The organism is Thiomonas sp. (assembly GCF_034007205.1).
Classification (GTDB): Bacteria; Pseudomonadota; Gammaproteobacteria; order Burkholderiales; family Burkholderiaceae_C; genus Thiomonas.
Window position 1 is genome coordinate 1 of record NZ_JAVERI010000004.1, and the last position, 112245, is coordinate 112245.

General features: G+C 65.0%; 113 protein-coding genes and 3 tRNA genes (1 of these 116 only partly in view). 77 read left to right on the forward strand and 39 right to left on the reverse strand.

The annotated features are described in order from the left end of the window. The 7 genes from RBR52_RS04270 to mutL all read right to left on the reverse strand — a co-directional run. A partial coding sequence (locus RBR52_RS04270; protein ID WP_320375956.1) for a methyl-accepting chemotaxis protein occupies window positions 1-860 on the reverse strand: 860 nt, incomplete at its 3' end. A gap of 37 nt (window positions 861-897) precedes the next feature. Beyond that, complete coding sequence (locus RBR52_RS04275) at window positions 898-3126, reverse strand: chemotaxis protein CheA (RefSeq protein ID WP_320375957.1); 2229 nt, start codon at window positions 3124-3126, stop codon at window positions 898-900. Continuing rightward, window positions 3123-3464 (reverse strand): STAS domain-containing protein, encoded by a 342-nt coding sequence (locus RBR52_RS04280; protein WP_320375958.1) that lies wholly within the window; start codon window positions 3462-3464, stop codon window positions 3123-3125. The genes RBR52_RS04275 and RBR52_RS04280 overlap by 4 nt, the downstream gene beginning before the upstream one ends. Before the next feature lie 27 nt (window positions 3465-3491). Then, window positions 3492-3860 carry a response regulator gene (locus RBR52_RS04285; protein ID WP_320375959.1) on the reverse strand — a complete coding sequence of 123 codons (369 nt, stop codon included), beginning with the start codon at window positions 3858-3860 and terminating at the stop codon, window positions 3492-3494. A gap of 55 nt (window positions 3861-3915) precedes the next feature. Then, window positions 3916-4911: a methyl-accepting chemotaxis protein gene (locus RBR52_RS04290; protein ID WP_320375960.1), complete on the reverse strand. Its 996-nt coding sequence runs from the start codon at window positions 4909-4911 to the stop codon at window positions 3916-3918. A gap of 363 nt (window positions 4912-5274) precedes the next feature. Further along, a complete protein-coding gene (gene miaA / locus RBR52_RS04295; RefSeq protein ID WP_320375961.1) occupies window positions 5275-6204 on the reverse strand; it encodes a tRNA (adenosine(37)-N6)-dimethylallyltransferase MiaA in 930 nt (309 codons plus the stop codon). Window positions 6205-6209: 5 nt separating this feature from the next. Then, window positions 6210-8060 (reverse strand): DNA mismatch repair endonuclease MutL, encoded by a 1851-nt coding sequence (mutL, locus tag RBR52_RS04300; protein WP_320376155.1) that lies wholly within the window; start codon window positions 8058-8060, stop codon window positions 6210-6212. A 191-nt stretch (window positions 8061-8251) separates the two neighbouring features. Here mutL and RBR52_RS04305 point away from each other — a divergent pair, with 191 nt between their 5' ends. Beyond that, window positions 8252-8896 (forward strand): DedA family protein, encoded by a 645-nt coding sequence (locus tag RBR52_RS04305; protein WP_320375962.1) that lies wholly within the window; start codon window positions 8252-8254, stop codon window positions 8894-8896. A gap of 19 nt (window positions 8897-8915) precedes the next feature. Here the strand turns inward: RBR52_RS04305 and lexA are convergent, their stop codons facing one another. Next, on the reverse strand, window positions 8916-9632 hold the full coding sequence (lexA, locus tag RBR52_RS04310) for a transcriptional repressor LexA (RefSeq protein ID WP_320375963.1): 717 nt from the start codon (window positions 9630-9632) through the stop codon (window positions 8916-8918). A 132-nt stretch (window positions 9633-9764) separates the two neighbouring features. Between lexA and RBR52_RS04315 the strand changes: the two genes are divergently transcribed. Further along, a complete protein-coding gene (locus RBR52_RS04315; RefSeq protein WP_320375964.1) occupies window positions 9765-10919 on the forward strand; it encodes an asparaginase in 1155 nt (384 codons plus the stop codon). A gap of 3 nt (window positions 10920-10922) precedes the next feature. On the opposite strand, the gene RBR52_RS04320 is transcribed toward RBR52_RS04315, so the two are convergent. Together RBR52_RS04320 and ompR are read right to left on the reverse strand one after the other, a co-directional pair. Further along, window positions 10923-12269, reverse strand: coding sequence for a sensor histidine kinase (locus RBR52_RS04320; protein WP_320375965.1), 1347 nt, complete (start codon window positions 12267-12269; stop codon window positions 10923-10925). Window positions 12270-12342: 73 nt separating this feature from the next. Then, the gene (ompR, locus tag RBR52_RS04325) at window positions 12343-13071 is read right to left on the reverse strand and encodes a two-component system response regulator OmpR (protein ID WP_320375966.1); all 729 of its coding nucleotides are present in this window, start codon (window positions 13069-13071) and stop codon (window positions 12343-12345) included. Between the two features lie 179 nt (window positions 13072-13250). On the opposite strand from ompR, the gene RBR52_RS04330 reads away from it, so the two are divergent. From RBR52_RS04330 to RBR52_RS04390, 13 genes are all read left to right on the forward strand, one after another. Then, window positions 13251-13568: a transglutaminase gene (locus RBR52_RS04330; RefSeq protein ID WP_320375967.1), complete on the forward strand. Its 318-nt coding sequence runs from the start codon at window positions 13251-13253 to the stop codon at window positions 13566-13568. 80 nt (window positions 13569-13648) lie between these two features. Beyond that, window positions 13649-14515 (forward strand): alpha/beta hydrolase, encoded by an 867-nt coding sequence (locus RBR52_RS04335; RefSeq protein ID WP_320375968.1) that lies wholly within the window; start codon window positions 13649-13651, stop codon window positions 14513-14515. Continuing rightward, window positions 14512-16713 carry a bifunctional (p)ppGpp synthetase/guanosine-3',5'-bis(diphosphate) 3'-pyrophosphohydrolase gene (locus tag RBR52_RS04340; RefSeq protein WP_320375969.1) on the forward strand — a complete coding sequence of 734 codons (2202 nt, stop codon included), beginning with the start codon at window positions 14512-14514 and terminating at the stop codon, window positions 16711-16713. The genes RBR52_RS04335 and RBR52_RS04340 overlap by 4 nt, the downstream gene beginning before the upstream one ends. A 47-nt stretch (window positions 16714-16760) precedes the next feature. Further along, window positions 16761-16837: transfer RNA gene (locus RBR52_RS04345), tRNA-Val, on the forward strand. Window positions 16838-16982: 145 nt separating this feature from the next. Next, window positions 16983-18890, forward strand: coding sequence for a threonine--tRNA ligase (thrS, locus tag RBR52_RS04350; protein WP_320375970.1), 1908 nt, complete (start codon window positions 16983-16985; stop codon window positions 18888-18890). A gap of 63 nt (window positions 18891-18953) precedes the next feature. Further along, window positions 18954-19499: a translation initiation factor IF-3 gene (gene infC / locus RBR52_RS04355; RefSeq protein WP_320376156.1), complete on the forward strand. Its 546-nt coding sequence runs from the start codon at window positions 18954-18956 to the stop codon at window positions 19497-19499. A gap of 165 nt (window positions 19500-19664) precedes the next feature. Continuing rightward, window positions 19665-19862 carry a 50S ribosomal protein L35 gene (rpmI, locus tag RBR52_RS04360; RefSeq protein WP_320375971.1) on the forward strand — a complete coding sequence of 66 codons (198 nt, stop codon included), beginning with the start codon at window positions 19665-19667 and terminating at the stop codon, window positions 19860-19862. Between the two features lie 49 nt (window positions 19863-19911). Continuing rightward, window positions 19912-20268: a 50S ribosomal protein L20 gene (rplT, locus tag RBR52_RS04365; protein WP_320375972.1), complete on the forward strand. Its 357-nt coding sequence runs from the start codon at window positions 19912-19914 to the stop codon at window positions 20266-20268. A 192-nt stretch (window positions 20269-20460) separates the two neighbouring features. Then, window positions 20461-21504: a phenylalanine--tRNA ligase subunit alpha gene (pheS, locus tag RBR52_RS04370; RefSeq protein ID WP_320375973.1), complete on the forward strand. Its 1044-nt coding sequence runs from the start codon at window positions 20461-20463 to the stop codon at window positions 21502-21504. A gap of 71 nt (window positions 21505-21575) precedes the next feature. Next, the gene (gene pheT / locus RBR52_RS04375) at window positions 21576-24005 is read left to right on the forward strand and encodes a phenylalanine--tRNA ligase subunit beta (RefSeq protein ID WP_320375974.1); all 2430 of its coding nucleotides are present in this window, start codon (window positions 21576-21578) and stop codon (window positions 24003-24005) included. A gap of 124 nt (window positions 24006-24129) precedes the next feature. After that, entirely contained in the window at window positions 24130-24516 is a 387-nt protein-coding gene (locus RBR52_RS04380) for an integration host factor subunit alpha (protein ID WP_320375975.1), read from the forward strand. Between the two features lie 99 nt (window positions 24517-24615). Further along, complete coding sequence (locus RBR52_RS04385; RefSeq protein WP_320375976.1) at window positions 24616-25020, forward strand: MerR family transcriptional regulator; 405 nt, start codon at window positions 24616-24618, stop codon at window positions 25018-25020. Between the two features lie 31 nt (window positions 25021-25051). Further along, window positions 25052-25128: transfer RNA gene (locus RBR52_RS04390), tRNA-Pro, on the forward strand. A 144-nt stretch (window positions 25129-25272) separates the two neighbouring features. Here the strand turns inward: RBR52_RS04390 and leuA are convergent. The 4 genes from leuA to RBR52_RS04410 all read right to left on the reverse strand — a co-directional run bounded on the left by leuA (window position 25273) and on the right by RBR52_RS04410 (window position 30149). After that, a complete protein-coding gene (leuA, locus tag RBR52_RS04395) occupies window positions 25273-26985 on the reverse strand; it encodes a 2-isopropylmalate synthase (RefSeq protein ID WP_320375977.1) in 1713 nt (570 codons plus the stop codon). Window positions 26986-27437: 452 nt separating this feature from the next. Next, the gene (locus RBR52_RS04400; RefSeq protein ID WP_320376157.1) at window positions 27438-29000 is read right to left on the reverse strand and encodes an NAD(P)H-hydrate dehydratase; all 1563 of its coding nucleotides are present in this window, start codon (window positions 28998-29000) and stop codon (window positions 27438-27440) included. Window positions 29001-29013: 13 nt separating this feature from the next. Next, complete coding sequence (locus RBR52_RS04405) at window positions 29014-29547, reverse strand: chromate transporter (protein ID WP_320375978.1); 534 nt, start codon at window positions 29545-29547, stop codon at window positions 29014-29016. Next, complete coding sequence (locus RBR52_RS04410) at window positions 29547-30149, reverse strand: chromate transporter (RefSeq protein WP_320375979.1); 603 nt, start codon at window positions 30147-30149, stop codon at window positions 29547-29549. Before RBR52_RS04410 ends, RBR52_RS04405 begins: the two co-directional genes overlap by 1 nt. A gap of 330 nt (window positions 30150-30479) precedes the next feature. On the opposite strand from RBR52_RS04410, the gene aceA reads away from it, so the two are divergent. After that, window positions 30480-31787, forward strand: coding sequence for an isocitrate lyase (aceA, locus tag RBR52_RS04415; RefSeq protein ID WP_320375980.1), 1308 nt, complete (start codon window positions 30480-30482; stop codon window positions 31785-31787). Window positions 31788-31987: 200 nt separating this feature from the next. Here the strand turns inward: aceA and RBR52_RS04420 are convergent, their stop codons facing one another. The 9 genes from RBR52_RS04420 to RBR52_RS04460 form a co-directional block, all read right to left on the reverse strand. Further along, the gene (locus RBR52_RS04420) at window positions 31988-32944 is read right to left on the reverse strand and encodes a cation diffusion facilitator family transporter (protein WP_320376158.1); all 957 of its coding nucleotides are present in this window, start codon (window positions 32942-32944) and stop codon (window positions 31988-31990) included. A 346-nt stretch (window positions 32945-33290) separates the two neighbouring features. Then, complete coding sequence (locus tag RBR52_RS04425; protein WP_320375981.1) at window positions 33291-33794, reverse strand: heme-binding protein; 504 nt, start codon at window positions 33792-33794, stop codon at window positions 33291-33293. A gap of 25 nt (window positions 33795-33819) precedes the next feature. After that, window positions 33820-34056 carry a thioredoxin family protein gene (locus tag RBR52_RS04430; RefSeq protein WP_320375982.1) on the reverse strand — a complete coding sequence of 79 codons (237 nt, stop codon included), beginning with the start codon at window positions 34054-34056 and terminating at the stop codon, window positions 33820-33822. Between the two features lie 36 nt (window positions 34057-34092). Next, window positions 34093-35160, reverse strand: a complete 1068-nt coding sequence (locus tag RBR52_RS04435; RefSeq protein WP_320375983.1) for a permease — start codon at window positions 35158-35160, stop codon at window positions 34093-34095. A 97-nt stretch (window positions 35161-35257) separates the two neighbouring features. Further along, window positions 35258-35824 carry a sigma-70 family RNA polymerase sigma factor gene (locus tag RBR52_RS04440; protein WP_320375984.1) on the reverse strand — a complete coding sequence of 189 codons (567 nt, stop codon included), beginning with the start codon at window positions 35822-35824 and terminating at the stop codon, window positions 35258-35260. Window positions 35825-35873: 49 nt separating this feature from the next. Continuing rightward, entirely contained in the window at window positions 35874-37175 is a 1302-nt protein-coding gene (locus RBR52_RS04445; protein ID WP_320375985.1) for an arsenic transporter, read from the reverse strand. A gap of 73 nt (window positions 37176-37248) precedes the next feature. Beyond that, window positions 37249-37812, reverse strand: a complete 564-nt coding sequence (locus RBR52_RS04450) for an arsenate reductase ArsC (protein WP_320375986.1) — start codon at window positions 37810-37812, stop codon at window positions 37249-37251. A gap of 21 nt (window positions 37813-37833) precedes the next feature. Further along, a complete protein-coding gene (locus RBR52_RS04455; RefSeq protein ID WP_320375987.1) occupies window positions 37834-38337 on the reverse strand; it encodes an ArsI/CadI family heavy metal resistance metalloenzyme in 504 nt (167 codons plus the stop codon). Continuing rightward, entirely contained in the window at window positions 38334-38690 is a 357-nt protein-coding gene (locus tag RBR52_RS04460) for an ArsR/SmtB family transcription factor (RefSeq protein WP_320375988.1), read from the reverse strand. The genes RBR52_RS04455 and RBR52_RS04460 overlap by 4 nt, the downstream gene beginning before the upstream one ends. 304 nt (window positions 38691-38994) lie before the next feature. Between RBR52_RS04460 and RBR52_RS04465 the strand changes: the two genes are divergently transcribed. The 9 genes from RBR52_RS04465 (at window position 38995) to RBR52_RS04505 (ending at window position 46710) form a co-directional block, all read left to right on the forward strand. After that, window positions 38995-39357 (forward strand): carboxymuconolactone decarboxylase family protein, encoded by a 363-nt coding sequence (locus RBR52_RS04465; RefSeq protein WP_320375989.1) that lies wholly within the window; start codon window positions 38995-38997, stop codon window positions 39355-39357. Between the two features lie 12 nt (window positions 39358-39369). Continuing rightward, a complete protein-coding gene (locus RBR52_RS04470; protein ID WP_320375990.1) occupies window positions 39370-39600 on the forward strand; it encodes a hypothetical protein in 231 nt (76 codons plus the stop codon). Between the two features lie 166 nt (window positions 39601-39766). After that, window positions 39767-40039 (forward strand): hypothetical protein, encoded by a 273-nt coding sequence (locus tag RBR52_RS04475; protein WP_320375991.1) that lies wholly within the window; start codon window positions 39767-39769, stop codon window positions 40037-40039. 1 nt (window position 40040) lies between these two features. Then, window positions 40041-40835 (forward strand): polyphosphate kinase 2, encoded by a 795-nt coding sequence (ppk2, locus tag RBR52_RS04480; RefSeq protein WP_320375992.1) that lies wholly within the window; start codon window positions 40041-40043, stop codon window positions 40833-40835. 7 nt (window positions 40836-40842) lie between these two features. Next, complete coding sequence (locus tag RBR52_RS04485; protein ID WP_320375993.1) at window positions 40843-42372, forward strand: MFS transporter; 1530 nt, start codon at window positions 40843-40845, stop codon at window positions 42370-42372. Continuing rightward, window positions 42369-44873, forward strand: a complete 2505-nt coding sequence (locus RBR52_RS04490) for a plasma-membrane proton-efflux P-type ATPase (RefSeq protein ID WP_320375994.1) — start codon at window positions 42369-42371, stop codon at window positions 44871-44873. The genes RBR52_RS04485 and RBR52_RS04490 overlap by 4 nt, the downstream gene beginning before the upstream one ends. 60 nt (window positions 44874-44933) lie before the next feature. Next, a complete protein-coding gene (locus RBR52_RS04495; protein ID WP_320375995.1) occupies window positions 44934-45332 on the forward strand; it encodes a translational machinery protein in 399 nt (132 codons plus the stop codon). A gap of 51 nt (window positions 45333-45383) precedes the next feature. Continuing rightward, window positions 45384-45848 (forward strand): universal stress protein, encoded by a 465-nt coding sequence (locus RBR52_RS04500; protein WP_320375996.1) that lies wholly within the window; start codon window positions 45384-45386, stop codon window positions 45846-45848. A gap of 85 nt (window positions 45849-45933) precedes the next feature. Further along, a complete protein-coding gene (locus RBR52_RS04505; protein ID WP_320375997.1) occupies window positions 45934-46710 on the forward strand; it encodes a Crp/Fnr family transcriptional regulator in 777 nt (258 codons plus the stop codon). Between the two features lie 18 nt (window positions 46711-46728). On the opposite strand, the gene RBR52_RS04510 is transcribed toward RBR52_RS04505, so the two are convergent. Continuing rightward, window positions 46729-48102: a TolC family outer membrane protein gene (locus RBR52_RS04510; protein WP_320375998.1), complete on the reverse strand. Its 1374-nt coding sequence runs from the start codon at window positions 48100-48102 to the stop codon at window positions 46729-46731. A gap of 160 nt (window positions 48103-48262) precedes the next feature. Between RBR52_RS04510 and RBR52_RS04515 the strand changes: the two genes are divergently transcribed. The 9 genes from RBR52_RS04515 (at window position 48263) to ppk2 (RBR52_RS04555) (ending at window position 59850) form a co-directional block, all read left to right on the forward strand. Then, window positions 48263-49300: an efflux RND transporter periplasmic adaptor subunit gene (locus tag RBR52_RS04515; protein ID WP_320375999.1), complete on the forward strand. Its 1038-nt coding sequence runs from the start codon at window positions 48263-48265 to the stop codon at window positions 49298-49300. Further along, window positions 49284-51077, forward strand: coding sequence for an ATP-binding cassette domain-containing protein (locus tag RBR52_RS04520; RefSeq protein WP_320376000.1), 1794 nt, complete (start codon window positions 49284-49286; stop codon window positions 51075-51077). The genes RBR52_RS04515 and RBR52_RS04520 overlap by 17 nt, the downstream gene beginning before the upstream one ends. A gap of 13 nt (window positions 51078-51090) precedes the next feature. Continuing rightward, window positions 51091-52206 (forward strand): ABC transporter permease, encoded by a 1116-nt coding sequence (locus RBR52_RS04525; RefSeq protein WP_320376001.1) that lies wholly within the window; start codon window positions 51091-51093, stop codon window positions 52204-52206. A 16-nt stretch (window positions 52207-52222) separates the two neighbouring features. Further along, window positions 52223-53332, forward strand: a complete 1110-nt coding sequence (locus RBR52_RS04530; protein WP_320376002.1) for an ABC transporter permease — start codon at window positions 52223-52225, stop codon at window positions 53330-53332. Window positions 53333-53454: 122 nt separating this feature from the next. Continuing rightward, window positions 53455-54882 carry a dihydrolipoyl dehydrogenase gene (locus tag RBR52_RS04535; protein WP_320376003.1) on the forward strand — a complete coding sequence of 476 codons (1428 nt, stop codon included), beginning with the start codon at window positions 53455-53457 and terminating at the stop codon, window positions 54880-54882. A gap of 21 nt (window positions 54883-54903) precedes the next feature. Further along, entirely contained in the window at window positions 54904-57300 is a 2397-nt protein-coding gene (locus RBR52_RS04540) for a plasma-membrane proton-efflux P-type ATPase (protein ID WP_320376004.1), read from the forward strand. A 12-nt stretch (window positions 57301-57312) separates the two neighbouring features. After that, window positions 57313-58431: an alpha/beta fold hydrolase gene (locus RBR52_RS04545; RefSeq protein ID WP_320376005.1), complete on the forward strand. Its 1119-nt coding sequence runs from the start codon at window positions 57313-57315 to the stop codon at window positions 58429-58431. A 99-nt stretch (window positions 58432-58530) separates the two neighbouring features. Further along, window positions 58531-58755, forward strand: a complete 225-nt coding sequence (locus RBR52_RS04550) for a sulfurtransferase TusA family protein (RefSeq protein ID WP_320376006.1) — start codon at window positions 58531-58533, stop codon at window positions 58753-58755. A gap of 165 nt (window positions 58756-58920) precedes the next feature. After that, window positions 58921-59850, forward strand: a complete 930-nt coding sequence (ppk2, locus tag RBR52_RS04555; RefSeq protein ID WP_320376007.1) for a polyphosphate kinase 2 — start codon at window positions 58921-58923, stop codon at window positions 59848-59850. On the opposite strand, the gene galU is transcribed toward ppk2 (RBR52_RS04555), so the two are convergent. After that, window positions 59841-60725 carry a UTP--glucose-1-phosphate uridylyltransferase GalU gene (gene galU / locus RBR52_RS04560; protein WP_320376008.1) on the reverse strand — a complete coding sequence of 295 codons (885 nt, stop codon included), beginning with the start codon at window positions 60723-60725 and terminating at the stop codon, window positions 59841-59843. The genes ppk2 (RBR52_RS04555) and galU overlap by 10 nt on opposite strands. A gap of 196 nt (window positions 60726-60921) precedes the next feature. After that, window positions 60922-61821 carry a polysaccharide deacetylase family protein gene (locus RBR52_RS04565; protein WP_320376009.1) on the reverse strand — a complete coding sequence of 300 codons (900 nt, stop codon included), beginning with the start codon at window positions 61819-61821 and terminating at the stop codon, window positions 60922-60924. A gap of 134 nt (window positions 61822-61955) precedes the next feature. Between RBR52_RS04565 and rraA the strand changes: the two genes are divergently transcribed. Beyond that, the gene (gene rraA / locus RBR52_RS04570; protein WP_320376010.1) at window positions 61956-62465 is read left to right on the forward strand and encodes a ribonuclease E activity regulator RraA; all 510 of its coding nucleotides are present in this window, start codon (window positions 61956-61958) and stop codon (window positions 62463-62465) included. Between the two features lie 14 nt (window positions 62466-62479). Here rraA and RBR52_RS04575 read toward each other — a convergent pair whose 3' ends face one another. Both RBR52_RS04575 and tsaE read right to left on the reverse strand, forming a co-directional pair. After that, the gene (locus tag RBR52_RS04575) at window positions 62480-63901 is read right to left on the reverse strand and encodes an N-acetylmuramoyl-L-alanine amidase (protein ID WP_320376011.1); all 1422 of its coding nucleotides are present in this window, start codon (window positions 63899-63901) and stop codon (window positions 62480-62482) included. A gap of 49 nt (window positions 63902-63950) precedes the next feature. Then, window positions 63951-64475 carry a tRNA (adenosine(37)-N6)-threonylcarbamoyltransferase complex ATPase subunit type 1 TsaE gene (gene tsaE, locus RBR52_RS04580; protein ID WP_320376012.1) on the reverse strand — a complete coding sequence of 175 codons (525 nt, stop codon included), beginning with the start codon at window positions 64473-64475 and terminating at the stop codon, window positions 63951-63953. 23 nt (window positions 64476-64498) lie between these two features. Between tsaE and queG the strand changes: the two genes are divergently transcribed. Both queG and RBR52_RS04590 read left to right on the forward strand, forming a co-directional pair. Next, window positions 64499-65617 (forward strand): tRNA epoxyqueuosine(34) reductase QueG, encoded by a 1119-nt coding sequence (gene queG, locus RBR52_RS04585; RefSeq protein ID WP_320376013.1) that lies wholly within the window; start codon window positions 64499-64501, stop codon window positions 65615-65617. 23 nt (window positions 65618-65640) lie between these two features. Then, window positions 65641-65717, forward strand: a tRNA-Pro gene (locus tag RBR52_RS04590). 180 nt (window positions 65718-65897) lie between these two features. On the opposite strand, the gene RBR52_RS04595 is transcribed toward RBR52_RS04590, so the two are convergent. The 5 genes from RBR52_RS04595 to RBR52_RS04615 all read right to left on the reverse strand — a co-directional run bounded on the left by RBR52_RS04595 (window position 65898) and on the right by RBR52_RS04615 (window position 71611). Continuing rightward, window positions 65898-66149: a BrnA antitoxin family protein gene (locus RBR52_RS04595; RefSeq protein ID WP_320376014.1), complete on the reverse strand. Its 252-nt coding sequence runs from the start codon at window positions 66147-66149 to the stop codon at window positions 65898-65900. Beyond that, on the reverse strand, window positions 66142-66423 hold the full coding sequence (locus RBR52_RS04600; RefSeq protein ID WP_320376015.1) for a BrnT family toxin: 282 nt from the start codon (window positions 66421-66423) through the stop codon (window positions 66142-66144). The genes RBR52_RS04595 and RBR52_RS04600 overlap by 8 nt, the downstream gene beginning before the upstream one ends. A gap of 171 nt (window positions 66424-66594) precedes the next feature. Further along, on the reverse strand, window positions 66595-67725 hold the full coding sequence (locus RBR52_RS04605) for an ABC transporter permease (protein WP_320376159.1): 1131 nt from the start codon (window positions 67723-67725) through the stop codon (window positions 66595-66597). Window positions 67726-67763: 38 nt separating this feature from the next. Continuing rightward, window positions 67764-70544: a ribosome-associated ATPase/putative transporter RbbA gene (gene rbbA / locus RBR52_RS04610; RefSeq protein WP_320376016.1), complete on the reverse strand. Its 2781-nt coding sequence runs from the start codon at window positions 70542-70544 to the stop codon at window positions 67764-67766. Next, window positions 70541-71611, reverse strand: a complete 1071-nt coding sequence (locus tag RBR52_RS04615; RefSeq protein WP_320376017.1) for an HlyD family secretion protein — start codon at window positions 71609-71611, stop codon at window positions 70541-70543. The genes rbbA and RBR52_RS04615 overlap by 4 nt, the downstream gene beginning before the upstream one ends. A gap of 320 nt (window positions 71612-71931) precedes the next feature. Between RBR52_RS04615 and nifE the strand changes: the two genes are divergently transcribed. The 7 genes from nifE (at window position 71932) to RBR52_RS04650 (ending at window position 77160) form a co-directional block, all read left to right on the forward strand. After that, the gene (gene nifE, locus RBR52_RS04620) at window positions 71932-73401 is read left to right on the forward strand and encodes a nitrogenase iron-molybdenum cofactor biosynthesis protein NifE (RefSeq protein ID WP_320376018.1); all 1470 of its coding nucleotides are present in this window, start codon (window positions 71932-71934) and stop codon (window positions 73399-73401) included. A 10-nt stretch (window positions 73402-73411) separates the two neighbouring features. After that, window positions 73412-74845, forward strand: a complete 1434-nt coding sequence (gene nifN / locus RBR52_RS04625) for a nitrogenase iron-molybdenum cofactor biosynthesis protein NifN (protein ID WP_320376160.1) — start codon at window positions 73412-73414, stop codon at window positions 74843-74845. 50 nt (window positions 74846-74895) lie between these two features. Beyond that, the gene (gene nifX / locus RBR52_RS04630; protein ID WP_320376019.1) at window positions 74896-75312 is read left to right on the forward strand and encodes a nitrogen fixation protein NifX; all 417 of its coding nucleotides are present in this window, start codon (window positions 74896-74898) and stop codon (window positions 75310-75312) included. After that, window positions 75305-75781, forward strand: coding sequence for a NifX-associated nitrogen fixation protein (locus RBR52_RS04635; protein WP_320376020.1), 477 nt, complete (start codon window positions 75305-75307; stop codon window positions 75779-75781). Before nifX ends, RBR52_RS04635 begins: the two co-directional genes overlap by 8 nt. Before the next feature lie 22 nt (window positions 75782-75803). Continuing rightward, window positions 75804-76010 (forward strand): CCE_0567 family metalloprotein, encoded by a 207-nt coding sequence (locus RBR52_RS04640; protein ID WP_320376021.1) that lies wholly within the window; start codon window positions 75804-75806, stop codon window positions 76008-76010. A 20-nt stretch (window positions 76011-76030) separates the two neighbouring features. Further along, window positions 76031-76336 (forward strand): ferredoxin III, nif-specific, encoded by a 306-nt coding sequence (gene fdxB / locus RBR52_RS04645; RefSeq protein ID WP_320376022.1) that lies wholly within the window; start codon window positions 76031-76033, stop codon window positions 76334-76336. 158 nt (window positions 76337-76494) lie between these two features. After that, complete coding sequence (locus RBR52_RS04650; protein WP_320376023.1) at window positions 76495-77160, forward strand: nitrogen fixation protein NifQ; 666 nt, start codon at window positions 76495-76497, stop codon at window positions 77158-77160. A gap of 75 nt (window positions 77161-77235) precedes the next feature. Here RBR52_RS04650 and RBR52_RS04655 read toward each other — a convergent pair whose 3' ends face one another. From RBR52_RS04655 to RBR52_RS04670, 4 genes are all read right to left on the reverse strand, one after another. Beyond that, window positions 77236-77523 carry a 2Fe-2S iron-sulfur cluster-binding protein gene (locus RBR52_RS04655; RefSeq protein ID WP_320376024.1) on the reverse strand — a complete coding sequence of 96 codons (288 nt, stop codon included), beginning with the start codon at window positions 77521-77523 and terminating at the stop codon, window positions 77236-77238. Window positions 77524-77578: 55 nt separating this feature from the next. Further along, window positions 77579-77938 (reverse strand): 2Fe-2S iron-sulfur cluster-binding protein, encoded by a 360-nt coding sequence (locus RBR52_RS04660; RefSeq protein ID WP_320376025.1) that lies wholly within the window; start codon window positions 77936-77938, stop codon window positions 77579-77581. Between the two features lie 62 nt (window positions 77939-78000). After that, window positions 78001-79266 carry an FprA family A-type flavoprotein gene (locus tag RBR52_RS04665; protein WP_320376026.1) on the reverse strand — a complete coding sequence of 422 codons (1266 nt, stop codon included), beginning with the start codon at window positions 79264-79266 and terminating at the stop codon, window positions 78001-78003. A 90-nt stretch (window positions 79267-79356) separates the two neighbouring features. Beyond that, a complete protein-coding gene (locus RBR52_RS04670) occupies window positions 79357-79731 on the reverse strand; it encodes a 2Fe-2S iron-sulfur cluster-binding protein (RefSeq protein WP_320376027.1) in 375 nt (124 codons plus the stop codon). Between the two features lie 420 nt (window positions 79732-80151). Between RBR52_RS04670 and RBR52_RS04675 the strand changes: the two genes are divergently transcribed. From RBR52_RS04675 to cyaY, 21 genes are all read left to right on the forward strand, one after another. Beyond that, complete coding sequence (locus RBR52_RS04675) at window positions 80152-81369, forward strand: IscS subfamily cysteine desulfurase (RefSeq protein ID WP_320376028.1); 1218 nt, start codon at window positions 80152-80154, stop codon at window positions 81367-81369. Between the two features lie 58 nt (window positions 81370-81427). Beyond that, window positions 81428-81877, forward strand: a complete 450-nt coding sequence (iscU, locus tag RBR52_RS04680) for a Fe-S cluster assembly scaffold IscU (RefSeq protein ID WP_320376029.1) — start codon at window positions 81428-81430, stop codon at window positions 81875-81877. Between the two features lie 47 nt (window positions 81878-81924). Further along, window positions 81925-82344, forward strand: coding sequence for an iron-sulfur cluster insertion protein ErpA (gene erpA / locus RBR52_RS04685; protein ID WP_320376030.1), 420 nt, complete (start codon window positions 81925-81927; stop codon window positions 82342-82344). 23 nt (window positions 82345-82367) lie between these two features. Then, the gene (locus RBR52_RS04690) at window positions 82368-82691 is read left to right on the forward strand and encodes an iron-sulfur cluster assembly accessory protein (protein WP_320376031.1); all 324 of its coding nucleotides are present in this window, start codon (window positions 82368-82370) and stop codon (window positions 82689-82691) included. Between the two features lie 18 nt (window positions 82692-82709). Continuing rightward, window positions 82710-84620, forward strand: a complete 1911-nt coding sequence (hscA, locus tag RBR52_RS04695; protein WP_320376032.1) for a Fe-S protein assembly chaperone HscA — start codon at window positions 82710-82712, stop codon at window positions 84618-84620. 76 nt (window positions 84621-84696) lie between these two features. Beyond that, window positions 84697-85032: an ISC system 2Fe-2S type ferredoxin gene (gene fdx, locus RBR52_RS04700; RefSeq protein ID WP_320376161.1), complete on the forward strand. Its 336-nt coding sequence runs from the start codon at window positions 84697-84699 to the stop codon at window positions 85030-85032. A gap of 243 nt (window positions 85033-85275) precedes the next feature. After that, window positions 85276-88173, forward strand: coding sequence for an SNF2-related protein (locus RBR52_RS04705; RefSeq protein WP_320376033.1), 2898 nt, complete (start codon window positions 85276-85278; stop codon window positions 88171-88173). After that, window positions 88170-88907 carry a PDDEXK nuclease domain-containing protein gene (locus RBR52_RS04710; protein WP_320376034.1) on the forward strand — a complete coding sequence of 246 codons (738 nt, stop codon included), beginning with the start codon at window positions 88170-88172 and terminating at the stop codon, window positions 88905-88907. The genes RBR52_RS04705 and RBR52_RS04710 overlap by 4 nt, the downstream gene beginning before the upstream one ends. An 82-nt stretch (window positions 88908-88989) precedes the next feature. Continuing rightward, window positions 88990-90705, forward strand: coding sequence for a DUF262 domain-containing HNH endonuclease family protein (locus RBR52_RS04715; RefSeq protein ID WP_320376035.1), 1716 nt, complete (start codon window positions 88990-88992; stop codon window positions 90703-90705). A 7-nt stretch (window positions 90706-90712) separates the two neighbouring features. Continuing rightward, a complete protein-coding gene (locus RBR52_RS04720; RefSeq protein WP_320376036.1) occupies window positions 90713-92416 on the forward strand; it encodes a site-specific DNA-methyltransferase in 1704 nt (567 codons plus the stop codon). A 135-nt stretch (window positions 92417-92551) separates the two neighbouring features. Further along, a complete protein-coding gene (locus RBR52_RS04725) occupies window positions 92552-92842 on the forward strand; it encodes a nucleotidyltransferase family protein (protein ID WP_320376037.1) in 291 nt (96 codons plus the stop codon). Further along, complete coding sequence (locus RBR52_RS04730) at window positions 92835-93188, forward strand: DUF86 domain-containing protein (protein WP_320376038.1); 354 nt, start codon at window positions 92835-92837, stop codon at window positions 93186-93188. Before RBR52_RS04725 ends, RBR52_RS04730 begins: the two co-directional genes overlap by 8 nt. Beyond that, window positions 93185-95941, forward strand: coding sequence for a DEAD/DEAH box helicase (locus tag RBR52_RS04735; protein WP_320376039.1), 2757 nt, complete (start codon window positions 93185-93187; stop codon window positions 95939-95941). The genes RBR52_RS04730 and RBR52_RS04735 overlap by 4 nt, the downstream gene beginning before the upstream one ends. 146 nt (window positions 95942-96087) lie before the next feature. Next, window positions 96088-97245 carry a homocitrate synthase gene (gene nifV / locus RBR52_RS04740; protein WP_320376040.1) on the forward strand — a complete coding sequence of 386 codons (1158 nt, stop codon included), beginning with the start codon at window positions 96088-96090 and terminating at the stop codon, window positions 97243-97245. A gap of 81 nt (window positions 97246-97326) precedes the next feature. Continuing rightward, window positions 97327-97692: a nitrogenase stabilizing/protective protein NifW gene (nifW, locus tag RBR52_RS04745; RefSeq protein WP_320376041.1), complete on the forward strand. Its 366-nt coding sequence runs from the start codon at window positions 97327-97329 to the stop codon at window positions 97690-97692. A 22-nt stretch (window positions 97693-97714) separates the two neighbouring features. Continuing rightward, entirely contained in the window at window positions 97715-98563 is an 849-nt protein-coding gene (locus RBR52_RS04750) for an electron transfer flavoprotein subunit beta/FixA family protein (RefSeq protein WP_320376042.1), read from the forward strand. 25 nt (window positions 98564-98588) lie between these two features. Then, window positions 98589-99680 (forward strand): electron transfer flavoprotein subunit alpha/FixB family protein, encoded by a 1092-nt coding sequence (locus tag RBR52_RS04755; RefSeq protein WP_320376043.1) that lies wholly within the window; start codon window positions 98589-98591, stop codon window positions 99678-99680. A 25-nt stretch (window positions 99681-99705) separates the two neighbouring features. Beyond that, complete coding sequence (locus tag RBR52_RS04760) at window positions 99706-101016, forward strand: FAD-dependent monooxygenase (RefSeq protein WP_320376044.1); 1311 nt, start codon at window positions 99706-99708, stop codon at window positions 101014-101016. Further along, the gene (locus tag RBR52_RS04765; RefSeq protein WP_320376045.1) at window positions 101013-101312 is read left to right on the forward strand and encodes a ferredoxin family protein; all 300 of its coding nucleotides are present in this window, start codon (window positions 101013-101015) and stop codon (window positions 101310-101312) included. Before RBR52_RS04760 ends, RBR52_RS04765 begins: the two co-directional genes overlap by 4 nt. 177 nt (window positions 101313-101489) lie before the next feature. Further along, window positions 101490-103187, forward strand: coding sequence for a nif-specific transcriptional activator NifA (gene nifA, locus RBR52_RS04770; RefSeq protein WP_320376046.1), 1698 nt, complete (start codon window positions 101490-101492; stop codon window positions 103185-103187). Further along, window positions 103184-103501: an iron donor protein CyaY gene (gene cyaY, locus RBR52_RS04775; protein WP_320376047.1), complete on the forward strand. Its 318-nt coding sequence runs from the start codon at window positions 103184-103186 to the stop codon at window positions 103499-103501. The genes nifA and cyaY overlap by 4 nt, the downstream gene beginning before the upstream one ends. Window positions 103502-103702: 201 nt before the next feature. Here the strand turns inward: cyaY and RBR52_RS04780 are convergent, their stop codons facing one another. Both RBR52_RS04780 and RBR52_RS04785 read right to left on the reverse strand, forming a co-directional pair. Beyond that, entirely contained in the window at window positions 103703-104020 is a 318-nt protein-coding gene (locus tag RBR52_RS04780) for a type II toxin-antitoxin system RelE/ParE family toxin (RefSeq protein WP_320376048.1), read from the reverse strand. Beyond that, the gene (locus tag RBR52_RS04785) at window positions 104017-104469 is read right to left on the reverse strand and encodes a hypothetical protein (RefSeq protein ID WP_320376049.1); all 453 of its coding nucleotides are present in this window, start codon (window positions 104467-104469) and stop codon (window positions 104017-104019) included. The genes RBR52_RS04780 and RBR52_RS04785 overlap by 4 nt, the downstream gene beginning before the upstream one ends. A 415-nt stretch (window positions 104470-104884) precedes the next feature. On the opposite strand from RBR52_RS04785, the gene nifB reads away from it, so the two are divergent. The 12 genes from nifB to RBR52_RS04845 all read left to right on the forward strand — a co-directional run. Beyond that, complete coding sequence (nifB, locus tag RBR52_RS04790; protein ID WP_320376162.1) at window positions 104885-106393, forward strand: nitrogenase cofactor biosynthesis protein NifB; 1509 nt, start codon at window positions 104885-104887, stop codon at window positions 106391-106393. A 212-nt stretch (window positions 106394-106605) separates the two neighbouring features. Beyond that, window positions 106606-106800: a 4Fe-4S binding protein gene (locus tag RBR52_RS04795; protein ID WP_413818290.1), complete on the forward strand. Its 195-nt coding sequence runs from the start codon at window positions 106606-106608 to the stop codon at window positions 106798-106800. A gap of 25 nt (window positions 106801-106825) precedes the next feature. Continuing rightward, complete coding sequence (locus RBR52_RS04800; RefSeq protein WP_320376050.1) at window positions 106826-107215, forward strand: HesB/IscA family protein; 390 nt, start codon at window positions 106826-106828, stop codon at window positions 107213-107215. Between the two features lie 20 nt (window positions 107216-107235). Then, complete coding sequence (locus tag RBR52_RS04805; protein WP_320376051.1) at window positions 107236-107805, forward strand: hypothetical protein; 570 nt, start codon at window positions 107236-107238, stop codon at window positions 107803-107805. Next, complete coding sequence (locus RBR52_RS04810) at window positions 107798-108175, forward strand: nitrogen fixation protein NifZ (protein WP_320376052.1); 378 nt, start codon at window positions 107798-107800, stop codon at window positions 108173-108175. The genes RBR52_RS04805 and RBR52_RS04810 overlap by 8 nt, the downstream gene beginning before the upstream one ends. A 34-nt stretch (window positions 108176-108209) precedes the next feature. After that, window positions 108210-108467, forward strand: coding sequence for a nitrogen fixation protein NifZ (locus RBR52_RS04815; RefSeq protein ID WP_320376053.1), 258 nt, complete (start codon window positions 108210-108212; stop codon window positions 108465-108467). Then, window positions 108467-108823 (forward strand): hypothetical protein, encoded by a 357-nt coding sequence (locus RBR52_RS04820; protein WP_320376054.1) that lies wholly within the window; start codon window positions 108467-108469, stop codon window positions 108821-108823. The genes RBR52_RS04815 and RBR52_RS04820 overlap by 1 nt, the downstream gene beginning before the upstream one ends. Next, complete coding sequence (locus tag RBR52_RS04825) at window positions 108820-110010, forward strand: cysteine desulfurase family protein (RefSeq protein WP_320376055.1); 1191 nt, start codon at window positions 108820-108822, stop codon at window positions 110008-110010. The genes RBR52_RS04820 and RBR52_RS04825 overlap by 4 nt, the downstream gene beginning before the upstream one ends. A gap of 22 nt (window positions 110011-110032) precedes the next feature. Beyond that, complete coding sequence (nifT, locus tag RBR52_RS04830; RefSeq protein WP_320376056.1) at window positions 110033-110242, forward strand: putative nitrogen fixation protein NifT; 210 nt, start codon at window positions 110033-110035, stop codon at window positions 110240-110242. Window positions 110243-110246: 4 nt separating this feature from the next. Then, window positions 110247-110516, forward strand: a complete 270-nt coding sequence (locus RBR52_RS04835) for a hypothetical protein (RefSeq protein WP_320376057.1) — start codon at window positions 110247-110249, stop codon at window positions 110514-110516. Next, a complete protein-coding gene (locus tag RBR52_RS04840) occupies window positions 110506-111669 on the forward strand; it encodes a DegT/DnrJ/EryC1/StrS family aminotransferase (RefSeq protein ID WP_320376058.1) in 1164 nt (387 codons plus the stop codon). The genes RBR52_RS04835 and RBR52_RS04840 overlap by 11 nt, the downstream gene beginning before the upstream one ends. Window positions 111670-111691: 22 nt before the next feature. Further along, window positions 111692-112245, forward strand: the 5' portion of a protein-coding gene (locus RBR52_RS04845; protein WP_320376059.1) for an SIR2 family protein. 322 nt of this gene lie beyond the right edge of the window; the window shows 554 of its 876 coding nt (coding positions 1-554); its start codon is at window positions 111692-111694; its stop codon lies beyond the right edge, outside the window.

Consider the following 112245-nt stretch of genomic DNA (forward strand, 5'->3'; position numbering starts at 1 on the left):
GATTGCGCGATGCTCTGCGAGGTGCTTGAGACCTGGCCCGATGCCGACAGCAGTTGTTCGGCAGACGAGCGCACCGAGCCGATCACCGCCGTGAGTTGCGTGACCATCTGCCCCAGGGCGGCGAGCAGTTGACCCGTTTCATCCTTCGACGGGGAAACCACCCGCACCGAGAGATCGCCGCCTGCCACGCGCCGGGCGACTTCCACCGCCTGGCTCAACGGGCGGGTGATGGAGCGGGTGATGAGCCAGGCGGCGGCGATGGCCAGCAACAGGGCAAGCAGAGCCAGGCCGATGCTGGCGTTGCGCGCGCTGGCAAAGTCGGCTTCGCTTTGGGCATACAGCGCCCGGGTCTGTTCACGCGCCCATGCTTCTGCTGCGTCGATTTCGTGGCGAATCCGCAAGTCGAGGTCGCGCGTCGCCTTGAGGTAATCGGCCGTGGCGGTGCCGAAGTTGCTTTGCTGCATCTCCTGCATCGCGGTCTGCTGCGCCCGGCGCGTTTGGGTCAGGTCGGCGCGCAGCGGGTCCAGCAGGGCCTGCATCTTGGGCGTGGGGTGCAGGGCGGACAGGGTGGCGAAGGACTGCTCGATATCGCGGCGCTGTTTGTCGAGGATGGCCTGGTCTGCCGCGCTGAACTGTTGCGTGAGCAGACTTCTGAGCAGGACGCTCTCGGCGCGCTGGTAGCTTTGATTGATGTCGGTCATGGCCCTTTCCTTGGCCAGACGGTTCTGTACCACTTCCTGAAAGCGGCCCTGGATGTTGGCGGCCTGGTAGAGGCCGTACCCGGCGTTGGCCAGCAGCAGCGCGACGAGCAGGGCGAAGGCCAGGGCGAGACGGGTACCGATGCGAAGGCGAGTGAACATGGGGCGGGTTTCCTTGTTTTTCGAGAGGAGGCAGGGGTCAGTGGTCAGTGGTCAGGGGGGCGGGGCGGGCCTGGGCGCTGCGGCTGGCGCGGTGGATGAGGGTGGCGGCGTCGAGGATGAGCGCCACTTCGCCGTTGCCCAGAATGGTCGAGCCGCTGATGCCCTGCAGGTGGGCGAACAGCGCGCCCAGCGGTTTGATGACGGTCTGGTATTCGCCGAGCAGCGCGTCGACGACCAGGCCGGCGCGCTGCCCGACGGTCTGCACCACCACGACATGACGGCGCGCGCTCGGTGCACCTGCGCCGGGTTCGGCCAGTTCCAGCGCGTCGCGCAGGTGCAGCAGCGGCAGCACCTCGCCGCGCAGGTTGATATAGCCCTGCCGTTGTGCAGGCGCGAACTCCATGCACTCGATCACGGTATCGAGTGGTAGCACGAAGGTGCGCCCGGCGGCCTGCACCAGAAAGCCGTCGATGATGGCAAGGGTGAGCGGCAGGCGCAGCAGGATCTGCGTGCCCGCACCGGCGCTGCTCTGGATGTCGATGCTGCCGCGGATGGCCTCGATGTTGCGCTTGACCACGTCCATGCCCACGCCGCGCCCCGACAGGTCGGTGACGACCTCGGCGGTGGAAAATCCGGGCGCGAAAATCAGGTTCCAGACCTCGGCGTCGGGCAGCGCGGCGGCGGTCTCGGCTGAAACCAGCCCGCGCTCGACGGCCTTGGCGAGAATGCGCTCGCGGTTCAGGCCGCCGCCGTCGTCGGCCACGGTGATGAGAATGCTGCCGGAGTCGTGCCGGGCGGCGAGCCTGAGCGTGCCCTGCGCGGGTTTGCCGCGCGCCGTGCGCACTTCGGGCGTTTCGATGCCGTGATCCATGGCGTTGCGCACCAGATGCATCAGCGGATCGGCGATGCGCTCCACCAGGGTCTTGTCCATCTCGGTGTCGGCGCCCTCGATGACCAGGGCGATGTCCTTGCCGAGTTCGCGCGATACGTCGCGCACCACGCGCTGGAAGCGGGCGAAGGTCTCGCCGATCTCGACCATGCGTAGCTTGAGCGCCCGCTCGCGGATGTCTTCGACCAGGCGGGTGATCTGCGCCGCGGCTTCGCGCTGCGTGGCGTTCTGCGCGTGCAGGGCATTGCCGGCGCTGGCGATGACCAGTTCGCCCACCAGATTGATCAGGGCGTCGAGCTTGTCGGCGGTCACGCGCAGCATCTGGCTGTCGCGGCTGCGCTTTTCCTTGACCTGCCTTTGCTTGTCGAGCGCGGCCTGCACGATGGGCTGGTGCGTGGCGCCTTCGCGCACCAGAATTTCGCCCAAGGGCGCTGCGGACCCGCCGCTGGCCTGCGCATCGTGCTGCGCGGCCAGCGCGTCGTTCAGCTCTTTTTGCGTCAGTGTGCCGACCTGCACCAGGATTTCGCCCAGCCGCAGATCATCTTCGGGCAGGCTGCGAATCAGCTCCACATAGTCGGCGATGCGGCTGTGCGCGGGCAGGATGCGGATGAGGCTGTCTTGCTGCACGAACTCGAACACCGCGGCGATGTCTTCCTTGCTGGCCTCGCTCCTGAAGTTGATCTCGAAGCCGAGATAGCTGGTCTCGGCGTCCATCGCGTCGAGCGGGGGCAGGGCGTCGGTGAGGGTGACGAGGTTGACGATTTCGCCCAGGCCGCGCAGATAGCGGATGAAGGCCAGCGGGTCCATGCCGTTGCGCAGACTGTCGGGGCCAAAGCGCAGCGACAGGTGCCAGTTGCCGGTCAGCGCCGCCCCTTGCGGCAGCACGGTGACCGGGGCGGCTTCTGCCGGGATGGGGACGGGGGAGGCCGTGGCGTCGGCGGCAGCGAGCAGCGTGCCGCCAGCGGGCTGCTGCGCGGCCTGCAGCCGGGCGACCAGCGCCTGCTCCTGCGGGGTATCGGCGATGCAGGCGCCTTGGGTGTCGACCTGATCGACCAGTTGCGCGAGGTGATCGCGCCCTTGCAGCAACAGCGCCACGAGTTCGCTGCTGACGGCGAGCTTGCCCGCACGCATCTGGTCGAGCACGCTCTCCAGGTGATGGGTGAAGTGCACGATGCCGTCGAGGCCGAACAGCCCGGCCGAACCCTTGATGGTGTGGGCGGCGCGGAACAGCGCGTTGATGCGCTCGCCATCAGGCGCGGCATTCGCGCCGCCTTGGGGTTCGAGTTCCATCAGCCCGTGCTCCATGCCTTCGAGCAATTCCTGCGCCTCGACGATGAAGGAACGCAGGGCCTGCTGCATCTGTTGTTCGAAACTCATGTCGGCTCCTTGGTTGTCGCGGTGCGGCCGAACTCGACCACGGGGTCGCCGAAATAGGCCAGCAGACCGCAGAGTTCGAGTGCGTCGATGACGGCGGGGCTGTGGGCGCTGAGCTTGAGGCTGTGTTCCAGATTGCTGGCCTGCTGCTTGGCGGCGAGCAGGATCTGCACGCCGGCGGTGTCGATCTCGTCGACCGCGGCCAACTGCAGTTCGACCAAGGGATGCTGGGCGATCAATCGGCCAAGACGGGCGCGCACTTGCGCCGCGGCGTAAATGTCCAGCGCGCCCTGCAGCGCCACGCTGCAAACCGGGCCGGAGGCATGTTCGAGGATGTCCATGGCGGCTCCTGGGTGGGTAGGGTGGGTTCAGGGGGCGATGAGCTTGGACACGGCGGCGAGCATCTGCTCGGGCTTGAAGGGCTTGACCACCCAGGCGCGCGCGCCGGCGGCCTGGCCCTGCGCCTTCTTGTCCTCCTGGCTCTCGGTGGTGAGCATGATGATGGGCGTGAATTTGTAGTCGGGCTTTTGCTTGATCTCCTTGACCAGGGTGATGCCGTCCATATTGGGCATGTTCACGTCGCTGATGATGAGGTGGAGCTTGCGGCCGTCGAGCTTGGTCAGCGCGTCCACGCCATCGACGGCTTCGATGACTTCGTAGCCCGCGCTGGACAGGGCGATGTTGACCACCTGGCGAAGCGAGGCGGAATCGTCGACGATGAGGATGGTTTTGGCCATGATGGTGTGCAGTGAAGGGTTCAAGAGTGATGAAGACAAGGGATATTTACCAAACTCAAAAGAAAGTGATGTCGCCGCCGTCCTGCGCGTCCACGGTGGGCTGGCCTGCGTGGTTCAGGCGCTGCTCCTGCGTGGTGTAGCTGCTGGCGATGCGCTGCAGGATGTCGGTGACGTCGAGTGCCGCTTCGGGGTTGCCGGCGCCTTGGGAGGCATAGCCCTGAATTTCAGCCGCGAGCAGGTCGAGACTGTCGCGGGCGTGGGTGAGGATCTGGCTGACGCGGTCCTGGAACTGCAGCGAGACGAGCACGTCGCCGATTTCCTCGCGGATGCCGCTGCTTTCGCGCTGCAGCAGGTCGGAGGAATCGGACAGCCCCGTGGCCACCTTGCGCAGGCGTTCGAGCACCTGGTGGATGGATGACTCGGATCGAGCGAGGAACTGCTGCTCCTCGGTCTGCGACTGCCCGGCCGAACGGGTGAGCGTCTGGATGGCGCCGGTGATGATCTTCACCTGCTCGCCCATCTTGCGCCCGGTATCGCGCGACTGCGCCGAGAGCTTGCGCACTTCGTCGGCGACCACGGCGAAGCCGCGGCCGTTCTCCCCGGCGCGCGCCGCCTCGATGGCTGCGTTGAGCGCAAGCAGATTGGTCTTGGCCGCCAGCGCGGCGACTTCGGCAGCCATTTTTTCCAGCGCCTCGGTGTAGCGCGACATGCCCAGTACCTCGCCGACCATGGCGGCGCGTTTGTCCAGCGCCGCGCGCAACTGCTCAAGCACGGCGCCGAGCTCGCCTTCACTGCGGCGGAACACCGCCACTACGCCCTCGCCGCCATCCATGCCGGCGGCGGCCTGCTGCGAGGCCTTGACGGCCTTTTCCAGGCGGCTGTGCAGACTGGAGAAGCGCTGGCTCAGCGCCACGATGGCGGTTTCCATCTGGGCGCGTCCGGCGTCGATCTGCTGGCCGAGCACCGGGAGCGCCTGGGCGCAAAGGCTGTCGATCTGCTGCGCGGCATCGCCAGGCGGCAGGGCGGTAGGTTCGGTCGGGGTTCGGGTCATGGCGAGTTCCAGTGTGGGTTCGAGTGCAGTGTTTCACGCTATCTGGAACATAAAAAGGCGCCTTTGCCGCCAGGGCGGCGTTGCCAATCCGCGCGATACCTGCGGGTATCGCTGTGGTTGGCGCCTTGCCCTGACGACAAATCCATCCTTTTTATTGGTTCCATCAAGCATGAAACACTGCACTGGGTGGGGAAAAAAGGCCGGGAAGCCTGTACGTGTTGGCGTGCGGCGGCAGACTCGCCGCAGGTTGCGCAGCCTGCGCCCGCCCTGCATCGGCAGGGGGCGTTCGGGCGGAACGGCGGTTGCGGACGTGGCATGAAGGGCGCCGGGGCATGAATGACCTCCCCCCTTAACGGCGCGCCGTCAGAAAACTTGAATTTTCAGCGGTTCGAGGCAGTCGTGAACCTGCCGCTGCGGCAGGGCGCGCAGCCAGGTGAGCTGACGTTTGGCGAGCTGGCGGGTGGCGGCGATGGCCTGTTCGCGGAACTGCTCGGCGCTGATTTCGCCATCCAGAAAACGCCAGGCCTGGCGGTAGCCCACGGCGCGCATCGAGGGCAGCGCGGGGCTGAGGTCGCCGCGCTGTCGCAGCGCCCGCACTTCATCGACAAAACCGGCAGCGAGCATCTGCTCGAAGCGCTGGGCGATGCGCGCGTGCAGCGCGCTGCGGTCGGAGGGCTCCAGCGACAGGATGCGCAGGGGCAGGTCGCCGTCGCTGGTGCGCCCGGCGGCCAGATGCGCCGACAGCGGTCTGCCGCTGAGTTGCCAGACTTCCAGTGCGCGCTGGATGCGCTGGGCGTCGCTCGGCGCGAGGCGGGCGGCGGTGACGGGATCGACCGCGGCCAGCCGGCCGTGCAGCGCGGGCCAGCCCAGGCGCGCGGCCTCGGCGTCGAGTTCGGCGCGCACGGCGGGGTCGGCCTGCGGCAGCTCGGCCAAGCCCGACTGCAGCGCCCTGAGGTAGAGCAGGGTGCCGCCGACGATCACGGGCCGGGCGCCGCGCTGTCGGATTTCGCCGATCAGCCTGCGCGCGTCGGCGGCGAATTGCGCCGCGCTATAGCTTTGCGCCGGGTCGAGGATGTCGAGCAGATGGTGCGGCGCCTGCGCGCGCTCCTGCGGGCCGGGCTTGGCGGTGCCGATGTCCATGCCGCGATAGACCAGCGCCGAGTCCATGCTGATGAGTTCCACGGTTTCGCCGCGCTGCCGCGCCTGCTGGACGAGGTACAGGGCGGCGGCGGTCTTGCCGCTGGCGGTCGGGCCGACGAGGCAGAGCACAGGCGGGGCGATTTGCGGCGTCATGGCGTTCACTGCCCGCGCAGGAACAGGGCGTCGAGCTCGGCCAGGCTGATCTGCCGCCAGGTGGGGCGGCCGTGATTGCATTGATCGGCGCGCTCGGTGCGTTCCATATCGCGCAGCAGGGCGTTCATTTCGGCGAGGGTGAGCTGGCGGTTGGCGCGCACCGCGCCGTGACAGGCCATGCTGGAGAGCAGGGCGTTGCGCCGCTCCTGAAGGCGCGTGCTCAAGCCCTGCGCGATGAGATCGGCGAGCAGCCCGCGCGCGAGGCGGATGGGGTCGGCGTGGGCCAGCAGCGTGGGCGTGGCGCGTACCGCCAGACTGGCGGGGCCGACGCGGTCGAGCTCGACGCCGAGTTCGCGCAGGGTGTCGGCATGATCTTGCGCGGCGCCGATTTCGGCATCGCTGGCGGCAAAGGCGGCCGGGACCAGCAGGGGTTGGACGGACACGGGCGCCAGGTTTCGTTCCGCGGCTTTCAGGCGTTCATACACGATGCGCTCGTGCGCCGCATGTATGTCGACGATCACCAGCCCGTGGCGGTTTTGCGCCAGGATGTAGATGCCCAGAAGCTGCGCCAGGGCGAAGCCGAGGGGGAAGTCGTCGGGCTGGGGGGTGGCGATGTCGGCGGCTAGTACGTAGGGGCGCGGCGCGGCGCTGTCCTGGGCCTTGGGGATTTCCTTTGGGGTCAGGTCTAGCTTTGTAGCATAGGACAAGGGCGCGTAAGCGTGCGAGAGAGTTTCCCAGGACGCCGGGCTGGGTCTGGCGATGCCGAAGGGAAGCGCTGCGGTCGCGGGCTGGGCGGATGGGGGCCGTTCCAAAGCGGACGCTGAGGCGGCGGGCTGCGAAATCGCTTCTCCAGCCGATCGCGCCAGCACCTGCTCGACGGCGTGGCGCACGGCCTGATGCACGGCCGAGCTGTCACGAAACCGGACTTCCGATTTGGCCGGATGCACATTCACATCGACCAGATCGGAGGGCAGGTCGAGCAGCAGGGCGTACTGCGGCTGCAGCGCGCCGTGCAGCACGTCGGCATAGGCGGCGCGCACGCCGTGGGCCACGGTGCGGTCGCGTACCCAGCGGTTGTTCACGATGATGTGCTGCACCTCGGCGCGGGCGCGCGCGGCGGTGGGCCTGCAGACCAGGCCGCGCACGGCAAGCGGGCCGATCTGCGTGGAAACGGGCAGGGCGTGCGCGCCGAACGCTTCGCCCAGCGCGGCGGCGAGGCGGTCGAGGCCGTGCGGCGAGGGGTCGCGGTCGAATTGCAGCTTGAGCTGGCCGTCATGCCACAGCCGCAGGGCGATACCCGGATGGGCGATGGCGGCGCGCCTGAACACCTCGGCGCACCCGGCATATTCCGTCTGATGCGACTTGAGAAACTTGCGGCGCGCGGGCAGGTTGAAAAACAACTGCCGCAAGGTCACGCGGGTGCCTTGCTGCGCGGCGGCGGGCTGCACCGTGCCGACCCGGCCTGCGCTGGCCTGAATGCGCGCGCCTTCGGCCCCGGCTTGGCGGCTGATGATCTCGATTTCGGCCACGGCGGCCATGGCCGCGAGCGCCTCGCCGCGAAAGCCCAGATGCGCGGCGTGGTGCAATTCGTCGAGATCGGCGATCTTGCTGGTGGCGTGGCGCAGCAGCGCCAGCGGCAATTCCTCGGCCGGGATGCCGCAGCCGTCGTCCTCCACCTGCAAGCTGCCCAGCCCGCCCTGCTCGAGCCGCACGGTGATGGCGCTGGCCCCGGAGTCGATGGCGTTGTCGAGCAGTTCGCGCAGCGCCGAAGCCGGGCGTTCGATGACTTCGCCGGCGGCAATCTGGCTGATGAGCACGTCCGGCAGCGGACGAATCGGGCGTTGGGGTTGTGGCAAGGCAGGCTGGGTGCAAAGGCTGCGGCGGCAGCCGCCCCCGCGTTGCGGGGCGAGAAAAGACACGTCAGGTCAGTATACTTTTGCGGGTCTGCGGATGAGCTGGGGAGCGCTCATTGTCGGCTCAGTTTTCCGGCGTAATATCTGTGTCTTCGGCCTTTCAAAGGCATCTTCTGGCTTTCAGTCCCCATCGCATGGATCCCCACGCTCTCATCGACCTCATCCTGCACTTCGACGTGCATCTGGCGCAGTTCATCGCGGTGTACGGCCCCTGGGTGTACGGGCTGCTCTTCGGCATCGTGTTCGTCGAAACCGGGCTGGTCATCATGCCGTTTCTGCCGGGCGATTCCATGCTGTTCGTGGTGGGCGCCTTTGCCGCCACCGGGGCGCTCAGCCTGCCGGGCGTGATGGCCGTGCTCTGGCTCGGCGCGGTGCTGGGCGACAGCCTCAATTACCAGATCGGCAAGGCCATCGGCCACAAGGTGTTTTCTTGGCCAGACTCTCGCTGGTTCAACCGTCGCGCCTTCGACAAGGCACATGCCTTCTACGAAAAATATGGCGGCATCACCATCGTGGCCGCACGGTTCATGCCCTTCATCCGCACTTTCGCCCCGTTCGTCGCGGGTGTGGCCGAAATGTCGTATGGCAAGTTTCTGGCCTTCAACATGCTTGGTGCCGCGCTCTGGGTCGGGCTGCTGGTCATGGCGGGTTATCTGTTCGGCAATATTCCGTGGATCAAGCACAACCTGGGGCTCATGACCCTGTCCATCATCGTGCTGTCGCTGCTGCCTGCGGTGTGGGGGTGGTGGAAATCGCGGCGGCAGGTGTCGGTGGTCTGACGAGGGGTTTGCCAAGGCTTTACTGCAGCTTGCCGCGCAGCAGACCGACGGCCAGACCCTCGATGGCGAAGGGCTGGCGGGCATCGACGCGGATGGATGTGAATTCCGGGTTGGCGGGCAGCAGCTCGATGTGATCGGCAAGCAGGCGCAGGCGCTTGACCGTGACCTCGTCGCCGATGCGGGCCACGACGATCTGGCCGTTTTGCGCCGTCTGGCTGCTTTTGACCGCCAGCAGGTCGCCATCGAGGATGCCGACATCGCGCATGCTCATGCCGCGAACCTTGAGCAGATAGTCGGGGCGCACCGCGAACGCGCCGGGATCGACGTGGAGCGTTTGCTCGATATGCTCTTGCGCGAGGATGGGATGGCCCGCGGCGACCCGGCCCACCAGCGGCAGGCAGAGTTGCTCGGCGCCGGGCAGCGCGCGTTGCAGACCCTGATGCGAACCAGGAGGCAATTCTTGGCGCAGATCCGGCATGTGGGGTGTCTTCCCCAGGGATGCGGGGCGCTGCGGGGTGGTGATGCGGATGCCGCGCGACGCGCCGGGCGTCAACTCGATGACCCCTTTACGCGCGAGGGCCTGCAAATGATCTTCTGCGGCATTGGCCGAACGGAATCCCAGCCTGGCCGCAATTTCGGCGCGGGTGGGCGGGTAGCCCAGTTCGTGCACCGAGGCGGTGATGAGATCGAGGATTTGCTGCTGGCGGGGCGTGAGTTTGGAGACGAGGCGGCGCATGGGCGGACTCCGGCAGTTGCACAATGAGTCAGTTCGAATCAGAAGATCCAAATGAATGCTGGGTAGGCTTCCAGCTTGATGATTTTCACAGCACTGTAAATCAAAACAGTCTTTCTGCAAAGAGATCCCACTATGTCCAGTTCATTTTCTCGCCCAGACTTGCCGCAGATCGTGGTACTGGGAACGGGGGGCACCATCGCGGGCGTGGCCAAGGGCGACCCCAGCCTGCCGGGTTACACCGCCGGGGTTCTGGGGGTCGATGCGCTGCTGCAAAGTGTGCCGGCGCTCGGCCGCCTGGCCCGAATTCATACCGAACAGGTGGCCAACCTCGACAGCAAGGACATGAGCTTCGCCGTCTGGACGCAACTGGCCGAACGGGCGGCCTTCTGGCTGGCGCAGCCGCAGATCCAGGCCTGCGTCATCACCCACGGCACCGACACCCTGGAAGAAACGGCCTACTTTCTGCATCTGGTGCTCTCAAGGAAACGCAGGGCCGCCCCAAGTTTCCTTGACCCCCTCGGGGGGCCTGACGCGAATGCGGCAGGTCTGGGGGCGCTCTCAAGGAAACGCAGGGCCGCCCCAAGTTTCCTTGATCCCCTCGGGGGGCGGGTCGGCGAACCGACCCTGGGGGCACTCGACACCGACAAGCCGGTGATCCTGACCGCCGCCATGCGTCCGGCCACCGCGCTGAACGCCGACGGCCCGCAGAACCTGCTCGACGCCGTGCGGGTGGCCGTGCACCCGCAAGCGCGCGGGCTGGGCGTGGTGTGCGTGTTGCATGGCATGGTGCATGCCGCGCGCGATGTGACCAAGGCGAACACGCACAAGGTGGAAGCGTTTTCCTCCGGCGAGCGCGGCCCGCTGGGCGAGGTGGACGGCGAGGATTTGCGGCTCTGGCGTCAGCCCGTGCCCGAAGTCGGCGCGCCGTTTGCCGTTCCCGCTGCCGATGCGTGGCCGCGGGTGGAGTTGCTCACCCATGTGGCGGGCAGCGATGGTGCCGTGGTGCGCTGCCTGGTTTCGAGCGAAGCGGTACAGCCCCGCGTGGCCGGACTGGTCGTCGCCGGAACCGGGGGCGGTACGATGCATCGCGAGCTTGAGGCGGCGCTGCATTGGGCGCAGCGGCAGGGCATACGGGTGAGAGTGGCCTCGCGCGTCGGCCCGGTGCGCGGCGGCGCCGATGACGGTCTCAACGCGGCGAAGCTGCGAGTGAGGTTGCTGCTGGAACTGGCCGCCAGCAAAACCGCGCAAGGTGAAGGCAAGGCCGCGCCGACCGAAGCCGCCGAATGAAGTTCAGGCAGCGTGGGTGTCGGCCAGCGGCAGCCAGATCTGCGCCCGCAGACCGCTGGGCTCGGCATTGCTCAGATCAAGCCGCCCGCCCATGGCGGTGATGGTTTTTTCGACGATGGACAGGCCCAGACCCGTGCCCTTGGCCGAGGTTCTTGCCGCGTCTCCGCGGAAGAACGGGCGGGTGAGTTGGGCAAGTTGGTCGGCCGGAACGCCCGGGCCGTGGTCGCGCACGGTGAGTTGCACGGAATCGATGCCGCGCTGCAGGCTGATGTCCAGATCGGTGTGCACTTCATCGGGCGTCAAGGCATAGCGCTTGGCGTTCTCCACCAGGTTGACCACCACGCGCTGCAGCTCCAGGGTATTGGCGAGCACGGGCGGCACCGGCGGGGTCTGCAGGTGCAGCACCACGGTTTCGTCTTTCTGATAGCGGTCGCGCACGAAGTCGATCAGGGCATTGAGGTCCACGGTTTCGATCTTCGGCCTGGTGCTTCGCGCGTATTCGAGAAATTTGCCGATGATGCGGTCGGCCTGCTCGATGTCGTCGATGATGTGTTCGCGCGCCTGCTCGTCGGGCACGCTCATCTCGGCCTCCAGCCGCAGCCGGGCCAGCGGGGTGCGGATGTCGTGCGAAATGCCGGCGAGCATCAGCGCGCGTTCTTCTTCGACTTCCTGAAGGCTGCGCGCCATGCGATTGAAGCCGCGGTTGACTTCGCGGATTTCGCGCATGCCCGAAACCTCGTCGAGCATCTGCGAGTAATTGCCAGCGCCCACGCGCGCCGTGGCCAGGCGCAGGTCGCGCAGCGGTTTGTTGACAAAACTGGCGATCACCGCCGCGCCGATGAGGGCGAGCAGGGTGGCGATGATCCCCCAGGTCGCCCAGGTTTCACTCAGCGAGGGGTCGATGCGCGAGCGGTCGAGCAGCAGCCAGTAGGGGTCGCCCTCGATCCGGAAACCGATCCACAGACCGGGGCGGTCGTTCACCACATCGGCGAAATCGAGCTGTTCGTTCAGGCGCGTGTCGACAGCCTGTTCGAGCCGCTTGGTGAATTCGGAGTGGTTCATCGGCGTCCATTGGTCGCCCGGATTGCGCGGGTAGATGTAGATGCCTTCCTTTTTCGCCAGATCGTCGAGCAGCGAGACCCGGTATTGCGGGTCGGAGTGGATCAGCGCCAGGCGCGTGAGATCGATCAGGCTGGTGATCTGCCGCGAGGTCTGCTCGACCTGGGGGCCGAGTTCGAGCAGGCGAAAACTCTGGAACCACGTCGCCAGGCTGGCGCTGACCAGCAGGACGATGAGCGCAAAGGTGCGCCAGTACAGCCGGCCGAACAGGGCGCCGATCCAGTGCGTCATGCGAGAAAACAGGCCGGCAGGACCTACCCCGGGCTTCTTCGCCGGGGCGGGCGCGGGGTGGCCTGGCGCCGGATCAGCCTTCGGCGTTGTCGGGGACGAAGACATAGCCCACGCCCCATACGGTCTGGATGTAGCGCGGATGCGCCGCATCGGTTTCGACGATCTTGCGCAGGCGCGAGATGGCGACGTCGAGGCTGCGGTCGAAGGCCTCGTAGTCGCGGCCTCTGGCCAGCTCGGCCAGCCGGTCGCGCGACAGCGGCTGGCGGGGATGGCGCACCAGCGCCTTGAGCATGGCGAATTCACCTGTGGTCAGGCCGATGGGTTCGCCGTTCTTGCTCAGTTCGCGTCGCGCCAGATCGAGACTGAAGGGGCCGAACACCACCGTTTCATCTTCGCGCGAGGGCGCGCCGGGCAGCTCGGGCGAAGGCTGGCGGCGCAGCACCGCGCTGATGCGGGCAAGGAGTTCGCGCGGATTGAACGGCTTGGGCAGGTAGTCGTCGGCGCCGACTTCCAGGCCGATGATGCGATCCACATCCTCACCCTTGGCCGTGAGCATGATGATGGGGGTCTGGTCTTTGGAGGCGCGCAGGCGCTTGCAGATGGACAGGCCGTCTTCACCGGGGAGCATCAGGTCGAGCACGATCAGGTCGAAACGCTCCTTGACCATGATGCGCGACATCGCCTTGGAATCTTCGGCGACGAAGACTTCGTAGCCTTCTTGAGAAAGATAGCGACGCAGCAGGTCGCGGATGCGCGCGTCGTCGTCGACGACCATCAGCTTCTTCGGTTTTTCGTGGTCCATGGAGGCGTCTTCTGAATGAAAACAAGGCAGGCTGAGGGACTGATCTTCCTTGCAAAGGCGTGTCAGCTTAAGGCTTGTTACACAGTTTACTGCGAGAGCAGGGTGATTCGGGCCGGTTCGATTCGATAATTTCAATTGCAAACTTTGGATACGCTGCGCCAGTGCCCTTGCTTCCGTTCTTGCGTCGATCGCGACTGACTTCCTGTCTCGGCGCCTGCCTTGTCGTCACGGTGGCGCAGGCGGGCGCGCCTGCGGCTTTGATGCCGCAGGGGTTTCGTCAGCTTGCCCGGCCTGTCGAGGCGAATCTGTCACAGGGCGAGACGGGCGAGGCGGTGGCGGACGGTCGGCTGGCCCCATCGCGCTTTTTCAGTCCGACGGCATCGACGCCCGTCAAACCCCATGTGTTGACCTTGCATGACCGGGAAATCCTGCGACAGCAGATTCAGGGCACGGCACAGGGGTCGCACGTGCTGTCGCCCTCCAGCATGCACAAGTAGCGTGAACAGGCCCTGATCTCTCCAAGCCTGGCGGTAGTCAGTATGATGGGCCGATCGTTTCGGAAACCGTGTCGATCGCCGTGGAAAATCAGCCTCGCCTGTCTTCTGTGCAATGCCTGCATCCTGGAGGCTTGCATCGTCTGGCCTATTGGGAATGGGGTGCCCCGGACCTGGACGATGTGGTGGTCTGCGTCCACGGCCTGACCCGGCAGGGCCGCGATTTCGACGTGCTGGCGCAGGCGCTGCAGGCGAACCGCCGCGTGGTCTGCCCTGATCTGCCCGGTCGCGGCGAGTCGGACTGGCTCGCCAATCCTGCGCTTTACCAAGTCCCGCAATACCTGGCCGATATGGTCACCCTGCTGGCCCGCCTGAATGCCCGAAGGGTGTCCTGGGTGGGCACCTCGCTGGGCGGACTCATCGGCATCGCCCTGGCCGGCATGGAGCACAGCCCCATTGCCCGGCTGGTACTCAACGATGTCGGCCCGTCGCTCGATCCGCGCGGGCTGATGCGCATCGCCAGCTATGTAGGGCGGCAAATGCGCTTCGATACCCCAGAGCAGGCGGCCGATTCGCTGCGCGAAATCTCTCTGGGTTTCGGCCCGCACACCCCGGAGCAATGGATGGCGCTGACTCGCCCGATGCTGCGCCCGGATGGCAGCGGCTGGCGTTTGCACTATGACCCTGCGCTTTCGCAGCCGTTCAGTGCGGCGACGGCGCAGGCCATCGCGGCAGGGGAGGTCGTCCTGTGGCAGGCTTTTGACCAGATCGCCGCGCCGACGCTGGTTGTGCGCGGAGCCGATTCGGATATTCTCGATGCGCAGACCGCGCTGGCGATGACACAGCGCGGCCCCAGGGCGCGGCTGGTCGAGCTTTCCGGTGTGGGACATGCGCCGACGCTGGTGCAGCCCGATCAGGTGGCCCTCGTGCGCGACTTTTTGCTGTCGTGAGTCCGAATCAGTCCACCGCGGTGCGCAGTGCCGATCAGGTCGAGCCGGCAGACCACCGGACCCGGCAGGCGCGGGCCTACGCCCTGGCGCTGATCGATACCGTGGTGCTCGAAACCGGAGAGCCTGCACTGGAACACGCCGACGGCGTCGCCGCCATCCTGCGCGACATCGGCGCCGACGCGGGTGCGCAGGCCGCGGCCTATCTCAATCTGGTCGTGCCCCAACTGGCGCACCCGCAGGAACAACTGCGCAAGCATTTCGGCGAAGCGCTGGCGGTCCTGTCGGTGGAAACGCGCAAGCTGGTCGAAGTCTCCCGCATGGCCCGCAGGGGGCCGGACGAGGCCGAACTGCGGCGTCGGCACACCGAACTGGTGCGGCGCCTGCTGCTCGGTTTTTCGCGCGATCTGCGCGTCGCCCTGCTGCGTCTGGCCTCCCGGCTGCAATCGCTGCGGTATTTCACCCGCAGCAAGCAGGCCGCGCCCGCAGCCTTTCTGGCCGAAAGCATGGAGGTCTACGCCCCGCTGGCGAATCGTCTGGGCATTTGGCAGATCAAGTGGGAGATAGAGGACCTGTCTTTCCGCCTGATGCAGCCCGAGGTGTACAAAGACATCGCCCGCAAGCTGGACGAGCGGCGCGTCGAGCGCGAACAGGGCATCGGCGCCGCCATCGCCCTGTTGCAGAAGGAATTGCAGCGCCAGCACATTGCCGCCGAGGTGGCCGGCCGGCCCAAGCACATCTACAGCATCTGGCGCAAGATGCAAGGCAAGCAACTGCAGTTCGAGCAGGTGATGGATTTGCGCGCCTTGCGCATCATCGTCGGCGATGTCAGCGCCTGCTACGCCGCGCTGAGCGTGGTGCACGCCATGTGGTCCGCGCTGCCCGACGAATTCGACGACTATATCGCCAAGCCCAAGCCCAACGGCTATCAGTCGCTGCACACCGTGGTGCGAACCGACTCGGGGCAGATTTTCGAAATCCAGATCCGTACCCAGGCCATGCATGCCTATGCCGAGCAGGGCAGTGCGGCGCACTGGGCCTACAAGGAGGCGGGCGCCAAGGGTTATCAGGGACAGGCGCAGGCGGGCGACTATCAAGCGCGTATCGCTCTGGCGCGCCAGTTGCTGGCGCTGCAGCAGGAACTCGCCGGTGCCCACGCGCAGCCAACAGCAGGAGCTGCGGCCGAGCTTTGCGCCGGGCAGGAGGCGCAGGACCGCATCTTCGTCCTCACCCCCCAGGCCCGCATCGTTGAACTGGCCCAGGGTTCGACGCCGGTGGATTTTGCCTATGCGCTGCACACCGATCTCGGCCACCGCTGCCGCGGCGCGCGCGTCGATGGAGTGCTCGTTGCGCTGACCACGCCGCTGCGCAGCGGGCAGACGGTGGAGATCGTCGCGGCAAAGGAGGGCGGGCCATCGAGGGACTGGCTGAATGCTGAATTGGGCTATCTGCGCAGCCCTCGGGCGCGCGCCAAGGTGCGCGCCTGGTTCAATCAGCTCGCACAGGAGCAGACCATCGCCAAGGGTCGGGCGCAGGTCGAGCGCCTGCTGCAGCGCGAGGGCAGGACCAGCTTCAACCTGCAAAGTCTGGCCGAAGGATTGGGCTTGCGTACTGCCGATGAGCTGTTTGAACGTGTCGGCAAAGACGAGTTTTCGCAGCGGCAGATCGAGGCTTACCTGCGCGCCGATTCCACAGCGCCTGCGGCGGACGAGTTCCGGGTTCAGCCAGGCGCGGGCGCGGGCCAGAAAAAGCAGGGCGGTCAAGTGCTGGTCGTGGGCATGGGCTCGCTGCTCACGCAGCTTGCGGCATGTTGCAAACCGGCCCCGCCCGACGCCATCGGCGGCTTTGTCACGCGCGAGAAGGGGGTGACCGTGCACCGCGCCAGTTGCCAGAACTTTCGCCATATCGCACGCCAGCATCCTGAACGTGTCATCGCCGTGACCTGGGCGGGGGAGGACGATGCAAGCGCGCTCTATCCGATAGACCTCGAGGTCAGTGCCAACGATCGCCAGGGGCTGCTGCGCGATATTTCCGACGTTTTGGCCAAGGAGCGCATCAACGTCATTGCGGCGAGTACGCGCTCGGCAGGCGATCTGGCGCAGATGCGTTTCACCGTTCAACTGGCCAACAGCGCCAGACTCAAGCGCGCGCTGGCCCTCATTGCGAGCGTGCCCGGTGTGCTCAAAGCATCAAGAAAGTAGGCTGCTCGAAGGCAGCATGAGAGCCGTGCTATGATTGCGGGCTACTTAGGCGGTTAGCTCAGATGGTTAGAGCGCTTGCTTGACATGCAAGAGGTCGTTGGTTCGATTCCAATACCGCCTACCAAATCCTTCCAATCTCCTCATCAACGCCATGCATTTCTTCCGAACTAGCTTGCCGACCCCTTGAGTTTCAGAGGTCCGCACGCCCGTGCATAGCGATGACAAGGTGCGGTCCATCCGCACCTTTTTTTGTTTGAGCGAGACGCATCATGTTTCAAATTACCCTGCCTGACGGTTCCAAACGCGCTTTCGAAGCCCCGCTGACGGTTGGCGAACTGGCGCAATCGATCGGCGCCGGGCTGTTCAAGGCGGCCCTGGCTGGAAAAGTCGACGGCAAGCTGGTCGATACCAGCTATGCGCTGACGCAGGATGCCGCAGTATCCATCGTCACCGACAAAGATCCGGAAGGCCTGGAAATCATCCGACATTCCACGGCTCACCTTCTGGCCTACGCCGTCAAGGACCTGTATCCCGACGCGCAGGTGACCATCGGCCCGGTGATCGACAACGGCTTCTACTACGACTTCGCCTACAAGCGGCCCTTCACGCCGGAAGATCTCGAAAAGATCGAAGCACGCATGGTCGAGCTCGCGCGCAAGGACGAGCCGGTGCAGCGCAAAGTGCTGCCGCGCGACGAGGCGATCGACTATTTCAAGTCTATCGGCGAGCATTACAAGGCCGAAATCATCGCCAGCATTCCTGCGGGTGAAGAGGTTTCGCTTTACTCGGAAGGCGCTTTCACCGACCTCTGCCGCGGCCCGCACGTGCCGTCGACCGGGCGGCTGAAGGTGTTCAAGCTGATGAAGGTGGCCGGCGCCTATTGGCGCGGCGACCATCGCAACGCGCAATTGCAGCGCATTTACGGCACCGCCTGGGCGAAGAAAGAGGATCAGGACGCCTACCTCCATGCCTTGGCCGAGGCGGAAAAGCGCGATCACCGCAAGCTCGGCAAGGAACTCGACCTGTTCCATTTCCAGGAAGAGGCGCCCGGGCTGGCCTTCTGGCATCCCAAGGGCTGGGCGCTGTGGCAGGCGGTCGAGCAGTACATGCGGCAGGTCTATCGCGACAGCGGTTACCACGAAGTCAAGGGGCCGCAGATTCTGGACGTGAGCCTGTGGAAGCGCTCCGGCCACTGGGACAACTACTCGGAGAACATGTTCTTCACCGAGTCGGAAAAGCGCCAGTTCGCGATCAAGCCGATGAACTGTCCCGGCCACATCCAGATTTTCAACTCCAGCTTGCGCAGCTACCGCGATCTGCCCATCCGCTACGGCGAGTTCGGCTCTTGCCATCGCAACGAGCCCTCCGGCGCGCTGCACGGTCTGCTGCGGGTGCGCGGCTTCACCCAGGACGACGGCCATATTTTCTGTACCGAAGATCAGATCGAGGCCGAGGTCACCGCCTTTCACCGCCAGGCCATGCAGGTCTATACCGACTTCGGCTTCACCGATATCGCGCTGAAAATCGCCTTGCGCCCGGAAAAACGCATCGGCATCGATGCCGTGTGGGACAAGGCCGAGTCTGCGCTGCGCGCGGCGCTGCAGGCCTGCGACGTGGTCTGGCAGGAGTTGCCGGGCGAGGGGGCGTTCTACGGCCCGAAGATCGAATATCACATGAAGGACTCGATCGGCCGAGCCTGGCAGGTCGGCACCATGCAGGTCGATTTCATGATGCCCGAGCGTCTGGATGCCGAGTATGTCGACGAACATTCGCAGCGGGTGCGCCCGGTCATGCTGCATCGCGCCATCGTTGGCTCGATGGAGCGCTTCATCGGCGTGTTGATCGAGCATTACGCCGGCGCGATGCCGTTGTGGCTTGCGCCGGTACAGGCTGTGGTGATGAACATCACCGACGCGCAGGCCGACTACGCGAGATCTGTTGCACAAGCGCTGACAAAACAAGGCTTTAGGGTGGAGTTGGATTTGCGCAACGAAAAAATCAACTATAAAATACGCGAAAATGCATTGAGCAAAGTGCCTTATCTGCTTGTGGTCGGCGACCAGGAGAAAGACGCAGGGACCATCGCAGTACGGGCACGCGGCAATGTCAACCTCGGGGTGCTGTCCCTGGAGGCGCTGACGCAAAAACTCTCCCAGGAAGTGCGGTCGCGCAGATAATCCAACAGTCGGAATTCTGCTGGGGCAGCACATTTGTCTTTAATGATCTGAAAGGTTTGAACCATCGCTACGTTCCAGAGCCGTAATACACCGGAAAAACGCGCCCATCGTCTGAATCGCGAAATCACATTGCCTGAGCTCCGTCTGATCGGGCCGGAGGGCGAGGCGATCGGCGTGGTTTCTCTATCCGAGGCGCTCAAACTCGCCGAGCAACACGATGTGGACTTGGTGGAGATTGCGCCCACCGCATCGCCTCCGGTCTGCCGTTTGATGGATTACGGCAAGTTCAAGTACGAAGAACAAAAAAAGAGTCACGAAGCGCGTCTCAAGCAAAAACAGATCCAGATCAAGGAAGTCAAGTTCCGTCCGGCGACGGATGATGGCGACTATCAAATCAAGTTGCGCAATCTGCGCCGTTTTCTGGAAGAAGGCGACAAGGGCAAGGTCACGCTGCGTTTTCGCGGTCGTGAAATCACGCACCAGGACATCGGCATGCGCGTGCTCGAGCGAGTGAAGGCGGACGTGGAAGATGTGGGCCAGGTCGAGCAGATGCCCAAGTTGGAAGGTCGGCAAATGATCATGGTGATTTCGCCGAAGAAGAAAAAATAACGATGCGTTGAATTTCAGCGTTTCTTGAAGAACCTGCGGCGCAAGCTGCAGTCGCGTGTGTTTGGCTCGTAGGGACGAATGCCGCAAAACTCGTGTGCGTGGGCTTGAAAGTGTCTGGTTCATCGTCAGGCCGCCTGCGGATATGTCATATTCAATGGAGCAATCATGCCCAAGATGAAAACCAAAAAGAGTGCCGCCAAGCGATTCCGCGTGCGTCCGGGCGGCACGGTCAAACGTGGCCAGGCGTTCAAGCGCCATATCCTGACCAAGAAAACCACCAAGAGCAAGCGTCACCTGCGTGGAGCCACGGCGGTGCATGACAGCGATCTGAAGCAGATCGCCGCCATGATGCCTTTCGCCTGAAGCGCCAGCCGCCTCAGTCCGAACAACCGATCAGGATAAGGAGTCTCAAATGCCTCGCGTCAAACGTGGTGTGACTGCACGTGCACGTCACAAAAAAGTTCTCGACCTCGCCAAGGGTTTCCGCGGCCGCCGCAAAAACGTCTATCGCATCGCCAAGGAAGCGGTGATGAAGGCCGGGCAGTATGCCTACCGCGACCGTCGTGCCAAGAAGCGTGAATTCCGTTCGCTGTGGATCACCCGGATCAACGCCGCAGTGCGTCAGTCCGGCATGACCTACAGCGTGTTCATGAACGGCATGAAAAAAGCACAGATCGAGATCGACCGCAAGGTGCTTGCCGACATGGCCGTTCACGATGCGGCCGCATTTGCCAAGATCGTCGATCAGGTCAAGGCGGCAATGGCCTGACGCATCGCCCCGCCGCACGCGGCGGTGTTCTGCTGTGCAAGGGCCTGTGGAAACAGGCCTTTGTTTTTGACGGTGTCACAACTTGTTCACATTCTCGTGAGAAATGGCCGGGACGACCCGAGTCATTCTCACCGCTTCAGGGGGCCTGGCGCGCAGCGGCAGGGCCGGGGGCGCTCTTGACGCACTGAGTCCATGAATCCTTTGCAAACCCTGATCGATCAAGCCAGCGCCGAGTTCGCGCAGGCGGCAGACTCCGCCTCGCTGGAAAATGCCAAGGCGCGCTATTTGGGTAAAACGGGTTTGATCACCATCGAGATGAAAGCGCTGGCGACTCTGCCCGTTGAGGAGAAGCGGGCGCGGGGTGCGCAGATCAATCTGGCGAAGCAGGCCATCGAGCGGGCGCTGCAACAGCGGCGCGAGGCGATCGAGCAAGCTGCGCTGCAGGCTCAATTGCAGGCTCAGGCGATCGATGTGACCTTGCCGGGGCGCGCCGGAAACCAAGGCGGCTTGCATCCGCTGACGCGCAGTTGGATGCGGATGGAGCAGATTTTCCGTTCCATGGGCTTTGACGTGGCCGACGGCCCCGAGATCGAGGACGACTGGACCAATTTCACCGCACTGAATTCGCCGCAGGATCACCCTGCGCGATCGATGCAGGACACGTTTTACGTCGACGCCCAGGATGCGCAAGGCCAACCCCTGCTATTGCGTACACATACTTCTCCGATGCAGGTTCGCCATGCCCGCGCCCATGTGCAGCGCTATGCAGGAGCCGCGCAAATGCCGCCGATCAAGGTGATCGCGCCAGGGCGCACCTACCGCGTGGATAGCGATGCGACGCATTCACCCATGTTCCATCAGTTCGAGGGCTTATGGATCGATCAGGACGTCTCGATGGCCGATCTCAAGGGCACTTACACCCATTTTCTCAAGGCGTTTTTCGAGCGCGACGATATTCTGGTGCGCTTTCGGCCTTCGTACTTTCCGTTTACCGAACCTTCTGCCGAGATCGACATGATGTTCGAGAGCGGGCCGCTCAAGGGGCGCTGGCTGGAACTGGCAGGTTCCGGGCAGGTGCATCCCACGGTTGTGCGCAACTTCGGGCTCGACCCCGAGCGCTATATCGGGTTTGCCTTCGGCAGCGGCCTGGACCGCCTCACCATGTTGCGCTATGGGATTTCGGATCTGCGCTTGTTCTATGAAAACGACCTGCGCTTTCTTCAACAATTTGCCTAAAGCGATCCCTCAATCATCTTGCGCGCGCCGTGCAGCGCGGCCGCTCTGCAGAACATCACCAAGAATTGACCATGCAGTTTCCCGAATCCTGGTTGCGCCAGTTTTGTAATCCCGACCTGTCGACCGATGCGCTCGCCGATACGCTGACCATGGCGGGACTGGAGGTCGAGGAGGTGCGCGCCGCGGCGCCCGCCTTCTCCGGGGTGGTCGTCGGACGGGTGCGCGACGTGCAGCCCCATCCCAACGCCGACAAGCTGCGCGTCTGCCAGGTGGATGTCGGCGCTGCGCAATCGCTGCAAATCGTCTGCGGCGCGCCCAATGTGGCCGTCGGCATGGCCGCGCCGTGCGCGCTGGTCGGCGCCGAGTTGCCGCCGCAGCAGGAGGGACAGGGCGTGTTTCGGATCGGTGCGGCCGAGATGCGCGGCGTGCAGTCGCAGGGCATGCTGTGCTCGGCGCGCGAGCTGGGGCTGTCGTCCGATCATGCCGGCCTGCTCGCGCTGCCGGAAAACCTCCAGCCGGGCGCCGATCTGCGCGAAGTGCTGGCCCTCGACGAGGCGGTGTTCACGATCAAGCTCACGCCGAATCTGGGGCATTGCCTGAGTGTGTTGGGTGTGGCGCGCGAGGTCTCGGCGGTGACGGGAGCGGCGCTGCGCAAGCCGTTATTCAAACCCGTGACGCCGACATGGCCTGACCGCCTGCCGGTGCGCATCGAGGCGCCCGATCTATGCGGGCGCTTTTCCGGTCGCATCATACGCGGGGTGAACGCCCGGGCCGAAACACCGCTGTGGATGAAGACGCGGCTGGAGCGCAGCGGTCAGCGCAGCATTTCGGCCTTGGTCGATATTTCCAACTATGTGATGCTGGAACTGGGCCGTCCCAGTCATGTGTTCGATCTGGCCAAGATTCGCGGCGGCCTGACGGTGCGTTGGGCGCACGAAGGCGAGCAGGTCGAATTGCTCAACGGACAGACCGTCACGCTCGACGCCGACATGGGGGTGATTGCCGCCGAGAACGGGGTGGAGTCTCTTGCCGGCATCATGGGCGGAGAGTCCACGGCGGTCACTCTGGACACCACGGATATTTACCTCGAAGCCGCATTCTGGTGGCCGGATGCCATTCGCGGCCGAGCGCGCCGATTGAATTTTTCGACCGATGCGGCGTCGCGCTTCGAGCGCGGCGTCGACTATGCGACCACCGCGCTGCATCTCGATGCGATCACGGCACTGATTCTGGAGATTTGCGGCGGACAGGCGGGCCCGGTCGACGATCAGGTCGCCCGGCTGCCTCAGCGCAGGCCGGTACGCATGCGCGCCGCACGCTGCGAGAAGGTCATCGGCATTTCCATCGGGGTGGAACGCATGGGCGAGATCTTCACCCGGCTGGGCCTGAGGGCAGAGCTCGAGCATCCCGGCGGCGAGCCCGTCTGGGTCGTGACGCCGGGATCCGAGCGTTTCGATCTGGAGATCGAAGAGGATCTGATCGAAGAAGTCGCGCGCATCCACGGCTATCAGCACATTCCGGTCCAAGCACCAGTCGGTCGCCTGGCTCCGCTGCCGGTGCCCGAAGGCCGGCGCAGTCTGCACAGCCTGCGTCTGAAGGCGGCTGCGCTGGGTTACCAGGAAACCATCAATTTCTCGTTCGTCGATGCACAATGGGAACAGGATTTCGCCGGGAAATCCGATCCCATTCGGCTGCTCAATCCGATCGTGTCGCAAATGTCGGTGATGCGTTCCACCCTCATCGGCTCGCTGGTCAAGGTGCTTGCAGACAACCTTAGCCACCGGGTCAAACGAGCGCGCCTGTTCGAGTTGGGGCGTGTGTTCATCCGCGATGCCAGCGTGGCGGACGGGGCGATGCAAGTCGCAGGCATCCTGCAACCGATGCGGCTGGCCGGTTTGGCATACGGCTCTGCGGTACCCGTGCAATGGGCCGTGCCCGAACGCCGGGTCGATTTCTACGATGTGAAAGCGGACGTCGAGGCGCTGTGCCTGGGCACGGGTGAGTTGCAATGGCGGCCGGTTCAACATCCGGCCCTGCATCCTGGGCGGAGCGCGGAAGTGCGGCTCGATGGCGAGCGTCTGGGCGTGGTGGGAGAACTGCATCCGCAGTGGGTGCAGAGTTATCACCTGCAGTCCGCGCCGGTGGTCTTCGAACTGGATGCCGCTCTGCTGCAAGTCCAGCAACTGCCTGCATTCGCTCCCATCAACCGCGTTCCGGCCGTGCAGCGCGATCTGGCTTTTCAGGTTCCCTCCGGTGTCAGCTATGCGCAAATGGAACAGGCCATACAAGCCGCGATTCGCGACATTCCGGTTTGCGGCATCATTCGGCAGGCGCATCTGTTTGACATGTTCACCCCGGCCGGAGAAACGGCGACAAGAAGCATGGCTTTTCGCCTGCAGTTGCAAGCCGCGCAAACCTTGACCGACGAACAGGTGGACGCCGCCTGTCAAGCGCTGGTTTGCGCCCTGGCGACGTCGACGGGGGCGCAACTCAGGAGCTGAAGTCGGCTGGTACAACAACTCATGAGACGCAGGGCCGCCCCAAGTTTTCTCATCCCCCTCGGGGGGGCCTGACGCGAATGCGGCAGGTCTGGGGGCGCTCTAAACGCAGTTCACAGGAGGACAGATGGCACGCATTCAGATCGAATCGGTGCAGACACCGACGCTGACCAAGGCAGAACTTGCCGAACAGCTCTATGAGCACATCGGCCTGAACAAGCGGGAATCCAAAGACATGGTCGATGCTTTTTTCGACCGCGTTCGCGACGCCCTGGGGCGTGGCGAAGATGTCAAACTTTCCGGATTCGGCCATTTCCAGTTGCGCGAAAAGGCCCAGCGACCGGGCCGCAATCCCCGCACCGGCGAGATCATTCCCATCGCTGCGCGGCGGGTGGTCATTTTCCACGCCAGTCACAAGTTCAAACATCAACTCCAAAGCGCTGCATCGGCGGACATGGCAAAAGAAAGCCATCAGGCCGCCGCTTTGCAGCGGCCGATCCCCGAGGGGGCCTGACGCGAAAGCGGCAGGTCTGGGGCGCTCTCCAGTTCCCGTTTACGGCTTTGACGCACCAGCTCGGGCTATTAGGATTCGTCCATCGCCACCTCTACCGCCATGAGTGCCGCCCCTGCATTGCCGCCCATTCCTGCCAAGCGCTATTTCACCATTGGTGAAGTCAGCGAATTGTGCGGCGTGAAATCGCACGTGTTGCGATATTGGGAGCAGGAATTCGCGCAACTGCGTCCCATAAAAAGGAGGGGCAACCGTCGCTATTACCAGCACCATGAGGTTTTGCTGATTCGCCGCATTCGCGAATTGTTGTACGAACAAGGGTTCACCATCAGCGGCGCCCGCGCCCGCCTGGGCGGGGCTGCCGCAGAGGGGCGCGACATCGAAGATACGGCAGGCAGGACGCAAACCCCGAATCCGGCCTCACTCACGCCTTTGCCACCGATTCAGCACCTCGGCGAACTCCGCGCAGAACTCCTTTCGATTCGCAGAAGTTTGATTGAGCCATGAAGAATGGTGTAATATTGTTTGCTTTGGTCGTCGGGGCGTAGCGCAGCCTGGTAGCGCACCTGCATGGGGTGCAGGGGGTCGGAGGTTCGAATCCTCTCGCCCCGACCAAAAACTTCAAGCAAACCAACATATCACCTGTCGTTGCATCTGACGGTCGTGACGGGGAAGTAAAAAGTCCGCCTAAGAATCAAACTTGGAGCGGACTTTTTCTTGTGCGCCCGGCATAGGCGCACTCTTGCGGATATTTTTTGCTCAGGCTACGGCCCGCAGAGGAACCTGCATGGATTGCAGATGCCGCTGCGCGTCGCTCTCGGGCAAACGCTGCAGCAATCGATTGGCGCCGGAGATGAGCGCATGCACGGAGGCGGTGACGATATTGGCGTCCATGCCCACCCCATAGGTGCTCGTTGCCATCCCGGTAAGGGCCATTTCGACGATGGCCGAGGCTTGGGCGTCTGCCCCCAGCCCGAGCGCGCGCTCTTCGTAGCTGTGCACGGCCAATGGCAGACGCAGGGCGTGGATGGCCGCGTCGATCGGGCCGTTGCCTTCGCCAGTGAGGCTCAGGCGTTTGCCTTGCACATCGATTTCCAGGCGGATGCCCTGGCGCTCGCCGTGGTCGCTGAGGTGGTAGCCGTGCAGGTGCAGCGGCTGCGCGATCTGCACATACTCTTCTGCGAACATCAGCCAGAGCTGTTGCGCGGTGACTTCGGTGCCGGTCATGTCGGTGTGCTTCTGCACCACACCGCTGAATTCCACCTGCAGACGACGCGGCATGACCAGACCGTAGGCGGATTCGAGCAAGTAGGCGATGCCGCCTTTGCCCGACTGGCTGTTGACGCGGATGACCGAGTCGTAGGCGCGGCCGAGATCGGCCGGGTCGACCGGCAGATAGGGCACTTCCCACAGCGCGTCTGAACGCTGCGCGGCCAGACCCTTCTTGATGGCGTCCTGGTGCGAGCCAGAGAAGGCGGTGAACACCAGATCGCCCGCATAGGGATGACGCGGGTGCACCGGGAGCTGGGTGCATTCCTCCACGGTGCGTGCCACGGCGTTGATGTTCGAGAAGTCGAGCCCGGGGTCGACGCCTTGCGAATAGAGGTTGAGCGCGAGGGTGACCAGATCGACATTGCCGGTGCGCTCGCCGTTGCCGAACAGACAGCCTTCGACCCGGTCGGCGCCGGCCATGACGCCGAGCTCGGCGGCGGCGACGGCGCAGCCCCGGTCATTGTGCGGATGCAGCGACAGGATGATGCTGTCGCGCCTGTCGAGGTGGCGGTGCATCCATTCGATCTGGTCGGCGTAGATGTTGGGCGTGCTCATCTCGACCGTCGCCGGCAGGTTGAAAATGATCTTGTTCTCGGGGGTGGGCTGCCAGACTTCGGTCACGGCGTTGCAGACCGAGACGGCGAAGGCAAGCTCGGTGCCGCTGAAGACTTCCGGGCTGTACTGGAAGGTCCACTGGGTTTCGGGGTACTCGGCGGCGATCTGCTTGATGAGCCTGGCGGCGTTCACGGCGATCCGGGTGCAGCCCGCCTCGTCGACATTGAACACGATGCGGCGGAAGTTGGGCGCGGTCGCGTTGTAGATGTGCACGATGGCCTTCTTGGCGCCGCGCAGCGATTCGAAGGTGCGGCGGATGAGGTCTTCGCGCGCCTGCGTCAGTACTTCGATGGTGACGTCGTCGGGGATGTGGCCGCCTTCGATGAGTTCGCGCACGAAATCGAAATCGGTCTGCGACGCCGAGGGAAAGGCCACTTCGATCTGCTTGACGCCGACGGCGCACAGCATCTTGAACATGCGCATCTTGCGCTGCGCGTCCATGGGTTCGAACAGCGCCTGATTGCCGTCGCGCAGATCGGTGCTCATCCAGATGGGCGGGTGGGTGATGATCTGGTCAGGCCAGGTACGGTCTTTCAAACCTACGGGCGGGAAGGCGCGATATTTGGTGTGGGGTTGCTTCAACATGACATCGTCTCCGAAAAATGAATGAGGCCGATCAAGGCAAAAGGGTTGCGACGGTGGGGCGGACGGGCTGTCGCCGGTTCAGGGCCCGTCCACCGATGGGTAGTCGTTTCGGATCGTTCAGAGATGTCGTCATGGCAAAGCGCAGAAAAAAGCGCCCGAAGGCTGAAGCCGCGGGCGCTTGGGAATGGGAGATAAACGGGGAGAAAAACGTCAATCAATCCTGTCGATCAAGCGCACGCGGCAGCCTGTGGCAAAGCCAGTAGCAGACCACTCAGTAGTAGACCAACCAGATCAACCAGACCAACCAGCAGCAGGCGACCTCGTAGCACAATATTGCAAGCTCTCGCACAGCAAGCGCGAGAAGCGTTGCTGGATGACATCGATGCGCGAGAACGGTAAGCCGTAAACATGGCAGCAAGGTAGCAAAAACAGACGCTCGCGTCAATGTCAAGTCATGGATGGCAAGATGGCAGGTCTGCCCAGCTTGCCGTCATCCAGCGGGGTAGTTGAGATGCGGTCAGTCCACAGGGGCCGTGAACTTGGGCATACTGGCTGGCGGCCTGCCCATGCAGCCAGACTGCGGCGAGCACCGATGGGGCCTGGCCGGTTGCTGCGAGCAGGGCGGCTATGGAGCCGGCCAGCACGTCGCCGCTGCCCGCCGTGGCCAGCAGGCCGTTGCCGGTGGCATTGATCCACGCCGTTTGTTGCGGCGAAACGATGACGGTGCCGTGCCCCTTGAGCACGACCCAGCATGCGAACCGCTGCACCAGGGCGCGCGCGGCGTTCAGGCGGTCCGCCTCGACGGCCTGTACCGGGATGCCCAGCAGACGGGCGGCTTCCAGCGGGTGGGGCGTCAGCACGGTGATCTGGCGCCGTTGCCGCAACAGGGACTGCAGCGCCGGCGTTCGGGGTTCGTGCGTGTTTTCCGCGGCGAGGAGATTGAGAGCGTCAGCGTCGAGGACCAGAGGGACGGGCAGGGCCAGGGTCTGAGCCAGATGGATGCGGGCGGTATCGCCGCCGCCCATGCCGGGGCCGACGAGCAGACAGGTGCGACCGCTCGGCGCATCGAGCAGCGCTGTGGGGGTGCGCAGCATCAGTTCGGGTGCTTGCAGGTCGAGGGCGGGGGCGTGCTCGTCGAGCAGGCCGACGAACACTCGGCCCGCGCCGAGATGCGCCGCTGCGCGGGCAGCCAGCAAGGCGGCGCCCGTCATGCCGGCGGCGCCGCCGATTACCGCGACGTCGCCTCGCTTGCCCTTGTGGGCGGACTGCGTGAGGTCGGGCAGCAACGGGCGAATCAGATCGGCGCCGAGCTGGGTGGCTTCGGCCTGGGGATGGGCGTGCAACGACGCTGCATCGATGCCGAGATCGTCGTGCCACAGTTCTCCGCATGACGCCGATCCCGCGCCGGTGCACAGGCCGGGCTTGAGCCCGAGCAGGCTGAGCGTGACCGTGGCGTGAACGCAAGCGTCTGCGGCGGCGCCGGTATCGGCATCCAGCCCCGAAGGCAGGTCGACGCTGAACACGGGAGCGTCGCGCTGCGCGTCGAGTCTTCGAATGATCTCAGCCATCTGCGCCCGCACGGGGCCGCGCAGTCCGAGGCCCAGCAGCGCGTCGATGTAGAGATCGGCCTCGGGCAAGGCTTGGCGATCATCCAGAACGCACCGAACCTGGGCGGACTGCGCCTGCGTCCAGGCCCAGGCGGCGTCGGCGGGCAGGCGGGCGAGCCAGTCGTCGAGCGTCTCGGCGCCGCAGGCGAGCACGAGCACATCGCGTCCGGTCTGCCGCAACTGGGCTGCTGCGACGAGGCCGTCGCCGCCGTTGTTGCCCGCACCGGCGAGTACGACGATGCGGCGCGTGTGCGGCCAGCCGGCCTGCGTCAGCCGGGCCACGGCGCTTCCCGCACGTTGCATGAGGCTGTGCGGTGGCAGCGCCCGCGCTGCTTCGGCCTCGATCTGGCGCAGCGCGACGACGCTGTACACCGGTTCGGATTGCAAGGAACTGATGCGTTCGAGCATATTCACGCCTGTCTCAAATGAACCCGAGCAAGCCCAGGAGGGCGCCGGCGAGCAGCAGCCACAAGGGGTTGAGCCGCGTGCGAAGGGTGAGGATGACGGTGAGCGAGATGAGGGCCACGCGCTGCCAGTTGCGGGCTTCCTGCTGCGCCAGCAGCCAGCCGGAAGACAGCAGCAGGCCGACGGTGAGGGGCGCCATGCCGTCGTGCATGGCGCGCACCCAGTGGAGATCCTTGTGCATGCGGCTGTAGCGGAAATAAGCCACGGCGATGATCGATGACGGCAGAATCAGCCCGACGGTCGCCAGCAGCGCGCCCGGCAGACCGAGAATCTGCCAACCCAGCAACGCGGCGAACAGAATCATGTTGGGGCCCGGCGAAGCCTGGCCCAGAGCCAGCGCGGAAGTGAATGCCGAGTCGCTGAGCCAATGTTGTTCCACCACGAGATACCGGTGCATGTCGGGCAACAGGCCGATGGCTCCACCGACCGAAAGCAGGGACCACAACAGAAAGTGGCCGAAAAAGGCCACGGCAACCGAGAGCGTGTGCATCAGGCTCTCCGAATGCGCCACCAGGCCCAGGCAACGGCAATCGGTCCGAGCGCGATCAGCACCCAGAGCAGATCGATGTGCAAAAGACCCACGCCGACAAAGGCCAGTCCCATCCAGCCCCAGTTGCTCGGGTCGTGGCGGATGGCGGGAAACAGCTTGATGGCCATGGCGATCACCAGTCCGGCCACGACCGCCGACATGCCCTGCAACGCGCGCGCCACCGCAGGCGTGCTGGCGTATTGGGCATAGGCGATGGCGACGACGAAGATCAGCACCAGCGGGGCGGCCAGCATGCCCGCCAGGGCCACGACCGCCCCGCGCCAGCCGAAGAAATGCTGCCCGACCATCAGCGCGAGATTGATCAGATTCGGCCCGGGAAGCACCTGCCCCAGGCTGAGCATCTCGACAAATTCTTCGTTGCTCAACCAGCGTTTGTCTTCCACCAGGATGCGCTGCGCAAATGGCAGCACCCCGCCCACGCCCAGCAGGGTGAGGTGATTGAACACCCAGAACAACTCGGCCATGTGACGCGGCGCTTGAAGGAATGACGCGGGCGGGCGTTTCTGATCGACCGGCTTGTCCGCAGGAGATGGAGAGGTCATGCAAGGATCAAAAGAGAAATGGGCCGGGTTAACCTCTCACGATGCGAAATGGAGAGGGCGTGATATGAAAATGAACTCTTGCCATGCAGCCCGTTGAGCTTTCATTGAGCAAAAAAATATCCCGCATTGCAAAAAATGCAATGTAAATGATTGATTTTTCTATACATAAAATTCTATCTTCTATAAGATATAAGACTTTGCTGCGCTGCAAAAGTCCATTAAGCTGAAGCATCTGTTTTCAATCATCCAGATTGTTCATGAAGACGGCCAGCGCTCATGCAGGCGCGAAGCGTTAACCGATGGGCAAACTGGGTTCACCCGGAGAAGCAAATGGCAGATCGCAAACAGCAAATGGCAGAGTTGGAGCAGGATTGGGCGCAGAACCCGCGTTGGAAGGGCATCAAGCGCGGTTATGACGCGGAACAGGTGGTGCGCCTGCGGGGCTCGGTGAGGGTCGAGCATACGCTGGCGCAACGTGGCGCACAGCGGCTGTGGAAGCAGATGCACGACATGCCCTTCGTCAATGCGCTGGGCGCGCTCACCGGCAACCAGGCGATGCAGCAGGTCAAGGCCGGGCTGCAGGCGATCTATCTGTCGGGCTGGCAGGTCGCGGGAGACGCCAACCTCGCCGGCGAGATGTACCCCGACCAGTCGCTGTATCCGGCCAATTCGGTGCCCAGCGTGGTCAAGCGCATCAACAACACCCTGACCCGCGCCGACCAGATCCAGTGGATGGAAGGCAAGCAGCCGGGTGACGAAGGATTCATCGACTACTTCGCCCCGATCGTCGCCGACGCCGAGGCCGGTTTCGGCGGGGTGCTCAACGCCTTCGAGCTGATGAAGGCGATGATCGAGGCGGGCGCCGCCGGGGTGCACTTCGAGGACCAGCTCGCTTCGGTGAAAAAGTGCGGACATATGGGCGGCAAGGTGCTCGTGCCGACCCGCGAGGCGGTGGCCAAGCTGGTCGCGGCTCGCCTCGCTGCCGACGTGCTCGGCGTGCCGACCGTGCTGGTCGCGCGCACCGACGCCGAGGCGGCCGACCTGCTCACCGCCGACGTCGACGCCAACGACAAGCCGTTCTGCACCGGCGAGCGCACGGTCGAGGGCTTCTACCGCACCCGGCCCGGACTGCAGCAGGCGATTTCGCGCGGCCTGGCCTACGCGCCGTATGCCGACCTGGTGTGGTGCGAAACCGGCAAGCCCGATCTGGCCTACGCCAAGGCCTTCGCCGAGGCCATCCATGCCAAGTTCCCGGGCAAGCTGCTGGCGTACAACTGCTCGCCGTCGTTCAACTGGAAGAAAAACCTCGACGATGCGACCATCGCCAGGTTCCAGAAGGAACTCGGCGCGATGGGCTACAAGTTCCAGTTCATCACCCTGGCGGGTTTCCACGCGCTGAACTACTCGATGTTCCACCTGGCCTATGGCTACGCGCGCAACCAGATGAGCGCCTTCGTCGAACTGCAGGAAGCCGAATTCGCCGCCGCCGACAAGGGCTTCACCGCGGTCAAGCACCAGCGCGAGGTCGGCACCGGCTACTTCGACGCCGTGACCACGACCATCGAGAACGAGGCGTCCACCGCTGCGCTGAAGGGTTCGACCGAAGATGAACAGTTCTTCGACCGCAAGGTGGCCTGAGTGTTCTGAGCGCCCCCAGGGTCGGCGAGCCGACCTGGGGGCACTCACAGGACTACCCTCCTCGCTACGCTCGCCCCCACCTCGCAGCTTGCAAGCCGCTCGGATTCGGCTGGCGCGCAAACACGCGCAGGCGTGTTCGCTGGCCCAGCCTCATCCCCAAAGGGAGTTGAGCGCTCCTTCGGAGCGGCCGTGCGGAGCGCTCATGGCGTCGGTTCCACCGCTTTTGCAGTGCCCGGGCAGGCGGGGCCATCTCCTGCGACGAGTGCGCAATGCGCGGCAAAATTCTCCGACTCGACTTGCAGCGTCACGTGTCTGATCTCGAAAACGTCGTGCAACACGTGCTCGGCTTGTTCGAGAACCGCATCCGCCGCAGGCGTGTCGCCGTGCACGACCAGATGCGCGGTCAGGCTGACCTTCGAGGTGCTCAGCGCCCACACATGCAGATCGTGCAGACTCACCACTCCCGGCACGGCGAGGAGCCTGGCGCGCACCGCAGCCAGGTCCACCCCATGCGGCACGCCGTCGAACAGCAGGTGCAGCGACTGCGCAAACAGCGACCACGTGCCCCACACCACCACGGCGACGATGAGCAGCGAGATCGCCGGGTCGATCCACATCCAGCCGGTGGCGAGCACCACCGCCGCGCTGATCACCACCCCCAGCGACACCAGCGCATCGGCAGCCATGTGCAGGAAGGCGGCGCGAATGTTGAGGTCGCCCTTGCTGCCCGCCAGAAACAGCCAGGCCGTGGCCCCATTGATGACGATGCCCACTGCGGCGACGACCAGCACCGGCCATTCGTCCACCGGCGCGGGGCTGGAGAGCCGCTGCGCCGCCTCCAGCGCCAGCGCGCCCATGAGCACGAGCAGCAGCGTGGCGTTGAGGAAGCTGGCGAGGATGGAGGCGCGCTGCCAGCCGTAGGTGTGGCGGTCGTTCGCGCGCAGGCGTCCTGCGGCCAATCCCGCCCACGCCAGCGCCAGCCCGCCGACATCGCCGAGGTTGTGCCCGGCATCGGCCAGCAGGGCGAGTGAACCGGCGCGCCAGCCGTAGAACGCTTCGACCGCGACAAAGGCGATGTTCAGCGCGATGCCCAAGGCGAAGCGCGCGCCGAAGTCCTGCGGCGCCGGGTGATGATGGTGGTCGTGATCGTGGTTCATGGCGGGCGAGAATGTCCAGATGCAGCGGGCCGGGAGCACGTTGATGACACGGGTCATGGCGCAGCCCTTCTCATGAGAAAACGCAGGGCCGCCCCAAGTTTTCTCATCCCCCTTGGGGGGGCTGACGCACAGCGGCAGGTCTGGGGGCGCTCATGAGAAAACGCAGGGCCGCCCCAAGTTTTCTCAGTCCACCTCGCGGCTTGCAAGCCGCTCGGATTCGGCTCCGTCCAGGCTGCCGCAGGGCAGCCTGGAGCCGCGGGCCTCATCCCCCTCGGGGGGCCTGACGCACAGCGGCAGGTCTGGGGGCGCTCATGACAAAACGCAGGGCCGCCCTGATTGCCGCGCTTCAAAACGCCAGGTCGCCCTCGATGGCGTCCAGGCCGGCCTTGGCGCAAATATCGTCGTTGGCCCCGCCCGGCGCGCCCGACACCCCGAGGGCACCCACCATCTGCCCGGCGGCCTCGATCGGCATGCCGCCGCCGATCATCACCACCCCGGGCAGATTCTTGATGGCTTGCTCGGCAGCGCCGGGCTTGTTCACCCGCTGCGCCACCGAGCTGGTGGATTCTCGCCAGCTCGCTGCGGTGCGCGCCTTGCCTTCGGCGGCCGCCACAGTATGCCAGCCGGCGAAACGGTCACGCAGCATGACCAGCGGCAGACCCGACGGGTCGGTCACGGTCACGGCGACCTGCCAGCCGTGCTTGACGCATTCGGCCTTTGCCGCCTGCGCTGCCTTGAGGGCGATTTCCGGGGTGATGATTTTCTGCGTCCAGGTGGACGAATCGGCGCGGGCGTTGGCCGCCAGCGTGCTGGCCGCGGCCAGGATCAAGGCGAAGAGGGTTTTGTTCATGGGGTTGTCCGTGTAGGAAAAATGTTCAGCCCTTGAGCCAGCTTTCGATTTGTGCGCGGCTGGGAATGCCGCCGCTGTGCACCACCTTGCCGTCGATCACCACGCCGGGGGTGCGCATCACGCCATATTGCATGATTGACGCGATGTCTTCGACCTTTTCCACCTGGGCCTGCAACCCCTTGGCCTGGATGACGTCTTCGACGAGTTTTTGCGTGGATTTGCAACTGGCACAGCCCGTGCCGAGGATTTTGATGTTCAGCATGAAAGGTCGCTTCGATATGAGATGTGAATGGGCGCGTCACATCACCGCGTTGAACACATAGCCCACGATGATGATGCCCGCCGCCACGACACCGGCGAACAGCGCGATCAGCCTGGGTTTCATCACCTTCTTCAGAATCATGAATTCGGGGAAGGACAGCGCGGTGACTGCCATCATGAAGGCCAGTGTCGTGCCCAGCGCCGCGCCCTTGCCCAGCAGCGCCTGCACCACGGGGATGATGCCCGCGGCGTTCGAATACATCGGCACGCCGATGAGCACCGCCAGCGGCACCGACCACCAGCGGCCTTTGCCCATGAGGTGGGCCATGAAGTCCTGCGGCACATAGCCGTGAATCCACGCGCCCACACCCACGCCGGCGACGATGTAGGGCGCGACCTTGAGCACGATGTCGCGCACATGCTTCCAGCCCTGGGTGAAGCGCGCGTCCCAGCCCAGCGCGCCTTCGGCGTGGCTGACCGACGGAATGTCGAACACCCAGGCCTCGACCAGCTTGACCGGGTTCATGCGGCCGATCACCATCCCCGCCGCGATGGCCACGACGAGCCCCAGGCCGAGGTAGATCGCGGCGATCTTCCAGCCGAACAGGCCGAACAACAGGGCGAGCGCCACTTCGTTGACCATGGGCGCGGACACCAGGAACGAAAAGGTCACGCCCAGCGGCACGCCCGCGGTGAGAAAGCCGATGAACAGCGGCACCGCCGAGCACGAGCAGAACGGCGTGACGATGCCCAGACTGGCCGCCAGCACATTGCCCACGCCCTGCCGCTTGCCCGCGAGGATGGCGCGGGTTTTCTCCGGGGTGAAGAAGGTCTGGATGACGCCGACCACAAACACGATGAGCGCCAGCAGCATCAGCACCTTGGGCACTTCAAACACGAAAAAGCTCACCGCACCAAACAGATGGCTGGTCGCGGCCATGCCGCTGGCGACGGACAGCCAGCGCATCAAGGCATCGGTGGCGGATTCGAGCCGGCTGTAGAGCGCGAACCAGCCGACGACATACAGCAGGGGCACGATCCAGGCACGCCAGGCGGAAGCGACCTTGGGCACAGCAGTGGGTGTGGATTGGACTTGGGTGTTCATGGCAACGGGTCCTGAAAAAAAGCCGAACTCGTCGTGAAGACGCGCAAGCGCCGAAAAGGATGCAGCCCGAACGGCTGAAATTGCCGTTTCTCAGGGTTTATGCGGCGGAGTTGCAGCGGCTGCCTTGCGGAACGTGGCAGCACACGGCGCCGGTCTGCGCATCGAAACGCACGCCGCAACGTTCCACCAGGGCGGCGCGCAGACGGGTGCGGGCGCGCTGGATGCGTGACTTGGCCGTGGGCAGCTTGAGCCCGCGCAGTTCGGCGTATTGCACCTGCGACAGACCGCCAAGTTCGCATTGCTCGATGGCATCGCGGTCTGCGGCAGACAGGCTCGCCAGCGCGATCGGCAGGCACTCGGCCAGTGCTTCGACCGGGGCTGGACCCTCATCGAGCGCGGGCAGTTCGTCGGGCAGCGGGTCAAACGGTCGGGCGGCGCGCTGCAGATCGACCAGCGCGTTGCGCGCCACCCGGAACAGCCAGGCGCGGGCGTTGTCGATCTGGCAGAAGCGATCGCCTTGACGCATGGCCTTGAGAAACACCTCGTGCAGCAGGTCGTCGGCCGCGTCGGCGTCGTGCAACTGGCGGCGCAGAAAGCCGCGCAGCTCGGCCTCGGCGCTTTGCCAGGCTTGCAGCGTGCAGGGGGCGGCTTGGGTGTCGATCATGGCAGCGGGCAGGATAGGCAGACGCCCATCCTAAAACTTCATCACCCGATCAGCTCAAGCGCCAGGCCAGAGCCAGCAGGGTGATCAGCAGCACCGGCGTGGTCAGCACCAGGCCGACGCGCATGTAATAGCCCCAGCCGATGTGCATGCCCTTGCGGTCGAGTACATGCAGCCACAGCAGCGTCGCGAGGCTGCCGATGGGGGTGAACTTGGGGCCGAGATCGCAGCCGATGACATGGGCGTAGATCATCGCTTCGCGCACGTCCGGGGCCAGCCCCTGCGCGTGCTGGATGCCCAGCGCGCCCACCAGGGTCATGGGCATATTGTTCATCACCGAGGACAACACCGCGCTGATGAAACCCGTGCCGACCGCCGCGACCACTGTGCCGTGGCGGGACAGCGCCTGCAGCGCCTGCGCCAGATAGTCGGTCAGCCCGGCGTTGCGCAGACCATAGACCACGAGGTACATGCCCAGCGAGAACAGCACGATCTGCCACGGTGCCCCCTTGATGACGTGGCGCAGGTCGATCACCGCGCCGCGCCCGCCGCGCCACCAGCGCCCGGCCAGGGCCAGCAGCAACAGCGCGGCGAGACCCGTCACCAGCGACACCGGCACCTGCCATGCGGCGGTGACGAAATACGCCACCAGCAGCACAGCCATCACCGGCCAGGTCCAGCGGAACACCAGCGCGTCCTTGACGGCGCTGGCCGGGGCGTCGAGCCGGGCGAGGTCGTAGCGCGGGGGAATGTCGCGGCGGAAGAACAGCATCAGCACGGCCAGCGTGGCGGCCAGCGCGGCGAGATCGACCGGCACCATCACCGCGGCGTAGCGGTCGAAGGGAATGCCGAAATAGCCGGCGGTGACGATGTTGACCAGATTGGAGATCACCAGCGGCAGCGAGGTGGTGTCGGCGACGAAGCCGCAGGCCATGACGAAGGCCAGCGCCGCCGCCGGGCCGAAGCCCAGCGCCAGCAGCATGGCCAGCACGATGGGCGTGAGGATGAGCGCCGCGCCGTCATTGGCGAAAAACGCCGAAATGACTGCGCCCAGCACCACGATCAGCGGGAACAGTCGCCGCCCGCGCCCGCGCCCGAAGCGCGCCACATGCAGCGCGGCCCAGTGGAACACCCCGGCATCGTCGAGGATGAGCGAAATGATGATCAGCCCGACGAAGGTGAAGGTGGCGTCCCAGACGATGTGCCATACCACCGGAATGTCGCCCCAGTCGATCACGCCGAACATCAGCGCCAGCGCCGCGCCGCCCAGGGCGCTGTAGCCGATGCCCAGACCGCGCGGCTGCCAGATGACGAACACCAGGGTGAGGATGAAGATGAGCAGGGCGGCGAGCATGAAAAGATGTGGGATTCTTGTAGAAAAACAAACGGCAGGCCGCTGACGCCTGCCGTGCGGTGCGCAGATGCGGTCATTGAACCGCCGAGTCTTGCATCACGGGATCGAGATCGTCCTTGGTGCAAGACTCGGGCAAAGGCTCGACCGGGGTCTTGCCGATGTCCACGATTTCTCTCTTGATCGCCGCATCGTCCAGGCGCTCCAGCGGCAGGCTGACGAAGGCGCGCACCCGGCACATGATCTGGCGGAAGACGGTCTGGAAGACGCGCCGCTTTTGCTCGTCGCTGCCCTGCACGGCGGCCGGGTCTTCGAAGCCCCAGTGCGCGGTCATTGGGTGTCCGGGCCAGATGGGGCAGGTTTCGCCTGCAGCCTTGTCGCAGACGGTGAAGACAAAGTCCATGTGTGGCGCATCGGGCGTGGCGAATTCATCCCAGCTTTTGCTGCGCAGCGTATCGGTCGGATAGCCGATGCTTTTCAACTGCTCGATGGCGAAGGGGTTGACCACCCCGACCGGATGGCTGCCGGCGCTGTAGGCCTTGAAGCGCCCCTTGCCCAGCGTGTTGATCAGCCCCTCGCCCATGATCGAGCGGGCGGAATTGCCGGTGCACAGCACCAGCACGTTGTAAACCTTGTCCATGAAGACTCCCAGTAGAAAAAATCAGCAGCAGGATGATTTTGATGTGGTGCCGCCGCAGCATGTGGCAGGCTGGCTAAAGACTGTCGGGCTCTGGGGCGCAGGTGCGGCCACCACCGCTGCGGGCACGCAGCAACCGCCCGCTTCAGGCGATTCATTGAACATGGGGATCGTGTCCAGCGTGTGATAGGTCTCCCAGGCGATGCCCACCGGGTCGTTGGCCCAGTATTTGTCCGAGCGGGCATAGCAGCAGGCCGTGCCCGCCTCTTCGATGAAGTCGGCCTCGGTGGATTCGAGCCGTTGCTGCATTTCCCGCAGTTCCGCCTCGTTTTCCACCTGAATGCCCAGGTGGTTCAATCCGGGTTCGGCGCCACGCTGCGAAATGGCGAAGTTCACCCGCGGGTCGTCGAGCATCCACTTGGCGTAATCGGGCTTGCGTACCGTCGGCTCGGCGGCGAACAGGCCGGAGTAGAAGCGGATGGCCTCGTCCAGCGCCGGGACGCTGACATGGACATGGAAGCGTTTCATGGGGTGATGTCCTCCTCAAGGGATGATTGCGGGTGATTCGCACAGTGCGCGCCGACCGGTCCGCAGGGATTGCCGCCGCAGCAGTTTTCGGTGAGATAGCCGATCAGATCATTGATGGTGGAAAAGCGCGCCGTGTAAATCACGAAGCGCCCGGCCTGATGGGACGCGACCAGATCGGCATGGGCGAGCTCCTTCAAATGGAAAGACAGCGACGAGGGGGGGATGGCGGTCTGCTCGGCAATACGGCCAGCGGCCAGCCCCTTCGGGCCTGCCTGGACCAAGGTGCGAAACACGCGAAGGCGCGAATCTTGCGAGAGTGCAGCCAGAGCGAGAAGAGCCGCTTTCGTTTCCATGATTCGAAGTTTATGGAAATATAGAAATCGAAGCAAGCATCTTTCGATTTTGTGTGGATCCGACAACGCTTTTGTTGTCCGATTTTGAGGTGTGCACTGCAGCAAAATTTGCTTACACATATAGAAAACCGAATGGCTGCGGCATGATGCAAGTCAAGCTCCTGCCACGGTGCTGTAGCACACTACAGGCTCACCTTGACGTCGGCTGCAGCGGGCAGCGCTGCAAGTGAGCGCTGTCGAGCGCACCGGAAGAGCGATTTCCCGAAAATGAGTCCCCTGATGTCCAAATCCACGGAGAAACACCATGCCTGAATCCCCCATGCGCGAACGCCTGCACGAAATCGAGTCGCTGTTGTCCACGCTCGGAAAAAGTCATCCCAACGAAGTCCAGGCCTTCATGAATTTCATGGGCAAGGCCGAATCGGGCCCGGCCCTGTCGGGCAAGCAAAAAGAACTGGTCAATGTGGCGCTGTCGGTGGCGGCGCAGTGCGAATGGTGCATCGCATTCCACGTCAAACAGGCGGTGCATGCCGGGGCGAAGCGTGACGAACTGATCGAGGCCGGCTTTCTTGCCGTGCTCATGCATGGCGGCCCGGCCATGATGTACATGACCCCTTTGCTCCAGGCGCTGGATGAATTCGTTGCGCCCGCCGCAGAGCCGACCTGACCCATGAAGCGGATGCCGCTGTCCCCCGAAAAGATGCGGGCATTCGAGGAATTCGTCTGGCGCGCCATGGGGCGGCTCGATGGCTCGCGCTGGCGCGACCTGCTCGATCCGCACAGCGAACTGGGCCGCATCGCCCGCGCCTATTACGCCGGTCTGGCCGCGGGCGAGTTGCCTCACTACATGATGATCTTCCTATACCGGGCGCCGGATGAATCCGTCCTGCCCGCCACCGTGCAGAGCTGAGCCAGCAAGAAATTAGCGACAGGCCTTCAGGCCTGTCGGTCCAATGTGTTTTGGAAGGGGTTTGCATCCCCTGCCAAAACGGTCACCGAAACCTCGGCCTTCAGGCCGAGGTCTGCGGCTCCCACCGCCCTGAAGGGCGGGGTTTCAAAACGAAGTCAGTTCTACGATGAAACAAGCACCGTTGTCGCCCGAAAAGATGCGGGCATTCGAGGAATTCATCTGGCGGGCCATGGGGCGGCTGGACGGCGCTCAGTCGCACGATCTGCTCGACCCCAACAGCGAACTCGGCCGCCTCGCCCGCGCCTATTACGAAGAACTGGCCGAAGGCAGACCCTGGGACGAGATGGCCGATTACCTCTCGCCCATCGGCAGCGATGCCTTGCCGGAGCATTTGCCAGAAGATCCGCTGCCGAAGTCCGACCTGGGCTTAGGAGATTGAAATGAGCAAGAAAAATGAGCAAAAACAGCCGTCATCTCACCCCGATCACGACTACGCCAAAACCCTCAAGGCCCTGCAGATCGAGCTGGTGAAATTCCAGAAGGCGCTCATCGCCAACGGCGACCGCATTCTCATCCTGCTCGAAGGGCGCGACAGCGCGGGCAAGGATGGCACCATCAAGCGCGTCATCGAGCACCTCTCGCCGCGCGAGACCCGCGTGGTGGCGCTGGGCAAGCCGTCCACGCGCGACGAGTCGGAGTGGTATTTTCAGCGCTACGTGCCGCATCTGCCGGCCGCCGAGGAGTTCGTGCTGTTCAACCGCAGTTGGTACAACCGCGCCGGAGTGGAATGGGTGATGGGCTTCTGCACCGAGGCGCAGTACGAGGAGTTCATGGAGACCGTGCCGGTGTTCGAGCAGATGCTGGTGCGCTCGGGTCTGCAACTGTTCAAGTACTACCTCGACATCGACAAAGACGAGCAGAAGCAGCGACTCAAGGACCGGCTCACCGATCCGCTCAAGCAGTGGAAGATGAGCCCGATCGACGCCGCCGCGCAAAAGCACTGGAAAGACTACAGCGTGGCGCGCAACGCCATGTTCGCCCGCACGCATACGCCGGTCGCGCCCTGGACCATCGTGCGCGCCAACGACAAGAAGCAGGCGCGCCTGAATCTCATCATGGATCTGCTCGCCCGGCTGGATTACCAGGGCAAGGATCACGCTCTGCTCTGTCCGGATCCCGAGGTGGTGTTCAACTACACCCACGAGGCGGTGGCGCAAGGGCGCGTTGCGGCCTGAGGGGATCATGGCGGCATCCGCACAGGCTGTCGGATCGCAAGGGACAGCGGTTCACCCCGACCATGCGCAGATCATCGCGCTGCTCGACGGCGCGCCGATGCGCCTGCCGCACTACCTGGCCTGGGCGCTGGCCAGCGGCGGCACGCTGATCGACGGGCTGTCGGTGTTCATGCTGGGCCTGTCCATTCCTTTGCTGATCGAGGGTCTGAGTTTGTCGGCGCTGCAGACCGGGCTGCTCGGCGCGGCGCTGGTGGCCGGCGCCATCGTCGGTGCGGCCTGGGGCGGGCGGCTGGCGGACCGCGTCGGGCGCAAGTCGGTCTTTTTGCTCGACATGATCGTTCTGGCCATCGCCGCGGGTTTCAGCGCGCTGACCTGGAACGCCTGGGGGCTGATTGCCGCGCAGTTCGTCGTGGGCATGGGCATCGGCATGGATTTTCCGGTCAGCGGCAGCTATGTGGCCGAGTGCATGCCGCACCCAAAGCGCAGCCGCATGATGGTCGCCACCATCGCCTGCCAGTCGCTCGGCCTGATCGTGGCCGCGCTGTTGTCTCTGGCGCTGTTGCACATCAACCCCGAGCCTTCTGTTTGGCGCTGGTTCTTCGCTACGGAAATGCTGTTTGCGCTGCTGTTCCTTCTGGGGCGTCTGAATCTGCCGGAAAGCCCGCGCTGGCTGATGGGGCAGGGGCGCAACCGCGAGGCGGTGCACGTGCTGGAGCGCTTCGTGCCCTCCGACCGCCGCCAGCTCGAACGCATGGCCTCGCGTCTGGGCGATACGGTGCACTTCGTCGCCCGCGTGCCGCAGTCGGCCAAACCGCAGGGCTATGGCCTGTTGTTTCACCCGGCCTACCTGCGCCGCACGCTGCTGAGCGCCGTGCCGTGGTTTCTGATGGATATCGCCACCTATGGCGTCGGGCTGTTCACCGCCGTGCTGCTGGCGCAGATGCATGTGGCGGGGGCAGGGCTGCCGCTGGTGCCGCATGTGGCGGCGCTGGCGCGCGGCACCGGGCTGATCGACCTGTTTCTGCTGCTGGGCTTTGTCATCGGTCTCTGGGCGGTGGCGCGGTTCGGGCGCATCCGCATGCAGATGCTCGGCTTCGGCGGCATGGCCGTCGGCATGGGCGTTCTCTGGTTGAGCACGGTGCTCGCGGGGGGCGACGCGGCGCATGTCGGGCTGGTGTTCTTCGGTTTTTTCGTGTTCAACCTGTTCATGAACATGGGGCCCAACAGCACCACCTACATCCTGCCGACCGAGCTGTACCCCACGCAGTTGCGCGCCACCGGCGCAGGCTTTGCCGCATCGAGCGCCAAGATCGGCGCCACGCTTGGCGTATTCGCCCTGCCGCTGATCAAGTCTGCTCTGGGCGTGCCGACCGTGCTGGCGCTGATGGCCGGGGTCAGCCTGCTCGGGCTGCTCAGTACCTGGGCGTTCGGCCTGTATGGGCACGGGCTCACGCTCGAACAGCATCAAACGCAAACCCTGCCGACGCGCCGCCCCAAGGTCGCGCTGCTCGCATCTCCAACCGAGGGTGGAACATGAATCCGGCGAATCAAACATTCGATGCCAAGGCCGCAGCCGCGCTATCGTCGGCTGATCTGCTGCAAAAACTTGGCAGCACGGCGGGCGGTCTCACCCAGGCCGAAGCCGCGCAGCGCCTCGCGCAGGTCGGCCCCAACAGCCTGCCGGAGCAGCATGTCAGCCTGCTGATGCGCCTGCTGCGCTATTTCTGGGGGCCGATTCCGTGGATGATCGAGGTCGCCGCGCTGCTCTCGGCGCTGGTGCGGCATTGGCCGGATTTCATCATCATCGTGCTGCTGCTGCTGTTCAATGCCGGCATCGGCTTCTGGCAGGAGTTCAAGGCCAGCAGCGCGCTCGATGCGCTGAAAAAACAGCTCGCGCTCAAGTGCCGCGTCAAGCGCGACGGCCAGTGGACGCAGCTCGATACCGCGCAGCTCGTTCCCGGCGACGTGGTGCGCGTGCGGCTGGGCGACATTCTGCCCGCCGACCTCAAGCTCATCGAGGGCGACTACCTCAGCGTCGACCAATCGGCGCTCACCGGCGAGTCGCTGCCGGTCAGCCGCAAGCCGGGCGAGGTGGTGTATTCCGGCTCCATCGCCAAACAGGGCGAGATGGTCGGCGTGGTCTATGCCACCGGGGTGAATACCTATCTGGGCAAGACCGCGCAACTGGTGCAGAAGGCCGGCGCGGTGTCGCACTTTCAGAAGGCCGTGCTCAACATCGGCGACTATCTCATCTACGTCAGCCTCGGCCTGGTGGCGATCCTGGTGCTGGTCGAGCTGCATCGCGGTCTGCCGTGGATCGACCTGCTGCAATTCGCCCTCATCCTCACCGTGGCCTCGATACCGGTGGCCATGCCCGCCGTGCTGTCGGTGACCATGGCGCTGGGCGCGCTGGCGCTCTCGAAGGAAAAGGCCATCGTCTCGCGGCTGGAATCCATCGAGGAACTGGCCGCGGTGGACGTGCTGTGCTCGGACAAGACCGGCACGCTCACGCAGAACAAGCTCACTCTGGGCGACCCGCTGCTGCTGGCCGCGCCCGATGCCGCCACGCTCAACCTGCACGCCGCGCTGGCCAGCCAGCCCGACAACGGCGACGCCATCGATCAGGCGGTGTACGCCGCGCAGCCGGTGAAAACTGCCACGCCTGCGGGCTACACCGCCGCGGGCTTCACCCCGTTCGACCCGGTGGGCAAGCGCAGCGAAGGCCGCTGGACCGACGCGCAGGGCGCGCAGATCAGCGCCACCAAGGGCGCGCCGCAGGTCATCCTCGATCTGTGCAAGCCGGATGAGGCTACCCGCAACAAGGCCAGCGCCTGGATCGAGGCGCAGGCCGTCAAGGGTCTGCGCACCCTGGGCGTGGCGAGCAAGACCGGGGAGGGTGCCTGGCAGCTCGACGGCCTGCTGTCGCTGTTCGACCCGCCGCGCAGCGACTCCAGACAAACCATTGCCGACGCCCGCAGCCACGGCCTGGCGGTGAAAATGGTCACCGGCGACAACGTCGCCATTGCGCGCGAAATCGGCGGGCAGCTCGGCATCGGCACACACATCGTCGCCGCAGGCGAGGTGTTCGATGCCGACAAGCAGCAGCCCGGCGTGAGCCTGGCCGAGCAGATCGACGCCGCCGACGGCTTCGCCCAGGTCTTCCCCGAGCACAAGTACGGCATCGTCAAGGCGCTGCAGGACGCCGGCCACCGCGTGGCCATGACCGGCGACGGCGTCAACGACGCCCCGGCGCTCAAGCAGGCTGATGTCGGCATTGCGGTGTCGGGCGCCACCGACGCGGCGCGCGCGGCGGCCGCGCTCATTCTCACCGCGCCGGGGCTGTCGACCATCGTCAAGGCGGTGGAAGAGGCGCGGCGCATATTCGAGCGCATGAACAGCTACGCCATCTACCGCATCACCGAGACCATCCGCATCATGGTGTTCGTGGTCGCGGCCATGCTGGCCTACGGTTTCTACCCCATCACCGCGGTGATGATCATCCTGCTGGCCTTCTTCAACGACGTGCCCATCATGACCATCGCCTACGACCGCACCGCCGTCGATCCCCAGCCGGTGCGCTGGGACATGCGCCGCGTCATCACCGTGTCCACCGTGCTCGGACTGATCGGCGTGGGCGAGACCCTGCTGCTGCTGTGGTTCGCGCACGATGTGATGAAGCTCGACATGGGCAGCATCCAGACCTTCATTTTCCTCAAGCTGGCGGTCTCCGGGCACCTCACCCTGTTCGTCGCACGCAGCAAACAAGCCTTCTGGAAAAAGCCCTGGCCTTCGCCCGCACTGCTGTGGTCGGCCATTCTCACCAAGGCGCTGGCGACGCTGTTCGTGGTGTTCCCGATGGGACTGATCGCCCCGATCGGTTGGTCGGCGGTGGGTTTGATCTGGGTCTATTGCCTGTTCTGGGCCTTCGTCGAAGACCTGGCCAAGCTCGCGGTGTATCGCCACTTCGACCGCAGCGCGCCGCGCCATCGCGATTTTCTGCATTTGCTCAAACAGCGCACGTTCAAGCCAGGCCAATGAACCGGGGTGCGAGTGCTGCTGACGTACAGTGTGTCTATTTCTTGCGAAAGGAGTTGAATCATGGCCCATCGTCACGCCGTTGTCTGGATCGATCATTCTCAAGCCCGGGTGCTGTTCATCGACCCGGCGGATATCGAGAAGTCCATCATCCTGCCCAAGGAACATCCGCATCTGCACATCATGAGCGGCGTGATCGGCAGCGGCAAGGCGGCCGAGGATCCGAAGTTCTACCATGCAGTGGCCGAAGCCCTGGACGGCGTTCCCGAGGTGCTCATCACCGGGCCGGGGCAGGCCAAGCTGGCGCTGTTCAAGCATCTGCAACGCCACGACCCCGCCGTGGCCGAGCATGTACAGGGCCTGGAGTCGGCCGATCATCCCACCGACGCTCAATTGGTCGCGCACGCCCGGCACTACTTCAAGGCCAGGGATCAGATGCTCGGCGACCCGATGGCGGTCTGACCGGCTTTTGCCCGACCCGTCCCTGTTCTCGCCTCCACCGCAACGCTCATCATGTCCACCTACAAAAAAATCCTGGTTCCCATCGACGCCAGCCAGACCGCACAATCCGCCGCTGCCCAGGCCACTGCCCTGGCGCGCGACCAAGGCGCCGCGATTCGCTTCATCGTGGTGGTGGAAGCCAACGGCCTGCTGAGTTCCTCCCCGGAATTTCTGGGTGTGCTGGGCAACGACGCCCGCCTGCTGCTCGCCCGTTGGGTGAATGAAGCACTTGCCCCGGGCATGGATGTCAGCTCCGCCGTGGTGGAAACCACGCAGGCCTTGCCGCGCGTGGCCGACGCCATCCTGGCAGAAGGACATCGTTGGGGCGCCGATCTGATCGTCATCGGCAGCCATGGCCGCAGCGGCGTGCGCCGCCTGATTCTGGGCAGCGTGGCCGAAGGCGTGGCGCAGCGCAGCACGGTGCCGGTATTGATCGTGCATGCGGGTGGGAGGGCGGAACTGCAGACTTCACTCTGATGCTTGGCATCTGGCCATATTTAGTTTATTGTGTTCCGGCAGTGGCCTGTTACGATGCACGAATCCACTGGATTCGGATTCACGCATGAAACGTCACTCCATTGCAGCCCCGTTCCGCTCGCGTCATCCGCACCCCTGCGATGGTCATCTGCCCTCAGACCTGGAGCCGATCTTGCGACAGCGCATCACCGAAACCGCGGAGGCGACGCTGGAGTTGAACCGGGGTGAAATCCTGGTGCACAGCGGTGAGCCGTTCAAATATCTCTATCTGCTGTTGAGCGGGGGTTTCAAGGCCGAGGAGATCGGTGAAGACGGGCTATCTCAGATCGTCAGCTTTCACTATGCGGGCGAATTCATGGGGCTGAGCGCTTTCGCGGAGCAGCGCTACATGGTCGATCTGATCGCGCTGGTGCCTTCCAGCGTCTGCGAATTTCCGATGGCCGGGGTGCAGGCCATCATGCAGGATGATCGTGCGCTGCTCGATCGTCTGCTGATTTATGTGTCGGATAGGCTGATGCGGGCCGAGCAGGATCAGTTGATGCTGGGCAGCATGAGTTCCACGCAAAAAATCGCACACTTCCTGGTCGACAGGCTGGAGGCCTCGCGTCGGGGTGCCCAGGCGGAATCCCGCTTTGAGTTGCCGATGACCCGCAAAGAGCTCGGCAGCTACCTGGGTCTGAGCATGGAAACGGTCAGCCGCCTGCTTTCCCATTTGCAGGAGCAGGGCGTGGTGCGGGTGGACAAACGGCAAATCGAAATCCTGCGTGAAGACCAATTGCGCGTCTGGCTGGACGGGGTGGTCAGTCTGCCCGCATCGTCTCGCGGCAAGCCGGCCGCCAAACAGGCGCTCAAACTGGCTTGATCTCGGTCAAACCCAGTTTTACTGCGCGGGGGGTTCGAGCAGGGCGCTCAAGGTGTCGACATCCCGGCGGTCGAGCTGGCCTGCCGCGCTTTTCAGACGCAGCATGTTGACCAGCACGTCATAGCGCGCCTGGTCGGCCTGACGCTGGGTTTCGTAGAGCTGCGACAGGGCGTTGAGCACGTCGATGTTCACGCGCATGCCCACCTTGAACCCGGTCTCGTTCGCCTGCAGCGAACTGCGGCTGGAGGCAATGGCGGCGTCGAGCGCCTTCACTTGCGCCAGCCCGGATTGCACGCTGAGGTAGGCGGCGCGCGCCGCCTGCGCAGCATTCAAGCGCGCGGCGTCCAGATCGGATTGCGATTTTTCCAGCAGATGCGCGGTCTGTTCGACATCGCTCTGCACCGCATAACCGGTGAACAGCGGCCAGCGCATCTGCACCCCCACTGTGGCGACATTGGCACGATTGCTGAAGGGAAACAGCGTACTGCCGCCGCTTGTCGCGTTGTGGTCGAGACGCGCATAGGCGGAGACGGTGGGCTTGTAGCCGGTGTCGGCTTTTTGGGCGCCCAGTTGCGCCAGCTTCACGCTCAAAAGGGCCTCATCGACGCCCAGATTGTGTTCTTCGGCCTTGCGCGCCCACACGCCCATATCGCCCACAGGCGGCGCAAGCGCCGTGCTGCGGGGCAGGGGCGCCAGCGTTCGTACCGGCGCGCCGACCACTTGCTGCAGGCTGTTGCGCGCAAGCTGGAGCCGGTTTTGCGCCGCCAGCACCTGGGCGGCGGTGAGATCGACACGCGCCTGCGCGTCACGCACATCGACGATGGTGCCGTTGCCCGCATCGAAGTTGGCCTGTGCCGACTTGAGCTGTTGCACGACGGCTTTGTCTTGTTCCTTGAGCGAATGCAGGCTGTCCTGCGCGGCGAGCACATCGAAATAGCGCGCGGCGACCTGAAGCATCAAATCCTGGTCTTGCTGCACGAACTTCAGGTAGGCGATGCGCGCGGCAACATCGGCCTGTTCCACGCCGAGATGATCGGCCGGCTGGTAGAGCGCCTGCGTGGCCACCAGATTGACATCGCGCGAGGTGTAGTTCCACTGCGTGGGCATGCCGAATTTCTGCAACAGCGGGTTGTCGCTGTTGTCCTGCGCGCTGGCGCTCAGATTGGCGCCCGCGGTGAGTTGCGGCAACAGCCTGGAGCGCGCCAGCGGCACGCCCGACAGGGCGGCCCGATAGTTGGCCTGCGCACTGCGCAGCGTGGGGTTGTGTTGTTGCGCGAGGGTGAAAACCTGCGCCAGGGTTTCGGCCTCGGACGTTCCCATCAGGCCCAGGCTGCAACCGACCAGACAGACTGCGCGTGCCAGACCTCGGGCAGAAAAGACAGACGTGGTCATCGGAGGGGTTCAGGGATGCAATGCAGGGAGTGAGATGCAGCGATCGATGCTACGCGCCGCGGTATGAGCATGATTGACTTGAATCATGGCTGCAGGGCGCACCGGCGCGACAATGAAAAATAAATTGCGGCACCGCATCAACCCCGTCATTCACACTTCCATGAACAACAAAAAACGGCCCTTGATCATCGTGGTGCTGCTCATCGTTGCGCTCGCTGCCGGCGGCGCTTATTGGTGGATCCAGCAGAAAAAGCCGGACGCCGACGTGCTGACGATGTATGGCAATATCGACATCCGCCAAGTGCAGCTCGCGTTCAACGATGCCGGGCGGGTTTCCGAGCTGCTGGTGCAGGAAGGCGATGCCGTGCGCAAGGGGCAGGCGGTGGCCCGCATCGACGCGGTGCGCTACCAGGATGCGGTCGATCGCGCGCAGGCCGCCTTGCTGGCGCAAAAGAACGTGCTGGCCAAGCTCAAGGCCGGCAGCCGTCCGCAGGAGATTGCCGAGGCGCGTGCCGGGGTCGATGCGGCGCTGGCGGCGCAGGCCAATGCCAAGGCCACTTATGCGCGACAAAAGACGCTGGTGGAGTCTGGCTTCCTGCCCCGCCAGAGCCTGGACAACGTCACCCAGCAGCTCGACACCGCGGCCGCCAATGTGCAGCGCGCGCGCCAGGCCTTGAGCCTGGCGCTGCAGGGCCCGCGCAAGGAAGACATCGCCGCGGCGCAGGCGACGGTCAAGGCCGATGAATCCGCACTCGCACTGGCACAGCGTCAACTGAGCGACACGGTGCTGTATGCGCCCGATGACGGCGTGGTCGAAAACCGCATTCTGGAAGTCGGCGACATGGCCGCGCCGCAAACCCCGGTGATGACGCTGGCGCTGAACAACCCGGTGTGGGTGCGTGCCTATGTGCCCGAAACCGAGCTGGGCAAGATCGCGCCGGGCATGCGCGCCGACATTCTGAGCGACAGCTTCCCCGGCCAGCCTTTCAGGGGCTGGATCGGCAATATTTCGCCCACCGCCGAGTTCACCCCCAAGTCCGTCGAGACCACCGAGTTGCGCGCGCAACTGGTGTATCGGGTGCGGGTCTATGCCTGCAACCCCGACCAGAGACTGCGCCTGGGCATGCCGGTGACGGTGCAGGTTCCGCTGCGCAACAACGCGCCGCAATCGGTTTCTGCGCATGTCTGCCAACACTGAAACGGCAGTGCCGGAAGTGCAGGGCGCAAAGCCAGCCGCTGCGGCGCTGGAACTGGCCGCGGTGCACAAACGGTTCAACCAGGGCAAGACCGTGACCGATGCCCTCAAGGGGGTTGATGTGCGCATTCAACAGGGCCGCATCACCGGTCTGCTCGGGCCGGACGGCGCGGGCAAGACCACATTGATCCGCCTCGCCGCAGCTCTGCTGCTGCCCAGCGCGGGCGAGGTCAAGGTGCTGGGGCTGGACACGCGCAAGGAAGCCACGGCCATCCAGCAGATCATCGGCTATATGCCGCAGCGCTTCGGCCTGTATGAAGACCTCACCGTGCAGGAAAATCTCGACCTGTACGCCGATCTGCAAGGACTGAAAGCGCAAGAGAGGCAACAGCGTTTCGACGAGTTGCTCAAGCTCACCGCGCTCGGCCCGTTCTCGCATCGACGGGCGGGGGCGCTTTCCGGGGGAATGAAGCAAAAGCTCGGGCTGGCCTGCACGCTGTTGCGTGCACCGCGTCTGCTGCTGCTCGACGAGCCGACGGTCGGCGTCGATCCCATTTCACGGCGCGAACTCTGGAGCATCATCAAGCTGTTGCGCAGCCAGAATGTCGCCGTGCTGGTGAGCACCGCGTATCTCGACGAGGCCGAGCAGTGCGACGACATCGTGCTGCTGCACGCAGGCCAGGTACTGGCGCATCAACCGCCCGAGGCGTTTCATGCTCCGTTGAAGGGTCATGTATTTCTGGTGCGGCATGCGCAACGGCATCGCCGCACGCTGCAGGAGTCGCTGCATGCCCGCGCCGGGGTGGTCGATGCGCTGGTGCAGGCCGAAGGGGTGCGGGTGGTGTTGCAGGGCACGCAGCCGCCGCAGCAGCCCGGCGAAGACTGGCAGGCGGTGGAGTCGCGATTCGAAGATGCGTTTGTGAGCCTGCTGCAAACCCGTCAGCCTTCCGCGCCGTTGCAGGTCAAGCCCCAGGCCGAGCCGACGGCCAGCACCCTGACCAAGCCGGACGAAGCGCCGCCCACGGTGATCGAAGTGAAGGAATTGCGCCGGTTTTTCGGCGCGTTCCAGGCGGTCAAGGGCATCAGCTTCACAGTCGGCAAGGGCGAGATTTTCGGCCTGCTCGGCGCCAACGGTGCCGGCAAGAGCACCACCTTTCGCATGCTCTGCGGCCTGCTGCCCGCGTCTTCGGGCACGCTGCGCGTCGCGGGCGCCGACCTGCGCACCGCCCGTGCGGATGCGCGGGCGCGCATCGGTTATGTCTCGCAGAAGTTCGCGCTCTATGGCAATCTCAGCGCGCGACAGAACCTGAATTTCTTCGCCTCGGCCTATGGACTGGGCGGCGCGCGGCGCAGGCAGCGGCTGGCCTGGGCCTTCGATGAGTTCGATCTGACCGAGTATGCCGACGCGGAGGTCATGGCCCTGCCGCTGGGCTACAAGCAGCGTCTGGCATTGGCCTGCGCGCTGATGCACGAGCCGTCCATCCTGTTTCTCGACGAGCCGACTTCCGGCGTCGATCCGCTGGCGCGGCGCGAGTTCTGGCAGCGCATCAACCATCTGGCCGAATCGGGCGTGACCGTCATGATCACCACGCACTTCATGGACGAGGCCGAGTACTGCGACCATCTGGTGCTGATGTCGCTGGGCGAGATTCTGGCTTACGGCACGCCGCGCGAGATACGCGGGCGCATCCGCACCGACGCGCTGCCCGACCCGACGATGGAAGACGCCTTCATCGCGCTGATCCAGTCGCACGAGGCGCAGATTCGCCGCGCCGCATGAGGGTAACAAGGCGATGAACCGGCAACGCCTGCGCGGCCTGGTACGCAAGGAATCTTTGCAGATCATCCGCGATCCGTCGGCCATCGCCATCGCCTTCGTGCTGCCGGTGCTGTTGCTGCTGCTGTTCGGCTACGGCGTGTCGCTCAATGCCCGCGATGTGCCGCTTGCGGTGGTGGTCGATCAGCCCAGCGGGCAGACCAGCAGTTTCGTTGGCGGGCTGCAGCAGTCGGCGTTTTTCGCCCCCAGAATCTATCCCGACATCGCCGCCGCCCGCCAGGCGCTGATGACCCGCAAGGTCGACGGCATCGTCTGGCTGCGCGGTGACTTCACCCGTCTGGCGCTCACCGGCCGCTCCGCTCCCGTGGCGGTGTGGGTCAACGGCGTGGACGCCAACAACGCCCGCATCATGGAAGGCTATCTGCAGGGCGTGTGGCAGAACTGGCTGCAGATCGACGCCGAGCGGCAAGGCCAGCCCCTGCTCATCCCGGTCAGCGTGCAGGCGCGCATCTGGTTCAACCCCGCAGTGCGCAGCCGCGACTTTCTGGTGCCGGGGCTGATTGCCGTGATCATGACCCTGATCGGCGCCCTGCTCACCGCGCTGGTGGTGGCACGCGAACGCGAACGCGGCACCATGGAGGCGCTGATGGCCAGCCCGGTGACCATGGCGGAAATCCTGTTCGGCAAGCTCATTCCCTATTTCGTGCTCGGCATGGGCGGCATGGCGCTGTCGGTGGCGATGGCGGTGTGGCTGTTTGCCGTGCCGCTGGTCGGCAGCCTGTGGCTGCTGGTGCTGTGCTCGGCGCTGTTCCTGCTGGTGTCGCTGGCGATGGGGCTGCTGATCTCCACCTTGGCAAACAGCCAGTTCGTCGCCGCGCTGGTCGCGGTCATCGTGACCTTCCTGCCGGCGTTCATCCTGTCGGGCTTCATCTTCGACATCGAATCGATGCCCGCCGTGGTGCAGTTTCTCACCCATCTGGTGGCGGCACGTTATTTCGTGGCCATTGCGCAGACGGTGTTCCTGGCGGGCGATGTGTGGCCGGTGGTGTTGAGCAACAGCGCTGCGTTGGCGCTGATGGGGGTGATTTTCATGGGCATCGCCTGGCGCAAATCCCACAAGCGGCTGGATTGAGAGGGCGTCTGTCAGCATGTTCGCCCGAGTTCTCGCCCTCGTCATCAAGGAACTGCTCATGTTGCTGCGCGACAAGGCAAGCCGCGCCGTGCTCATCGGCCCGCCGCTCATTCAGTTGCTGGTGTTCGGCTACGCCGCGAGCTATGACCTCAATCACATCCCCTACGCGGTCTACAACGAAGACTCGGGTTACGCCTCGCGCGAACTGGTGGCGCGCTTTTCCGGCACGTCCACCTTCCGCCAGGTGGCCACCATCACCCACCATGCGCAAATCGCCCCGCTGATCGACGACAAGGACGCCCTGCTGGTGCTGCACATCGGCGCGCATTTCACCCGCGATCTGCTGCGCCATCAGCCCGCCACCGTGCAACTTCTGGTCGATGGGCGCGACTCCAACACCGCCTCGCTGGCGCTGAACGATGCCAACAGCGTGCTGCTCGCGTTCAACCAGCAATGGGCCGCGCAACACGGCTGGCGCGGCCCTCCCGCGAGGCTGGACATCCGCTCCTGGTTCAACCCCAACCTGCTGTCGCGCTGGTTCATTCTGCCGGGCATCGTCGCCTTGCTCACCCTGGTCGTCACTCTGCTGGTCACTGGGCTGTCGGTGGCGCGCGAGCGCGAGATGGGCACCTTCGACCAACTGCTGGTCACGCCGCTGCGGCCGGTGGAAATCCTGTTGGGCAAGGCGCTTCCGGGCTTCATCATCGGCGGGCTGGAGGCGGCATTCATCGCCGTCGTCGCCATTCTCTGGTTTGGGGTGCCGTTCGTCGGCAGCGTGCCGGCGCTGGCGATCGGGCTGTTGTTCTTTCTGCTCGCCGCCACGGGCATCGGGCTGATGATTTCGTCCATCGCCGTCACGCAGCAGCAGGGCCTGCTGGGGGTGTTCATGTTCCTCGTGCCGGCCATCATTCTTTCCGGCTTTGCCACGCCCATCGCCAATATGCCCCAGGCGGTGCAGTGGCTCACCTACCTCAACCCGATGCGGTATTTTCTCATCATCACCCGCGGGGTCTATCTCGAAGGCTATGGGGTGAGTGACCTGATGTCGCAATACTGGCCGCTGGCGCTGATCGGCGTGGTCAGCATGGCGCTGGCCGGCTGGCTTTTTCGCCATCGCATGGCATAGCCGCGTTGCATTTTGGAGCGAGTCTGACATTCCCAAGGCTGTCGGCCTTGATGCATATCAAGCGCCATGTTGCACCGCCGCAATCCAATGTTTCGCATCTTTCATGGAATGTGGAGAGTGGTATGGCGCTTGCCTTTCAAACCCCATTGACCGCCCTCGCCGACGAGGTGGACGTGCTCGTGCTCGGCGCGGGCGGTGCCGGGTATCCGGGCGCCTTTTTTCTCGCCAGGGCAGGGCAGTCGGTGTTGATGGTCGACCCCATAGGCAATCTCGGCGGCGACTGTCTGGCCGAGGGTTGCGTGCCGTCGAAGGCGGTGCGCGAGGCGGCGCTGGTGCGCAGTCTGACCGACAAATTCGAGGGCTTCGGTCTGCACGGCAGCAAGCCCGCGGCGGACTGGCGTGCCGTGCTCGCGCACAAGGACCGGGTGCAGAACACCCGCTATGCGCAGCACGCCCGCGAGATCGCCGAGGGCGGCGTGGCCTTCGTGCAGGGGCGTGGCGTGATCGTCGCGCCCGACCGCGCGCGCATCGACGCCAGCGACGGCAGCGGTTCGCGTGAAGTGCGCTTTGCTCACCTGATCCTCGGCACGGGATCGGCGCCGGCGCGCTTGCCGATTCTCGGCGCCGATCTGGCGCTGACCTCGCATGACCTGTTCCGCCTTGGCGCCGATCTGCCCTTGCCGCGCCATCTGGTCATCATCGGCGGCGGCTATATCGGGGTGGAGACGGCTTCGATGCTGCAGGCCCTCGGCGCCGAGTGCACCGTTCTCGAATACGCGCCTCAGCTGCTGCCCGGGTTCGATGCCGAACTGGCGAGTTTTTTGCACGCCAGCCTGTCGCAGCGGGTGCGCATCGAATTGTCGTCGCAGGTGCTCAGCATCGCGCGCGAGGGCAGTGGCTACTACGTGCGCTACAAGCAAAGCGGCGGCGAGCTTGGCATGAGTGGCGACGCCGTGCTCATGGCCACCGGTCGCGTGCCGGTGCTGCCCGAAGGCGTGGAACACCTCGGCCTGGCGCTGGAGCGCGGGCATGTGGGGGTGGACGACACGCTGCGCTCCTCCAACCCGCGAGTGTGGGCGCCCGGCGATGTGAATGGGCGCAGCATGCTGTTCCATTCCGCGGTGCGCCAGAGCCTGGTGGCGGCGCACTGCATCGCCGCAGGCGGTCAGGCGGTGGACCGCATGCCCTTTCACGCCGTGCCGATGACCGTGTTCACCGAGCCGGAGCTGGCGCATGTCGGCCAGACCGCGGCGCAGGCCGAGGCGGCTTTGGGTGCGGGCTCGGTGGCCGTGGCGCGCTACGACTATGCGGAGGATTCCCGCGCGCAGATCTATGGTGAGACGCAGGGTTTCATCAAACTGGTGTTCAATCGCAGTGACGCCCGACTGCTGGGCGCGCAGATCGCCGGTATGGACGCTGCCCAGCTCATCGCCCCGCTGGCGCTGGCGATGGAACAAGGTCTGGGCGCGCAGGCGCTGGCCGATTGCGTCTTTCCGCATCCCATGCTCAGCGAGGGCATCAACAAGGCGGCGCGCAGTTTTCGGCCGTAACCAGGCGCTGCAGCGCATGACATGACCACCACGCCCAGCCAGACATCTGCGCAAACCGCCGCCCAGCCCAGTGAGACCGACGACTTGCCGCCGACCGATCCGGCCCAGGGCCTGAGCGCAGCCGAAGCCGCCGCGCGTCTGGCGCGCTTCGGCCCCAACGCGATTGCCGAGCAGACCGTTCCTGCCTGGCGGCAACTGCTGCTCAAGTTCTGGGCGCCGGTGCCGTGGATGCTCGAAGCCGTCATCGTGCTGCAATTGCTGCTCGGGCGCGATCTGGAAGCGCTGGTCATCGCCGTGCTGCTGGGGTTCAACGCCGTGGTCGCCTTCGTGCAGGAGCAGCGCGCCAAGGACGCGCTGGCGCTGCTGCGCAAGCAACTGCATGTCAACGCCCGCGTGCTGCGCGAGGGTCAGTGGCGGCAGATTCCCGCCGAGCAGGTGGCGCCGGGCGATGTGGTGCACATCCGCGCCGGCGACATCGTGCCGGCCGATCTGCGGCTGCAAGGCGGCGCCGTGTCGCTCGATGAATCGGCGCTCACCGGCGAATCGCTGCCGGTGGACGCGGGCGCGGGCAAGCCCGCCTACACCGGTGCCATCGTGCGGCAGGGCGAGGCCAGCGGGGTGGTCACCGCCACCGGCGCGCACACCTTCTTCGGCCACACCGCCGAACTGGTGCGCACCTCCAGCGCGCCCAGCCATATGCAGAACACCATTTTCGCCATCGTCAAGCGGCTGGTGGTGTTCGACGCCGTGCTGGTGGCGCTGGTCATCGGCTTCGCGCTGTGGCATCACCTGCCCCCGCTCGACACCGCGGTATTCGCGCTGATGCTGCTGGTCGCCTCGGTGCCGGTCGCGCTGCCCGCCACCTACACCCTGGCCACCGCCGTGAGCGGCCAGTCGCTGGCGCATCAGGGCGTGCTGGTCACGCGCCTGCCCGCAGTGGAAGAAGCGGCGGCGATGGACACGCTGGTGTCCGACAAGACCGGCACGCTCACGCAGAACCGCCTGCGCTACGCGGGCGCGGCGGCGCTGGCGCCGGGCGCAGACGAAAACGCCGTGCTGCGCGCCGCCGCGCTGGCCAGCGACGACGCCACGCAGGATCCGCTCGATCTGGCGCTGCTCGCCCCCGCGCGCGAACGCGGGCTGCTGGCCGACGCGCCGGCGCGCAGCGCTTTCAGTCCGTTCGACCCGGCCACGCGGCGCAGCGAGGGCCTCTACACCGTGGACGGCCAGCCCTGGCGCGCGGTGAAGGGGGCCGCTACGGTCATCGGCCCGCTGTGCCATCTGAACGCCGCGCAGCAGACCGCGCTGGATGCGGCGGAACAGCAGCTCGCCACCAGCGGCGCCCGCGTGCTCGCGGTGGCGGCGGGACGAAGTGATGCGCTGCAGTTGCTCGGCGTGGTCGGCCTGTCCGATCCGCCCCGGCCCGATGCCGCCGATCTGATCGCCCGGATCAAGCAGCTCGGCGTGCGCGTGTGCATGGCCACCGGCGATGCCGAGGAAACCGCCCGCGCCGTCGGTGGTGAATTGGGACTGGGTACCCGTGTCTGCCACATCCAGCATGGCGTGGCGCTGGACCCCTCGCAATGTGATCTCTACGCGCGCGTGCTGCCCGAGGACAAGCACCACATCGTCGCCGCGCTGCAAAAGGCCGGGCACGTCACCGGCATGACCGGCGACGGCGTCAACGACGCCCCCGCGCTGCGCCAGGCCGAGATGGGCATCGCCGTGGCCAGCGCCACCGACGTGGCCAAGGCGGCCGCCGGGGTGGTGCTCACCGATCCGGGACTGGGAGGCGTGCTCACCGTGGTGCGCGAAGGCCGCGAGGTGCACCGGCGCATGCTCACCTACACCCTCAACAAGGTGCTGCGCACGCTGGAAATCGTGGTCTTCCTCACTCTCGGCCTGCTGCTGACCGGGCACTTCGTCATCTCGCCGCTGCTCATCGTGCTGATGCTGTTCGCCAACGACTTCGCCACCATGAGCATCGCCACCGACCGCGTGCATCCGTCGGCGCAGCCGCAGCGCTGGCAGGTGGGGCGGCTCATGGGCGCGTCCATCGTGCTCGCGGTGTTCAGCCTGCTGTTCGCCTGGGTGGTGTACGTCTGGGCGCAGGCGCAAGGGTTGAGCCTGGCGCAGTTGCAGACCGTGGTGTTCCTGATCCTGGTGTTCGGCAACCAGGCGGGAATTTATCTGCTGCGCAGCGACGGCCCGCTGTGGTCGCTCGGCCCCTCGCGCTGGATGGCAGCGGCCAGCATCGGCGATGGGATCATCGTCTGTTGGCTGGCGGTCTTCGGCGTGCTGATGGCCGCTTTGCCCTGGTTCGTCGTGGGCATGGTTTTGCTCGCAACGGTGGTATTCACTTTTTTGCTGGACTTATGGGTCAAGCGACCCTTGTTCCATTACTTTGCCATAGCCTGAAGGAGGTTTCTCATGTCTGATTCCCCGGACTCGTCCGCCAAACCCCATCTCAACGTGCCGTTTTTCTGGCCGATGCAACTCGCGGCCGACATGGCCGAGCAGGGCATCGAGCTGGCTGCGCGCAATGTGAAGTTTCTCGACGAGGAAGTGCGCCTGCACGGGGGCATCAAGCCCAGCCTGGCCACCGCGCACACGGTGCGTCTGAAGCTGCGCACCCTCGATCTGTGCGACTACTCCGCAAGCGGCGCCGAGGGCGTTCCCACCCTGGTCAACGCGCCCTATGCCGGACACACCTCGATGATCGCCGACTACCACGAGGGCCAGAGCCTGATGCAGACCCTGAAGCAGGCCGGGGTCGGCCCGCTGTTCCTCACCGACTGGCACAGCGCCACGCTGGACATGAAAGACCTCGAAGTCGATCAATACCTCGGCGACTTTCTGGCGTGCATCGACGACCTGGGCGGGCGCGTCAATCTGGTCGGCCTGTGCCAGGGCGGCTGGATGGCGGCCATGCTGGCCGCGCGCTTTCCCGACAAGGTCGCCAGTCTGGTGCTGGCGGGCTCGCCCATCGATACCCACGCCGGCCACGGCCCGCTGTTGAAAATGGTCAAGCAAACGCCGATGAGTTTCTACGAAGAACTGGTCGCCAGCGGCGGCGGGCTGATGCTGGGCAAATACATGCTGGCCGGCTGGAAGAACATGCACCCCGAGCAGCACTACGTGCAGGAGCACATCGACCTGTACGAACACATCGACGACCCGGTCTGGCTGAGCAAGACCGAAGCCTTCGAGCGCTGGTACGAGAATCCGCTGAACCTGCCCGGGCGCTGGTATCTGCAGGTCATCGACCAGTTGTTCCGGCGCAATCTGCTGGCCAAGGGTCAGTTCGTCGGTCTGGGCCGCGCGCTGCACCTGAAAGACATCACCTGCCCGTTGTATCTGCTCGCGGGCGAGAGCGACGACATCACGCCGCATGAGCAGGTCTTTGCCGCGCGACACCTCTGCGGCACGCCTGCCGACCAGATCGAGCAGCGCATCGTCCCCGGCGGGCATGTGGGCCTGTTCATGGGCCGTCGCACCCTCGATGAAGCCTGGCCGGTAATCGGCGCCTGGATCAAGCGCTGGCGGTGAAGCGATTGGCAGTGGATCGATTGACGCACTGCCGCGCAATGCGCCCATACATAAAATGGCCTGATCGCGCCCAAACTGGAGAACCGAGTGGAGCAACCCGTGATTGATGTCGACCTGGATGCGCGCGGACTGAACTGTCCGCTGCCCATCCTCAAGGCCAAGAAAGCGCTGGCGCAGATGCAGAGCGGCCAGGTGCTGCGCATCGTGTCCACCGACGTCGGCTCGGTGAAGGACTTCCAGGCGTTTGCCCGACAGACCGGCAACACCCTGGTCGAGCAGAAGACCGAGGGCGGCGAATATCACCACCTGCTGCGACGGCGCTGATTCACGCCTGGAAAAGTCGGCATGGGCTTTTGTACCGGAGGCTTTGGCATCGGGTCGTCATCGATCTGTCATGAAGTTGCAAGAGGATGAATCGGATGAATCCGAAAACCCCCGATCCGCTTTCGGGGCCCATCCTTCCATCAACTCGCCCAAGGAATCACGCACATGACTCCGTTTGACGACCACGCCGCCCTGCTCAAGCGCATCGAGCGCGACCTCACCGACGGTTACGACGAAGAGCTGGAACTCGAAATCGAGGATCGCACCGATCATCTGGCCGATGCCGATGGCGCCTTGGTGCGCAGCGATGAGGAAGAACGGCTGGCGCGGCAGGTCTATTTCAAGGAATTGTTTCGTCTGCAGGCCGAATTGGTGAAGCTGCAGGACTGGGTGGCGTCAACCCGGCAGAAAGTGGTCGTGCTGTTCGAAGGCCGCGACGCGGCGGGCAAGGGCGGTGTGATCAAGCGCATCACCCAGCGGCTCAATCCGCGCGTCTGCCGCGTGGTGGCGCTGCCCGCGCCCAGCGACCGCGAACGCACGCAGTGGTATTTCCAGCGCTACGCCGCGCATCTGCCGGCTGCGGGCGAAATCGTGCTGTTCGACCGCAGTTGGTACAACCGCGCGGGAGTCGAGCGGGTGATGGGGTTTTGCAGCGAGGAGGATGTGGAAGAGTTCTTCCGCTCCGTGCCCGAATTCGAGCGCATGCTGGTGCGCTCGGGCATCAAGGTGCTGAAGTATTGGTTTTCGATCACCGATGACGAGCAGCACATGCGCTTTCTCAGCCGCATTCACGACCCGATGAAGCAGTGGAAGCTCAGCCCGATGGACCTGGAAAGCCGCCGCCGCTGGGAGCTTTACACTCAGGCCAAGGAAGACATGCTCGAGCGCACGCACATCGAAGAAGCGCGCTGGTGGGTGGTCGAGGGCAACGACAAGAAGCTGGCGCGGCTCAATTGCATCCACCACCTGCTGTCGCAGTTCGACTACCACGAAATCGAACGCGCGCCCATCGAACTGCCCGAGCGCGTACGCCACCCGGACTACACGCGCCATCCCGTGCCAGCGCAGATGCTCGTGCCCAAGGTTTACGGTTGACCCACTGAGCGCAGGCTGTCGATATAGGCGCTGAATTCCGGCCCGGTTTCCGGGTGGGACATGCCGAGCTGCACCGTGGCTTCGAGGTAGCCGAGCTTGCTGCCGCAGTCGAAACGGCGGCCCTTGTAGCGGTAGGCGTACACCGCTTCTTCATGCAGCAAGGCGGAAATGCCGTCGGTGAGCTGGATCTCGCCTCCGGCACCCGGCTTGCCGTTGCGCAGGTGATGAAACACGCGCGGGCTGAGGATGTAGCGGCCCACCACCGCCTGCGTGCTGGGCGCCACATCGGGCGCGGGTTTTTCCACGATGCCCGACAGCGAGGTCAGCCCCGGCGTGATCTCCTGACCGCTGACGATGCCGTAGCGCCTGGTGTGTTCGCGCGGCACTTCCTCGGTGGCCAGCACGCTGCGGCCATGACGGCTGTGAATGTCGACCATCTGCGCCATCACGGGCGGTTCACCCACGAGCAGGTCGTCGGCCAGAATGACGGCAAACGGTTCGTCCCCCACCAGACGCTCGGCGCACAGCACCGCTGCGCCCAAGCCGTTGGCCACCGGCTGGCGCACGAACACGCACTGCACATGGTCGGGTTTGACGCTGCGCACGACTTCCAGCATGGACTGCTTGCCGGCTTCTTCGAGTTGATGCTCCAGCTCGTAGGCCGTGTCGAAATGGTCTTCGATGGCGCGTTTGTGGCGGCCGGTGACGAAAATCATTTCGGTGATGCCCGCGGCATAAGCCTCCTCCACGGCATACTGGATGAGCGGTTTGTCGACTACCGGCATCATTTCTTTTGGCGTGGCCTTGGTCGCGGGCAGGAAGCGTGTGCCGAGACCGGCGACGGGGAAGACGGCTTTGGTGATGGTCGGGGGCATGGGCAGAGTCGTGAATGCATCAGGAATGACGCCGATACTAACAAGGGAATCCGCGATGCGGCGGTATGGTCCTCCAGTGAGAATGCGGTTTGGGCCACTTTCCGTGCAGGCGTTTTTCAAGTTCGCCGCCGCGGCACATAACCCTCGGCCAGGATGCGCGTCCAGACCACGCGCGGCAGATTGGCAGAAACCGAAGTCATACGGCGGCGCCTTGCAGGGCGAGGGTGCCGCTGCGCCCAGCTATGCTGCCCATGCCCACGGCGTGGCGCGGCAAGGCGGCCGGGTTCAGCGAGTCGGCATAGTCGCGCATCGAAGTGCAGTGCATCCCGGCGGCCTTCCAGCCTTGCAGCAGGCGGTCGAACACGGGGGCGAGCTGACCGCCTTCCAGCTCGGCATGCAGGGTGTAGACATGGTCCCGACCGTCGGTGCTCAGGCGCAGGAGGTGGTCGGCCACGTTGTGGGCGTCGAGACCGCCCACGCCGATCAGCTCGTCGAGGGTGGGCAGGGTGGTCGGCAGTTGCGGCACGGTCAACGTCCGCCCCTGGACGACGGGCAAGAAGGGATGCGTGCCCCGGCCGTCCGAAGCCAGGGTGAAGCCCAGTTCCTGCTCCAGCACATAGGCCGCATCGTTCATCTGCCAGCCGGCGGCGCCGTGGACCCGCGGGGGGCGGCCGAAGATTTTGCCGTAGCGCTCGGCAGCAAGCTGAAGCTGACGGCGGGTCCAGTCGGCGTTCTTGCGCACCACATGGTCTTGCCAGAGGACGTGATCCCAGGTGTGCACGCCGGTTTCATGGCCGGCCCGGTCGGCGTCGCGCATGGGCCCGGCGGCGCGCCTGCCGATGTCCGGGCCGGGCAGCAGGGTGCCATACAGCAGGGTTTTCAGGCCGTAGTGGCGGGTGACTGAGGTGCGCTGGACCTTGGCGAGGAAGCCGGGGCGGAACACCCGCTTGAGCGCGCGCCCGGTGTGGTCTGGCCCGAGGCTGAACAGGAAGGTCGCACGCAGTTGATGCTGGTCAAGCAGGCGAAGCAGCGCGGGCACACCTTCGAGCGTGCCGCGCAGGGTATCGACATCGATTTTGAGCGCGAGAAACGGCATGGATTGGGACAGGTTACTGGACAGGACGCCAAAACCCGCATCGTAGAGGACTTGACCTGACACAGCCCCAGGGCGCAGGGTGTCTGCTTCAATGGCGAGGACGTTGCCAATCGAAAGCATCAGGAGGAATGGCCATGCACGCCTTGTTTTCAACCAGTGATCTGTGCGACGCGCACCGCGAGGCCTTGCACACGGATGCGCTGCGTGTGCTGCCGCCGGTGTTTCGTTCCTTTGGCAAGATCGGTCGCTTCCGCGGCCCGATCGCCACCGTGCAATGTCACGACGACAACGCCCTGGTGCGCGCCGCTCTGGAGGCGGCCGGCATGGCCCGGGTGCTGGTGGTGGACGGCGCGGCGTCGATGAAGCGGGCGCTGCTGGGCGGAAATCTGGCGGCGCTGGCCAACCAGAACGGCTGGGCCGGGGTGGTGATCAACGGCTGCGTGCGCGATGTGCATGAAATCCAGCAGGTGCCCATCGGCGTGCTGGCGCTGGCGTCGATGCCCGCTCCGCCCGAAAAACACGGCAAGGGCAGGGTCGATGTCGTGGTGACCATTCAGGAGGTGGTCGTGCGCCCAGGTGAATGGCTCTACGCCGATGAAGACGGCGTGATCATCAGCCGCGAGCGACTTGGTCTGGCGCTTTGATCGAGGTCAGGACCTCAAGTCAAAATGCGGCGGCGGGCCAAGGGCGGGTTGGTGTCGAGATAGGCGCGTATGCCCTCGAAAATCGCGCGGGCGATCTGCTTGCGATAGGCCGGGGTCTGCAGCCGCGCTTCTTCTTCCGGGTTGCTGATGAAGGCGGTTTCCACCAGCATCGAAGGGATGCTGGGCGATTTCAGCACGACGAATCCCGCCTGCTGCACCTGCCTGGAATGCAGATGCACCAGTTCGCCCATTTTGCTCAGAGTGGGGCGGGCCATTTTCAGGCTGGCATTGATCTTCGCCGTGGTGGACATGTCGAGCAGCACCTTGGCCACCTGATAGCTGCGCGAGTTGATGTCGATGCCGCCGATGGCGTCCGCCGCGTTCTCGCGTTGCGCTATCAGGCGGGCTGCCACGCTGGAAGCGCCGCCTTCCGACAGGCAGTAAACCGACGCGCCGCGCGCCTCGGGCGTGAACCAGCCGTCGGCATGGATGGAGGTGAACAGGTCGGCGTTGGCCGATTGCGCCTTCTCCACCCGCGTCCACAGCGGCACGAAGTAGTCGCGGTCGCGCGTCATCATCACCCGCATGTGGGGGGTGTTCTGAGCCAGATCGCGCAAGTGGCGGGCGATGAGCAGCACCACGTCTTTTTCATGCACCCCGCTGGGCCCCGTGGCGCCCGGGTCTTCGCCGCCGTGGCCCGGGTCGATGGCCAGCAGCACGGTGCGGAAGTTGCGGCGGTCGCGGCGCACGGGGTCGGGGCGTTGCGCCGGGGAGCTGTCCGCCCGCGCATCGGCAGAGGCGGCGCGCGGCGCATCGGCGCGGGCGAACTGCCGGGGCTGCCCGGCCTGTTGGCTGTCGAGTTCGCTGCGGTGTTGGCGTATCCAGTCGCCCAGCGTATCGTCCTTGCGGGTCCGAGCTTGCGCGAGGGTCTGCGGCGACGTGGATTCCCCGCCAAGCTGGAGTTGGCGGTCGAGTGTCTCCTGCTGTTGCATGAAAGCCATCAGCCGGTCAGAATGGGCAGGATAGAGATCGAACACCAGACGGTTTTGATAGGCCGCCACCGGCAGCAGGCTGAAGACCTGCGGTTTGACCGCCTGCTTCAGGTCGATGACCAGGCGCACCACGTCGGGCTTGAACTGGCCCACGCGCACGTCCTTGATGAAGGGATCGTCGGCCTTGATTCTGCCCGCCAGATCGCGCAACGCATTGTCGAGCTGCAGACCCTGAAGGTCCACCACGAGCCGCGGCGGATCGCTCAGGATTTGGTGCGTTGCACTCAGGGCGCCGTCCGACTCCAGCGTCAACCGGGTGTATTCCGGCGCCGGCCAGACGCGGATGGACAGCAGCGTGGCGCCGCGGGCGATCATGGGGGCCGTCAGCAGCAGCACGAGGCTGGACGATTGCACGAGAAAACGTCGACGCGGTGAGGTCATCATGTTCAGGCTCCTGCTCAAGAACCGGGGGAGCAGCAGCCCGCCCGCGGCATCAACCGGACTTCAAACCCTCCGGCAGGGCGCGAAACAACTGCTGTCCCAGTTCGGTCCCGGCTTGCAGCGTGCACTGGCGCTGTTCTCCCAGCGGTTCGAGGTGCACGCTCAAGTCGGCGATGGGCAGCAAACCCGGCGCGCGCTGCGGCCACTCGACCAGACTGATCCCGGGTCCGCCCACGACATCGCGCAGCCCGGAATCTTCCCACTCTTGCGGGTCCGAAAATCGATACAGATCAATGTGATGGGCCGATGTCCGAAGAGTTCCCTTGAATTGTAGGGCTGGAATGTCGAGGTCGTACTCTTCCAGCAGGCTGAAACTCGGGCTTTTGATGCGTCCCTGCACACCCAAGGCACGCAAAAAGGCGCGCGCAAAGGTGGTTTTCCCTGCGCCGAGGTCGCCGTCGAGGGTGATCAGCAGACGCGGCGCCGGGTGTTGCGTCCACGCCAAAGCCAGGGCCCGGGCCAGTGCTTCGGTGTCGTGCTCGTCGGTGAGCAGCAAGTGCAGTGCGGCAGGGGACATGGGGCATTTCTAGAATGAGGCGGATGGAGCAACTCGGCACATCGCCCAAGGTTCTGCACGCCTTGGCGCAGGACATCAAGCAGTACGGACGTGCGCTGGGATTCTCGCAAATCGGCATCACCGGCGTGGATCTGCGTTCCGCCGAGGCGCCGTTGCTGGCCTGGCTGGCTGCAGGCCACCACGGCAACATGGACTATATGCAGCGGCATGGCCTCAAGCGCGCCCGGCCCGCCGAGCTGCTTCCCGGCACGCTGCGCGTCATCACCGCGCGTATGGACTACCTGCCGCGCGCAGCCCCCGAGAACTGGCGCGAGGGGGAGTGGCGCCGGCTGGCGCAGCCCGAAGCAGCGACCGTTTCGGTCTACGCCAGGGGCCGCGACTACCACAAGGTACTGCGGCGCCGGCTGCAGCAACTGGCCGATCACATCGCCGCCCAAGTCGACCCGGGCGTGGTGCGGGTGTTCACCGACTCCGCGCCCGTGCTCGAAGTGGAGTTGGCGGCGCGCGCCGGGCTGGGTTGGCGCGGCAAGCACACCCTGCTGCTGCAGCGTGACAGCGGGTCGATGTTTTTTCTGGGCGAGATCTTCGTCGGCCTGCCCCTGCCAGTGGATGCGCCCACGAGTGCGCACTGCGGCACCTGCCGCAAGTGCATCGACATCTGCCCGACGCAGGCCATCATCAAACCTGGAGAACTCGATGCGCGGCGCTGCATCTCCTACCTGACCATCGAGCATGGCGGGCCGATTCCCCTGGAACTGCGCCCGCTGATCGGCAACCGCATCTATGGCTGCGACGATTGCCAGTTGATCTGCCCGTGGAATCGCCATGCCCGGCGCAGCCCCTTGCCCGACTTCGACGTGCGGCAAGGTCTCGACCAGGCTTTGCTGCTCGATCTATGGCGTTGGAACAAGGCGGAATTCGAGCAACACACCGAGGGCAGCGCGATCCGCCGCATCGGCTTTGAGCGCTGGCGGCGCAACCTCGCCGTCGCCCTGGGCAACGGACTGCGCCAGAGCCGGGATGCCGCCTGGCGAGCGGCTGTCATCCAGGCGCTGGGCGAAGCGCTTGTGCAAGCCAGCCCGCTGCTCCGGGAGCATCTGCGCTGGGCGTTGACACAGGCCGAATCGAATCCAGTGGAATGACCCGGTAGAATGCCGGGTTTCGTCGGGGCGTAGCGCAGTCTGGTAGCGCATCTGCTTTGGGAGCAGAGGGTCGGAGGTTCGAATCCTCTCGCCCCGACCAAAAAACACATATTAAATCAATGAGTTGCAGAACAAGCCCACGCCAACAACGCGGGCTTTTTTGTGCCAAGAGCGGGACTTTTGGGGGGCGCATTCCCCCTCAATTCCCCCAAATTTCCCCCAGACCGCCCCGAAATGTCCCTTTGCCGGACACCCCAGGATTCCCCCCGCAGGGAGATGGTCAGCGCTTCATCCCCCTGCTGCGCTGCAAGTCGGCTTCCAACACCATCCGCACATAGCGAGCGTAAGGAATGCCCTGGGCTTTCGCCTTGGCGCGTACCGCGTCCATCAGGGCGGCGGGCAGGCGCATATTCAGCGCGGCTTCCTTCTTCGCCACCTCGAAGCGCATCGGCTTGAACTGTTTGAAATCAAGACCGGAAAGGTCTTTCTCCAGGAATGCTTCGGCTTCGGCGTCGGTCTTGAATTCAGGCACTCGTTTCATAGTTGCTCGCCTCCTTCGCGTGCATGTAGCGGGCACTGATCGGACGGATGAAGCCGCCCCGAAAAGCGAACGCTACGAACATGGCCCGGCCATCGACCCGGCCTGCCGCAATGTGTCGGCTCTCAGCCGGTGTGGTGTGCTTGAGGTCAGGCGCAACCCGCGCTTGACCTTCGAGAAACAGCCGTTCGATTTCCTCACGGGAAACCCCATGCTTCCCGCACTTGGGCCAGTTGCCGCTGTCCCAGTCGAACCCCGCTATTTTCATGGATTCATTGTAGATAAATGTCTACACAACAACAATGCATTTCAGCGGCTCATTCCCCGGTCGTTCTCGCGGTACGGCGCGCGCTGTGATCTGCCGACTGGTTGGCGAGCGTTCGATGAATTTCCGGCGGGATGAGTGCCGCGCACTGTCCACTGCAAGTCCGACAGGCTCCTAACCCATCGTGCCGATGGTGCGGCGCAGCAGCGCCAGCGCGATCAGGAAGAACGCGCCGCCGATCGCCGCGATGGCGAGGAACGACGGCCAGACGACGTCGAACCCGGCGCCGCGGAACAGGATGGCCTGCGACAGGCTGACGAAGTGGGTGGTCGGCGCCGCGAGCATCACGATGCGCACCGCTTCGGGCATGCTTTCCTGCGGCGTGACGCCACCCGAGAGCATTTGCAGCGGCAGCAGCACCAGCATCAGCAGCAGCCCCATCTGCGGCATCGACCGCGCCACCGTGCCCATGAAAATGCCCATCGACGTCACCGCGAACAATTGCAGCGCGGCGCCGACGAGGAACAGCGGCACCGAGTCGGGCAGCGGCACCGCGAGCAGGCTGTGCACGATGAAGAACAGCGACAGCGACGACGCCAGCAGCACCACCAGCCCCATCGACCAGACCTTGGCCGCCATGATCTCGAACGGCGTCACCGGCATGGCCAGCAGGTGCTCGATGGTGCCGTGCTCGCGCTCGCGGATCAGCGCGGCGCCGGTGAGCACGATGCCCAGCGTGGTGATGCCGTTGATCAGTTCGACGATGGCGCCGAACCACGACCGCACCTGCGCCGGGTTGAAGCGGTGGCGCAGCGCCAGCTCGACCGGTGCCGCCGGCGCCGCGCGGTGGCGCGCGAGGAACTCGGCGATCTCGCCGTTGACGATGGCCTGGACGTAGCCGCCGCCGGTGAACGCCTGCGTCATGCGGGTCGCATCGACGTTGAGCTGCAGCGCCGGCTGGCGCCCGGCGAGCAGGTCGCGCTGGAAGTTGGGCGGGATGTCGAGGACGAAGGTGTAGCGCCCGGAGTCGAGTCCGGGGTCGACCTCGGACAGGTCGATCAGCGGCGCGTGCAGGAAGTAGGGCGGAGCGAACGCCGCGTCGATGCGCGCCGACAGCGGCGAGTGATCCTCGTCGACGATGGCCAGAGGGGCGCGGTGCAGCGTTTCGGGGATGCCGCTGGCCGCGATGTAGATCTGCGCCGTGAACGCGAACACGATCAGCAGCAGCATCGCGGTGTCGTGCCACAGGCTGCGCAGCTCCTTGATGCCGAGATGCCAGATGTTGGCCGCGCTGGACAGGGCGATGCGCGTGGACGGCGGCGGACGCGGCGGTTGTTCCACCTTTAGCGCTCCTGCTTGCGCAGCAGCGCCGCGCTCAGCGCGATCAGCAGCGGCGCGGCCAGCGCCAGCGGCACGAAGGCCGGCGCGAGCTCGGGAAACCCCAGCGCCTTGGAGAAGGTGCCGCGGGCGATGGTGAGGAAATGCGTGGTCGGGTAGATCTGGCCGATCCACACGGCCGGGCCTTCGAGCGACGAGATCGGGTTGATCATCCCGGAGAACTGCGCCGCCGGCAGCAGGGTGCCGATGGTGGTGGCGAAAATCGCCGCCGTCTGCGTGCGCAGAAAGGTCGATATCAACAGCCCGAGCGCGGTTGCCGCAGCGACGTAGAGCAGCGCCGCCGTGGCCAGCGCGGCAAAGCTGCCCTTGAACGGCACGCCGAACACCGTCACCGCCATCACCCACAGCAGCAGGAAGTTGAACATCGCCAGCGCGACGTAGGGAAGCTGCTTGCCGACGAGGAACTCGATCCGCCCGACCGGGGTGACGTAGAAGTTGATGATCGAGCCCAGCTCCTTCTCGCGCACCACGCTCAGCGAGGTGAGCATCGCCGGGATCATCATCAGCAGCAGCGGGATCACCGCCGGCACCATCGCCACCAGGCTTTTGACGTCGGGGTTGTAGCGGAAGCGGATTTCGATGTTCGACGCCGCAGTCGGCAGCGCGCGGGCGAGCTCCTGCCGCGCGTATTCGACCATCCAGGCGGCGTGCAGCGCCTGGACGTACCCGGAAATGGTTTCGGCGCGCGTGGGCATCGCGCCGTCGATCCAGACGCCGATCTCGGTCTGCCGGCCGCGCGCGACATCGCGGCCGAACCCCGGCGGGATTTCGATCGCCAGGCTGAGCTCGCCGCTGCGCATGCGCTGGTCGAGTTGGGCGTAGTCGGTGATCGGCGCATGCTCGACGAAATAGCGCGACCCGGCGATGTTGCGGGCATAGTCGCGGCTGATCGCGCTGTGGTCGCGGTCGAGCACGGCGTAGCGCAGGTTCTCGACGTCCATACTGATGCCGTAGCCCATGATCAGCATCAGGATCAGGCTGCCCGCCAGCGCCAGCGTGGCGCGCACCGGATCGCGCAGCAGTTCGAGCGCCTCGCGCCGGGTGAAGCTCAGCAGCCGGGTGGCGCTGCGGGCGAGCGCGCCGCCGCGCCGCGTCCGCGCCTGCGGCGCGGGCAGCGGGTCGAATCCGGCGGCGGCCCCGTCCGCTTCCGGCTCGCCCTGCGCCTCGCTGAGCCATTCGACGAACGCCTGTTCGAGCGATGCCGCGCCGCGCTGCGCGACCAGCGCCGCGGGCGCGCCGGTGGCCAGCACCCGCCCGGCGTGCATCAGCGCGACGCGGTCGCAGCGCATCGCCTCGTTCATGAAGTGGGTCGAGACGAAAATGGTCACGCCGTCGTTGCGCGCCAGGTCGATCATCCGCTGCCAGAACCAGTCGCGCGCGATCGGATCGACTCCCGAGGTCGGCTCGTCGAGGATCAGCAGCTCGGGCTGGTGGATCATCGCCACCGCCAGCGACAGCCGCTGGCGCATGCCCAGCGGCAGCGCCGAGGGGTGCTGGTCAATCTCGGCTTCGAGCCCGAAGCGGGCAACCATTTCGGCGACGCGGGCGACACGAAGATCCGCCGGGACGTGAAACAGCCGCGCATGCAGTTCGAGGTTCTGCCGCACCGTCAGCTCGGTGTAGAGCGAGAACGCCTGGGTCATATAGCCCACGCGCTTGCGCGTGCCCAGATCCTTCGGGTCGGGCTGGTGGCCGAGCACGCGCACCTCGCCGCTGCTGGCCGGCAGCAGCCCGGTGAGCATTTTCATCGTCGTCGACTTGCCGCAGCCGTTGGAGCCGATGAAGCCGAAGATTTCGCCGCGCTCGATGCGCAGGTCGACGTGGTCGACGGCGACGAAGTCGCCGAAGCGTCGGGTCAGGCCGTGGGCCTCGATGGCGTAGCCGTTCGACCCGTCGGCCGGACGCGGCGGCAGCACGACGGCATGGTGCTGGCGCCTGCGCGATTCGGGCAGCAGGCCGATGAACGCCTGTTCCAGCGTCGCCGCCTGCGTCTGCGACTTGAGCTGCGCCGGGGTGCCGGCGGCGATCGGCCGTCCGCCATCCATCGCCACCAGCCAGTCGAAGCCCTCGGCCTCGTCCATATAGGCGGTGGCGACGAGCACGCTCATCGCCGGGCGCTGCTCGCGCAGCCGCGCGATCAGCGTCCAGAACTGGCTGCGCGACAGCGGATCGACCCCGGTGGTCGGCTCGTCGAGCACCAGCAGATCGGGGTCGTGCAGCAGGGCGCCGCACAGACTGAGCTTCTGCCGCATGCCGCCCGAGAGCTTGCCGGCGGGGCGGTCGCGGAAAGGCGCCAGCCCGGTGGCCTGCAGCAGCGCGTCGATGCGCTGCGCCCGCTGCGCCGCGGTGTAGCCGAACAGCCGGCCGAAGAAGTCGAGGTTTTCGACGATCGACAGCGTTGGGTAGAGGTTGCGCCCCAGACCCTGCGGCATATAGGCCACGCGCTCACGCACCCGGCCGAGGTGGCGCGCGTCGGCCATGTCGCCGCCGAGCACCTCGACCCGGCCCTGCTGGATCGCGCGCGTGCCGGTGATCAGCGCGAGCAGGCTGGACTTGCCGACACCGTCGGGCCCGATCAGCCCGACGGTGCGCCCGGCGGGAAGTTCGAGGTCGACCGCGTCGAGTGCGACCACCTCGCCGTAGCGCAGCGTCACGCCCGCCAGCCGCGCGACCGCTTCCTGCGGCGGCGCGTTTCCCGGCGTGAGCGCAGGTCCGGGGGCGCTCATTGCGGCGCCACTTGCAGCCGTGCCGGCCACGGCACGTTGCGGTCGAGCCGGACGTAGGCCACTCCCGGCATACCGCTCTTGAGCTCGGGCAGCCGCGCGGCGGCCCATCCGGGATCGACCTGCGCCTTGACGCGGAACATCAGCTTCTGCCGCTCGCTTTCGGTCTCGACCGTCTTGGGAGTGAACTGCGCCACGCTCGACACATACGACACCGTGGCCGGAATGACCTTGCCGGGAAGCGCGTCGAGCACGATGCGCGCGGTGTCGCCGATGACCACCCGGCCCGAGTCCTGCTCGGGGAGGAAGAAGGCCATGTACAGGCTGCCGAAGTCGAGCAGGCTGAGGATCTTTCCGCCCGGGGGCAGAACCTCGCCGGGGCGCGAGATGATGTATTGCACCACGCCGTCGATCGGCGCGCGGATGGTGCAGTCGTCGATTTCGACCTGGACGCGGCGCACCGCCGCCTGCGCCGCGCGCACCGCCGACTCGGCCTCGACGCCCTGCGAGCGCGCCGCGGCGATCGCCGAGCGGGCGGCGGCGACCTGCGATTGCGCCGCGCTCAAGGCCCCGCGCGAGCCGTCGACGCGCGCGCGGTCGTCGTCGAGCTGCTGCTCGGCGACGCCGCCCATGCCGACCAGCGCCTTCGACCGGGCGTAGCGCTTTTCTGCGGCGACCAGGTCGCTTTCCCGCTGCACCACCCCGGCCTGTGCCACCGCGAGTTCGCTCTGCCGCAGCGCGAGTTGCGCCTTGGCCGTTTGCAGCGCATTGCGCGCGCGCTCGAGCTGCGCCTGCGCCTCGGCGAGCTGGGCTTGCAGCGGCTTGGTGTCCATGCGTGCCAGAACCTCGCCGGCACGCACCGTCGCACCTTCGCTTGCCAGCACCTGCACCAGCCGCCCGCCCTGCCGCGCCGCGACGTCGATCTCGATCGCCTCGATGCGGCCATTGCCCTGCGCCAGCGCCTGCTTCGGCGCGGCCAGGTTCAGCGTATACCAGCCGAAAGCCGCGGCCGCCAGCGCTGCGGCGAGCACGAGCGCGACCAGCGCGAGGCGATTCCTGGGTAGATGCATCGTTTTTTCCATTCGTGGTGCGGGGATCGGCAGATTCTGCCATACGAACCAGGAAGCCTGTCGGCCTTGAAGAATCGAAGCGAGAATCCGGCTGGTCGAGACCAGATTTTGACGATTTGCCCGGGCATTGGCGTTTCCCCAGGGTTTGCCCTCTGCGCGGTCCGCGCCGCATCGACAAGTTTGTCGCCTTTGTTGTGAAGCCGCCATTTCAAATTCACCGATTTGACGGATAAGTCGTTGAAATGTATTGACTATCTTTCGGTGCGCGGCTGGCATCGTTTGTGCTTCGTCTATTCCGACCCCAACGCATGGAGGCTGGAATGTCCACGATGCTCAAGCAGAAAATCGATCAGGTGTTCGAGGAGCCTGGATGTGACAAGAATCAGGCGAAGGACGCGAAGGAGCGCAAGAAGGGCTGCACCAAGCAGCTCACCCCTGGGGCAGCGGCCGGGGGCTGCGCTTTCGATGGTGCCAAGATCGCCTTGCAGCCCATCGTGGATGTGGCCCATCTGGTTCACGGGCCGATTGCCTGCGAAGGCAATTCCTGGGACAACCGCCACAGTGCCAGCAGCGGTTCGCAGATCTACCGTACCGGCTTCACCACCGACATCAATGAACTCGACGTGGTGTACGGCGGCGAGAAGCGGCTGTTCAGGGCGGTGCGCGAAATCATCGAAAAATACGACCCTCCCGCGGTGTTCGTCTACCAGACCTGTGTCACCGCGCTGATCGGCGACGACATCGAGGCGGTGTGCAAGCGCGCCAGCGAGAAGTTCGGCAAGCCGGTGATTCCCGTGAATTCGCCCGGTTTCGCCGGGCCGAAGAACCTGGGCAACAAGCTCGGCGGCGAGGCCCTGCTCGATTACGTCATCGGCACGCGCGAACCCGAAGTCACCACGCCGTATGACATCAACATCATCGGCGAATACAACCTGGTGGGCGAGCTGTGGCAGGTCAAGCCGCTGCTCGACGCTCTGGGCGTTCGCATCCTGGCGTGCATTTCCGGCGACGGCCGCTACAACGAGATCGCCGCCAGCCATCGCGCCCGGGCGACGATGATGGTGTGCTCCAAGTCGATGATCAATATCGCGCGCAAGATGGAGGAGCGCTGGGGCATTCCGTTTTTCGAGGGCTCGTTCTACGGCATTTCCGACATGAGCCACACCCTGCGCGAGATCGCGCGGCTGCTGGTCGAGCGCGGCGCGCCCGAGGAACTGCTCGGCCGCACCGAAAGGCTGATCCGCGTCGAGGAGGCGCGCGCAACCGAGCGCATCCGCGCCTACCGCGAGCGGCTGGCGGGCAAGCGGGTGCTGCTGATCACCGGCGGGGTCAAGAGCTGGTCGGTGGTGTCGGCGCTGCAGGAGGCCGGGCTCGAAGTCGTCGGCACCAGCGTGAAAAAGAGCACCAAGGAAGACAAGGACAAGATCAAGGACATCATGGGCGACGACGCGCACATGATCGACGACATGACCCCGCGCGAGATGTACGCGATGCTGCGCGAGGCGCGCGCCGACATCATGCTGTCGGGCGGGCGCTCGCAGTTCGTCGCCCTCAAGGCGCGCATGCCCTGGCTGGACATCAACCAGGAGCGGCACCACGCCTACGCCGGCTACGAGGGCATGGTCGAACTGGTGCAGGAAATCGACAAGGCGCTGTTCAACCCGGTGTGGGCGCAGGTGCGCACTCCGGCGCCGTGGGACGACTCGACCGACCCCACCAACCTGGCGCAGGCCAGCGCCCCGCCACCGTCAAAGGCGCAAACCCTGGCGGCTGCCGTCGGCATGAACTGAGGAGGCGATGATGGCGCTGGTTGTCGAAACGAAAAAGTCGTGTGCGGTCAATCCGCTCAAAATGAGCCAGCCGCTGGGAGCGACCTTTGCCTTCCTCGGGCTGGATTCCTGTGTGCCGACCATGCATGGATCGCAAGGCTGCACCTCATTCGGCCTGGTGGTGATGGTGCGGCACTTCCGCGAAGCCATCCCGATGCAGACCACGGCGATGAACGAGGTCACCACCATTCTGGGCGGTCTGGAGAACATCGAGCAGGCCATCCTCAACATCCACAAGCGCAACCATCCGCGCATCATCGCGATCTGCTCCACCGGGCTGACCGAGACCAAGGGCGACGACGTCGACGGCTATCTGCAACTCATCCGCAAACGTCATCCCGAACTCGACGATACGGCGATCGTCTATGTGTCCACGCCCGACTATGTGGGTGCATTCGAGGATGGATTTTCCCGGGCGGTCACCGCCGTGGTCAAAACGCTGGTCGAGCCCGCGGCGCATTCGATCCCCGGCCAGGTGAATCTGCTCGTGGGTTGGCACATCACGGCGGGAGACATCGACGAATTGCGCGAGATGTTCGCGGCCTTCGGCTTGAGCGCCATCGTTCTCCCCGACGTCTCCGGCTCGCTCGATGGCCACATCCCCGACGACTGGCTCGGCACCACGCTGGGCGGAACCCCGCTGGAATCGATCCGCGAGATGGGCGCGTCGATGCTGACCATCGCCGTCGGCGAGCAGATGCGCTCGGCGGCGATGGAGCTCGAAATGCGCGCCGGCGTGCCCTTCGTGCTGTTCGACCGGCTCACCGGACTCGCCTCCAACGACGCCCTGCTGCAAACCCTGTCCGAACTCAGCGGGCGGCCTGTGCCCGAGAAGTATCACCGCCAGCGCAGCCAGCTTCTCGATGCCATGCTCGACGGCCATTTCTTTTTCGGCAACGTCAAGGTGGCCATAGCCGCCGAGCCCGATCTGCTGTGGGCCATGGGCAGCTTTCTGGCAGAAATGGGGGCGGAGCTCACCGTCTGCGTCACGACCACCAAGTCGCCGCTGCTGTCGCAACTGCCGACCAACGAAGTGGTGATCGGCGACCTGGAGGACTTCGAGCGCGCCGCGCAGGCAACCGGCTGCGAGCTGTTGCTCACGCACTCGCACGGACGCCAGGCCGCCGAGCGCCTCGCCAAACCGCTCTATCGCATCGGGCTGCCGCTGTTTGACCGGCTGGGCAATGCGCATACCGTGAACATCGGTTATCGCGGTACGCGCAACCTGGTGTTCGACCTCGGCAATCTGCTGATCGCGCAAACGCCGCACCATGAGCCGGGCGACTGGCCCTTGCCGGCCACCTCGCTTGCGGCGCTCGAATCGGGCTGTGCACCCGTCGAGCAGTGGGCGCAGCCGGTGGGCGAATCGGGCTGCGGCGGCCGCTCCTGCGGCTGCGGTGAGTGAATCATGACTTGCACCTTCATCACCCTTTTCAACTCACCGGAGCATGCACCATGAAAATCGCTTTCGCCACGCAGGACATGCAGCAGGTCGATGCGCATTTCGGTTGGGCACGGCACATCGCCGTGTATGAAATCGACGAAGCCGGCTATCGTTTCGTCCAGACCTTCGACTTCGGCAGCGATCTGGCCGAAGACGGCAACGAAGACAAGCTCGCCCCCAAGCTCGACGCCATCAAGGACTGCGCCATTCTGTACGTCGCCGCAATCGGCGGTTCCGGCGCCGCAAGGGTGGTGGCGCTGAAAATCCACCCGATCAAGGTGCCGCAACCCGAGCCCATCCTGGACATCCTCGACAAATTCCAGGAGGTGCTCAAGGGCACGCCGCCGCCCTGGCTGCGCAAGGTGCTGAACAAGGGGCGCGAACGCGATTTCGATGTGGAAGACGATGAGGAGAAGGCTCATGGCTGAGGCCGAAACGACCGCTGCGCCCGATACCGATGCCCTGCAGGACGGCTTCGTGCGCGAACTGATCAAGCAGATCCGCGCGCAGGACACCCACGGCGTGTGGGAAGGCAAGAGCGACGCCACGCTGCTCGCACCCTACATCCTCACCGCCGAGCAGCGCCGCGCGCTGCCGATCATGGGCGACCCCGACCCCGAGACGCTGTGGCGGCTCGAACTGTTCCACAACGCCGTCGGACTGGCGATCGAGCGCGCCACCGGCTGCATGGTGTCGCCGATGATGAAAATGAGCCACGAAGGCTTCGGCCGCGCGGTGCTCACCGCCGGCCGGCTGGTCGTGGTCAACCGCCATCTGCGCGATGTCCACCGCTTCGGATTCCCCAGCCTGGAAAAGCTCGCCGAGGCCGGCAACAAGCTGGTGACTGAGGGCATCGGCCTGATCGAGCAATACGGCGAAGTCGCCCGCTATGGCTGATTCCCGCACCCACGAGGCCACCATGTCCCAGACCGCAACTGACCCCGAAGCCCTGAAGTCCGAGCTGAAAAAGCTGAACGCCCGCGCCACCCAGGCCAAGATGGACCTGCACGACCTGTCCGAGGACCTTCCCACCAACTGGGAACGCATCCTCGAAGTCGCGCAGATCGCCTACGACGCGCATGCCGCGCTGATGCAGGCGCGCAAGCGTCTGAATGAGATGGCTTGAAAGCCGACCGGAGTCCGATCATGAGCACGTTTTCCGTCACCTTTCCCAGCGGCGCGGCCTGGGTGCCGACCTTCGTCCAGTCCATCGACGAGGCCAAGTGCATCGGCTGCGGCCGCTGCTTCAAGGTCTGTCCACGCGGCGTGCTCGCCATGGTCGGCCTCGATGAAGACGGAGAACGTGTCGCCATCGATCAGGACGGCGATGACGATGAAGAGTACGAAAAAAAGGTCATGACCATTGCGCACCGCGAGCTGTGCATCGGCTGCACCGCCTGCGCCAAGATCTGTCCGAAAAAATGCTACAGCCACGCCGCGCAGGAGGTCTGAGCCATGAGCGCTCCGCACGGCCGCTCCGTAGGAGCGCTCAACTCCCTTGGGGATGAGGCTGGGCCAGCGAACGCGCCTGCGCGTGTTCGCGCGCCAGCCGAATCCGAGCGGCTTGCAAGCCGCGAGGTGGGGGCGAGCGTAGCGAGGAGGGTAGTCCAGTGAGTGCCGTCTGGATCGGCGGATATTCGAACCTGCGCAAGGAAAAGACGTCCTGTGATATGCCGCCCGTCGCCAAGCCTGACGAGCAGGCGCTGCGCGCCCTGCTGCTGGCCTGCGCAGACGATGCCGACGATCCCGCGACGCTGGCCGTTGCCGGGGTGCTGGCCGAGGCCTTTGCGCGTCATGGCCTGCATCTGCTGCCCATTCCCGGGCTGGATGTCAGGGACACCCGCAGGCTGATGCGCCACTGGGTTCCCCTCGCGGACCAGGTGCTGGGCCTGGACTGGCTCGAACTGACCCGCATGGACCGGCCCGAACCCCGTGCGGATGAAATCGACGACGTCGCCTCGCTGCTGTTCGAGGCCGCACGCGAAGGACGGGGCGACGACGCGGCGCGCTGGCTGGCGCACATCGTTGCCGTCGCCTGCCTGGGCGCAGACCACCTCTGGCAGGATCTGCATCTGCGCTCCAGGGCCGATCTTTCGCGCTTGCTGCAGGACTGGTTTCCAGCCCTGGCGGCGCGCAATACCGGCAATATGAAGTGGAAGAAATTCTTCTACAAGCAGTTGTGCGAACGCGCGGACTTGAGAATCTGCAAATCACCGAGCTGCGACGTCTGCAGTGATCATGCGGTGTGCTTCGGGCCTGAGGAGGCGGGCGCGTAGCACAGTGCATGCGAGGGAATGATTCCTTTGCTGTGGCGGCCCGGATGAAGCGCCCCGAGCCGCAGTGCGGCGCCATTACCCGCCGGGTTTGATCACCGCATCGCCCAGGACCAGCGTCTGGCAGGCCAGGCGTATGTTCGGGCCCGCTTTTTTCGCGGCCAGCGTGGCCCGCTCGAACGTCGACGGTTCGGACAGATGCTCCATGCCTTCCACCACTTCGGTCAGGCAGGTGCCACAATCGCTTTCGCGGCAGCCATACGCAATGCCGGCGCCCACCTTTTCTGAGACTTCGATGATGCGCGTTCCGGCGGGCACGGTGACGGTGACGCCGATGTCGGCAAAGGTCAATCTGGCTTTGGCCACGAAAATTCTCCTGGTCGATTCACGTCACGCGTCTGCGGTGCCGTGAGCTTGGGGTTCAGAGCGGGGACACGGTGACATCGCCGTAGATCTGGGTCTGGCAGGCGAGGCGGCAGTGCTTGCCGGCGAAGTTCTCGCGCTGGATCATGGCCTGCAGCGATTCGAGGTCTTTGCAGTTGCGCCAGCCGCTCACCACCTCCTTGAAGTGCGCGAGCAGCGTGTCCTTTTCCAGCGAGGAGGGCTTGGACAGGTTCTCGGCGCCATCGAGTACCGCGAACACGCAACTGCCGCAATCGCCCTCGCGGCAGTTGTAGGCGATGTAGGAGCCGACCTTTTCCGAAATCTCGATGATGCGTGTGCCCACCGGCACGGTGACGGTGGCCGAGACGTCTGCAAACTTGACTTTCGCTTTTGCCATGATGGTGAATGCTCGTTAAGAGGGGTGCGTCGTGCGCAATGGGGTTGCGGCAAGGAAATGCGTCAGTCGATGGAGAGTTGCGACATGTCGATGTCGCGCGCCTTGGGCCTGCCCATGAGAAAGCTGCCGATGTCGCGGCCGTAGTCGCGGCAACTCTCCAGTTCCTCTTCACTGGGAATCAGTTTGATGCGCAGCCCGCCGACGGGAACGCGCATCTTCAGGCCGCGCAGGCGGTCTTCGATCATGCGCACGGCCTCGCCAGACCAGCCATACGAGCCAAAGGCGCCGGCCACCTTGCCCTTGACGTGGATCCTGGCGAATGAGGACAGCAGATCCCACACGGGTTTGACCGCGTCGCCATTGATGGTGGGAGAGCCGACCAGAATGGCGTCGGCGTCTTCCACCAGGTCGACAAAGGGTTCGACTTCCCCTCCTTCGAGGTCATACAGGGAGATGCGGAATCCGCCGATCTCTGCAGCCCCGTCGCGGATCGCCTCGGCCATATGCATGGTGTTGCGATAGGAGCTGATGTAGAAGATGAGCAGTGTCTTGTCGCTGCGGCCGCTGTCCAGGTGCAGCCTGGGCGTGGACAACTCGCGGTAGCGTGCGATGTAATCACGGGGACGATCCCGCAGGATGGGGCCGTGCGTTGGCGCGATCAAAGTGATGTGCAGCGGCTCGATCAAGTCCAGCGCATGCAGCACATGCTGTTTGAAGGGGCGCATGATGTGCGCGTAGTAATACTCGAAGGAAAAGCGGAAGTCGCCCACCCGGTCGTTGAACAATTGCTCGTCGCAGTGGTGGCAGCCAAACACATCCCCGGAGAACAGCACGCCCTCTTCCTCCAGAAAAGTGCACTGGGTATCGGGCCAATGCAGGTAAGGGGTGTTGAGAAAGCGCAGGGTGCGGTCCCCCAGGTTCACGGTGTCGTTCGTCATCACCGGGGTGTAGGCAATGGCGGTGTCGTTGAGCAGCGCCTTGAGCATGAGTTGCGCGGCTTCAGAAATGTAGAGCGTGGCGTTGACCGCGCGCCGCATGAGTTCGGGCAAGGCGCCGGAATGATCCGGTTCCAGGTGGTTGAGCACGATGGCCTTGATGTCCTCGTAGTTGGCCACCGCTTCCAAGCGGGCGAAGAACTGGTCGGCGCATTCCTCTTTCACCGTATCGATTACCGCGAGACCCGCCGATCCGCGCACCAGATAGGCGTTATAGGTCGTGCCGTTGGGCGTTTTGAGAATGACGTCGAAGGTGCGCATCTTGGGGTCGAGCGCGCCGACCCAATGCACCCGCGGGGTCACTTCGACAGGAAGCAGGCTATGGTCTCGCATGGCTTGGAATTCGCAAGCGAATAAGGGGACGTCTGCCGACTGGAGCGGGAGCATCGCGCCTTGGAGCGGCGCTCCACGTCCCCGTGCGGGTCATTTGAATCCGACGCCAGGCTCGCCGCTGAATTGAACCAGGATGTTTTCATCGCGCGGAATGAACTGGCAGGCCAGGCGATAGGTCGGCGGCAGGTCGTTGACTTCGGCGTCCTTGAGCTCCTGCTTGGTGATCAGGCCCTCCGCCACCAGGGTGCGGCGCTCCTTCTCGCTGAGCGCGTGCGCCATGCGCGGCTTGTCGTCGAGCGAGGTCACCTTGATGACGCAAGAGCCGCATTCGCCGTCTTCGCATTCAAACGGCAGGGGGATCTTGTTCTTTTTGGCGAGTTTGAGCACGCTGTGCGTGTCGCCCGCAATGGCGTAAACGGTGATGTCCTTTTCCATCAGTGGGGAGCTGAAGCAGATCGTGGCCATGAGTTTTCCTTTTCGAATGACGAAGTGAAGGGGGATTGGCGGCGACCGCCATCACGGCATTCCAAGCAACAGCCATGCCAAACCATGAAATCTGTCTAAGCTATTGTTTTGTATTGGGATATGCACCCCGCAGCAGAATTTTTGATCGGATGCGCGTTATCAATCGGACAGGCGCCTACCCATCTGCTACAGGACTCTGCCGAGTGCGGCGTCATTCATGTCGCAAAGCAGACAAAGCCGACAGGCGGCTTGGGCCGAAGCGGGTTTGTGATGAAACGGCCAGGAATTCATGGAGGACAAAAATCGCTAACTCATTGATATAAATCAAAAATAATGGCCGATGATGGCTGGCACGGTTTCTGCTGAAAGAGGGCGTGGCACAGTGAATTCCGACTGTGCCGAACCCAGGGGAGCCGTCTCATGTCAGTCATCGACAAACCGATCTATCTCGACTATGCCGCCACCACCCCGGTCGATCCGCGTGTCGTGCGGGCGATGGTGCCGTATCTGTATGAGCAATTCGGCAATCCGGCTTCACGCAGCCACGCCTTCGGCTGGGCGGCGGAGGAAGCCGTGGAAATCGCCCGCGAGCAGGTCGCGGCGCTGATCGGCGCCGATGCCCGCGAGATCGTCTGGACCTCGGGGGCGACCGAATCGAACAATCTGGCGATCAAGGGCGCGGCGCACTTTCATCAGGGCCGCGGTCGCCATATCGTGACGGTCAAGACCGAGCACAAGGCCGTGCTCGACGCCTGCCGTGAACTCGAACGCGAGGGCTTTGAAGTCAGCTATGTCGATGTCGGGCCAGACGGCCTGCTCGACCCCGCCGTGTTCGCCGCGGCGCTGCGGCCCGACACCATCCTGGCGTCGGTGATGTTCGTCAACAACGAGATCGGCGTCATCCAGGACGTGGCGACGCTGGGCACCCTGTGCCGGGCGCGCGGCATTCTGTTTCACGTCGATGCGGCGCAGGCCACCGGCAAGGTGGAAATCGATCTGACCGATCTGCCCATCGACCTGATGAGCCTGTCGGCGCACAAGACCTACGGCCCCAAGGGCATCGGCGCGCTCTATGTGCGGCGCAAGCCGCGGGTGCGCATCGCCGCGCAGATGCACGGCGGCGGGCACGAGAACGGCCTGCGCTCGGGCACGCTGCCCACGCACCAGATCGTCGGCATGGGCGAGGCCTACCGCCTGGCGCGCGAGACCATGCAGACCGAGAACGAGCGCATCCGCGCGCTGCGCGATCGCCTCTGGAGCGCGCTGTCGGCCATACCGGAAATCCGCGTCAATGGCGACATGCAGCAGCGCGTGCCGCACAACCTCAACGTCAGTTTCCAGTTCGTCGAAGGCGAATCGCTGCTGATGGGCATCAAGGGCGTGGCCGTGTCCAGCGGCTCGGCCTGCACCTCGGCCAGCCTGGAGCCCAGCTATGTGCTGCGGGCTCTGGGCCTGAGCGACGAAGTGGCGCACAGCTCGATCCGGTTTTCCATCGGGCGCTACACCACCGAGCACGAGGTGGATGCCGCCGCGCAGCGCATCAAGACCACGGTGGAGCGCCTGCGCGATCTGAGCCCGCTGTGGGACATGCATTGCAGCGGAATCGATCTGTCTGCCGTGCAGTGGGCCGAGCATTGAGCCGAACCTGGCGTTCAACCCCCATCAATCTTTTTTCACCTGACTCCCGGAGCCCATCATGGCCTATAGCGACAAAGTGATCGAGCATTACGAGAACCCGCGCAACGTCGGCGGCTTTGCGGCAAACGAGGCCGGGGTGGGCACTGGCATGGTCGGGGCGCCCGCCTGTGGCGATGTGATGAAGCTGCAGATCAAGGTCAACGCCGAAGGCGTGATCGAGGACGCGCGCTTCAAGACCTACGGCTGCGGCTCGGCCATCGCCTCGTCCTCGCTCGTCACCGAATGGGTCAAGGGCAAGACGCTGGACGAGGCGCTGTCGATCAAGAACACCGCCATCGCCGCCGAACTGGCCCTGCCGCCGGTGAAGATTCACTGCTCCATCCTGGCGGAAGACGCCATCAAGGCCGCAGTGGCCGATTACCGCACCCGGCTCGACGCCGCAGGCGCGACGCTGATCGAACACAACGCCTGCGCGCCCGCGGCGACGGGTCTGTCCGAAGCCGCCTGAGCTGCCCCCCGCTTCGGCGCTTTTTTCTCACATCGAGGAGTCTCACCATGAGTTCATGCAAGTCGCAAGGAGCCGCTTCGTCCTGCTCCACCACCCTGCCTGCGCCGCCCGCCGCGGCGATCGAACGTGCGGCAGGGGCCGATCCCATCCTCGTCACCGATGCCGTGGTCGAGAAAGTCACGCAGATGCTCGCCGAAGAGGGCGACAGCGCCATGTGCCTGCGCGTATTCGTCTCCGGCGGCGGCTGCTCGGGCCTGCAATACGGATTTTCCATCGAGGACGCGCCGGCGGAAAACGATGTGCTGGTGCAGCGCGGCGTCCTGTCCGTCGTGGTCGATCCGATGAGTCTGCAATATCTGGCGGGCGCCGAAATCGACTTTCAGGACGGTCTCGAAGGCGCGAACTTCATCATTCGCAACCCCAATGCCACCAGCACCTGCGGCTGCGGCAATTCGTTCTCGACCTGAGCCTTTGAGACAGGAGCAAGGCAATGAGTATTTCCGTCACCCCCAAGGCCGCGGCGCAGGTGCGCAAGGCCATCGACAAGCGCGGCGCCGGGCTGGGCCTGCGGCTGGCGATCAAGACCAGCGGCTGCTCCGGCTATGCCTATGCGCTGGAATTCGTCGATGCGGTCAACGACGACGACGCCTGCTTCGAAACCGAGGGCGTGACCATCGTCGTCGATCAGCGCAGCCTGCCGCTGCTCGATGGCACCCAGCTCGACTGGACGCGCGAAGGGTTGAACGAGGGTTTCCGCTTCCTCAACCCCAACGCCAGCGCCACCTGCGGCTGCGGCGAGTCGTTCGCCGTGTAATCCAACGGAAAGCCCGCGATGGCCCTGCTCCAGATCGCCGAACCCGGACGTTCCGCCGCGCCGCATCAGCACCGGCTCGCCGTGGGCATCGACCTGGGCACCACCAACTCGCTGGTGGCGACGGTGCGCAGCGGACAGGCGGTCGCGCTGGCCGACGCCGACGGCGGCATCCTGCTGCCGTCGGTGGTGCACTACGCCGCAGACGGGAGCGTGACCGTCGGCCATGCAGCGCGCGAGCGCCTGGCCGACGATCCGCACAACACCATCACATCGGCCAAGCGCTTGATCGGGCACACGGCAGACGAGCTCGCACCCGGCCTGGTGCACTACGGCCTGGTCGAGCAACCCGGCGCCGTGGCGGTGCGCACCGCGGCCGGCATCAAGTCTCCGAGCGAAGTCGGCGCCGAGGTGTTGCGCGCATTGAAGGCGCGCGCCGAAGCCGCGCTCGGCGGCGAGCTGGTCGGCGCCGTGGTGACGGTGCCCGCGTACTTCGACGAAGCGCAGCGCCAGGCCACCAAGGAGGCCGCGCGCCTGGCCGGTCTGCCGGTGCTGCGGCTGCTCAACGAACCCACGGCCGCCGCCGTGGCCTATGGCCTGGACCACGCGAGCGAAGGCGTGTTCGTGGTGTACGACCTCGGCGGCGGCACCTTCGACGTGTCCATCCTGCGTCTGACGCGCGGCGTGTTCGAGGTGCTCTCGACCCACGGCGATGCCATGCTGGGCGGCGATGATTTCGATCGTGCCATCGTCGATTGGTTCGTCGACCAAACCGGCGCCGACGCCTGGCTCGCCGGCGATGCCCCCCACCTCACCCGCGCCGCCCGCGCCGCCAAGGAAGGCCTCAGTGCGCAGGATCGCGCGGTGATGCAATGCGCCTGCGCCGACGGTTCGCTGCAAAGCGCCGCGCTCGATCGCAACACCTTCGAGGTCTTGAGCAAGGTCTTGATCGACCGCACCCTGCGCTGCGTGCGCCAGGCGCTCGGTGATGCTCAGTTGCATGCCGACGAGGTCGACGGCGTCATTCTGGTCGGCGGCGCCACCCGCATGCCGCAGGTGCGCCACGCCGTGGCCCGGCTGTTCGGCCGTGAGCCGCTGACGAATATCGATCCGGACCAGGCCGTGGCCATCGGCGCGGCGATCCAGGCCGATCAGCTCGCAGGCAACCGCGCGGCAAGCGACGACGGCCTGCTGCTGCTCGACGTCTGCCCCTTGTCGCTGGGCATCGAGACCATGGGCGGTCTGGTGGAAAAGATCATCCCGCGCAACAGCACGGTGCCGACCGCAAGGGCGCAGGATTTCACCACCTTCAAGGACGGGCAGACCGCCATGTCGCTGCATGTGCTGCAGGGCGAGCGCGATCTGGTGAGCGAATGCCGCTCGCTGGCGCGGTTCGAACTGCGCGGCATACCGCCGATGGTGGCCGGTGCGGCGCGCATCCGGGTCACGTTCCAGATCGACGCCGATGGTCTGCTGAGCGTGAGCGCGCATGAACAAAGCACCGGGATCGAAGCGCATATCGAGGTCAAGCCGAGCTACGGTCTGGGCAATGAACAGGTCACCGACATGCTGCGCGACGCCATGCACAGCGCCGAGGCCGACGCCGCGCTGCGCATGCTGCGCGAAGCCGAAGTGGACGCCCGCCGCCTGCTCGACGCCACCGACGCTGCGCTGCGCGAGGACGGCCGCGCCCTGCTCAGCAATGAGGAATACCGCGCCATCGTCCAGTGCATGCAGCAACTGGCCGATGTGCTGGAGCCGCTCGCCGCGGGCGAATCGCAGGACGGCGAGGCGCTGCGCCAGCAGCGCGATCTGTTGCAGCAAGCCAGCACCGCACTCAATCAGGCGACGACCGAATTCGCCGGGCGCCGCATGGATGCCAAAGTGCGCCAGGCGCTGGGCGGCATGCGCCTGGATGATGTGCCCTGCTGAGCGCCGGTTTCAGCCGATTTCACTCACCATCCAGCAGGGAAAGACCATGCCGCAGGCGATCGAAAGCATTCAGACCATGACGCAGGTGCAGGTGCTGCCGCATCCCGACCTCTGCCCCCAGGGCGCTGCGTTCGAGGCCAGGAAGGGCAAAACCCTGCTCGACGCCCTGCTCGATCAGGGCATCGCCGTGGAACACGCCTGCGAGAAAGTCTGCGCCTGCGCCACCTGCCACGTGCATTTGCGCGCCGGCGGCGACCAGGTCAAACCCGCTGACGAACAGGAAGAAGACCAGCTCGGCGCCGCCTGGGGGCTGGACGCGCAATCGCGCCTGGCCTGCTGCGTGCGGCTGAGCGACGCCCCACTGGTCGTGGAACTCCCCCGCCACACCCGCAACCACGCCCGCGAGCGCTGAATCAATCTCCCTCCCCACTCGTGGGGAGGGAGGGGTGGGGAAATGGCGAGAACAGGCCGTAATCTGCCCACTTCCAGATCCCCCTCCTCAAGTCCGACAGGCTCCTAGCGTCCACCGCCAGCGGGCGTGGAGTTTTTTTGCTCGGACAGCGTGCGCCACGCGCGCTTCGATCAAGCCCCGATATGGGAAAATGCCCATTCGAGGGGGGCGCAGAGTTTCGCCCGCAAATGACCTGGGGTCCCGTTGACAACACCGCAGCTTCTGACGCCGCACCAGAGCCAGTACTTCGCCTGGTTGCTGACCAGGCGCGCAGCAGGCGACTCGGTGGAGTCGCTGGCTTCGACCCTGGTCGATGCGCAAGTCGATCTGAATCCCCATCAAGTCGAGGCCGCGCTCTTCGCTTGCCGCAACCCCCTCTCACGTGGCGTGATCCTCGCCGACGAGGTGGGTCTGGGCAAGACCATCGAAGCCGGCTTGGTCATCTCCCAACGCTGGGCGGAACGGCGGCGGAAGGTGCTCATCATCGTGCCGGCGAACCTGCGCAAGCAATGGCACCAGGAGCTGCAGGACAAGTTCGGCCTGCAAGGGCTGATCCTCGAAGCCAAGAGCTACAACGCGATCCGAAAACAGGAGCGGCAGAACCCGTTCCTGTTCGCCTCCGGCCCGATCATCTGTTCCTATCAGTTCGCGAAGGCCAAGGCCGACGACGTCAAGGGCATCGCCTGGGACTTGGTCGTGCTCGACGAAGCGCATCGCCTGCGCAACGTCTACAAGACCGGCAACGTCATCGCCAGGACCCTCAAGGAGGCGCTCGCAAACGTGCATTCCAAGGCGCTCCTGACCGCGACGCCGCTGCAGAACTCTTTGCTCGAACTCTATGGGCTGGTCAGCTTCATCGACGACCGCGTGTTCGGCAACCTCGACAGCTTCCGCTCGCAGTTCACCGGCCGGGAGCAATCCTTCGGCAGCCTGCGTGAGCGGCTGGCCCCCCTCTGCAAGCGCACCCTGCGCCGCCAGGTTCAGCCCTACGTGTCGTACACCGCGCGCCGCGCCATCGTCCAGGAATTCACGCCGTCGAGCGAAGAGCAGGAACTTTCCAGGCTCGTCGCCGATTACCTGCGCCGCCCCAACCTCAAGGCCCTGCCCGAGGGTCAGCGCCAACTGATTTCGCTGGTGCTGTGGAAGCTGCTCGCCTCCAGCACGCACGCCATCGCAGGGGCGCTGGAGACCATGGCCAGACGCCTCCAGGGGGTGCTGGACGAAGCTCCCGTGGTTCCCGATCTGGCCGAAGAACTGGACGAGGACTACGAGTCGCTCGAAGAGACCGCCGACGAATGGGAAGACCAGGAGCTGGGCAGCAAGGCAGCGGGCCGCGATGAACGCGACGCCATCGCGCAGGAGATCGAGGAGCTGCGCCACTTCAAAACGCTGGCAACGAACATCCGCGACAACGCCAAGGGCCGCGCTCTGCTCACCGCGCTCGACCGTGCCTTTGCCGAACTCGATCGCTTGGGCGCGACCAGAAAGGCCATCCTCTTCACCGAGTCCAGGCGCACGCAGGACTACCTCCTCGATTTGCTCGCCGACACGCCCTACGGCGACGGCATCGTGCTCTTCAACGGCACCAACAGCGACGCGCGTGCGCAGGCCATCTACAAGGACTGGCTCAAGCGCCACCAAGGCACCGACCGCATCAGCGGCTCCAGGACCGCCGACACCCGCGCGGCCCTGGTCGAGCATTTCAAGGAGCGCGGCAAGGTCATGATTGCCACCGAGGCCGGAGCCGAAGGCATCAACCTCCAGTTCTGCTCGCTGGTCATCAACTACGACCTGCCGTGGAACCCGCAGCGCATCGAACAGCGCATCGGGCGCTGCCACCGCTACGGGCAGAAGCACGACGTGGTGGTGGTCAACTTCGTCGATCTCGGCAATGAGGCGGACCGCCGCGTCTACGAACTGCTGGAGCAGAAATTCCGGCTGTTCGATGGGGTATTCGGGGCCAGCGACGAGGTGCTGGGCGCCATCGGTTCGGGCGTCGATTTCGAGCGCCGCATCGCCGATATCTACCAGAACTGCCGCGACCCCGAGGAAATCCGGTCCCGCTTCGAGCAGCTTCGGCTCGACCTCTCCGGCGAGATCAACGAGGCGATGGTCAAGACCCGCCAGCTCCTGCTGGAGAACTTCGACGAGGAAGTGCAGGACAAGCTGCGCATGCGGGCCGAGGACAGCCGCAACACGCGAAGCAAATACGAACGCATGTTGATGGACCTGACCCGGGCGGAACTGGGCGACTGCGCCGCATTCGACGACGAGGGGTTCGATCTGCTTCGCCTCCCCTCTCCCGCAGGCGGGGACGGGGGTGAGGGTGATGTGCCACTCGGTCGCTACGAACTCCCCCGCCGCTCCGGCGACGCGCACCTATACCGCATCAATCATCCGCTGGCGCGATGGGGCATCGAGCAGGCCAAGGCTCGCGCACTCGACGGGGCTCGTCTCGTCTTCGACTACAACGCCTACGGCACCAAGATCAGCACGCTGGAGCCATATCGCGGCAAGGCCGGATGGCTCACCCTGAAACTGCTCGAAGTCGAGGCATTGGGCAATCGGGAGCAACACCTGCTGGTTGCCGCGGGCACGACCGACGGCGTCGTACTCGCGGAAGACGACCCCGAAAAGCTGCTGCGCCTGCCCGCCATCGAACTCCCCTCTCTCCTCGGGAGAGGGGCAGGGGGTGAGGGCATCCCGCCCGAGTTGCAAGCCGATGTCCAAGCCCGCAAGACTGTCCTGCTGCGCGACATCAACCAGCGCAACCTCGGCTACTTCGAGCAGGAAGTCCAGAAACTCGACGCCTGGGCGGACGACCTGAAGCTCGGTCTGGAGCAGGACATCAAGGAAATCGACCGCGAGATCAAGGAAGTGCGCCGCACCGCCGCGATCTCGCCGACGCTGGAAGAAAAGCTGTCCTGGCAGAAGCGGCAGCGCGAGCTGGAAGCCAAGCGCAGCAAGCTGCGCCGCGAGCTGTTCGCCCGGCAGGACGAAGTCGAAGCCCAGCGCAACGACCTCATCAATCAGTTGGAGGTGCAACTCCAGCAGCAGGTCGAGGAGCGCACGCTGTTCACCGTGGAATGGGAATTGCGATGAACCACACCCCAGCCCGACAACACGATGCTTTGGAGTCCTTGGCAGGACAGATTGCCGAGATCGTCCAACGGGCACGCAGCCATGTGCGCCAAAGCGTCAATCAGGCCATGGTGGTCTGCTACTGGGAAATCGGCCGTCTGATCGTGGAACACGAACAGCAAGGGCAAGCCCGCGCCGCCTACGGGCAACGGCAACTGGCCGCGCTCTCCGCTCGGCTGACAGACAGGTTCGGCAAGGGGTTCGATGTCAGCAACTTGCGCAACATGCGCCGGTTTTACCAGGCCTTCCCAATACGAGAGACGGTGTCTCCTGAATTGAGTTGGTCGCACTACAACGCATTGGCGCGGATAGACAATCCCGCCGCCCGCGACTGGTATCTGCGCGAATCTGTCAGCCAGAACTGGAGCGTGCGCGCGCTGGAGCGGCAAATCGGCGTGCTGTACTACGAGCGCCTGCTCGCCAGCAAGGACAAGGCCGTCGTCGAGACGCAAGCAAGGGAACAAACCGCGCCCCTGGCCGAAACCGCGAAAGATTTCTTGCGCGATCCCTATGTGCTGGATTTCCTGAACCTGAACGCCAGCTGCTTCCTGGAAGGCGATCTGGAACAGGCCATCATGGACAATCTGCAAAGCTTCCTGCTGGAACTGGGCCGGGGCTTTGCCTTCGTCGCCCGTCAGCAGCGCGTGAGTTTTGCCGACGAAGTCGAAGCCCAGCGCAATGACTTCATCAATTAGTTCGAGGTGCAGCTCCAGCAACAGGTCGAAGAGCGCACGCTGTTCACTGTGGAGTGAGAATTGGGATGAAAAGGTGGGAACGATGACCGCAACCAACTTCAACACCGAGAACCGCACCTATCGCCAACTGTTGGGTAACGGCCTTGTCTACCGCATCCCGCGTTTCCAGCGCGACTACTCCTGGGACGAGGAGCACTGGGAGGACCTTTGGGACGACATCGTCGGCACGCTGCCGGCCGATGGCGAACCCGCCCACTACATGGGCTATCTGGTGCTGCAAACCGGGGATAACCGCATTTTCGAGGTCATCGACGGCCAGCAGCGGCTCACGACCTTGAGCCTGATCGTGCTCGCCAGCATGCGTCTGCTCAACAAGCTGCCGGGTGCAGGCAGTCCGGCCGATGCCAATGCCAAGCGCCTGGAACAATTGCGCGCCACCTACATCGGCTATCTGGACCCCGTGACTCTGACCACCCGCAACAAGCTGGCGCTGAATCGCAACAACGACACCTACTACCGGGACTATCTCGTCACCCTCGCCGAGCATCTGCCGCAGCGCGGCTTTCCCGCGTCCACGCATGCCATGCGCAAGGGTTTCGAGTGGTTCGAGCGGCGTTTGCGCGATTGGGTCAAGACGGAAGCCGACGCCGGCATGGCGCTGGCGCGCTTCATCGACACCATGAGCGACAAGCTGTTTTTTACCGTCATCACGGTGGCCGACGAACTCAACGCCTACAAGGTATTCGAGACGCTCAATGCACGCGGTGTGCGCCTTTCCGCCACCGACCTGCTCAAGAACTATCTGTTTTCGGTGCTTGCCCGAGGCGGCGAATCGGCGCACGAACTGGACGAGCTGGAACGTCGCTGGGAGAACATGGTCGGGCGGCTTGGTCAGGAAAGTTTTCCCGATTTTCTGCGCATGCACTGGAACAGCCGCAACAGCTTCGCCCGACAGTCGGAACTGTTCAAAACCATACGCAACCGCATCGAGACCCGCGAGGCCGTATTTCAGCTTCTGCGCGAGATGGATGAGGACATCGACACCTATCTTGCGCTCAGCCAGCCCGAAGGATCGCAATGGCCTGCCTCGTGGAAGAAAAGCGCGCAGGATTTGCGCATGTTCTCTGTGCGCCAGCCTTATCCCATGCTCATGGCGGCCAGGCGGCGGCTGACCGATGGGGACTTCGAGGCGCTGCTGCGCGCCACTGTCGTCATCGCCTTTCGCTACAACGTCATCGGCTCCCAGCACACCAGCGAGCAGGAACGCATCTACCACACTGTCGCCCTCCGGCTGCACCGGGGCGAGGCACAGTCGCTCGGTGACGTGCTGGAAGCGCTGCACCCCGTGTACCGGAGTGATGAAGCCTTTCGCGCCGACTTCGCCGAAAAGAGCATCAAGACCACCCAGAGCCGCAACGCCAAGATCGTGCGCTATGTCCTGAGCAAGCTGGAGCGGCAGGCCGGGGGCATCGACTTCGACCCCGAGTCCGCGAGTTACACCATCGAGCACGTGCTGCCCCAGTCGCCGCAAGCAGGCTGGGAGGCGTTTTCCGATCGCGATTTGGAGAACTTCGTTTATCGGCTGGGCAATATGGTCATGCTGGAAGCGGGCAGGAACAAGGACATCGCCAACCGACCCTACGCCGAAAAGCGGCCGGTGCTCGCCGCCAGCGGGTTGACGCTCACCCGCTCGCTCGCCGAAGAAAACGCCGAATGGAATCCCGAGCGCGTAGAGGCACGCCAGCAGCAATTGGCCCGGCTCGCCACGGCCGTCTGGCGCATCGCGCAATTGAGTTGAAACCCCCATGAACAAACAAAAACTCGAACTCACCTGGATCGGCAAGGAGAAGCGGCCCAGGCTGGAGCCGCGCATTCTGCTCGAAGAGCCTGAGAAGTCGTATCACGCCAGGCATCGGGTGACGGAGAACGACCTCTTCGACAACCGGCTGATCTTTGGCGACAACCTGCTGGCGTTGAAGGCGCTGGAGGCGGAGTTTGCGGGCCGGGTGAAGTGCGTGTTCATCGACCCGCCGTACAACACCGGCAGCGCGTTCACGCATTACGACGACGGGCTGGAGCACTCGATCTGGCTGGGGCTGATGCGCGACCGGCTGGAGATCATCCGGCGACTGCTGACGGAGGATGGGTCGTTGTGGATCACCATTGACGACAACGAGGCGCATTACTTGAAGGTGTTGTGTGATGAGGTGTTTGGGCGGGCGAATTTTGTTTCTACTGTCATTTGGCAGAAGAAGTACGCACCGAAATCCGACTCTAAGTACTTCTCGAACTCTCATGACTTCGTGCTCGTTGTCGCCAAAGACTTGACCAGGTTCAATCTTGGACGGTTGCCGAAGACTGAGAAGCAAACTGGTCGATATACGAATCGGGACAACGACCCTCGTGGGCCCTGGAAAGCGAGCGATGTTCTGCGCAACGAAGCACGCGACTATGCGATTTTCCCTGTCACGTTGCCTTCTGGTCGGGAGGTCTATCCACCGTCTGGTACAAGCTGGCGCTACACGAAGGAGAAGTTCGCCGAGTTGATAGCAGACAACCGCATCTGGTTCGGTGTGGAAGGCGATGCACGCCCCGCATACAAGCGATTCCTGTCAGAAGTTACTGACACGATTCCAAGCACCACCATCTGGCCCTACGATGAAGTTGGTCACAACGACGAGTCGAAGAAGGAAATGCGGGCGTTGTTTGGTGAAAATCTCTTTGACACGCCGAAGCCGGAGCGACTTCTTGAGCGTGTCCTGATGTTGGCCACCAACCCTGGCGACCTCGTCCTCGACTCCTTCGCCGGCTCCGGCACCACGGGTGCGGTCGCGCACAAGATGGGCCGTCGCTGGATCATGGTCGAGCTGGGCGAGCACTGCCACACCCACATCATCCCGCGGCTGAAGAAGGTGATCGACGGCGAGGATCAGGGCGGCATTTCCAAGGCGGTGGGCTGGCAGGGCGGCGGCGGTTTCCGCTATTACAAACTCGCACCGACGCTGATCGTCAACGACCGCTGGGGCAACGCGGTCATCAACCCGGCGTACAACGCGGCGCAACTGGCCGAGGCGCTGGCCAAGCTGGAGGGCTTCAGCTATGCGCCGTCCGAGGTGCACTGGTGGCAGCACGGCCATTCCAGCGAGCGGGATTTCATCTACGTCACCACGCAGAACCTGTCCGCTGAGCAGTTGCAGGCGCTGGCCGATGAAGTGGGCAGCGAACGCAGCCTGCTGGTGTGCTGCGCGGCCTTTCGCGGCGTAACGGCGGCGCAGGCCTCGCAGCGCTGGCCGAATCTGACGTTGAAGAAGATTCCGAAGATGGTGCTGGCCCGCTGCGAGTGGGGGCACGACGACTACAGCCTGAATGTGGCCAATCTGCCGATGGCGGCGCCGCAGCCGGAGACGCCCTCACCCCAACCCTCTCCCGGAGGGAGAGGGAGCAAAACAGGCAGGGCGGTCAGCGGCACGGCTGACCTGTTTGGCGATGGCGGGGAGGACGGGGCATGAGCCGGAACCTTGCAGGCATTCCGGCGGATTACGCCGCCAAGCCAAACACTGAAATTGTGCAGCAGGCTGCTGCATGAATGCCTTTTTCCCGATGGCGATGGCAAAAAGGCGCTTGAATCGATTCGAGGAGGCGATATGAATCGCGAACAAGCATTGAGGCTTTTGGCTCAAAGCAAACCCACCTTGGCAACCCGCTACGGCGTGACCCGCCTGGCGCTGTTCGGCTCCACGGCGCGCAACTCGGCCCGGGCCGATAGCGATATCGATGTACTGGTCGATTTCGATGGGCCTGCAACATCCGCACGATATTTCGGTGTGCAGTTTTATTTGGAGGATTTATTGGGGCGCCCGGTCGATCTGGTCACGGCAAAGGCGCTGCGCAAGGAGCTGCGTCCCTACATCGAGCGGGAGGCGCTGTATGTCTGAAGCTCCGCCGCGCGAGTGGCGTTTCTACCTGGAAGACATGATCGGCTTTGCCGAAAAGGTGCTGGTTTATACCCAGGGTCTCGATCAGGCAGGCTTCGAGGCCAGTGGACTGAACTACGATGCCACGCTGCGTAATCTGGAACTGATTGGCGAAGCGGCAACGCATATTCCAGAACCGGCGCGACAGGCTCACCCGGAGATCCCGTGGCGCATGGTCATTGCCACTCGCAATCGCCTGATTCATGGCTATCTCGGCATCGATAACGATACCTTGTGGAGCATCATCCAGGATGATGTGCCGAAGCTGCTGCAACAACTGAAATCGATGCGGGAGAAGTCGGAATGAATCGGGTGTTTCATCACATCAGTGGCCGCCTGTCGCTGCGCCCGCCGCAGGCGGAATCGCTGGTGCATCTGGCGCGTGCCATCGAGGCCGCGCCGGAACTGCTGGAGCACGGCAAGGATGCATCGGCGGTGCTCGCCACGCTGAAAGCACTGTTCCCCACGCTGGAAGACTTCGAGCGCGAATTCCCCTCGCTGTGCTTCGCACTGGCCACGGGGGTGGGCAAGACGCGGCTGATGGGGGCCTTCATCGCCTATTTGCATCTGGCGCACGGCATCAACAACTTCTTCGTGCTTGCGCCCAACCTGACGATCTACAACAAGCTGATCACGGATTTCACGCCCAATACACCAAAATATGTCTTCAAGGGTATTGGCGAGTTCGCTATCAACGCGCCGAGAGTCATCACCGGCGACAATTACGACCAGCAGAACATCAGCGGGGGCGAGCTGTTCGGCGAAGTACGCATCAACATCTTCAACATCTCCAAGATCAACTCCGAGGTGCGCGGCGGCAAGGAACCGCGCATCAAGCGCATGCGCGAAGTGCTGGGCGACAGCTATTTCAACCATCTCGCCAACCTGCCCGACCTGGTGCTGCTGATGGACGAGTCGCACCGTTACCGGGCGCAGGCGGGAATGCGGGCGATCAACGAGCTGAAGCCGCTGTTCGGTCTGGAAGTGACGGCGACGCCGTTCGTCGAGTCCAGCCGTGGGCCGGTGCCGTTCAGGAACGTGGTGATGGACTACCCGCTCTCAAGGGCGATGGAGGATGGCTTCGTCAAGGAGCCTGCCGTGGTCACCCAGCGCAACTTCATTGCTGCGGCGCACACGCCCGAGGAGATCGAGAAGATCAAGCTGGAAGACGGCGTGCGCCTGCACGAGACGACCAAGGTCGAGCTGCTCACCTATGCCCGCGAGAACTTTGTTCCGCCGGTCAAGCCCTTCATGCTCGTCATCGCTCGCGATACCACGCACGCGGGGCAACTCAAGGCCTTGATCGAGTCCGATGCCTTTTACGAGGGACGTTACGCGGGCAAGGTGATTCAGGTCGATTCCAGCCGCACCGGCGCGGAGGAAGAGGAGATGATCACGCGCCTGTTGGCCGTGGAGAGCGTGGATGAGCCGACCGAGATCGTCATCCACGTCAACATGCTCAAGGAGGGCTGGGACGTGACCAACCTTTACACCCTCGTGCCGCTGCGCGCCGCCAATGCGCGCACACTGATCGAGCAGAGCATCGGGCGCGGCCTGCGTCTGCCCTACGGCAAGCGCACCGGTGTGGCGGCGGTGGATCGCCTGAACATCGTCGCCCACGACAAGTTTCAGGAGATCATCGACGAGGCCAACCGCGGCGACTCGCCGATTCGGCTGAAGCAGGTCATCCTCGATGCGCCGTCCGGCGATGACAACAAGGTCAGCGTGCAGGTCGAGTCGGGGGCGGCGGCGCGTCTCGGTTTGACGGGAGCACCGGTCGTGATCACGGGGGCTTCAAGCACTGACAACGGAGCGGAAATCCCTGTGCCCGAGCCGGTGTTCACCACGGAGGCAGAGAAGCAGGCCGCGCGCGTGGTCATGGACGTCATCGGCAAGTACGAGGTCAAGCGCGATCTGGTGCCCACCAGCAGCGCGCTACTGAAACCCGAGGTGCAATCGGCGCTCCTCGCGGAGGTGGCCGAGCGGTTGAAGCCCCTGCAAGGCGAATTGCTGGCGGGCGTGGACGCATCCGCTCCCGCGCTCGACCTGGTTGCCGTGGTGGCCAAGACCACCGAGATCGTGGTGCAGCAGACCATCGACATCCCGCGCATCGCGGTGGTGCCGACCGGCGAGGTCACGACCGGCTTCCGCGCCTTCAAGCTGGATGTGAGCCAGCTCCATCTCCAGCCGGGGAGCCACGAGATCGTCGGGCAGATGCTGCGCAGCAACGAGCAGTTCACCCTGGCCGCCGAGGTCGGGCTCAAGGAGAAGCGCCCGGAGGACTACATCGTCCACGCGCTGGTGGACTTCGATGACGTCGACTACTTCACCCACGCCGACCTCCTCTACGACCTCGCAGGTCAGATGGTGCAGCACCTGCGCGGTTATCTGTCCGAGATTGATGCCATCAGCGTCCTCGATCGTGACCGCCGCCTGATCGCACGGGAAATCCACGCGCAGATGATGGCGCATTTCTGGGAAGATGCGACCGAGTACGAGGTGCAGGTCAGCCGCGGCTTCACCGAACTCAAGCCCTGCAACTACACCGCCACCGCAGGCCAGACGGCCCACCACTTCCGGGAGACCGTGCCTGATCCCGGCCGCATCAAGCAGATGCTCTTCGGTGGCTTCGCGCGTTGCCTGTACCCGCTGCAGAAGTTCGACTCGGATACCGAACGGCGCTTCGCCATCCTCCTGGAGCGCGACGCGATGAAATGGATCAAGCCCGCGAAGGGGCAGTTCCAGATTTACTACAAGCTCGGCACCGCGCAGCCGGAATACATCCCCGACTTCGTGGCCGAAACGGATGCGGCGATTTTGATGGTGGAGACCAAGGCACGCGCCGACATCGACACGCAGGAGGTGCAGGCCAAGGCCGCTGCCGCCATGCGCTGGTGCAAGTACGCTTCCGATCACGCGGCGAACGTAGGCACCAAGCCCTGGAAGTACCTGCTGCTGCCGCATGACGAGGTCGACGAGTCGAAGCGGCTCGTCGATTACCTGCGCTTCCAGCCGGATGAAAGCGGGTCAGGAAACCAGCCGCGGGCCGGTACTGCGTGAGGCTCGACTTGTCGGCAAACCGACAAAACCCACATCGGCCAAACCCGCCGTCTAGCCTGAAAACATCCAATAAATCAAGCGGTTGGAAAATGCCAGGTGATGGCATAGGTTTTGCTCAGTAGGCATCGACAACCTGGGAGAAGTCGATGAACACACTGGCCACCCGAACGATCACCATCAATGACACCACACTGCGCGACGGTGAGCAGACTGCCGGTGTGGCCTTCGCCGACGAGGAAAAGCTCAGCATCGCCCGCGCGCTCGACCAGGCTGGCGTGCCGGAAATGGAGATCGGCATTCCCGCGATGGGGCCACGCGAGATCGACCTCATCCGCGCCATCGTCGGCCTGGGGCTCAAGGCGCGCACCATGGTCTGGGCGCGCATGTGCGAGTCCGATCTGACCGCGGCGGTGTCGTGCGGGGCCGACATCGTGCATCTGTCCATACCGGTGTCCGACATCCAGATCGAGCGCAAGCTCGGGCGCAACCGCGACTGGGTGCTCGATGCCATCTATCGCCATGTGCGGTTTGGCCGCACGCTGGGCAGCCAGATCAGCGTGGGGTTTGAAGATGCCTCACGCGCCGATGCGGATTTCCTGCTGTGTGCCGCGCAGGCGGCGCAGCAGGCGGGCGCGATCCGCCTGCGCTACGCCGACACCCTCGGCGTGCTCGACCCGTTCACCACCTTCGAGCGCATCGCCCAACTGCGCGCGGCGGTCGATCTGGACATCGAGATGCATGCGCATGACGATCTCGGCCTGGCCACGGCCAATACCCTGGCCGCGGTGCGCGCCGGGGCGACGCACGTCAGCACCACGGTCAACGGCCTGGGCGAGCGCGCCGGCAATGCGCCGCTGGAGGAAGTGGTCATGGCGCTGCGCCATCTGCACGGCGTGGAATGCGGCGTCGCCACCGACACGCTGCCGCAGATTTCCGCTCTGGTGGCCAAGGCCTCCGGTCGTCCGGTTGCCGCGGGCAAGAGCATCGTCGGCGCGGCGGTGTTCACCCACGAGTCGGGCATCCATGTGGACGGTCTGCTGAAAGACCCGAGCAACTATGAAGGCTTCGACCCCGCCGAACTGGGGCGCAGCCACCGCACCGTGCTGGGCAAGCACTCCGGCGCGCATGCGGTGCGGCATGGCTATGAACAGATCGGCATCGAACTCCGGGAAGACGATGCCGGCGAACTGCTCGGCCGCATCCGCCAGCACGTCAGCGCGACCAAGAGTCCGCCGGAACGGGAAGATCTGCTGCGTTTCTATCGTGAGGCGCTCGCCATCGGCTTGAACGAAGTCGGCATCTGAACGGCCGTCCGCGTTCGCCTGCCGCCTCACCGTTCCAACCTCACGCCATCCACCCCATTCAGACCTGTCAGGAAGCATGCCATGAACGACCTCATCATTCGCCTCAAGCAACTCTCCAGCGCCGAAGAGTTTCTGCAGTTTTTCGGCGTGAGTTATGACGAGCACGTGGTTCATGTCAACCGCCTGCACATCCTCAAGCGCTTCTACCAATACCTGCACAAGGCGCAGGGGCTGGCCGATCTGAACGAGGTGGAGATGTTCACCCGCTACCGCGAGCTGCTGGCCCAGGCCTATCAGGACTTCGTGCATTCCAGCGCCGTACAGGAAAAGGTGTTCAAGGTGTTCCAGGACGCCGAAGGCCAGCAGCGGGTGTCGTTGACCTCGCTGCGTGACCGGCTTGCGCAGCGGCGCAGCGACAGCGCCTCACCCGCGAAGCAGGCGGCTTGAACCGGACCGGCGGGAGACCCTCATGCACATCGTCGTCTGCATCAAGCAGGTTCCGGATTCGGCGCAGATCCGCGTCCATCCGGTGACCAACACCATCATGCGCCAGGGCGTCCCGGCGATCGTCAACCCCTACGACCTGTTCTCGCTGGAAGAGGCGCTTCGCCTGAAGGACCAGTTCGGCGGCCGCGTCACGGTGCTGAGCATGGGGCCGCCGCAGGCCGAGGATGCGCTGCGCAAGTGCATCTCGTACGGCGCCGACGACGCCGTGCTGGTGACCGACCGCGCCTTCGCCGGCGCCGACACCCTGGCGACTTCGTATGCGCTGGCCTCGGCAATCCGCCAGATCGCGCGCGAGCAGGCGGTCGACATGGTGTTCGCCGGCAAGCAGACCATCGACGGCGACACCGCGCAGGTCGGCCCGGGAATCGCCAAGCGCATGGATCTGCAGTTGCTGACCTATGTGTCGCGCATCGTCGAGGTCGATCCGGTGGCGCGCAGCATCACCGTCGAGCGCCGCGCCGAAGGCGGGGTGCAGGTGCTGCGCACCGCGCTGCCCTGCCTGGTGACCATGCTGGAAAACAGCAACGAGCTGCGCTTCGCCACCCTGCCGGCGATGATCCACGCCGCCGCCTATCCGGTGCGTCGGTGGGATAAGGTCGCCGCCGGAATCGAGGACCTGGGCAAGATCGGTCTCAAGGGCTCGCCCACGGTGGTGAGCAAGGTGTTCGGCCCGACGCCGCGCAGCGACAAGGCCGAGATGCTGTCGGCCGACACCGCCGAGCCGCGCGACATCGCCCTCAACCTGGTGCAGATGATTTTCACCCGCCAGCCGGCGCTCGAAGCCGATCTGATCGCCGCGGCATCCGCCTGACATCGCACGCAAACGAGGCAACGCCATGAACGACACCGTCAAGAAGCCCGCGGGACGCGGACGCAATCTGGAACTGCCCGAACACCTCAAGTCGTACAAGGGGGTGTGGGTGTTCATCGAACACGACCGCGGCCACGTCCATCCGGTGAGCTGGGAACTGCTCGGCGCCGCGCGCAAGCTGGCCGACGCTCTCGGGGTGACGGTCTCCGGGGTGCTGATGGGCGGCCCCGACGAGGCGCTCGACGATTTCGCCCGCGACGCCTGGGCCTATGGCGCCGACCGCTGCCACCTGGTGCGCGACCCGGCGCTCAAGGGCTACCGCAACGAGCCATTCACCCGCGCGCTGACCGAACTGGTCAACCGCCACCAGCCCGAAATCGTGCTGCTCGGCGCGACCACCATGGGCCGCGACCTGGCCGGATCGGTGGCGACCACGCTGCAGACCGGGCTGACCGCCGACTGCACCGAACTCAACATCGACCCGGCGACGCGCGCGCTGGCCGCCACCCGCCCGACCTTCGGCGGCTCGCTCTACTGCACCATCATGACCCTGGCCTACCGGCCGCAGATGGCGACGGTGCGCCCGCGGGTGATGCCGCTGCCGCGCCGCGACGCGTCGCGCAGCGGCACGCTGGTCGAGGACGCCGTCCATCTGGTCGAAGCCGACATCGTCACCAAGCTGATCGAGTTCATCCCCGATGCCAGCCGCAACAGCGTCAACCTCACCTACGCCGACATCATCGTCGCCGGCGGCAAGGGGCTGAAGAACGCCGACAACTTCGGCCTGGTGTGGGACCTGGCGCGGGTGCTCGGCGCCGAAGTCGGTGCCAGCCGGCCGGTGGTGCATGCGGGCTGGGTCGAGGCCGAGCGCCAGGTCGGGCAGTCGGGCAAGACGGTGCGGCCCAAGCTCTACATCGCCGCCGGAATTTCCGGCGCGGTGCAGCACCGCGTCGGCATGGAAGGCGCCGACCTGATCGTCGCGATCAACACCGACCCGAACGCGCCGATTTTCGATTTCGCGCACATCGGCGTGGTCGGCAACGCGATGCAGATCCTGCCGGCGCTGACGCGGGCGCTGCGCGCGCACATCGACAGCCGAGCTGTCCGCGCCGCCTGAGGCCGTCCCAACCGGAGCAAGCACCATGAACGTCAACAAGAATTTCGATGCCATCGTCGTCGGCGCCGGACCCTCGGGCAATGCCTGTGCCTACACCCTGGCCAAGGCCGGGCTGAAGGTGCTGCAGATCGAGCGCGGGGAGTATCCGGGGTCGAAGAACGTGCAGGGCGCCATCCTCTACTCCGACGCGCTCGAGCGCATCATCCCCGACTTCCGCGAAGACGCGCCGCTGGAGCGTCACATCATCGAGCAGCGCATGTGGGTGCTCGACGACGCCTCGTTCATCGGCACCCATTTCCGCAGCGACGACTACAACAAGCCGCCGCACAACCGCTACACCATCCTGCGCGCGCAGTTCGACAAGTGGTTCTCGTCCAAGGTGCGCGAGGCAGGCGCCCTGCTGATCTGCGAGACCACGGTCGAGGAACTGCTGCTCGACGCCGACCGCGTCATCGGCGTGCGCTGCGACCGCCTGGGCGGCGAGGTCTATGCCGACGTGGTCGTGCTCGCCGACGGCGTCAACTCGACGCTGGCGCGCAAGGCTGGGTTCCACGGCGAGATCAAGGCCAAGGAAGTCGCGCTGGCGGTGAAGGAAATCCTGTTCCTGCCCGAAGAGGTGATCCAGCAGCGCTTCAACGTCAAGGGCGACGAAGGCGTGGTGATCGAGCTGGTCGGCAAGGTGACCGAGGGCATGGTCGGCACCGCCTTCCTCTACACCAACAAGGAGTCGCTGACCATCGGCATCGGCTGCATGCTCGACGGCTTCAAGTCCAACCCCAACCGCACCACGCCTTACGCACTGCTGGAAAAGCTCAAGCGCCATCCGTCGATCGCCCCGCTGATCGAGGGCGGCGAGATGAAGGAATACTGCGCCCACCTCATCCCCGAGGGCGGATTCCACGCCATTCCCAAGCTCTACGGCACCGGCTGGATGATCGTCGGCGACTCCGGCGGTTTCGTCAACGCCGCGCACCGCGAGGGATCGAATCTGGCGATGACCACCGGGCGCCTGGCCGCCGAAACCATCATCGAGGCGCGCGCCGCCGGACTGCCGATGAGCGAGAAAACGCTGCGCGCGTACAAGGACAAGCTCGACGCCAGCTTTGTGATGAAAGACCTGCACAAGTACCGCGACATGCCCGAGGTGCTGCACGCCAATCCGCAGTTCTTCACCACCTATCCCGAACTCGTCAACCGCGCGGCGCAGACCATGCTCACCGTCGACGGCGACGACAAGAAGACCAAGGAACGCGAGATTTTCAAAAGCTTCCGCGGCTCGCGCGGGGTCGCCGGGCTGCTCGGCGATGCATTCAAACTGTGGAGGGCATTTCGATGAGCGCCATTTCAGTCAATGTCGAGGAAAAACTTTTCCAGAACCGCTATCGGGTCGATCACGGTCGGCCGCACATCCGCATCAGGCAGCCCGAGATCTGCAGCAATGAGTGCGTCAGCCAGGCCTGCACCTATATCTGCCCGGCCTCCTGCTATACGGCCGAAGGCAACGGCACCGTCACGCTGATCACCGACGGCTGCCTCGAATGCGGCAGTTGCCGGGTGATCTGCACCGAGTACCACAATGTCGACTGGGAATACCCACGCGGTGGGCATGGCATTTTGTTCAAATTCGGCTGAATGGATGCAGTGGCATCGCCATCGCCATCGTGGAGAATGCAGGCTTGGCATGAAATCTGCATTTCTCACGAGGACAGGTGAAGCCCCATTGCTTGCTTGCACCGCAGCGGAGCAGGGCGGAGACCTTGGTGCCGATCCTGTGCCACCGTTGTGCCGTTGCGCGGCAGGAGGCGCACCATGAATCAGACTGCCTATCGGCAACGCTCCCATGTGGAGCTGATCACCATCTACGAGGTTTGCCGCATTCTGGGCGCTTCGCTCGACATCGACCGCACGTTCCGCGAAACGCTCAATGTGCTTGCCGCGTATCTGGGCCTCTCCCGGGCCATGATCGTCCTTGCCGACGATGAAGGCCAGTTGCGCCTGCACAGTGCGGTGGGCATGAGCGACGAGCAGATTGCACGCGGGCAATGGCAGTCGGGCGAAGGCATGGTAGGAGGCGTCTATGCCAAAGGCTTGCCGATGACCGTGCCCGATGTGAGCAATGCGCCCGAGTTCATCGACCGCACCGGCGCCTTCACCGCGCCGAGCGGGCGTATGATGGCGCTGATCGTCGTGCCGCTGAAAACCGAGCGCGGCAAGCTCGGCGTGCTCGCGGCGCAGCGCGAGGTCGAGGGCGCTGCGCGCCTGTCCGACGATCAGCGCCTGCTCACCATGGTGGCCACCCTGCTGGCGCAGGCGGTGTTGATGCACAACGCCGTGAGTCAGGAACACGAGCGCCTGCAGCTCGAAGCCACGCGGCTGCAAAAGGCGCTGCAGACCGCCCCGGTCGGGCGCTACAGCCTGGAAAACGTCATCGGCATCTCGCAGCCGATGCAGCAGGTGTTTGCCGAAGTGCATCAGGCCGCGCCGTCGCGCGCGACCGTGCTGCTGCGCGGCGAGAGCGGCACCGGCAAGGAGGCCATCGCCCGCGCGCTGCACTTCCTGTCGCCGCGCAAGGACGGCCCCTTCATCAAGGTCAACTGCGCCGCGCTGACCGAGTCGCTGCTGGAGTCTGAACTCTTCGGCCACGAAAAGGGCGCGTTCACCGGCGCCGCGGGCGAGCGCAAGGGACGCTTCGAGCTGGCGCACGGCGGCACGCTGTTCCTCGACGAGGTCGGCGACATCTCGCCGGCGTTCCAGGCCAAGCTGCTGCGCGTGCTGCAGGAGCGCGAGTTCGAGCGCGTCGGCGGCAGCCGCCCGATCAAGGTCGACGTGCGGCTGATCTGCGCGACCAACCGCGACCTGGAGAAGATGGTCAAGCGTGGCGAATACCGTGCCGACCTTTACTACCGCATCAACGTGGTGTCGATCTTCCTGCCGCCGCTGCGCGAGCGCCGCGAAGACATCCCGCCGCTGGTGGCGCACTTCGTCGACCGCTTCAACAAGGAGAACCGCCGCGGGCTCAAGGTCAGCCCCGACGCGATGAAGGTGCTCTACAACTGCTACTGGCCGGGCAATGTGCGCGAACTGGAGAACTGCATCGAGCGCACAGCGACCATGGCGCAGGGCGACGTGATCCGCGACGCCTCGTTTCCGTGTCGGCACAATCGCTGCCTCACCCAGACCCTGCACTTCGTGGCGAAGGAGGATGCGGTGTCGGCAGCCATTTCCATTGCACCTGCCCCGGCTGCCGCGCCGCTGCAGCCGCAAGATGCCGCCGAATCCTTCGGTGAACGGCCGGCCGAGCCGGTGCGCATCGGGCCGACCGCGCAGATCGCCACGCCTGCCCGTCAATATGGCAACGAACCGCCGCAAGGCGAGCGCGAGCGTCTGATCTGGGCGATGGAGCAATGCGGCTGGGTGCAGGCCAAGGCCGCGCGCCTGCTCAAGGTCACGCCGCGCCAGCTTGGCTACGCCTTGCAGAAACACCTGATCGAAGTGCAGAAATTATGAGCGCCATGCCGCAGAGTGATTACTTCCGCCTCGCCGAGGCCATGCTCGCCGCCGTGGAGGCGGCTGCGGACAAGGCCGATGTCGACACGCGCCGCGATGGCGCCGTGCTCACGCTCACCCTCGACAACAAGGAGCGCATCATCATCAACCTGCAGGCGCCCCTGCAGGAGCTGTGGCTGGCGAGTCAATCGGGGGCGCATCATTTCCGCTGCTCCGCGCAGCAGTGGCGAGATACGCGCACGGGGCAGGGCTTTGCGGCCCTGCTCCAGGCCGCGGTGACCGCGCAGGGCGGCCCGGATCTGCAATTGGGCTGATCCTCTCGCTTCGCTTGTGGCGACTCATGAGAAAACGCAGGGCCGCCCCAAGTTTTCTCATCCCCCTCGGGGGGCGGGTCGGCTCGCCGACCCTGGGGGCGCTCATGAGAAAACGCCGGGCCGCCCCAAGTTTTCTCATCCCCCTCGGGGGGCGGGTCGGCTCGCCGACCCTGGGGGCGCTCATGAGCGCCGGGATTGTCATCACGGCACCCGTTGGGCCGCATGCTTCACTCTCAAAATCTCGACGATGCGCGCCTCGTCCAGCACGCGATAAAAAACGAGGTAGTTCGGATGCGCGACCAGTTCGCGCAGGATGGTCGGCAAGCCGGGCCTTCCTGCGCGGCCAAGTTTCGGATGCTGCGCAAGCGGCAACACTTTGGCGCGCAGCGCCTGGCCGAATTCCTCGGCTCTGATCGGGTTGTCCTGGGCGATGTAGTCAACGATGTGGTCTAGGTCGGCCTCGGCAATCGGTCGCCAGACGATGCGATAAGGGGTCTTTGGCTTCGCCAGCCGATTCATGCCCGTTTCGCTCCTGCGGCCTTGTGGCGTGCAATGCGGGCATCCATCCGGGCCATGACTTCATCGTGTGGAATGCTGGGCCGTGGGTCGTCGAGAGCTTCCTGAATCTCGGCGGCCAGCCACTGGTTATAGGCGGCGGCTTGGTGTGCGCTTCGCATGGCCTCGGCGCGGCTCTGCCGACTGCGGGTCATGTCCTTCTGCTCGGGGTTCCAGTCGGTGGCGTCGATCTGCGCAACGGCAATGCCCACGTCACGCAAGACGATCAGTGCGGAAGTGGGATTGCCAAAGCGGCGCGGCTCCGTGGTGCGGGCCTTCACCAAGAAGGCGTCCTGGCCGCTGCGGGTGGCGATTGCGACGAAGAAGCCGCCGCCCTGCGCTTTCAGGGTGACGCCCGTCACGCCGCCGGCGCTGGCCGTGGCGCGTAGCTGCTCTAAGGTCATGCTCTGCATGGTGCGCTCCTTTATCAAACGATGTTACTTAAAAATGTTTAGTGTGCATGATGGATAGAACACATGCAAGCGGTCGTCCAGTATCCGCGCCAGACCAGACCTGTCGGTCGATTTGACCGACACCCTGCCTTCGTGCTGTTGGCCTGCGGACTTCGGTATGCCGCCCCTTGCCGAAGCCTCGCAAGGACTTCGCGTTCATGCGCTGTGTTCGTCGCAAGCCGACAGGCCCGCTGTCGCCTTTGTCGTTAAGGCAACATCCCTGCGGCGACGCAAGTCATTGAAAAACAAGGAAATGCATCCTGGCACGGGTCTCGCTATGCAGTGGTCGAACCACCAACTGACGAGGTACCCGATGAACGCTCCAACCGCCACCGTCGCCCTGGGTGATCTGCTGCGCACCAAGCGGGCTGTTTCCATGACCCTGCCCGAGGCCGGAGGCGGCTGCTCCAGTGCGGGTGGCGACGGCAAGGCGAGCTGCGGCTCCTCCGGCGGCCCGGACGACATGCCGCCCGAGATCTGGGACAAGGTGAAGAACCACCCCTGCTATTCCGAGGAGGCGCATCACCACTTTGCCCGCATGCACGTGGCTGTCGCGCCGGCGTGCAACATCCAGTGCAACTACTGCAACCGCAAGTATGACTGTTCGAACGAGTCGCGCCCCGGTGTGGTCAGCCAGAAGCTCACCCCGGAGCAGGCGGTGAAGAAGGTGCTGGCGGTGGCCAGCGAGATTCCGCAGATGACGGTGCTGGGGATTGCCGGCCCGGGCGACGCGCTGGCCAATCCGAAAAAGACCTTCGACACCATGCGCGCGCTCAGCGAGAAGGCGCCCGACATCAAGCTGTGCCTGTCGACCAACGGCCTGGCGCTGCCCGACATGGTGGGCGAGATCTGCAGGCACAACATCGACCACGTCACCATCACCATCAATATGGTCGATCCGGAAATCGGCGCCAAGATCTACCCGTGGATTTTCTGGAACCACCAGCGCGTCACCGGCGTGGAGGCCGCGCGCATCCTGCACGAGCGCCAGATGCTGGGGCTGGAGATGCTGACCGCGCGCGGCGTGCTCACCAAGATCAATTCGGTGCTGATCCCCGGCATCAACGACCAGCACCTGATCGAAGTGAACCGCGAGGTGAAAAAGCGCGGCGCTTTCCTCCACAACATCATGCCGCTGATTTCCGAGGCCGAGCATGGCACGGTGTTCGGCCTGACCGGCCAGCGCGGCCCGACCGCGCAGGAACTCAAGGCGGTGCAGGACGCCTGCATGGGCGGCGCCAACCTGATGCGCCACTGCCGCCAGTGCCGCGCCGACGCCGTGGGGCTGCTGGGCGAGGATCGCAGCGAGGAATTCACGCTGGACAAGATCGAGAACATGGAAGTGGTGTACGACCTCGACAAGCGCCGCGCCTATCAGGAGAAGGTCGAGCTGGAGCGGCAGTCGCAGCATCAGGCCAAGGTGGACGCCCTGGCCGCCGCACTCGATCTGGAAAACGTGGACCCCGACATGCAGGTGCTGCTGGCGGTGGCCACCGAAGGCCACGGCAAGGTGAACCAGCATTTCGGCCACGCCACCGAGTTCCAGATCTTCCAGGTGAGCAAGGATGAGGCGCTGTTCGTCGGCCATCGCCGCGTCGATCTGTACTGCCAGGGCGGCTATGGCGAAGACGAGCAGTTGCCCTCCATCGTCAACGCCATCAACGACTGCCATGCCGTGCTGGTGGCCAAGATCGGCGCCTGTCCGCGCGACGAGCTATTGGCAGCCGGCATCGAGCCGGTGGACGAGTACGCCCACGAATACATCGAGAAGGCCGCGCTGAGCTGGTTTGCCAAGTACCGCCAGCGCATCGCCAACGGCGAACTGCGCCATCAGCCGCGCGGCGACGCCACCATCCGTCAGGGCGCTTTCACTGCGGCGGCCTGAGGCTTCAACCCAGATCGTTCATTAGGACGCGGGATGATGACGTGGCGGTTTGGGGATGGATTTGGCCCGGCGCGACAAGCCCATAGCCGAAGCTATGGGCGCGAAGCGCCGGGGCGAATACGCACCAAACCGACCGCCAGCGCCCGTGTAGGCGTATCGCGCCGCCTAATGGACGATCTGGGTTCAACCAGCAGCGATTCCAGGAGATCATCATGGCACTGAAAATCATCGCTTCAACCTGCACCGGCTGCTCCGCCTGCGAGCCCGAATGCCCCAACACCGCGATCCGCGAAAAGGGCGGCGTCTTCATCATCGATCCGGCCAAGTGCACCGAATGCGAAGGCCAGTTCGACAGCCCGCAATGCGTCGCGGTCTGCCCGGTCGACGGCTGCATCGTCAAGGCCTGAAACCTTCGATCCACGGAGAAGACTCATGGCCTTATCTCAACTCACCGTCACGCCGGCTGCTGAAAAATTCATGCGCCGCATCGTCCGTTTCTCCGGTCTGCCTGCGGGCGCGGGCTTTCGCCTGCTGGTCAGCGCCGGGGGCTGCTCGGGCTACAGCACCGAATTCAACGCCGAGGCCGCGCCGCAGGCCGATGATGAGGTCTTCAAGGTCGGCGAAGGCCTGCAGCTCTTTCTTCCCGCCGAAAGCCGCCTGCTGCTCGAAGGGGCGACGCTGGACTTCATCGACACCCCGATGCAGTCCGGACTGAGCGTGCGCAGCCCGGTGGCCAGCTCCTGCGGCTGCTCCAGCGCGGGCAGCGCAGAGTCGATCCCCGCTTCGACCAGTGTGCCGATGAGCGCGCTGCTGCGCCGCTGAATTGCTCATAGGTGCGCAGCATGAACCCGAGCGTCCAGCCCAACTTCGGAGAGGCCGTTCTGGGCAGGGACTTGCCCGAGCCGCTGGAGCGGGCGCTGCGCCAGGCCGGGGAGCATCGTGCCGATCCCGTTTTGGCCATGGCCGCGTTGATGCGCGCGATGGCTCTAGCGCCCGATCATCCGGCGGTGCTGATCGCGCTGTACCGCCATTACTTCTACGGCCATCAGCTTGCCTGCGCGCGCGATGTGGCAAGGCGCGCGCTGTTCGTCGCCACGCAGGCGCTGGGTCTGCCGGCGTTGTGGCGCAACGTGCCGCCGCAGGCGCTGGCAGGCGCGCGCGACGACCCGGCGACGCGCTTCTTCCTGTTTTCGCTCAAGGGCTATGCCTACCTCAGCCTGCGCCTGGGGGATGCGGGTGAAGCACGCGATGCGCTCGATCTGCTGCAGGCGCTCGACCCGGAAGACCGGGTCGGCGGGGCGCTGCTGGAAACCGTGCGCCTGCGCCGCGAACGCCATCCCAATGGTCAATACGAGGACGATCTGGACGGCGCAGACGCCGCGATTGGGCAGGAGGGAGCGCTCCATGGGTGACATCTCGCGCGACAGCGATTGGGTCGAACTCAACGACCCGCCGCGATTCGACTTCGGCGAGCGCGTGGTCAGCCGCCACGTGGTGCGCAACGACGGCACCTATCCGGGCCTGGACATCGGCGCCGTGCTGGTGAACAAGGGCGACATCGGCTATGTGACCTCGGTCGGCACCTTCTTGCAGCAGTTCTACATCTATGCCGTCGACTTCGTCGCCACCGGCTGCCGCGTCGGCATGAAGGGGCGCGAACTGATGTCTCTGGACAAGCTGCCGCCCGAACTCGCCCTGCAGCTCGGGCCCGACAAGGTGGCGCGGCTGCGCTCCCTTGCCGCAGCGCCGCTTGCGCCCACCCCGGAGCACAGCGATGCCTGAATCCTGCGAATCCACCGCGTCCCCGATCCCCCGCATGCCGCGCGAACCCCGTTATGGCTGGGGCCAGACGGTGCAGGCGATCGTCGATCTGCACAACGACGGCAGCCACCCGGAGGCGGGCGAAGACGCGCTGCTGGTGGCCTGCGGCAGTCTGGGCGAAATCGTGCGCGTCGGGCGTCACACCGAGTTCGACATGCCGATCTATGTGGTGGACTTCGGCACGCAGGTGGTGGGCTGTACCGAAGACGAGCTCAGTCCCGCGCCGGTCGCGGCTGACGCCGGGAGCCCTTGATGGTCGCCGCGCCCGTGGACGGCAGGGCAGGGCAGGGCGTCGCCGAGGTGCGCGATCTGCTTGCCGAGCGCATCCGCCGTGCGCTGGCTCGGCGCACCCGCTACCGCTATGTGCGGCCGCGGGTCGAGCCCGAGGGCCAGGGCTGGAAGATCGTCAGCCCCAACTGCTCGCGCAACATCGACCAGCGCGGCGGCGACATCGACATCGCCTGGCTCGCCCCCGATGGCGAAAACGGCTGGCTGTTGTTCGCCCGCGACCATGCGCGCGACTGCTGGGATCTGCGTCGGCGCAGCCGTCGGCTCGACGAGCTGTTCGCCGCCTTGCTGCTCGACCCCCAGCGGGAGTACTGGCGGTGATCTACCTCGACCACAACGCCACCACCGCGGTCGCACCCGAGGCCGTCGCGGCCATGCACCAGGCGCTCGACCAGGTCTGGGCCAACCCCTCATCCACCCATGAGCCGGGTCAGGCGGCGCGTCGGCTGCTGGCCACGGCGCGCGCCCAGGTTGCGCAGTTGCTCGGCTGCCGCGGCGACGAACTGGTGTTCACCAGCGGCGCCACCGAATCCAACCACGCCGCGCTGCTGGGGGCGATCGATCCGCGGCGGCTGGCGCAGGCGCCGCAGCGTCGCCGCCTGGTGTTGTCGGCGGTGGAACATCCCTCGATGCTCGCGCTGGCGCAGCGGCTGCGCGCCGCGGGTTTCCCCGTGGATCTGATCGCGGTCGATGCCGCGGGCCGACTCGATCTCGACCAGGCCCGCGCGCTGATCGGCCCCGATGTCGCGCTGGTCAGCGTGATGGGCGCGAACAACGAGACCGGGGTGTGCATGCCGCTGACGGAACTGGCGGCGATGGCGCACGCGCAAGGTGCGATGCTGCATGTGGATGCCACCCAGCGGGTCGGCAAGTCGGTACTGCGCTTCGCCGAAAACGACGCCGATCTGTGGTCGGTGTCGGCGCACAAGCTGCACGGACCCAAGGGCATCGGCGCTCTGGTGATCCGCAAGGGGCTGTCCTGGCCGTCGCTGTTCGAAGGGCGCCAGGAGCGCGCTCGGCGGGGCGGCACCGAAAATCTGCCGGGCATCGTCGGCTTCGGCGCCGCCGCCGAGCGCGCCGCGCGCACGCTGGACGAGGATATCGCGCAGATGGCCGCGCTGCGCCAGCGTTTCGAGTCCGGCCTGCACCACCTTCCTGCCCCTGCCGGCACGGTGAAGCTGTATGGCGCGCAAGCGCATCGCCTCGCCAACACCACGCTGGTGCGGTTCGGCAGCCTCTCGGCAGAGCGGGTTCTGCTGGCGCTGGAACGTGCGGGCGTCATCGCTTCCTCGGGCGCGGCGTGCAGCGCCGGCGGCAATCAACCCTCGCATGTGTTGCTGGCGATGGGCGCAAGCCCGCAGCATGCGCTCTGCGGGGTGCGCTTCTCCCTGGGGCGCGACACCACGGCGGACGACATCGACGCTGCGATCGAGGCCATCCACCGCCATGTCCTTCCCCTGCTGCAGGCAGAGGCCGCTGAGGCCGCGCGGTTTGCAGTCACCGTCTGACTCCCAACTGGACCATCCCGACATGAAAGTCATGATCCGCAAGAACGCCGCCGGCCAGCTCTTCGCCTATGTGCCGAAGAAGGATCTGGAAGAACCCATCGTGTCGCAGCAGCACCCGCGGCTCTGGGGCGGCACGGTGACGCTGGCCAACGGCTGGACGCTGGAGCTGCCGGAAATGGCCGAACACACCGCCTTGCCCGTCACGGTGGAAGCGCGCAAGACCGGAGACTGAAGCCATGGACGCCGCCGACCTGCAACTCGCCTCGACCCTGGCCGATTCCGCGCCCGACGCGCGCGCGGCCGTCACCGCGCTGCGCCAGTGCTTCCCGGCGCTGCGCGTCAGCGCCGTCGATGCCGCCGACATGCGCGGCGAGGAGCCCGTCGCCCGGGGTCGCCTGCGCACCCTGTGGCTGGGGACGAACGATGGCCATTGCTGGCAGGTGACCAACGATCTGGCGCGCGCCGCAGCGCTGTTCGTCGCCGAGGGGAGTTCTCATGAATCCTGAACGCGATGAGGACTGGATCGCGCTGTCCGAGCCCGACATCGACGAAGTCGAGAGCGAAGTGGTGCGGGCCGCCCTGCGGGCGCCGCGACTGAGCGAAGGGCCGTTTGCCGAGCGCTTCGAGGCCGCTTTCGCCCAATGGACGGGGCGAGCGCATGCGGTATCGGTGGCCAGCGGCACGCTCGGCGCCTTGCTGGCGCTGCGCGCGCTGGGCATCGGGCCGGGCGACGAGGTCATCGTCTCGGCCTATGGCTGGCATCAGATCGCGCATGCCGTCGCCTGGGTCGGAGCCACGCCCGTCTGCGCCGAAATCAACTACTGGACGGGCTGCATGAACCCGGCGCGCGCGGCGCAGCACATCGGTCCGCGCACGCGGGCGATCATGGCGGGCAATGTCAACGGCCATCCCGCCGAGTGGCAGGCGCTGCGCGAACTGGCCGATTCGACCGGCGTGGCGCTGATCGAAGACAGCACCGAAGCCATCGGCTCGCGCTACGCCGGCCGCAGAACCGGCAGTTTCGGCGATCTCGCCGTGTTCGACTTTTCCCAGCCCAGTGCGCTGTGCGTCGGGGAAGGCGGCATGGTGCTGACCGACGACGCCGATATGGCCGCCGAGCTGCGCATGCTGCGGCGGCGCGACAGGGGCGACCGCCAGTCGATCTCCGCAGGCAGCCGCGTGCCGCTGCAGGCCGCGATGAGTGAACTCGCCGCGGCGCTCGGGCTGGCGCAGCTCGCGCGCATCGAAACCCTCCTCGCCCGGCGCAAGCAGGTCGAGTCCTGGTATCTGGAGCAGATGCGCACCTTCGAAGGCATCAAGCCGCCGTATCTGGGGCAGGATGTCGACGAAGTCCACTGGATGCTGTATGTCGTGCATCTGGGGGCGCGTTTCACCGCGAGCGGGCGGCGGCAGATCATCGACGATCTCGCTGCCGATCACATCGAGGCCGCCGCCTACTGCCTGCCGCTGCACCAGCAGTTCCACTACCAGCAGCTCGGCATGGCGCGCGGCCAGCTTGCGCTGACCGAGCGCATCGGCGACCGCTCGCTGGCCCTGCCGCTGCACGCTGGGCTGGATGAGGATCAGGTTCGCTTCATCGTCAAGACCCTCAAGGATGCCTCGGTGAATGTCGGCGCCGGGGCGGCCATCTACCTCTGAACCCCGACGCGAAAGCCTGGACATGAACGCCGCACCGTCGCAGATTCACACCCTGGGCCGTCTGATCGCAGCCGGCAGCATCATCCCCTATCTTGGCCCGGCCATGCTCGAACTGTGCACGGAGGTGCAGATTCCCGCGTCCCCGCTGGCCCTGGCCGAGCGGATCACCGCCAAGGCCAGCGTGCCGCACAAAATCCGCCATCGACTCACCCAGGCGGCGCAGTTCATCGAAAACTTCAAGCACCGCAAGACCCTGGTCGGTCTGATGAACGAAGCCTTCGCCACCGTGCCGCCGCCGTCGCGCCTGCATCTGGCGCTGGCAGCCAGCCGCGCCCCGCTGCTGGTCGACACCTGGTACGGCGACACCCTGCTCCATGCCCTGCGGCAGGCGCGGCCGCAAGGCGACTGGGGGCAGGTGCAGGGCCTGTCGCAGTCCGAGCATTTCGGCGTGTGGACCGCGGCCTATGCCGCAGGTGGCGCGCTGTTGGACCGACAGGATGAACCCGATCTGCCGCCAGGCTGGGAGACTCTGCTGTACAGGCCCCTGGGCGGACGCGCTCCGGCATCGAACTACCT

Coding starts and splice junctions, on each gene's coding strand:
- RBR52_RS04275 (WP_320375957.1), bottom strand. CDS start 3,126: ATGAGTTTCGAACAACAGATGCAGCAGGCCCTGCGTTCCTTCATCGTC.
- RBR52_RS04280 (WP_320375958.1), bottom strand. CDS start 3,464: ATGGACATCCTCGAACATGCCTCCGGCCCGGTTTGCAGCGTGGCGCTG.
- RBR52_RS04285 (WP_320375959.1), bottom strand. CDS start 3,860: ATGGCCAAAACCATCCTCATCGTCGACGATTCCGCCTCGCTTCGCCAG.
- RBR52_RS04290 (WP_320375960.1), bottom strand. CDS start 4,911: ATGACCCGAACCCCGACCGAACCTACCGCCCTGCCGCCTGGCGATGCC.
- miaA (WP_320375961.1), bottom strand. CDS start 6,204: ATGACGCCGCAAATCGCCCCGCCTGTGCTCTGCCTCGTCGGCCCGACC.
- RBR52_RS04305 (WP_320375962.1), top strand. CDS start 8,252: ATGGATCCCCACGCTCTCATCGACCTCATCCTGCACTTCGACGTGCAT.
- lexA (WP_320375963.1), bottom strand. CDS start 9,632: ATGCGCCGCCTCGTCTCCAAACTCACGCCCCGCCAGCAGCAAATCCTC.
- RBR52_RS04315 (WP_320375964.1), top strand. CDS start 9,765: ATGTCCAGTTCATTTTCTCGCCCAGACTTGCCGCAGATCGTGGTACTG.
- RBR52_RS04320 (WP_320375965.1), bottom strand. CDS start 12,269: ATGACGCACTGGATCGGCGCCCTGTTCGGCCGGCTGTACTGGCGCACC.
- ompR (WP_320375966.1), bottom strand. CDS start 13,071: ATGGACCACGAAAAACCGAAGAAGCTGATGGTCGTCGACGACGACGCG.
- thrS (WP_320375970.1), top strand. CDS start 16,983: ATGTTTCAAATTACCCTGCCTGACGGTTCCAAACGCGCTTTCGAAGCC.
- rpmI (WP_320375971.1), top strand. CDS start 19,665: ATGCCCAAGATGAAAACCAAAAAGAGTGCCGCCAAGCGATTCCGCGTG.
- rplT (WP_320375972.1), top strand. CDS start 19,912: ATGCCTCGCGTCAAACGTGGTGTGACTGCACGTGCACGTCACAAAAAA.
- pheS (WP_320375973.1), top strand. CDS start 20,461: ATGAATCCTTTGCAAACCCTGATCGATCAAGCCAGCGCCGAGTTCGCG.
- pheT (WP_320375974.1), top strand. CDS start 21,576: ATGCAGTTTCCCGAATCCTGGTTGCGCCAGTTTTGTAATCCCGACCTG.
- RBR52_RS04380 (WP_320375975.1), top strand. CDS start 24,130: ATGGCACGCATTCAGATCGAATCGGTGCAGACACCGACGCTGACCAAG.
- RBR52_RS04385 (WP_320375976.1), top strand. CDS start 24,616: ATGAGTGCCGCCCCTGCATTGCCGCCCATTCCTGCCAAGCGCTATTTC.
- leuA (WP_320375977.1), bottom strand. CDS start 26,985: ATGTTGAAGCAACCCCACACCAAATATCGCGCCTTCCCGCCCGTAGGT.
- RBR52_RS04400 (WP_320376157.1), bottom strand. CDS start 29,000: ATGCTCGAACGCATCAGTTCCTTGCAATCCGAACCGGTGTACAGCGTC.
- RBR52_RS04405 (WP_320375978.1), bottom strand. CDS start 29,547: ATGCACACGCTCTCGGTTGCCGTGGCCTTTTTCGGCCACTTTCTGTTG.
- RBR52_RS04410 (WP_320375979.1), bottom strand. CDS start 30,149: ATGACCTCTCCATCTCCTGCGGACAAGCCGGTCGATCAGAAACGCCCG.
- aceA (WP_320375980.1), top strand. CDS start 30,480: ATGGCAGATCGCAAACAGCAAATGGCAGAGTTGGAGCAGGATTGGGCG.
- RBR52_RS04420 (WP_320376158.1), bottom strand. CDS start 32,944: ATGAACCACGATCACGACCACCATCATCACCCGGCGCCGCAGGACTTC.
- RBR52_RS04425 (WP_320375981.1), bottom strand. CDS start 33,794: ATGAACAAAACCCTCTTCGCCTTGATCCTGGCCGCGGCCAGCACGCTG.
- RBR52_RS04430 (WP_320375982.1), bottom strand. CDS start 34,056: ATGCTGAACATCAAAATCCTCGGCACGGGCTGTGCCAGTTGCAAATCC.
- RBR52_RS04435 (WP_320375983.1), bottom strand. CDS start 35,160: ATGAACACCCAAGTCCAATCCACACCCACTGCTGTGCCCAAGGTCGCT.
- RBR52_RS04440 (WP_320375984.1), bottom strand. CDS start 35,824: ATGATCGACACCCAAGCCGCCCCCTGCACGCTGCAAGCCTGGCAAAGC.
- RBR52_RS04445 (WP_320375985.1), bottom strand. CDS start 37,175: ATGCTCGCCGCCCTGCTCATCTTCATCCTCACCCTGGTGTTCGTCATC.
- RBR52_RS04450 (WP_320375986.1), bottom strand. CDS start 37,812: ATGGACAAGGTTTACAACGTGCTGGTGCTGTGCACCGGCAATTCCGCC.
- RBR52_RS04455 (WP_320375987.1), bottom strand. CDS start 38,337: ATGAAACGCTTCCATGTCCATGTCAGCGTCCCGGCGCTGGACGAGGCC.
- RBR52_RS04460 (WP_320375988.1), bottom strand. CDS start 38,690: ATGGAAACGAAAGCGGCTCTTCTCGCTCTGGCTGCACTCTCGCAAGAT.
- RBR52_RS04465 (WP_320375989.1), top strand. CDS start 38,995: ATGCCTGAATCCCCCATGCGCGAACGCCTGCACGAAATCGAGTCGCTG.
- RBR52_RS04470 (WP_320375990.1), top strand. CDS start 39,370: ATGCCGCTGTCCCCCGAAAAGATGCGGGCATTCGAGGAATTCGTCTGG.
- RBR52_RS04475 (WP_320375991.1), top strand. CDS start 39,767: ATGAAACAAGCACCGTTGTCGCCCGAAAAGATGCGGGCATTCGAGGAA.
- ppk2 (WP_320375992.1), top strand. CDS start 40,041: ATGAGCAAGAAAAATGAGCAAAAACAGCCGTCATCTCACCCCGATCAC.
- RBR52_RS04485 (WP_320375993.1), top strand. CDS start 40,843: ATGGCGGCATCCGCACAGGCTGTCGGATCGCAAGGGACAGCGGTTCAC.
- RBR52_RS04490 (WP_320375994.1), top strand. CDS start 42,369: ATGAATCCGGCGAATCAAACATTCGATGCCAAGGCCGCAGCCGCGCTA.
- RBR52_RS04495 (WP_320375995.1), top strand. CDS start 44,934: ATGGCCCATCGTCACGCCGTTGTCTGGATCGATCATTCTCAAGCCCGG.
- RBR52_RS04500 (WP_320375996.1), top strand. CDS start 45,384: ATGTCCACCTACAAAAAAATCCTGGTTCCCATCGACGCCAGCCAGACC.
- RBR52_RS04505 (WP_320375997.1), top strand. CDS start 45,934: ATGAAACGTCACTCCATTGCAGCCCCGTTCCGCTCGCGTCATCCGCAC.
- RBR52_RS04510 (WP_320375998.1), bottom strand. CDS start 48,102: ATGACCACGTCTGTCTTTTCTGCCCGAGGTCTGGCACGCGCAGTCTGT.
- RBR52_RS04515 (WP_320375999.1), top strand. CDS start 48,263: ATGAACAACAAAAAACGGCCCTTGATCATCGTGGTGCTGCTCATCGTT.
- RBR52_RS04520 (WP_320376000.1), top strand. CDS start 49,284: ATGTCTGCCAACACTGAAACGGCAGTGCCGGAAGTGCAGGGCGCAAAG.
- RBR52_RS04525 (WP_320376001.1), top strand. CDS start 51,091: ATGAACCGGCAACGCCTGCGCGGCCTGGTACGCAAGGAATCTTTGCAG.
- RBR52_RS04530 (WP_320376002.1), top strand. CDS start 52,223: ATGTTCGCCCGAGTTCTCGCCCTCGTCATCAAGGAACTGCTCATGTTG.
- RBR52_RS04535 (WP_320376003.1), top strand. CDS start 53,455: ATGGCGCTTGCCTTTCAAACCCCATTGACCGCCCTCGCCGACGAGGTG.
- RBR52_RS04540 (WP_320376004.1), top strand. CDS start 54,904: ATGACCACCACGCCCAGCCAGACATCTGCGCAAACCGCCGCCCAGCCC.
- RBR52_RS04545 (WP_320376005.1), top strand. CDS start 57,313: ATGTCTGATTCCCCGGACTCGTCCGCCAAACCCCATCTCAACGTGCCG.
- ppk2 (WP_320376007.1), top strand. CDS start 58,921: ATGACTCCGTTTGACGACCACGCCGCCCTGCTCAAGCGCATCGAGCGC.
- galU (WP_320376008.1), bottom strand. CDS start 60,725: ATGCCCCCGACCATCACCAAAGCCGTCTTCCCCGTCGCCGGTCTCGGC.
- RBR52_RS04565 (WP_320376009.1), bottom strand. CDS start 61,821: ATGCCGTTTCTCGCGCTCAAAATCGATGTCGATACCCTGCGCGGCACG.
- rraA (WP_320376010.1), top strand. CDS start 61,956: ATGCACGCCTTGTTTTCAACCAGTGATCTGTGCGACGCGCACCGCGAG.
- RBR52_RS04575 (WP_320376011.1), bottom strand. CDS start 63,901: ATGATGACCTCACCGCGTCGACGTTTTCTCGTGCAATCGTCCAGCCTC.
- tsaE (WP_320376012.1), bottom strand. CDS start 64,475: ATGTCCCCTGCCGCACTGCACTTGCTGCTCACCGACGAGCACGACACC.
- queG (WP_320376013.1), top strand. CDS start 64,499: ATGGAGCAACTCGGCACATCGCCCAAGGTTCTGCACGCCTTGGCGCAG.
- RBR52_RS04600 (WP_320376015.1), bottom strand. CDS start 66,423: ATGAAAATAGCGGGGTTCGACTGGGACAGCGGCAACTGGCCCAAGTGC.
- rbbA (WP_320376016.1), bottom strand. CDS start 70,544: ATGAGCGCCCCCGGACCTGCGCTCACGCCGGGAAACGCGCCGCCGCAG.
- RBR52_RS04615 (WP_320376017.1), bottom strand. CDS start 71,611: ATGCATCTACCCAGGAATCGCCTCGCGCTGGTCGCGCTCGTGCTCGCC.
- nifE (WP_320376018.1), top strand. CDS start 71,932: ATGTCCACGATGCTCAAGCAGAAAATCGATCAGGTGTTCGAGGAGCCT.
- nifN (WP_320376160.1), top strand. CDS start 73,412: ATGGCGCTGGTTGTCGAAACGAAAAAGTCGTGTGCGGTCAATCCGCTC.
- nifX (WP_320376019.1), top strand. CDS start 74,896: ATGAAAATCGCTTTCGCCACGCAGGACATGCAGCAGGTCGATGCGCAT.
- RBR52_RS04635 (WP_320376020.1), top strand. CDS start 75,305: ATGGCTGAGGCCGAAACGACCGCTGCGCCCGATACCGATGCCCTGCAG.
- RBR52_RS04640 (WP_320376021.1), top strand. CDS start 75,804: ATGTCCCAGACCGCAACTGACCCCGAAGCCCTGAAGTCCGAGCTGAAA.
- fdxB (WP_320376022.1), top strand. CDS start 76,031: ATGAGCACGTTTTCCGTCACCTTTCCCAGCGGCGCGGCCTGGGTGCCG.
- RBR52_RS04660 (WP_320376025.1), bottom strand. CDS start 77,938: ATGGCAAAAGCGAAAGTCAAGTTTGCAGACGTCTCGGCCACCGTCACC.
- RBR52_RS04665 (WP_320376026.1), bottom strand. CDS start 79,266: ATGCGAGACCATAGCCTGCTTCCTGTCGAAGTGACCCCGCGGGTGCAT.
- RBR52_RS04670 (WP_320376027.1), bottom strand. CDS start 79,731: ATGGCCACGATCTGCTTCAGCTCCCCACTGATGGAAAAGGACATCACC.
- RBR52_RS04675 (WP_320376028.1), top strand. CDS start 80,152: ATGTCAGTCATCGACAAACCGATCTATCTCGACTATGCCGCCACCACC.
- iscU (WP_320376029.1), top strand. CDS start 81,428: ATGGCCTATAGCGACAAAGTGATCGAGCATTACGAGAACCCGCGCAAC.
- erpA (WP_320376030.1), top strand. CDS start 81,925: ATGAGTTCATGCAAGTCGCAAGGAGCCGCTTCGTCCTGCTCCACCACC.
- RBR52_RS04690 (WP_320376031.1), top strand. CDS start 82,368: ATGAGTATTTCCGTCACCCCCAAGGCCGCGGCGCAGGTGCGCAAGGCC.
- hscA (WP_320376032.1), top strand. CDS start 82,710: ATGGCCCTGCTCCAGATCGCCGAACCCGGACGTTCCGCCGCGCCGCAT.
- fdx (WP_320376161.1), top strand. CDS start 84,697: ATGACGCAGGTGCAGGTGCTGCCGCATCCCGACCTCTGCCCCCAGGGC.
- RBR52_RS04710 (WP_320376034.1), top strand. CDS start 88,170: ATGAACCACACCCCAGCCCGACAACACGATGCTTTGGAGTCCTTGGCA.
- RBR52_RS04715 (WP_320376035.1), top strand. CDS start 88,990: ATGACCGCAACCAACTTCAACACCGAGAACCGCACCTATCGCCAACTG.
- RBR52_RS04720 (WP_320376036.1), top strand. CDS start 90,713: ATGAACAAACAAAAACTCGAACTCACCTGGATCGGCAAGGAGAAGCGG.
- RBR52_RS04725 (WP_320376037.1), top strand. CDS start 92,552: ATGAATCGCGAACAAGCATTGAGGCTTTTGGCTCAAAGCAAACCCACC.
- RBR52_RS04730 (WP_320376038.1), top strand. CDS start 92,835: ATGTCTGAAGCTCCGCCGCGCGAGTGGCGTTTCTACCTGGAAGACATG.
- RBR52_RS04735 (WP_320376039.1), top strand. CDS start 93,185: ATGAATCGGGTGTTTCATCACATCAGTGGCCGCCTGTCGCTGCGCCCG.
- nifV (WP_320376040.1), top strand. CDS start 96,088: ATGAACACACTGGCCACCCGAACGATCACCATCAATGACACCACACTG.
- nifW (WP_320376041.1), top strand. CDS start 97,327: ATGAACGACCTCATCATTCGCCTCAAGCAACTCTCCAGCGCCGAAGAG.
- RBR52_RS04750 (WP_320376042.1), top strand. CDS start 97,715: ATGCACATCGTCGTCTGCATCAAGCAGGTTCCGGATTCGGCGCAGATC.
- RBR52_RS04755 (WP_320376043.1), top strand. CDS start 98,589: ATGAACGACACCGTCAAGAAGCCCGCGGGACGCGGACGCAATCTGGAA.
- RBR52_RS04760 (WP_320376044.1), top strand. CDS start 99,706: ATGAACGTCAACAAGAATTTCGATGCCATCGTCGTCGGCGCCGGACCC.
- RBR52_RS04765 (WP_320376045.1), top strand. CDS start 101,013: ATGAGCGCCATTTCAGTCAATGTCGAGGAAAAACTTTTCCAGAACCGC.
- nifA (WP_320376046.1), top strand. CDS start 101,490: ATGAATCAGACTGCCTATCGGCAACGCTCCCATGTGGAGCTGATCACC.
- cyaY (WP_320376047.1), top strand. CDS start 103,184: ATGAGCGCCATGCCGCAGAGTGATTACTTCCGCCTCGCCGAGGCCATG.
- RBR52_RS04780 (WP_320376048.1), bottom strand. CDS start 104,020: ATGAATCGGCTGGCGAAGCCAAAGACCCCTTATCGCATCGTCTGGCGA.
- RBR52_RS04785 (WP_320376049.1), bottom strand. CDS start 104,469: ATGCAGAGCATGACCTTAGAGCAGCTACGCGCCACGGCCAGCGCCGGC.
- nifB (WP_320376162.1), top strand. CDS start 104,885: ATGACCCTGCCCGAGGCCGGAGGCGGCTGCTCCAGTGCGGGTGGCGAC.
- RBR52_RS04795 (WP_413818290.1), top strand. CDS start 106,606: ATGGCACTGAAAATCATCGCTTCAACCTGCACCGGCTGCTCCGCCTGC.
- RBR52_RS04800 (WP_320376050.1), top strand. CDS start 106,826: ATGGCCTTATCTCAACTCACCGTCACGCCGGCTGCTGAAAAATTCATG.
- RBR52_RS04805 (WP_320376051.1), top strand. CDS start 107,236: ATGAACCCGAGCGTCCAGCCCAACTTCGGAGAGGCCGTTCTGGGCAGG.
- RBR52_RS04810 (WP_320376052.1), top strand. CDS start 107,798: ATGGGTGACATCTCGCGCGACAGCGATTGGGTCGAACTCAACGACCCG.
- RBR52_RS04815 (WP_320376053.1), top strand. CDS start 108,210: ATGCCGCGCGAACCCCGTTATGGCTGGGGCCAGACGGTGCAGGCGATC.
- RBR52_RS04820 (WP_320376054.1), top strand. CDS start 108,467: ATGGTCGCCGCGCCCGTGGACGGCAGGGCAGGGCAGGGCGTCGCCGAG.
- nifT (WP_320376056.1), top strand. CDS start 110,033: ATGAAAGTCATGATCCGCAAGAACGCCGCCGGCCAGCTCTTCGCCTAT.
- RBR52_RS04835 (WP_320376057.1), top strand. CDS start 110,247: ATGGACGCCGCCGACCTGCAACTCGCCTCGACCCTGGCCGATTCCGCG.
- RBR52_RS04840 (WP_320376058.1), top strand. CDS start 110,506: ATGAATCCTGAACGCGATGAGGACTGGATCGCGCTGTCCGAGCCCGAC.